107 protein-coding genes (1 of these 107 cut by a window edge) are annotated in these 111,273 nt (G+C 66.5%); 61 read left to right on the top strand and 46 right to left on the bottom strand.

What is annotated here, in order from left to right:
- From B3K53_RS08170 to B3K53_RS08140, 7 genes are all read left to right on the top strand, one after another.
- Positions 1-401: the 3' portion of a dihydroneopterin aldolase gene (locus B3K53_RS08170; RefSeq protein WP_292083703.1), read on the top strand. The gene continues 13 nt to the left of window position 1, outside the view; 401 of the gene's 414 nt are visible here — the last part of the coding sequence; its start codon lies off the left edge, out of view; its stop codon occupies positions 399-401.
- Positions 402-1,181, top strand: coding sequence for an SDR family oxidoreductase (locus B3K53_RS08165; RefSeq protein ID WP_292083701.1), 780 nt, complete (start codon positions 402-404; stop codon positions 1,179-1,181).
- 94 nt (positions 1,182-1,275) lie between these two features.
- The gene (locus tag B3K53_RS08160) at positions 1,276-1,812 is read left to right on the top strand and encodes a 6-pyruvoyl trahydropterin synthase family protein (RefSeq protein WP_292083827.1); all 537 of its coding nucleotides are present in this window, start codon (positions 1,276-1,278) and stop codon (positions 1,810-1,812) included.
- Positions 1,809-2,198 carry a dihydroneopterin aldolase gene (gene folB, locus B3K53_RS08155; RefSeq protein ID WP_292083700.1) on the top strand — a complete coding sequence of 130 codons (390 nt, stop codon included), beginning with the start codon at positions 1,809-1,811 and terminating at the stop codon, positions 2,196-2,198. Before B3K53_RS08160 ends, folB begins: the two co-directional genes overlap by 4 nt.
- A gap of 58 nt (positions 2,199-2,256) precedes the next feature.
- A complete protein-coding gene (locus B3K53_RS08150; protein WP_292083698.1) occupies positions 2,257-2,640 on the top strand; it encodes a serine/threonine protein kinase in 384 nt (127 codons plus the stop codon).
- Positions 2,641-2,649: 9 nt separating this feature from the next.
- Positions 2,650-3,024, top strand: a complete 375-nt coding sequence (locus tag B3K53_RS08145; RefSeq protein ID WP_292083697.1) for a hypothetical protein — start codon at positions 2,650-2,652, stop codon at positions 3,022-3,024.
- A 14-nt stretch (positions 3,025-3,038) separates the two neighbouring features.
- Positions 3,039-3,326, top strand: a complete 288-nt coding sequence (locus B3K53_RS08140; RefSeq protein ID WP_292083695.1) for a GNAT family N-acetyltransferase — start codon at positions 3,039-3,041, stop codon at positions 3,324-3,326.
- Positions 3,327-3,414: 88 nt separating this feature from the next.
- Here B3K53_RS08140 and B3K53_RS08135 read toward each other — a convergent pair whose 3' ends face one another.
- Positions 3,415-3,744 (bottom strand): hypothetical protein, encoded by a 330-nt coding sequence (locus tag B3K53_RS08135; protein WP_292083693.1) that lies wholly within the window; start codon positions 3,742-3,744, stop codon positions 3,415-3,417.
- 110 nt (positions 3,745-3,854) lie between these two features.
- Complete coding sequence (uvrB, locus tag B3K53_RS08130) at positions 3,855-6,215, bottom strand: excinuclease ABC subunit UvrB (protein ID WP_292083691.1); 2,361 nt, start codon at positions 6,213-6,215, stop codon at positions 3,855-3,857.
- A 90-nt stretch (positions 6,216-6,305) separates the two neighbouring features.
- Between uvrB and B3K53_RS08125 the strand changes: the two genes are divergently transcribed.
- The 5 genes from B3K53_RS08125 to B3K53_RS08105 all read left to right on the top strand — a co-directional run bounded on the left by B3K53_RS08125 (position 6,306) and on the right by B3K53_RS08105 (position 12,036).
- Positions 6,306-7,442 (top strand): beta-ketoacyl-ACP synthase III, encoded by a 1,137-nt coding sequence (locus tag B3K53_RS08125; protein ID WP_292083690.1) that lies wholly within the window; start codon positions 6,306-6,308, stop codon positions 7,440-7,442.
- Positions 7,382-8,122, top strand: coding sequence for an iron-containing redox enzyme family protein (locus B3K53_RS08120; RefSeq protein WP_292083689.1), 741 nt, complete (start codon positions 7,382-7,384; stop codon positions 8,120-8,122). Before B3K53_RS08125 ends, B3K53_RS08120 begins: the two co-directional genes overlap by 61 nt.
- Positions 8,119-9,048 (top strand): DUF6999 family protein, encoded by a 930-nt coding sequence (locus B3K53_RS08115; protein ID WP_292083688.1) that lies wholly within the window; start codon positions 8,119-8,121, stop codon positions 9,046-9,048. Before B3K53_RS08120 ends, B3K53_RS08115 begins: the two co-directional genes overlap by 4 nt.
- 60 nt (positions 9,049-9,108) lie before the next feature.
- Entirely contained in the window at positions 9,109-10,374 is a 1,266-nt protein-coding gene (locus B3K53_RS08110) for a dicarboxylate/amino acid:cation symporter (protein ID WP_292083687.1), read from the top strand.
- Between the two features lie 69 nt (positions 10,375-10,443).
- Positions 10,444-12,036, top strand: a complete 1,593-nt coding sequence (locus B3K53_RS08105; RefSeq protein WP_292083686.1) for a hypothetical protein — start codon at positions 10,444-10,446, stop codon at positions 12,034-12,036.
- An 18-nt stretch (positions 12,037-12,054) separates the two neighbouring features.
- On the opposite strand, the gene B3K53_RS08100 is transcribed toward B3K53_RS08105, so the two are convergent.
- Both B3K53_RS08100 and B3K53_RS08095 read right to left on the bottom strand, forming a co-directional pair.
- Positions 12,055-13,602 (bottom strand): GNAT family N-acetyltransferase, encoded by a 1,548-nt coding sequence (locus tag B3K53_RS08100; RefSeq protein ID WP_292083685.1) that lies wholly within the window; start codon positions 13,600-13,602, stop codon positions 12,055-12,057.
- A 176-nt stretch (positions 13,603-13,778) separates the two neighbouring features.
- Positions 13,779-16,571, bottom strand: a complete 2,793-nt coding sequence (locus B3K53_RS08095) for a TonB-dependent receptor (protein ID WP_292083684.1) — start codon at positions 16,569-16,571, stop codon at positions 13,779-13,781.
- Between the two features lie 346 nt (positions 16,572-16,917).
- Here B3K53_RS08095 and B3K53_RS08090 point away from each other — a divergent pair, with 346 nt between their 5' ends.
- Genes B3K53_RS08090 through B3K53_RS08080 form a run of 3 tightly spaced genes read left to right on the top strand, consistent with a single transcriptional unit; the run spans position 16,918 to position 21,304 of the window.
- A complete protein-coding gene (locus tag B3K53_RS08090) occupies positions 16,918-18,273 on the top strand; it encodes an MFS transporter (RefSeq protein ID WP_292083682.1) in 1,356 nt (451 codons plus the stop codon).
- Positions 18,273-20,120 carry a hypothetical protein gene (locus B3K53_RS08085; RefSeq protein WP_292083681.1) on the top strand — a complete coding sequence of 616 codons (1,848 nt, stop codon included), beginning with the start codon at positions 18,273-18,275 and terminating at the stop codon, positions 20,118-20,120. The genes B3K53_RS08090 and B3K53_RS08085 overlap by 1 nt, the downstream gene beginning before the upstream one ends.
- Positions 20,108-21,304, top strand: a complete 1,197-nt coding sequence (locus B3K53_RS08080) for an SGNH/GDSL hydrolase family protein (protein ID WP_292083680.1) — start codon at positions 20,108-20,110, stop codon at positions 21,302-21,304. Before B3K53_RS08085 ends, B3K53_RS08080 begins: the two co-directional genes overlap by 13 nt.
- On the opposite strand, the gene B3K53_RS08075 is transcribed toward B3K53_RS08080, so the two are convergent.
- The 3 genes from B3K53_RS08075 to kdgD form a co-directional block, all read right to left on the bottom strand.
- A complete protein-coding gene (locus B3K53_RS08075; RefSeq protein WP_292083679.1) occupies positions 21,301-22,878 on the bottom strand; it encodes a carboxylesterase/lipase family protein in 1,578 nt (525 codons plus the stop codon). The genes B3K53_RS08080 and B3K53_RS08075 overlap by 4 nt on opposite strands.
- 10 nt (positions 22,879-22,888) lie before the next feature.
- Complete coding sequence (locus B3K53_RS08070; protein ID WP_292083677.1) at positions 22,889-23,788, bottom strand: LysR substrate-binding domain-containing protein; 900 nt, start codon at positions 23,786-23,788, stop codon at positions 22,889-22,891.
- 61 nt (positions 23,789-23,849) lie between these two features.
- A complete protein-coding gene (gene kdgD, locus B3K53_RS08065; protein ID WP_292083676.1) occupies positions 23,850-24,794 on the bottom strand; it encodes a 5-dehydro-4-deoxyglucarate dehydratase in 945 nt (314 codons plus the stop codon).
- Positions 24,795-25,045: 251 nt separating this feature from the next.
- On the opposite strand from kdgD, the gene B3K53_RS08060 reads away from it, so the two are divergent.
- Positions 25,046-26,488, top strand: a complete 1,443-nt coding sequence (locus B3K53_RS08060; protein ID WP_292083675.1) for an aldehyde dehydrogenase family protein — start codon at positions 25,046-25,048, stop codon at positions 26,486-26,488.
- A gap of 10 nt (positions 26,489-26,498) precedes the next feature.
- The gene (locus B3K53_RS08055; protein ID WP_292083674.1) at positions 26,499-26,987 is read left to right on the top strand and encodes a hypothetical protein; all 489 of its coding nucleotides are present in this window, start codon (positions 26,499-26,501) and stop codon (positions 26,985-26,987) included.
- 602 nt (positions 26,988-27,589) lie between these two features.
- On the opposite strand, the gene B3K53_RS08050 is transcribed toward B3K53_RS08055, so the two are convergent.
- Positions 27,590-28,705 carry a GNAT family N-acetyltransferase gene (locus tag B3K53_RS08050; RefSeq protein WP_292083673.1) on the bottom strand — a complete coding sequence of 372 codons (1,116 nt, stop codon included), beginning with the start codon at positions 28,703-28,705 and terminating at the stop codon, positions 27,590-27,592.
- Complete coding sequence (locus tag B3K53_RS08045) at positions 28,705-29,520, bottom strand: DJ-1/PfpI family protein (protein ID WP_292083672.1); 816 nt, start codon at positions 29,518-29,520, stop codon at positions 28,705-28,707. Before B3K53_RS08045 ends, B3K53_RS08050 begins: the two co-directional genes overlap by 1 nt.
- Positions 29,521-29,621: 101 nt before the next feature.
- Here B3K53_RS08045 and B3K53_RS08040 point away from each other — a divergent pair, with 101 nt between their 5' ends.
- Positions 29,622-30,596 carry a GlxA family transcriptional regulator gene (locus tag B3K53_RS08040; RefSeq protein WP_292083671.1) on the top strand — a complete coding sequence of 325 codons (975 nt, stop codon included), beginning with the start codon at positions 29,622-29,624 and terminating at the stop codon, positions 30,594-30,596.
- 261 nt (positions 30,597-30,857) lie between these two features.
- Here B3K53_RS08040 and B3K53_RS08035 read toward each other — a convergent pair whose 3' ends face one another.
- Complete coding sequence (locus tag B3K53_RS08035) at positions 30,858-34,217, bottom strand: hypothetical protein (RefSeq protein ID WP_349680927.1); 3,360 nt, start codon at positions 34,215-34,217, stop codon at positions 30,858-30,860.
- 575 nt (positions 34,218-34,792) lie between these two features.
- On the opposite strand from B3K53_RS08035, the gene B3K53_RS08030 reads away from it, so the two are divergent.
- The 4 genes from B3K53_RS08030 to B3K53_RS08015 all read left to right on the top strand — a co-directional run bounded on the left by B3K53_RS08030 (position 34,793) and on the right by B3K53_RS08015 (position 40,644).
- The gene (locus B3K53_RS08030; protein WP_292083669.1) at positions 34,793-35,596 is read left to right on the top strand and encodes a TnsA endonuclease N-terminal domain-containing protein; all 804 of its coding nucleotides are present in this window, start codon (positions 34,793-34,795) and stop codon (positions 35,594-35,596) included.
- A complete protein-coding gene (locus B3K53_RS08025; protein ID WP_292083668.1) occupies positions 35,593-37,755 on the top strand; it encodes a Mu transposase C-terminal domain-containing protein in 2,163 nt (720 codons plus the stop codon). The genes B3K53_RS08030 and B3K53_RS08025 overlap by 4 nt, the downstream gene beginning before the upstream one ends.
- On the top strand, positions 37,752-38,690 hold the full coding sequence (locus tag B3K53_RS08020) for an ATP-binding protein (RefSeq protein ID WP_292083667.1): 939 nt from the start codon (positions 37,752-37,754) through the stop codon (positions 38,688-38,690). Before B3K53_RS08025 ends, B3K53_RS08020 begins: the two co-directional genes overlap by 4 nt.
- Positions 38,691-38,835: 145 nt before the next feature.
- Positions 38,836-40,644 (top strand): hypothetical protein, encoded by a 1,809-nt coding sequence (locus B3K53_RS08015; protein ID WP_292083665.1) that lies wholly within the window; start codon positions 38,836-38,838, stop codon positions 40,642-40,644.
- Positions 40,645-41,641: 997 nt separating this feature from the next.
- Here the strand turns inward: B3K53_RS08015 and B3K53_RS08010 are convergent.
- From B3K53_RS08010 to B3K53_RS07990, 5 genes are all read right to left on the bottom strand, one after another.
- Complete coding sequence (locus tag B3K53_RS08010; protein ID WP_292083664.1) at positions 41,642-42,574, bottom strand: alpha/beta hydrolase family protein; 933 nt, start codon at positions 42,572-42,574, stop codon at positions 41,642-41,644.
- Positions 42,544-42,879: a hypothetical protein gene (locus B3K53_RS08005; RefSeq protein ID WP_292083663.1), complete on the bottom strand. Its 336-nt coding sequence runs from the start codon at positions 42,877-42,879 to the stop codon at positions 42,544-42,546. Before B3K53_RS08005 ends, B3K53_RS08010 begins: the two co-directional genes overlap by 31 nt.
- A gap of 126 nt (positions 42,880-43,005) precedes the next feature.
- Entirely contained in the window at positions 43,006-43,545 is a 540-nt protein-coding gene (locus B3K53_RS08000) for a GNAT family N-acetyltransferase (protein ID WP_292083662.1), read from the bottom strand.
- Positions 43,542-44,414, bottom strand: coding sequence for a CPBP family intramembrane glutamic endopeptidase (locus tag B3K53_RS07995; RefSeq protein WP_292083661.1), 873 nt, complete (start codon positions 44,412-44,414; stop codon positions 43,542-43,544). Before B3K53_RS07995 ends, B3K53_RS08000 begins: the two co-directional genes overlap by 4 nt.
- 47 nt (positions 44,415-44,461) lie before the next feature.
- On the bottom strand, positions 44,462-44,890 hold the full coding sequence (locus tag B3K53_RS07990; RefSeq protein WP_292083660.1) for an MAPEG family protein: 429 nt from the start codon (positions 44,888-44,890) through the stop codon (positions 44,462-44,464).
- A gap of 111 nt (positions 44,891-45,001) precedes the next feature.
- Here B3K53_RS07990 and B3K53_RS07985 point away from each other — a divergent pair, with 111 nt between their 5' ends.
- Positions 45,002-45,358, top strand: coding sequence for a hypothetical protein (locus tag B3K53_RS07985; protein WP_292083659.1), 357 nt, complete (start codon positions 45,002-45,004; stop codon positions 45,356-45,358).
- 197 nt (positions 45,359-45,555) lie between these two features.
- Here B3K53_RS07985 and B3K53_RS07980 read toward each other — a convergent pair whose 3' ends face one another.
- Positions 45,556-46,239, bottom strand: coding sequence for a glutathione S-transferase family protein (locus tag B3K53_RS07980; protein WP_292083658.1), 684 nt, complete (start codon positions 46,237-46,239; stop codon positions 45,556-45,558).
- Between the two features lie 111 nt (positions 46,240-46,350).
- On the opposite strand from B3K53_RS07980, the gene B3K53_RS07975 reads away from it, so the two are divergent.
- Positions 46,351-47,364 carry a GlxA family transcriptional regulator gene (locus B3K53_RS07975; RefSeq protein WP_292083657.1) on the top strand — a complete coding sequence of 338 codons (1,014 nt, stop codon included), beginning with the start codon at positions 46,351-46,353 and terminating at the stop codon, positions 47,362-47,364.
- A gap of 199 nt (positions 47,365-47,563) precedes the next feature.
- Here the strand turns inward: B3K53_RS07975 and B3K53_RS07970 are convergent, their stop codons facing one another.
- From B3K53_RS07970 to B3K53_RS07950, 5 genes are all read right to left on the bottom strand, one after another.
- Positions 47,564-48,334 carry an MBL fold metallo-hydrolase gene (locus tag B3K53_RS07970; RefSeq protein ID WP_292083656.1) on the bottom strand — a complete coding sequence of 257 codons (771 nt, stop codon included), beginning with the start codon at positions 48,332-48,334 and terminating at the stop codon, positions 47,564-47,566.
- Between the two features lie 488 nt (positions 48,335-48,822).
- Positions 48,823-49,707, bottom strand: a complete 885-nt coding sequence (locus tag B3K53_RS07965) for a PhzF family phenazine biosynthesis protein (protein WP_292083655.1) — start codon at positions 49,705-49,707, stop codon at positions 48,823-48,825.
- A gap of 392 nt (positions 49,708-50,099) precedes the next feature.
- Complete coding sequence (locus B3K53_RS07960; protein ID WP_292083654.1) at positions 50,100-51,080, bottom strand: alpha/beta hydrolase family protein; 981 nt, start codon at positions 51,078-51,080, stop codon at positions 50,100-50,102.
- Positions 51,081-51,164: 84 nt separating this feature from the next.
- Complete coding sequence (locus B3K53_RS07955) at positions 51,165-52,469, bottom strand: MFS transporter (protein WP_292083653.1); 1,305 nt, start codon at positions 52,467-52,469, stop codon at positions 51,165-51,167.
- An 83-nt stretch (positions 52,470-52,552) separates the two neighbouring features.
- Positions 52,553-53,104, bottom strand: a complete 552-nt coding sequence (locus B3K53_RS07950; protein WP_292083652.1) for a hypothetical protein — start codon at positions 53,102-53,104, stop codon at positions 52,553-52,555.
- 117 nt (positions 53,105-53,221) lie between these two features.
- Here B3K53_RS07950 and B3K53_RS07945 point away from each other — a divergent pair, with 117 nt between their 5' ends.
- The 6 genes from B3K53_RS07945 (at position 53,222) to B3K53_RS07925 (ending at position 57,993) form a co-directional block, all read left to right on the top strand.
- Positions 53,222-54,115, top strand: a complete 894-nt coding sequence (locus tag B3K53_RS07945; protein WP_292083651.1) for a LysR family transcriptional regulator — start codon at positions 53,222-53,224, stop codon at positions 54,113-54,115.
- A complete protein-coding gene (locus B3K53_RS16205) occupies positions 54,037-54,435 on the top strand; it encodes an IPTL-CTERM sorting domain-containing protein (protein WP_409515780.1) in 399 nt (132 codons plus the stop codon). The genes B3K53_RS07945 and B3K53_RS16205 overlap by 79 nt, the downstream gene beginning before the upstream one ends.
- A 422-nt stretch (positions 54,436-54,857) precedes the next feature.
- Positions 54,858-55,157, top strand: a complete 300-nt coding sequence (locus B3K53_RS07940) for a PadR family transcriptional regulator (protein WP_292083826.1) — start codon at positions 54,858-54,860, stop codon at positions 55,155-55,157.
- 23 nt (positions 55,158-55,180) lie between these two features.
- Positions 55,181-56,308, top strand: coding sequence for a hypothetical protein (locus B3K53_RS07935; RefSeq protein ID WP_292083650.1), 1,128 nt, complete (start codon positions 55,181-55,183; stop codon positions 56,306-56,308).
- A gap of 67 nt (positions 56,309-56,375) precedes the next feature.
- Positions 56,376-57,482: a bifunctional transcriptional activator/DNA repair enzyme AdaA gene (locus B3K53_RS07930; RefSeq protein ID WP_292083649.1), complete on the top strand. Its 1,107-nt coding sequence runs from the start codon at positions 56,376-56,378 to the stop codon at positions 57,480-57,482.
- On the top strand, positions 57,463-57,993 hold the full coding sequence (locus tag B3K53_RS07925; protein ID WP_292083648.1) for a methylated-DNA--[protein]-cysteine S-methyltransferase: 531 nt from the start codon (positions 57,463-57,465) through the stop codon (positions 57,991-57,993). The genes B3K53_RS07930 and B3K53_RS07925 overlap by 20 nt, the downstream gene beginning before the upstream one ends.
- On the opposite strand, the gene B3K53_RS07920 is transcribed toward B3K53_RS07925, so the two are convergent.
- Both B3K53_RS07920 and ilvA read right to left on the bottom strand, forming a co-directional pair.
- Positions 57,986-58,669 (bottom strand): LamG domain-containing protein, encoded by a 684-nt coding sequence (locus B3K53_RS07920; RefSeq protein WP_292083647.1) that lies wholly within the window; start codon positions 58,667-58,669, stop codon positions 57,986-57,988. The two genes, B3K53_RS07925 and B3K53_RS07920, sit on opposite strands and share 8 nt — an antisense overlap.
- Before the next feature lie 10 nt (positions 58,670-58,679).
- Positions 58,680-60,197 carry a threonine ammonia-lyase, biosynthetic gene (ilvA, locus tag B3K53_RS07915; RefSeq protein WP_292083645.1) on the bottom strand — a complete coding sequence of 506 codons (1,518 nt, stop codon included), beginning with the start codon at positions 60,195-60,197 and terminating at the stop codon, positions 58,680-58,682.
- A gap of 173 nt (positions 60,198-60,370) precedes the next feature.
- Here ilvA and B3K53_RS07910 point away from each other — a divergent pair, with 173 nt between their 5' ends.
- From B3K53_RS07910 to nadC, 7 genes are all read left to right on the top strand, one after another.
- Positions 60,371-60,706: a GIY-YIG nuclease family protein gene (locus B3K53_RS07910; RefSeq protein ID WP_292083643.1), complete on the top strand. Its 336-nt coding sequence runs from the start codon at positions 60,371-60,373 to the stop codon at positions 60,704-60,706.
- A gap of 66 nt (positions 60,707-60,772) precedes the next feature.
- Positions 60,773-61,465: a hypothetical protein gene (locus tag B3K53_RS07905; RefSeq protein WP_292083642.1), complete on the top strand. Its 693-nt coding sequence runs from the start codon at positions 60,773-60,775 to the stop codon at positions 61,463-61,465.
- On the top strand, positions 61,458-61,667 hold the full coding sequence (locus B3K53_RS07900) for a helix-turn-helix transcriptional regulator (protein ID WP_292083640.1): 210 nt from the start codon (positions 61,458-61,460) through the stop codon (positions 61,665-61,667). The genes B3K53_RS07905 and B3K53_RS07900 overlap by 8 nt, the downstream gene beginning before the upstream one ends.
- 106 nt (positions 61,668-61,773) lie before the next feature.
- On the top strand, positions 61,774-62,853 hold the full coding sequence (nadA, locus tag B3K53_RS07895) for a quinolinate synthase NadA (RefSeq protein ID WP_292083639.1): 1,080 nt from the start codon (positions 61,774-61,776) through the stop codon (positions 62,851-62,853).
- Between the two features lie 57 nt (positions 62,854-62,910).
- Complete coding sequence (locus B3K53_RS07890) at positions 62,911-63,759, top strand: metalloprotease (protein WP_292083638.1); 849 nt, start codon at positions 62,911-62,913, stop codon at positions 63,757-63,759.
- A 4-nt stretch (positions 63,760-63,763) separates the two neighbouring features.
- The gene (locus B3K53_RS07885; protein ID WP_292083637.1) at positions 63,764-65,275 is read left to right on the top strand and encodes an L-aspartate oxidase; all 1,512 of its coding nucleotides are present in this window, start codon (positions 63,764-63,766) and stop codon (positions 65,273-65,275) included.
- A gap of 193 nt (positions 65,276-65,468) precedes the next feature.
- Positions 65,469-66,329, top strand: a complete 861-nt coding sequence (gene nadC / locus B3K53_RS07880; RefSeq protein ID WP_409515779.1) for a carboxylating nicotinate-nucleotide diphosphorylase — start codon at positions 65,469-65,471, stop codon at positions 66,327-66,329.
- Here the strand turns inward: nadC and B3K53_RS07875 are convergent.
- Entirely contained in the window at positions 66,283-67,437 is a 1,155-nt protein-coding gene (locus B3K53_RS07875) for an acyltransferase family protein (protein WP_292083636.1), read from the bottom strand. The two genes, nadC and B3K53_RS07875, sit on opposite strands and share 47 nt — an antisense overlap.
- A 112-nt stretch (positions 67,438-67,549) precedes the next feature.
- On the opposite strand from B3K53_RS07875, the gene B3K53_RS07870 reads away from it, so the two are divergent.
- Positions 67,550-67,759 carry a hypothetical protein gene (locus B3K53_RS07870; RefSeq protein WP_292083635.1) on the top strand — a complete coding sequence of 70 codons (210 nt, stop codon included), beginning with the start codon at positions 67,550-67,552 and terminating at the stop codon, positions 67,757-67,759.
- A gap of 21 nt (positions 67,760-67,780) precedes the next feature.
- On the opposite strand, the gene B3K53_RS07865 is transcribed toward B3K53_RS07870, so the two are convergent.
- A complete protein-coding gene (locus tag B3K53_RS07865; protein ID WP_292083634.1) occupies positions 67,781-68,761 on the bottom strand; it encodes a cell wall hydrolase in 981 nt (326 codons plus the stop codon).
- 428 nt (positions 68,762-69,189) lie between these two features.
- On the opposite strand from B3K53_RS07865, the gene B3K53_RS07860 reads away from it, so the two are divergent.
- The 4 genes from B3K53_RS07860 (at position 69,190) to B3K53_RS07845 (ending at position 71,913) form a co-directional block, all read left to right on the top strand.
- Positions 69,190-69,390: a hypothetical protein gene (locus B3K53_RS07860; protein ID WP_292083633.1), complete on the top strand. Its 201-nt coding sequence runs from the start codon at positions 69,190-69,192 to the stop codon at positions 69,388-69,390.
- A gap of 234 nt (positions 69,391-69,624) precedes the next feature.
- Positions 69,625-69,987: a DUF6481 family protein gene (locus B3K53_RS07855; protein WP_292083632.1), complete on the top strand. Its 363-nt coding sequence runs from the start codon at positions 69,625-69,627 to the stop codon at positions 69,985-69,987.
- A gap of 157 nt (positions 69,988-70,144) precedes the next feature.
- Positions 70,145-70,624, top strand: a complete 480-nt coding sequence (locus tag B3K53_RS07850; protein ID WP_292083630.1) for a Dps family protein — start codon at positions 70,145-70,147, stop codon at positions 70,622-70,624.
- 101 nt (positions 70,625-70,725) lie between these two features.
- Positions 70,726-71,913: a cell wall hydrolase gene (locus B3K53_RS07845; RefSeq protein WP_292083628.1), complete on the top strand. Its 1,188-nt coding sequence runs from the start codon at positions 70,726-70,728 to the stop codon at positions 71,911-71,913.
- Between the two features lie 118 nt (positions 71,914-72,031).
- Here B3K53_RS07845 and B3K53_RS07840 read toward each other — a convergent pair whose 3' ends face one another.
- The gene (locus tag B3K53_RS07840; protein WP_292083627.1) at positions 72,032-73,141 is read right to left on the bottom strand and encodes an IPTL-CTERM sorting domain-containing protein; all 1,110 of its coding nucleotides are present in this window, start codon (positions 73,139-73,141) and stop codon (positions 72,032-72,034) included.
- A gap of 288 nt (positions 73,142-73,429) precedes the next feature.
- Positions 73,430-74,437, bottom strand: a complete 1,008-nt coding sequence (trxB, locus tag B3K53_RS07835) for a thioredoxin-disulfide reductase (RefSeq protein WP_292083626.1) — start codon at positions 74,435-74,437, stop codon at positions 73,430-73,432.
- Between the two features lie 69 nt (positions 74,438-74,506).
- Here trxB and B3K53_RS07830 point away from each other — a divergent pair, with 69 nt between their 5' ends.
- Positions 74,507-74,803, top strand: coding sequence for a hypothetical protein (locus tag B3K53_RS07830; protein ID WP_292083625.1), 297 nt, complete (start codon positions 74,507-74,509; stop codon positions 74,801-74,803).
- 49 nt (positions 74,804-74,852) lie between these two features.
- Positions 74,853-76,358: a DUF389 domain-containing protein gene (locus tag B3K53_RS07825; protein WP_292083624.1), complete on the top strand. Its 1,506-nt coding sequence runs from the start codon at positions 74,853-74,855 to the stop codon at positions 76,356-76,358.
- Here B3K53_RS07825 and B3K53_RS07820 read toward each other — a convergent pair whose 3' ends face one another.
- The 9 genes from B3K53_RS07820 to B3K53_RS07780 form a co-directional block, all read right to left on the bottom strand.
- The gene (locus tag B3K53_RS07820; RefSeq protein WP_292083623.1) at positions 76,359-77,390 is read right to left on the bottom strand and encodes a mitochondrial fission ELM1 family protein; all 1,032 of its coding nucleotides are present in this window, start codon (positions 77,388-77,390) and stop codon (positions 76,359-76,361) included.
- The gene (gene greA / locus B3K53_RS07815; protein ID WP_292083622.1) at positions 77,381-77,854 is read right to left on the bottom strand and encodes a transcription elongation factor GreA; all 474 of its coding nucleotides are present in this window, start codon (positions 77,852-77,854) and stop codon (positions 77,381-77,383) included. The genes B3K53_RS07820 and greA overlap by 10 nt, the downstream gene beginning before the upstream one ends.
- A gap of 153 nt (positions 77,855-78,007) precedes the next feature.
- On the bottom strand, positions 78,008-78,211 hold the full coding sequence (locus B3K53_RS07810) for a hypothetical protein (RefSeq protein WP_292083620.1): 204 nt from the start codon (positions 78,209-78,211) through the stop codon (positions 78,008-78,010).
- Between the two features lie 68 nt (positions 78,212-78,279).
- Positions 78,280-78,948, bottom strand: coding sequence for a glutathione S-transferase (locus B3K53_RS07805; protein WP_292083619.1), 669 nt, complete (start codon positions 78,946-78,948; stop codon positions 78,280-78,282).
- Between the two features lie 39 nt (positions 78,949-78,987).
- On the bottom strand, positions 78,988-79,281 hold the full coding sequence (locus B3K53_RS07800; RefSeq protein WP_292083618.1) for a DUF1294 domain-containing protein: 294 nt from the start codon (positions 79,279-79,281) through the stop codon (positions 78,988-78,990).
- Positions 79,282-79,363: 82 nt separating this feature from the next.
- A complete protein-coding gene (carB, locus tag B3K53_RS07795) occupies positions 79,364-82,663 on the bottom strand; it encodes a carbamoyl-phosphate synthase large subunit (protein ID WP_292083617.1) in 3,300 nt (1,099 codons plus the stop codon).
- Positions 82,664-82,672: 9 nt separating this feature from the next.
- Positions 82,673-82,951 (bottom strand): ribonuclease E inhibitor RraB, encoded by a 279-nt coding sequence (locus B3K53_RS07790; RefSeq protein ID WP_292083616.1) that lies wholly within the window; start codon positions 82,949-82,951, stop codon positions 82,673-82,675.
- A gap of 215 nt (positions 82,952-83,166) precedes the next feature.
- Positions 83,167-86,475 carry a TonB-dependent receptor domain-containing protein gene (locus B3K53_RS07785; RefSeq protein ID WP_292083615.1) on the bottom strand — a complete coding sequence of 1,103 codons (3,309 nt, stop codon included), beginning with the start codon at positions 86,473-86,475 and terminating at the stop codon, positions 83,167-83,169.
- 238 nt (positions 86,476-86,713) lie between these two features.
- A complete protein-coding gene (locus tag B3K53_RS07780; protein WP_292083614.1) occupies positions 86,714-87,421 on the bottom strand; it encodes an HAD family hydrolase in 708 nt (235 codons plus the stop codon).
- A 131-nt stretch (positions 87,422-87,552) separates the two neighbouring features.
- Here B3K53_RS07780 and B3K53_RS07775 point away from each other — a divergent pair, with 131 nt between their 5' ends.
- The 4 genes from B3K53_RS07775 to B3K53_RS07760 all read left to right on the top strand — a co-directional run bounded on the left by B3K53_RS07775 (position 87,553) and on the right by B3K53_RS07760 (position 91,765).
- Complete coding sequence (locus tag B3K53_RS07775) at positions 87,553-88,266, top strand: SDR family NAD(P)-dependent oxidoreductase (protein WP_292083613.1); 714 nt, start codon at positions 87,553-87,555, stop codon at positions 88,264-88,266.
- A gap of 9 nt (positions 88,267-88,275) precedes the next feature.
- On the top strand, positions 88,276-89,571 hold the full coding sequence (locus B3K53_RS07770) for an amino acid permease (RefSeq protein ID WP_292083612.1): 1,296 nt from the start codon (positions 88,276-88,278) through the stop codon (positions 89,569-89,571).
- An 87-nt stretch (positions 89,572-89,658) separates the two neighbouring features.
- The gene (gene carA, locus B3K53_RS07765; RefSeq protein ID WP_292083611.1) at positions 89,659-90,822 is read left to right on the top strand and encodes a glutamine-hydrolyzing carbamoyl-phosphate synthase small subunit; all 1,164 of its coding nucleotides are present in this window, start codon (positions 89,659-89,661) and stop codon (positions 90,820-90,822) included.
- Positions 90,823-90,907: 85 nt separating this feature from the next.
- Positions 90,908-91,765: a hypothetical protein gene (locus B3K53_RS07760; protein WP_292083610.1), complete on the top strand. Its 858-nt coding sequence runs from the start codon at positions 90,908-90,910 to the stop codon at positions 91,763-91,765.
- A 3-nt stretch (positions 91,766-91,768) separates the two neighbouring features.
- Here the strand turns inward: B3K53_RS07760 and B3K53_RS07755 are convergent, their stop codons facing one another.
- Both B3K53_RS07755 and B3K53_RS07750 read right to left on the bottom strand, forming a co-directional pair.
- The gene (locus B3K53_RS07755; RefSeq protein WP_292083609.1) at positions 91,769-92,233 is read right to left on the bottom strand and encodes a hypothetical protein; all 465 of its coding nucleotides are present in this window, start codon (positions 92,231-92,233) and stop codon (positions 91,769-91,771) included.
- Between the two features lie 79 nt (positions 92,234-92,312).
- The gene (locus B3K53_RS07750) at positions 92,313-92,579 is read right to left on the bottom strand and encodes a hypothetical protein (RefSeq protein WP_292083608.1); all 267 of its coding nucleotides are present in this window, start codon (positions 92,577-92,579) and stop codon (positions 92,313-92,315) included.
- 196 nt (positions 92,580-92,775) lie between these two features.
- On the opposite strand from B3K53_RS07750, the gene B3K53_RS07745 reads away from it, so the two are divergent.
- The 4 genes from B3K53_RS07745 (at position 92,776) to B3K53_RS07730 (ending at position 98,441) form a co-directional block, all read left to right on the top strand.
- Positions 92,776-93,912: a patatin-like phospholipase family protein gene (locus tag B3K53_RS07745; RefSeq protein ID WP_292083606.1), complete on the top strand. Its 1,137-nt coding sequence runs from the start codon at positions 92,776-92,778 to the stop codon at positions 93,910-93,912.
- A gap of 127 nt (positions 93,913-94,039) precedes the next feature.
- Positions 94,040-95,923 (top strand): DNA primase, encoded by a 1,884-nt coding sequence (gene dnaG / locus B3K53_RS07740; protein ID WP_292083605.1) that lies wholly within the window; start codon positions 94,040-94,042, stop codon positions 95,921-95,923.
- Between the two features lie 75 nt (positions 95,924-95,998).
- A complete protein-coding gene (gene rpoD / locus B3K53_RS07735; RefSeq protein ID WP_292083604.1) occupies positions 95,999-97,933 on the top strand; it encodes an RNA polymerase sigma factor RpoD in 1,935 nt (644 codons plus the stop codon).
- A gap of 229 nt (positions 97,934-98,162) precedes the next feature.
- A complete protein-coding gene (locus B3K53_RS07730; RefSeq protein ID WP_292083603.1) occupies positions 98,163-98,441 on the top strand; it encodes a DUF2798 domain-containing protein in 279 nt (92 codons plus the stop codon).
- Positions 98,442-98,483: 42 nt separating this feature from the next.
- On the opposite strand, the gene B3K53_RS07725 is transcribed toward B3K53_RS07730, so the two are convergent.
- The gene (locus B3K53_RS07725; protein WP_292083602.1) at positions 98,484-98,972 is read right to left on the bottom strand and encodes an Lrp/AsnC family transcriptional regulator; all 489 of its coding nucleotides are present in this window, start codon (positions 98,970-98,972) and stop codon (positions 98,484-98,486) included.
- A 108-nt stretch (positions 98,973-99,080) separates the two neighbouring features.
- On the opposite strand from B3K53_RS07725, the gene B3K53_RS07720 reads away from it, so the two are divergent.
- Positions 99,081-100,046 (top strand): DMT family transporter, encoded by a 966-nt coding sequence (locus tag B3K53_RS07720; protein WP_292083601.1) that lies wholly within the window; start codon positions 99,081-99,083, stop codon positions 100,044-100,046.
- Positions 100,047-100,088: 42 nt separating this feature from the next.
- Here the strand turns inward: B3K53_RS07720 and B3K53_RS07715 are convergent, their stop codons facing one another.
- The 4 genes from B3K53_RS07715 to B3K53_RS07700 form a co-directional block, all read right to left on the bottom strand.
- Entirely contained in the window at positions 100,089-100,442 is a 354-nt protein-coding gene (locus B3K53_RS07715; RefSeq protein ID WP_292083600.1) for a DUF1428 domain-containing protein, read from the bottom strand.
- A 152-nt stretch (positions 100,443-100,594) separates the two neighbouring features.
- Positions 100,595-101,086 (bottom strand): VOC family protein, encoded by a 492-nt coding sequence (locus B3K53_RS07710; RefSeq protein ID WP_292083599.1) that lies wholly within the window; start codon positions 101,084-101,086, stop codon positions 100,595-100,597.
- Entirely contained in the window at positions 101,083-101,559 is a 477-nt protein-coding gene (locus B3K53_RS07705) for an SRPBCC family protein (protein WP_292083598.1), read from the bottom strand. The genes B3K53_RS07710 and B3K53_RS07705 overlap by 4 nt, the downstream gene beginning before the upstream one ends.
- 3 nt (positions 101,560-101,562) lie before the next feature.
- A complete protein-coding gene (locus B3K53_RS07700) occupies positions 101,563-102,006 on the bottom strand; it encodes a VOC family protein (RefSeq protein WP_292083597.1) in 444 nt (147 codons plus the stop codon).
- Between the two features lie 57 nt (positions 102,007-102,063).
- Here B3K53_RS07700 and B3K53_RS07695 point away from each other — a divergent pair, with 57 nt between their 5' ends.
- Positions 102,064-102,753 (top strand): winged helix-turn-helix transcriptional regulator, encoded by a 690-nt coding sequence (locus tag B3K53_RS07695; protein ID WP_292083596.1) that lies wholly within the window; start codon positions 102,064-102,066, stop codon positions 102,751-102,753.
- A gap of 136 nt (positions 102,754-102,889) precedes the next feature.
- Here the strand turns inward: B3K53_RS07695 and B3K53_RS07690 are convergent, their stop codons facing one another.
- Positions 102,890-103,105, bottom strand: a complete 216-nt coding sequence (locus tag B3K53_RS07690; protein WP_292083595.1) for a flagellar basal body rod C-terminal domain-containing protein — start codon at positions 103,103-103,105, stop codon at positions 102,890-102,892.
- 222 nt (positions 103,106-103,327) lie between these two features.
- Here B3K53_RS07690 and B3K53_RS07685 point away from each other — a divergent pair, with 222 nt between their 5' ends.
- The 3 genes from B3K53_RS07685 (at position 103,328) to B3K53_RS07675 (ending at position 106,557) form a co-directional block, all read left to right on the top strand.
- Positions 103,328-105,337 (top strand): DEAD/DEAH box helicase, encoded by a 2,010-nt coding sequence (locus B3K53_RS07685; RefSeq protein ID WP_292083594.1) that lies wholly within the window; start codon positions 103,328-103,330, stop codon positions 105,335-105,337.
- A 50-nt stretch (positions 105,338-105,387) separates the two neighbouring features.
- Complete coding sequence (locus B3K53_RS07680; RefSeq protein ID WP_292083593.1) at positions 105,388-105,726, top strand: Mpo1-like protein; 339 nt, start codon at positions 105,388-105,390, stop codon at positions 105,724-105,726.
- Between the two features lie 81 nt (positions 105,727-105,807).
- Positions 105,808-106,557: an SDR family NAD(P)-dependent oxidoreductase gene (locus tag B3K53_RS07675; protein WP_292083592.1), complete on the top strand. Its 750-nt coding sequence runs from the start codon at positions 105,808-105,810 to the stop codon at positions 106,555-106,557.
- Positions 106,558-106,631: 74 nt separating this feature from the next.
- Here the strand turns inward: B3K53_RS07675 and B3K53_RS07670 are convergent, their stop codons facing one another.
- Positions 106,632-107,186 (bottom strand): 3D domain-containing protein, encoded by a 555-nt coding sequence (locus B3K53_RS07670; RefSeq protein ID WP_404621858.1) that lies wholly within the window; start codon positions 107,184-107,186, stop codon positions 106,632-106,634.
- Positions 107,187-107,588: 402 nt separating this feature from the next.
- On the opposite strand from B3K53_RS07670, the gene B3K53_RS07665 reads away from it, so the two are divergent.
- The 4 genes from B3K53_RS07665 to B3K53_RS07650 all read left to right on the top strand — a co-directional run bounded on the left by B3K53_RS07665 (position 107,589) and on the right by B3K53_RS07650 (position 110,500).
- Complete coding sequence (locus B3K53_RS07665) at positions 107,589-108,620, top strand: S1/P1 Nuclease (protein ID WP_292083589.1); 1,032 nt, start codon at positions 107,589-107,591, stop codon at positions 108,618-108,620.
- Between the two features lie 166 nt (positions 108,621-108,786).
- Positions 108,787-109,572 carry an RNA methyltransferase gene (locus B3K53_RS07660; protein ID WP_292083588.1) on the top strand — a complete coding sequence of 262 codons (786 nt, stop codon included), beginning with the start codon at positions 108,787-108,789 and terminating at the stop codon, positions 109,570-109,572.
- A 157-nt stretch (positions 109,573-109,729) separates the two neighbouring features.
- Positions 109,730-110,032: a GIY-YIG nuclease family protein gene (locus B3K53_RS07655; RefSeq protein ID WP_292083587.1), complete on the top strand. Its 303-nt coding sequence runs from the start codon at positions 109,730-109,732 to the stop codon at positions 110,030-110,032.
- 144 nt (positions 110,033-110,176) lie between these two features.
- On the top strand, positions 110,177-110,500 hold the full coding sequence (locus B3K53_RS07650) for a YnfA family protein (protein ID WP_292083586.1): 324 nt from the start codon (positions 110,177-110,179) through the stop codon (positions 110,498-110,500).
- Here B3K53_RS07650 and B3K53_RS07645 read toward each other — a convergent pair.
- The gene (locus B3K53_RS07645; protein WP_292083585.1) at positions 110,497-111,198 is read right to left on the bottom strand and encodes an NAD-dependent deacylase; all 702 of its coding nucleotides are present in this window, start codon (positions 111,196-111,198) and stop codon (positions 110,497-110,499) included. The genes B3K53_RS07650 and B3K53_RS07645 overlap by 4 nt on opposite strands.
- Positions 111,199-111,273: the final 75 nt, after the last annotated feature.

Genomic DNA, 111,273 nt, shown 5'->3' with positions numbered 1-111,273 from the left:
CCGCCGGCGCGGGCGGGTTCGACTGGCGTCACGCCGGGGACCATGTCCGCGTCCTGTTGTCGGATGTAGCAGTCGATGTGCGCATCGGCCTGCACCCGTGGGAGCGGCACGTTGAGCGCCCCACGCGGCTGATCGTCAATGTCGAGATGTTCGCCGCCTGGCCTTTGCCCAAGACTGGCGCTGACGGCGGCTTCATCGACTACGACCGGGTGCGCGATCACATCGCCGGCTGGCGCGGACGCGATCATGTCGAGCTGCTGGAGACCCTGGTCGAGGAGCTGATCGGCGTCTGCTTCGCCCTGCCGCCGGTCGAGGCCTGCCGGGTGCGGATCACCAAGCCGCACATCTTCCCCGAAGCCGCGGGCGCGGGCGTGGAAATCTTCCGCCGCAGGCCGGGCTGAATGGCCGAACCCCTGAACAAGGTGGTGCTGATCACCGGGGCCGCGCGTCGCGTCGGCGCCGGGATCGCGCGGGCCCTGGCCGAGGCGGGCTGGGACGTGGCCGTCCATCATCGCGGCGGAGCGGACGAGGCGGCGGCTCTGGTCGCCGAGCTGAGCGGCATGGGCGTGCGCGCCGCGGCCTTTCAGGCGGACCTGAATGAGGCGGCCCAGCGCGATGGCCTGATTGACCGGGTGGTTGCGCATTTCGGGCGCATCGACGCCTTGATCAACAACGCCTCCCTGTTTCGCTACGATACCCTTTCGACCCTGACCGAGGCGTCGTGGGGCGAGCATCTGGCGTCGAACCTGACCGCCCCGGTCTTCCTGATCCGCGACTTCGCCAGGGCCGTCGAGGCGGCGGACGGGCAGGGGGTGGTGGTCAATATCCTGGATCACAAGGTCGATAGTCCGAACCCGGACTTCTTCGCCTATACGGCCGGCAAGGTCGGTCTGGCGGGGCTGACACGGACCCTGGCCATGGGGCTGGCGCCCCGCATCCGGCTGTGCGGCGTCTCGCCCGGCCTGATCCTGCGCAGCGGCGAGCAGACCGAGGCCGAGTACGAGGCCGCCTGGCGCGACACCCCGCTGGGGCGCGGCGCCTCGCTGGAGGACGTGGCCCGCACCGTGCGCTTCATCCTCGAGACGCCCGGCCTGACCGGGCAGAACTTGACCGTCGACGGGGGCGAGAGCCTGATCGGTCGGGGGCGGGACGTGGCCTTTGACGGTATCCCGGTTTCCTGAACCCGCCTTTACTTCGCCGTCGTCAGGGTGTTGATGCGCGAACCCTTCGCGGCGCCTATATGGGGCGACTGCGTTTTCGGAACCCTTGCCCCTGATGCCTGCCGTCCAGTTCACCCGCCGCTTCTCGATGGCGCACCGGCTGATCGCCGATGCGGGGTCGAAGTGCGCCGTGCCGCACGGGCACAATGAGTTCGTCAAGGTGACGCTGGAGCCGACGGCCGAGATCGCCTTCGGCCAGTCGAACCACGCCGCCTCGTTCGAGAACCTGAAGCGGCGCTGGCACGGTTTTGTCGACCGCAGTCTGGACCATGCCTTCCAGCTGAACCGCGCCGACCCTCTGCTGGACTGGTTCCAGAGCCATGAGCCGCAACGGCTGAACCAGGTCCTGACCATCGACGGCGATCCGACGACCGAGGCCCTGGTCATCGCCCTGTGGCGCAAGTTGGAAGCCATCCTCGCGGCCGAGGGCCTGCCCTTCCGCCTGGCCGAACTGGCCATCGAGGAGACGCCGACAAACACCGTGCTGACGCGCGGCCTGACCGAGGCGGAGCGGGCCTGGAAGCTGGGCGACTGGTGCGACCGGGCCGATTTCAGCATCAACGACATCCTGCCGCTGGAGACCTGGTCGTGAGCGCCGTCGTCACGCCTTTCACGGCCTCCGAGCCGCGCCGTCTGGGCCTGACCGTGCTGGTGCGCGGTCTGGAGGTTCAGGCCGCCATCGGGGTTCACGCCCACGAGCACGGCCGGCTGCAGCCCCTGTTCGTCGACGTCGAGCTGGACCTGGGCGCCGCTCCGATCCGCACCCTGTCCGACACCCTGGACTATGAGGGCGTGGCCCGGATCGCCCGCGAACTGGCGGGGGGCGACCACATCGCCCTGGTCGAGACCTTCGCCGAGCGCATCGCCCTGGCCTGCCTGAACGATCCGCGCGTCCTGGCGGTCAAGGTGCGGGTGGAAAAGCCCGGCGCCATTCCCGGCGCGGCGGCGGCGGGCTGCGAAGTCGCCTATTCACGCTGAGGCCGGTTGCGCGGGGCCGTTCGTCCCGCCATTGTCCCGCCTCGTTCAAGAGGTTCCGATGGTCCAGTCCGGCGATTACAGCAGCAGCAAGAGCGCGGCCTCGCCCGATCAGGCCGGCGACCTGACCAGCCTCTATGTCGGCTATGCCCTGATCCTGTTCGCCGTGCCGACCTTCGGCGTGGCGGCGGCGATCGGCCTGCTGCGGATGTGGCGCAAGGCCCCGCCGTCTGATCCCCTGGCGCGCAGCCATTTCATCTTCCAGCAGCGGACCCTGTTGGCCGCCGTGGCCGCCATCATCGGCGGGGTGGTGCTGATCCTGATCAACGTCGGGGTCTTCGTCCTGTTCGTCATGGCGGTGTGGACCATCGTGCGCGGCGCCCTGGGTCTGAAGGACCTGCTGGAAGGCCGTCCGATCCGTCACCCGCTGCGCCTGTTCTACTGAGGACCTGTCATGACGGATCAGATTTCCGAAGCGCGCGGCAATGGGCGGGACGGGGCCGTTCTGGCCTGGATCCTCTATGTCCTGTCGATCCCCAGCGCGAACCTTCTGGTTCTGGTCGGGCTGGTGGTGGCCTACGCCTGCCGGGGCTCGGCGACGGGGCTGGCGGCCCAGCACATCGAGGCCCAGATCAGCCTGTTCTGGTCGGTCTTCTGGATCACCATCGGGCTGTGGGGGCTGATCGCGGTCAGCGCCGTGGCCTCCATCTTCCTGATCGGCATTCCCTTCCTGATCCTGTTCGGGCTTCTTTTGCTGCTGGTGACGATCTGGTTCACGGTCAAAAGCGTTCTGGGTCTGCTGGCCCTGCTGAACGACCGGCCGGCCTGATTTCAGGAGCCTTCATGAGCGCCTTTCGCGACCAGCCCGCCGACCGCCGCTTCCAGCAGGAATTCGCCGACGCCGAGGGTAACGAGCATCCCGTCTGGGCCGAATACGCCATTCGCGGCCACGCCCGCGTCATCCTGCACGTCGAGGCCCACCCGGCCCTGCGCGGCTCGGGCGCGGCGGGAAGGTTTATGCAGGCCATGGCCGAGCATGCGAGGGCGGAAAACCTGACCCTGATCCCGCACTGCAGCTATGCGGTGGCGTGGTTGAAGCGCCATCCGGAGTTTTCCGACATCGTCGGGTGACGGCGTGTTTCTTCGCTGGGGAGCCGCGCGAAGCGCCGAGGCCGCGTCGGGTCGAGAAGGCGGAGCCTTCTGACCGCGGCCTACAGCATCAAGGATGGCTCTTGGCGATGATGGCCTTCATGGTCTCGGCCTTGACCGGCAGGTCCTGGCCGAGGCGTTGGGCCAGTTCGCGGGCGCCGACGGGGTAGGCGTCGCCGCCCTCGGCGATCTCCTTGGCCATGTCGGCGGCCTTCAGCAGCACCTCTTCCAGCGCCTCGACCTGTTCGAGCGCCAGGGCGCGCGCCTCGGCCTGCAGGCGTTTGACCCGTTCGGCGGTGGTTTCTGGCGCGCGCATCAGGTCATAGACCTCGGCCTCGGGGGAGGTGACCACCCGCAGGTTGGGACGGTCGTCGGATTCTGGACTGTTCGATTTCGACATGATGCACCCTTCGACACGACAATGCCGCAATTTCCGAGCCGTTCCCTTATTCATGTGAAGGGGATGCCGGGTTTTGCGTCCCTGTGGCGCCCAAGCCTCAGGGCTTTCCCCTACCGCCCCTTCCTGAACGCCTCCGCCTTTTCGGCCGCGGCTTCCTTGCGCCAGCGTTTGGGGGCTGACTTGTCGACCTCTTCGCCGGCGCCGGTGAGGGCTTCGTTGGCGAATTCGAGGTCGAGGAGCTTCATCTTCTTGATCTCGTCGCGCAGGCGGGCGGCTTCCTCGAACTCGAGGTTGGCGGCGGCCTCGCGCATCCTGCCTTCCAGGTCCTTGAGGGCGGCCTGGAAGTTGGAGCCGAGGAAGGGCTTGGCGGCTTCGGCGACGCCGGGGCGGGTCAGCTGGTCGAGGTCGCGCGACTCGTAGGGACTGTCGAGAATGTCCTTGATGTCGCGCTTGACGCTCTCGGGCGTGATGCCGTGTTCGAGGTTGTAGGCCTGCTGCTTCTCGCGGCGGCGGTTGGTCTCGGCGATGGCGCGCTCCATCGAGCCGGTCATCTTGTCGGCGTAGAGGATGACGCGGCCATCGACGTTGCGGGCGGCGCGACCGATGGTCTGGATCAGGGAGGTTTCCGAGCGCAGGAAGCCCTCCTTGTCGGCGTCGAGGATGGCGACCAGGCCGCACTCGGGGATGTCGAGACCCTCGCGCAGCAGGTTGATGCCGATCAGGACGTCGAATGAACCCAGGCGCAGATCGCGCAGGATCTCGATGCGCTCAAGCGTGTCGACGTCGGAGTGCATGTAGCGGACCTTCACGCCCTGCTCGTGCATGTATTCGGTCAGGTCCTCGGCCATCTTCTTGGTCAGGGTGGTGACCAGGGAGCGGTAGCCGGCGCGGGCGGTCGCCTTCACCTCGTCGATGACGTCGTCGACCTGGTTGCGGGTGGCGCCGGAGACGGGGCGGATCTCGACCGGGGGGTCGATCAGGCCGGTGGGGCGGATGACCTGCTCCACGAAGACGCCGCCGGTGCGCTCCATCTCCCACGGACCGGGGGTGGCCGAGACGTGGACCGTCTGGGGCCGCATGGCGTCCCATTCGTCGAACTTGAGCGGGCGGTTGTCGATGGCGGAGGGCAGGCGGAAGCCGTACTCGGCCAGGGTGGATTTGCGGCTGTAGTCGCCTTTGAACATGGCGCCGATCTGGCCCACGGTGACGTGGCTTTCGTCGACGAAGAGCAGGGCGTTGTCGGGGATGTATTCGAAGAAGGTGGGCGGCGGCTCGCCCGGCGCGCGGCCGGTCAGCCAGCGGCTGTAGTTTTCGATGCCGGCGCAGGAGCCGGTGGCCTCCATCATCTCCAGGTCGAAGCGGACACGCTGTTCCAGCCGCTGGGCCTCCAGCAGCTTGCCGTTCTCGTTCATCCAGGCGAGCGTCTCCTTCAGCTCCTCCTTGATGCCGGTGATGGCCTGGTTCAGCGACGGGCGCGGGGTGACGTAGTGGCTGGCGGCGTAGACGGTGACCTCCTCCAGCTCGGCGGTCTTCTTGCCGGTCAGGGGGTCGAACTCCTGGATCGACTCCAGCTCGTCGCCGAACAGCTGGATGCGCCAGGCGCGGTCCTCCATGTGGACGGGGAAGATCTCCAGCACGTCGCCGCGCTTGCGGAACATGCCGCGTTCGAAATTGAGGTCGTTGCGCTTGTACTGAAGGGCGATGAGGTCGGCGCGCAGCTTGGCCTCGTCGATGACGTCGCCGACCTTCAGGGTGAAGGTCATGGCGGTGTAGGTCTCGACCGAGCCGATGCCGTAGATGCAGCTGACCGAGGCGACCACGATGACGTCGTCGCGCTCCAGGATCGCGCGGGTGGCCGCGTGGCGCATCCGGTCGATCTGCTCGTTAATCGAGCTGTCCTTCTCGATGTAGGTGTCGGTCCGCGGGACGTAGGCCTCGGGCTGATAGTAGTCGTAGTAGCTGACGAAATACTCGACCGCGTTGTCGGGGAAGAAGGCCTTGAACTCGGAATAGAGCTGGGCGGCCAGGGTCTTGTTGTGGGCCAGGATCAGGGCCGGGCGCTGGGTCTGCTCGATGACCTTGGCCATGGTGAAGGTCTTGCCCGAGCCGGTGACGCCCAGAAGGACCTGATCGCGCTCGCCGGCCTCGGCCATGGCCGACAGTTCGGCGATGGCGGCGGGCTGGTCCCCGGCGGGGGTGTATTTCGTCTCCAGACGGAAGCGGCCGCCCTTCTTCGCGCCTTCGCGCGAGGGGCGGTGGGGGACCCAGTCGGCCGGGGCGGCGGGCGGTATTTCCGGCGTCAGGCGCGGGCCGGCGACGGGCGCGAACATGGGCATGGCCTTGCCGCCGCGGCCGCGCGGGGCGTCCTGTACGAAGGGCGCGGCCATCTCCTGCATCCCCGCGCTCTGGGCGGCGCTTTGGCCGGGCACATGGACGGGCTTGGTGGGCGGTGTCGAGGGAGAACGAGCCATGAACGTCAAGGTAGTGCGCGCGGGCCGATGACGCCATAGCCGACCGTTTGCCGCTTGTGCGGGTCGGGGCGTGCGGCCAAGGTCCGCGCCATGAGTATGCTTCGCGACGTCTTCATCACCGGGACCGGCGCCGTCCTGCCCGGTGAACGGATCGGCAATGACCGGATGGAGGACTTCATCGGTCGCATCGGCGGTCGGGCGTCCGCCGTCGGGCGGCGCGCCCTGCGCTGGAACGGGATCGAGGGGCGGCATTACGCCCTGACGCCGGACGGGACGCCGCTGCACTCCAACGCCTCGATGTGCGCGGACGCCGTGCGGGCGGCCCTGGACGCGGCGGGCCTCGGTCTGGGCGATTTGCAGCATCTGGGCGCGGCGGCGACGCAGGGCGACTATCTGGTGCCCGGCCACGCCAGCGCGGTTCAGGCCGAACTGGGCGCGGGGCCGCTGGAGGCCTTCAGCTATCAGTCGGTCTGCGCCAGCGCCCTGATGGCGGCCAAGGGGGCCTGGCTGAGCGTGCGCGCGGGCGAGGCGGACGTGGCCGCCGCCTGTGCGGGCGAGTTCTCCTCGCGCTGGTTCCGGCCGCATTTCTATGAGGGCACGGCCCTGATGGACGCCAAGGGCCGGGCGCGGATCGAGGCGGACTTCCTGCGCTTCACCCTGTCGGACGGAGCGGGCGCCGTGGTGATGGAGCCAAGGCCGAAGCCCGAGGGGCTGAGCCTGAAGGTCGAATGGATCGACATGACCTCCCTGGCCGGGCGCTTCGATCCCTGCATGTGGGCCGGATCGACGCCGCAGGCGCGCGCCGACATGACCAGCGCCTGGAGCCACGCCGGGCCGGCGGCGGCCCATGCGGCCGGGGCGGTGGCCCTGTTGCAGGACTTCGACCTGCTGAAGATCGTCATTCGCGCCTGGATCGGCGTCTGGCTGGAGAAGGTGGACGCCGGAAGGATCGTCCCGGATCAGGTCGACCACCTGTTGTGCCACTACTCAGCGCGGTCGTTGCGTCAGGAGATCGTCGGCCTGCTGGAAAGCACCGCCGCCATGATCCCGGAGGAGAAGTGGTTCACGACCCTGGCCGACAGCGGCAATGTCGGCTCGGCCTCGATCTGGGTCATGCTGGACGCCTTCTGGAAGTCGGGACGCGGAAAGCGCGGAGACAGGGTGCTGTGCATCGTGCCCGAGAGCGGGCGGGCGATGATCGGCTTCATGATGCTGGAGATTGTCTGATGGCGGAACAACAGGCCGAGGCGGCGGTGGCTGATGCGCTGAGGAAGCTGGCGGTCGTCTTCGCCGATTTCGAGCAGCGGCTGGAGGCGACGCCGCTGATCCGCAAGCTGACGCGCGGCAGGTTCGAGGTCGCCGACTACCACGCCTTCCTGATCAACCTGCGCCAGCAGGTGAAGGACGGGGCGCTGTGGATGAGCCGGGCGGCGTCGAACATCGGCGAGGATCATCTGGAGCTGCGCTCGACCCTGATGCGCCATGCGGTGACCGAGCATCGCGATTTCCGTCTGCTGGAGGCCGACTTCACAGCCTCGGGCGGGGCCCTGGAGGACATTCAGTCGGCGCCCAAGAACGTGGGGTCCGAGGCCCTGTCGGCATGGATGTTCCATGAGGCGTCGAAGCCTGACCCGTTTGGCCTGCTGGGCGCCATGTTCATCATCGAGGGGCTGGGCTCGATCAAGGCGCGGCCCTGGGGTCTGAAGGTGCAGGAACGGCTCGCCCTGCCCGACGAGGCGGTGCGCTTTCTGCTCTATCACGGCGACAACGACGCCGAGCACATGAAGGAGTTCGAGGAGATGCTGGGCATGGTCCTGCCCGATCCCTTCGTCGCCGAGCGCATTGTCGTCACGGCCCGCGTCACCGCCCGCCTCTACGCCCTGCAGATCGAGGAGATCACGGCGTGAAGCGGCTCAAGCCGGGCGAGGACCCGTTCGACCCGGCGCGGTTCGACCCGAAAGACCCCGATCCGTGGATGGCCCTCTATCTGGACCACAGCCTGCCGATCGACGACGGAGCCAAGCGCGATCTGTTGCTGGGCGCGCGGTCCCGGTCACGGCGCTGGTTCTTCCCGGTGGCGCGGCCCCTGGTCTTTGTCTTCTTCTGTCTGGTGAAGGTGCTGCGGGTCATTTCGCCCAAGCATCCCAACCTGAACGGCCTGCTGCACAAGACCATCCACTGGGGCCTGCGCACCTTCGCCACGCCCGAGGCCAACCGGGTGATCCTGCGCCACTTCCACGTCGGGTCCGAACTGACCGCCTTCGTGCGCGAGAACGCGGGGGTGGGCGACAAGGTGACGAAGTGGCCTTTGACGCCGACGCGGCTGAAGGACATCGAGCCGGATCTGTTTCTTCAGCACGACCTGAACATCTTCAACTTCGTCATCGAGCTGAACACGGTGCTGCGGACCGAGGGGCGCGAGCTGACGCCGCCGGAACGCATCGACTTCTCCATGATCTCGGACGAATTCCCGCCGTTCGAGGAATTCCCGCGCCGCTGGCACAACTTCGTCGACGTGCAGACGGCGGTGGAGTTCTACACCCCCATCTACGCCCTGATGCTGCCCCGCGACGACTTCGTGCGGGCCTCCAGCTCGCTGCAGCTGGACGAGGTGATGGCCATCTACATCGCCCGCATCCTGGGCACGAGCTACCACATGGCCTTCGTCAAGAACGGCCATCCGCTGGTGGCGCTGTCGACGTTGCAGGCGGGCTATCGGCTGATGATGCACGGGCTGGATTCAGAGGCCATGCACGGCTGGCTGCGGGTGATGAAGGCGCGTCAGGCGGCGGGCCTGCCGCTGGACCCGGCCAATTCGGGCACGCCGCATTAGGGAGCGCGGCGACGCCGATTTCCTCTGGCGTGTTTCACCGGCGCTGATAGCGTCGCCGTTATGAAAACGGCGCGTTCCTTTCTGACCTCCCTCAGCACCCTGGTGCTGCTGTCGCTCGTGCTGGGCCTGGTCGCCGGGGCGGCGGCGCAGAAGTGGGGCCTGCCGGGCGGCCACGCCACGGCGGACTTCATCCAGGCCCTGGGCCAGCTGTGGCTCAACGCCCTGCGCATGACCATCATTCCCCTGGTGTTCAGCCTGCTGGTCACCGGCATCGCCTCCATCGCCGATGCGGCGCGGACGGGGCGGCTGGCGATGAAGGCCGTGGCCTGGTTCGGCGGGCTGATCGTCTTCGCCACCGTCTACGCCGTGGGGGCGGCCTATGGCCTGCACGCCCTTTGGCCGATCGACCCCGAGGGCGCGCGCCTGTTGCTGGCCATCAAGCCCGAGGGCGCCGAGGGGCTGGGCGCCGGCGCGCCCTTCAGCGAGTTCCTGAAGACCATCGCCCCCGCCAACCCGATCCGCGCGGCGGCCGAGGACGCCATCCTGGGCATGGTGGTCTTCGCCGTCTTCTTCGGCTTCGCCGCCTCGGGCCTACCCGACCGGCTGCGCACGCCGCTGATCACCTTCTTCGAGGCGGTGGGCGAGACCATGATCACCATCGTCCGCTGGGTGCTGATGGCGGCGCCCCTGGGCGTCTTCGCCCTGTCGATCGGGGTGGGCCTGATGGCGGGGGCGAGCGCGGCGGGGGTCTTGCTGCACTATGTGGCCCTGATCTCGCTGGCCTGCATCGGCATGGGCCTGATCTTCTATCCGCTGGCGGTGATCTTCGGCCGGGTGTCGCTGGGCAGTTTCGCCCGGGCGGCGGCGCCGGCCCAGGTGGTGGCCTTCTCGACCCAGTCGTCCCTGGCCAGCCTGCCGGTCATGGTCGAGCGGTCGGTGGATGCGCTGGGCGTCAAGCGGGCGACGGCGGGCCTGGTCCTGCCGCTGGCTGTGGCGGTGTTCCGCATCACCAGCCCGGTCGCCAACCTGGGCGTGGCCATCTATTGCGCCCATCTGTTCGGCATCGAGCCCTCGGCGGGTCAGCTTCTGGCCGCCATGCTGACGGCGGTGCTGATCTCGATCGGCACCGTGGGCCTGCCCGGTCAGGCCAGCTTCTTTGCCTCCATCGCTCCCATCTGCATCGCCATGGGCGTGCCGCTGGAGATGCTGCCCCTGCTGCTGGCGGTCGAGGTCATCCCCGACATCTTCCGCACTCTGGGCAATGTCACCGCCGACATGGCCGTGACGCGGATGGTGCAGGGCGGCGAGGTCGCGGACGCCGAATGACCGGCGGTTGACCAAGCTTCGCCGTTAAGGCCAAGCTTCCTTCCTTCGGGGCGATGGAGGGAAGGCGTTATGAGCAAGAGACTGGCGGGCGCGTTCGCCGCCCTGGCGATGGCGTGCGGCGCAGCGGCGCCTGCCCTGGCTCAACAGGCCGCGACCATCGAGGCGCGCACCGCGCCGGGCGGGGTGGTCGTGACCTGGCGGCTGGCCGAACCGACCACGCGGGTCGCCTTCTTTTCGCGCAGCGTCATCCGCGACCTGTGGGCTGTGACGACGCCGGGCCTGACGCTGAAGGACGGCGCGGTCGAGGGCGAGGCGCCGTTCGACCGTTTCGAGATCCGCATCGCCCCCGACGCCGCCGAGGTGGACCGCATCTACATGGGGCTGACCCGCGTGGGGACGGGCCATGTCCTCTACGGCCCGGGGCTGGAGCTGCAAGGCATGGACGCCGTCCTGACCATGCGTCCGGTTGAGGGCGAGGCCACCCTGCCCACGGCGGACGCGGTCAAGGGCTATGTCTATCTGGGCCCGCAAGAGGCGGTGATGCGCCGCGACGGCGCTGTGGTCGTGACCAGCGCCTCGGCCCCGCCGGCCCTGACAGGGCTGTTGCGCGACGGCTATTTCGCGGCGCAAAAATTCTACGGCGCGCGGCTGGATCATGTCCTGCCGACCGAGCCGACGCTGATCATCTCGACCGACAGTCCGGGGCCGATGTCCTATCGCGGCGACGTGACCGATACGGGCGTCATCTCGCTGCGTTTCCACGGGGACATGTGGGCCTCGCCGCCGCCGGACGTGGCGGTGCCTCTGGGCACCTTCGTCTGGCATGAGGCCTTCCATCTGTGGAACGGCCACGGGGTGGAAACGAAGGACGGCGAAACAGCCCCCTGGCTGCACGAGGGCGGGGCCGAATACGGCGCCCTGGTCGCCGCCGTCTCGACCGGAGTGATCGACGAGGATCAGGCGCGAGCGGCGCTGACGCAGAGGCTGAACGGCTGCCGCAAGACGCTGGGCGACGTCGATTATGACGCTCGAAAACTCAAGTCAGGTTCGTCTGTCTACAACTGCGGCGTGGTGGTGCAGTGGATAGCCGACCTGGAGACGCGCCGGGCGTCGGGCGGGACGCGCGATGTCTTCGATCTGTGGAAGACCCTGCTGGACGCCGGGCGCGCCGGGGACGGCTATGGCGTGACCGACTTCCGCGCCCTGCTGCAGCCGGACAGTGCGGTCGGCGTGCTGATGGACGGGCCGGGCGCGGTGCGCTGGGCCGGGATCGAGGCGCGGCTGGCGGCGCTGGGGGTGAGGATAGAGAACCGGCCGGCTCCGTCTGACTATCAGACAGCGGCCCTGTGGCACGTCGCCGAAGGGCTGTGCACCGGTTCCATCGGCTACTACACGAATGAGGACGGCATACGCCTCGACACGGGCGACCGCTGCGGCGTCCTGTCGGGCGATCCCAAGATCGCGTCGGTTGAGGCCCTCGATCCGATGACGGAGAGCGAGGCCATGTTCCGCGCGACCCAGGCGCGCTGCGCGGAGTCCCTGCCGGTGCGCTATGAGACGCGCGAGGGCCGGGTGATCGAGGCGCCCTGCGACCGCCCGCTGACTGCGCCGACGGTTCTCGCCGTCACCGTTGCGCCGCCGCTGGCGACGCGATCGATCTGACGCGGGCGGAACGGGGGCCTAGGGGCGGGCCAGGGCGACGGCGGGGCGGGGGAGGCTCCATGCCGCCGCGCCGAGTTGGTTCCAGGTTGGAGCCGGGCTGTCTTCGGCGCCGAACACCACGGCCGGCCCCCTTCGACCCGCGAGGGCCAGATGCACGATGAGGCGCTTGGCCTCTTCGTTCGTCGGTTTCAGGCGAACGACCTGGCGGCAGGCGGCGAGCGCGGCGGCGTCGTCGCCGAGGGCGTGGAGCGAGTGCGCCAGCTTCAGCCAGGCGTTGTCGCCGCCGGGGGCGATCACCGTCGAGCGGGTGAGCAGACGCGCGGCCTCGGCGTGTTCGGCCCGCGCCGCCAGCAGGCGTCCGAGGCGATAGAGCGTCAGGGCGTCGTTGGGGCGCATGGTCAGGATCTGCCGATAGGCACGTTCCGCGGCGGCGATCTCGCTCTTCTTCTCGAGGTTGAGCGCCATGTCGCGCATGCGCTCCAGGCATCGGGGGTCCAGCGCTCCGCCGAGATTTTCCCCGCTGCGGGTCGCGACAGAGCAAGCGCGCAACCGGTCATCCCCGGGCGCGAACAGGTATTTGTACGGCTCGTCGCCGCGCAGGAAGTCATAGGTGGCCAGGCCCTGGGCTATGGCGTGGCGAATGCTGAAGGCGTGCAGCAGATAGCCGGCGGGCGCCTCGTCGTAGCTCTCGTCCCGGCCGGTGATGACGAACAGCATGGCCTTCTTGACCGGGTCGACCAGGATGGCCAGTGCGGCCACCGGCCGTCCGGCGTGCCGGAAGACCGGCAGGAACAGGCTTCCGTTGCGGGCGGCGCGGGTCAGCATGGCGCGGTTGCAGCGGACTAGGTCGTCTGTGCGGGCGCCCTTGCGGCGGCCCCATTTGCTCTTCCACAGGCCCATCAGCATGTCGATGTCGCGGGCGTAGGTTTCACTGTCCGACAGGGTGATCTCGTAGTCCTCGGATGCCTCGACCTTGCGCAGCCAGCGCCTGATCTTCTGCCGGTTGTTGGCGCTGAGGGTTTCCAGATAGGCGTCCCAGTCCGAGGGCAGGGCGATCGAGGGGCAGATGCTGTGGTCGGTCCCGGCGACCTTGTCGACATAGTCGATGTCCGTGTGGACGAAGCGGCGCTCGTCGAAGGCCGAGAGGAAGAGCCGGCGCCGGCGTTCGGACATCCGCAGGTTCTCCAGCGTCAACTTGGCCCAGTTCAGCTTCTTGCGCAGATGGTCGGTGAAGGCTGAAATCGCCGCCGCCTCGACGTCGGGACGGGCCAGCAGGCCCGCGTAGTCGGCATAGCCGGCGCCGGCGAGGTAGAGCTCGTTGACGAAGCCCCGCTCCTTGTCGAAATGAACCCGCATCCGCAGCGGCAGGAAGGCGACATAGCGGTCGTCCGTCGGCGACTCCTTGGCCGCGAGCACCAGCCAGACCGTCGGGCGGGCGGCCAGCCAGTCGGCCATCCAGCGCCATGACATGAACAGGCTCGCTTCGGGGTCTGCCGCATAGACCGCCTCCCAGTCGCCGCGCACGCCCTTGAGCGCGTCGAAACCCTCGATGACGTCAACGTGCATCGTGCAACCCCTCACACCTCAGCCGTGCGACAAACGGGGCCTTGATCGATTTGGTTCCAGATCTGTCAGGACCGGTGAGGGGCGGCGGTGAAGCGATGCAATGCCGGTTTCCTAATAAAAGAGCGCCGCCCCTCGTCGAGGGACGGCGCCAAGCGCAGGCCAGGAGAGGAGCCTGCTCAGAAGGTGTAGCGAAGCCCCACGAAGAACTGACGGCCGGTGTGGCTGTAGACGTTCAGACGATTGCTGGCGTCAACGTATTGGTCGTTGAACTCGTCGGTCAGGTTGATGCCTTCGATGCTGACTTTCAGCTTGTCGCTGATGTTGTAGGACGCCTGCATGTCGAAGTTCATGGTCTCGTTCGTGCCATGGACGCTGTTGCCGTCGTTGCCCGGCACCGCCGTCAGATAGCCGTCGCGATAGGCCACGGAGCCGCGAATGCTGAACTTGTCGGTCTCGTAGTAGAGGGTGGCGTTCCAGGCGTTCTTGGACAGACCCGTCAGCGTCTGGGTGATGGTGGGAGCGCCCGGCGTCGTCGAGGTCAGGTACTCGATCTCGGAATCGACGAAGGTGTAGTTGGCCTGAACGCCGAAGTTCTCCATCCAGCCGGGCAGGAAGCTCAGACGTTTCTGGACATTGATCTCGAAGCCCTTCAACTCCCCGCCCGGCGAGTTGACCGGCTGGCTCACAGCGAAGAGATCGGTCGGCAGGGCCGAGGTGCCGTCCAGCAGCGAGTTGGGCAGACCCAGCTGATTGAAGGGAATGTCCTGCCGCAGGTTTTGCACGAACGAGTTGATCTTCTTGTAGAACAGGCCAACGGCGAACAGGCTGTCGGCGTCGGGGTACCATTCGAGCGACAGGTCCAGATTGTCGGACTTGGTCGGATCAATATTGGGATTGCCCGAGGAGAAGCTCCGGTTGGCGCCCTGGATGCCGACGTCGCCGCCGGGCGTCAGCACGCTGATTGAAGGCCGGGCGATGGTCTGGGCGGCCGAGATGCGCGCCACCACCGTGTCCGTCAGGTCGACCGCGAGGTTCGCTGACGGCAGGAGCATGTCGTAGTCGCGACGGGCGCGAACCAGCTGGATGGTCGAACCCACGGCCGCATAGCCGTCCGAATACTGCTCGGTCAGGACGTAACGGGCGCCGAGGTCACCGCGCCAATTCAGGCCGAAGGCATCAAAACGGAAGTCGGCCTGCAGGTAGGCCCCCAGATCCTTCTCATCGACGGTGATGTACTGTCCACGCGCCGAAGAGTTGTTCAGACCGGTCAGGGCGTAGATGCCGTTGCCCGAGTAGATGTCGTAAGTCGCGATGAACTTGTTGAGATCCGGCGCAAGCCAGCTGGTCGGAGCCCCCGAGGGCAGGCCGAGATTACGACCAAAGCCCGAAAAGACCTTCGACACGTCGGCCAGCTGCTGGGGCGTCAAGGTCTGCACGACGGTTTCAGACGTCCGATAGAGGCCCTCGGAGTCGAAATGGAAGCGGCGGAAGTCGATTCCCCCTTTCAGGGTGATGTTCTCGTTGGCGTCGAACTCGCCGTAGGCCTTGGCGGTCGTGAAGGTGTTGGTCACCGCGCTCGGACGAATACGGACCTCGGAGGTGCCATTGATCATCGACCAGTTGGCCGGGTTGGTCAGATCGAAGCCAAAGTCGAACTTGGGCATCCGCGACGTGAAGTCGTAGGAAAAGCCGTTGGTGTTCGCCCGGTCGAAGGTGACGATGGTCGACACGGGGTTGGTGAATTCCGAACGCGAATAGCCGCCGATGAAGCCGGAGCGGAAACGGTCGGTCCAGTTACGCGTCGCGGTGAAGGTGTATTGCTGGAACTGGGTTTCCAGCTCGTCATGGGCTGACTGGGACCGCACGTCCACGGCGTCGAACACGCCCTGAACGATATTGCGCCCGTCGACAGTGCCGGAGCGGATGATGGTCTGCGGCTTGCCCGTTCCGCCACGGCTGAAACCGATGGCTTGGAGCTGTGCTTCGTCACGCGTGCTCTTCACGTCGGAATAGAGAACATCCAGCGTCAGCGTCGTCTGATCGTCAGGCTTGAACTGAAGCGAACCGGTCAGGCCCAGGCGTTCGGTATTGTGATCATACTGGACGTAGGACGGAATCCGCGGGTGGTAGAGCGCCGTGGATGTATTGGTGTTGTTGATCTGCCCGATCGTATAGCCGTTCAGCGTCGATGAGGGATTGAAGCCGCCGTTCGCGCCGCCGAAGGTCCAGCGCGTGATGTTGGCGCCTTCCTCGAGGATATGACGCTCTTCATAGGCCGCCGAGAACAGGGCGCCGAACTTGCCGTCCATCCAGGTGTTCGAGGCCAGCAGGGTGAAGCGCGGCTTCACGTCCCGCGCCAGGTCGTTGTAGCTGGCCTGGACGCCCATCACGACCGTCGGCTCGCGATAGTCGAACGGGCGGGCGGTCTGCAGATCCACCGTGGCGCCCAGCGAGCCTTCCTCGACGTCCGCCGAGGCCGACTTGCGCACCGTCAGGCTGTTGAACAGCTCGGACGCGAACATGTTGAAGTCGAAGCCGCGCGAACGGTTGGTGCCGCCCGAGTTGACTGTGCCGCCCGTGGTGGCGATCGCCTCCATGCCGTTGACGCGGACGCGGGTGTATTCCGAGCCGAGGCCGCGCACCGAAATCTGGCGGCCCTCGCCGTTGGCGCGGCTGATGGTGACGCCCGGCACGCGCTGCAGCGATTCCGCCAGGTTCAGATCAGGGAAGTCGGCGATGTCCTCGGCCTTGATGACGTCGACCACGCCGCTCTCGCGGCGCTTGGCGTTGATCGCGCCCTGAAGGCTGGCGCGGAACCCGGTGACGACGATTTCGTCCACCTGGGTCGCCGGTTCGTCCTGCGTCTCCGCGGACTGGGCGTAGGCGCCGCCGGCGACGCTGGCCGCCATCACCGCCAGAGCCGACGCCCCGGCTTTCAACGCAAATTGGAATCCATGCCTGGAACGCATCGTCTCTTCCCTCCCTATCGCCGACGTTTCGCCGGTCTCTCTATGGGCCGCGAGATCCTGCGAACCCGCGTCGCTGCCGGTCGCCCGATCTCGCAGAATGACGATAGGTTCACCGGATCGATGCACGCCAATCCGAAGAAGGCATGAACCAATGCAGGATATGAACTGATACCGGTTTCCCACTGATGCCAATTCTGGATCGATCGATAAGGATTTTAGCTTAGACGATCGCCGAACTTCCTGATTATCGTCATCCCAAAGGCGCCCGCAGAGGCGCTGCAAGGGAGAGACGGCCAGCGGCGATCGGCGTCCCCGGTCTGGTCTCGCAGATCGAGGAAACGCACAGATGATCGACGGGACAATTGCGTCCGCCGCCCCTGCGACCCAGCGCCGCACGCGTATGCGATACGGCATCCTGTTGCTGATCTTTCTGCTGACCACGATCAACTACGCCGATCGGGCGACCTTCTCGATCGCAGGCGACGCGGCGTCCAGGGACCTGGGGCTCAACCCCATCCAGATGGGCTACATCATGTCGGCCTTCGCCTGGGCCTATGTGATCGGACAGATCCCGGGCGGCGCCCTGCTGGACCGTTTCGGCACCAAACTGATCTACACCATCGCCATCGCCGCCTGGTCCTTCTTCACCCTGGTCCAGGGCTTTTCGGCCTTCCTGACGGGCGGCGCGATCTTCGCCGGCCTGTTCGCCATGCGCTTCATGGTGGGTCTGGCCGAAAGCCCCTCCTTCCCTGGCAATGCGCGGCTGGTCGCCGCCTGGTTCCCGGGCTCCGAGCGCGGCACGGCCTCGGCCATCTTCAACTCGGCGCAGTACTTCTCTCTGGTCGTCTTCGCCCCCTTCATGGGCTGGCTGGTGCACACCTTCGACTGGCACTCGGTCTTCTTCGTCATGGGCGGCCTGGGCCTGATCGCCGCCTTCGTCTTCTGGAAGATGGTGCGCAGCCCGGTCGATCACCCCGGCGTCAACAAGGCGGAACTGGACTACATCGAAGCCGGCGGCGGCCTGACCCGCATGGAAGATCGCACCGTGTCGAAGTCGGCCGCCTTCACCTGGGCCAACGTCAAACAGGTGCTGGGCAGCCGCATGCTGATGGGGGTCTTCATCGGCCAGTACGGCATCAATGTCCTGACCTACTTCTTCGTGACCTGGTTCCCGATCTATCTGGTCAAGGAACGCGGCCTGAACATTCTCGAGGCCGGCTTCGCCGCGGCCGCCCCGGCCCTGTGCGGCTTCGCCGGCGGCGTTCTGGGCGGGATCATCTCGGACGCCCTGCTGAAGAAGACCGGCTCGCTGACCATCGCCCGCAAGACGCCGCTGCTGATCGGCATGCTGCTGTCGGCCCTGATCATCGCCTGCGCCTATATCGACAACTCGGCCCTGATCGTGGTCGTCATGGCCGTGGCCTTCTTCGGCAAGGGGATCGCCTCTCTGGGCTGGGCCGTGGTGTCCGACACCTCGCCGCGTGAGTTCGTCGGCGTGACCGGCGGCATCTTCAACACCTTCGGCAACTCGGCCGGCATCGTGACCCCCATCGTCATCGGCTACATCGTGGCGGCGACAGGCTCGTTCGACGGGGCTCTGTGGTTCGTCGGCATCCACTGCCTTCTGGTCATCGCCGCCTACTTCCTGATCACCGGCAAGATCGAGCGCCTGACCCTGAACTCGACCGAGGCCAAGGCCTGATGCGGCTGGATCGCAGGCAGATCCTCGGCGGCGCCTCGCTGGTCGCCCTTGGAACCGCGTTCAAGCCCGGCGCCGCCCACGCCGCCCCGATCCAGGTCGTCGCTCCCATGCCCGCGCCGACCTGGGCCCTGCTGCAACGCGAGCTGATCCGGGCCAACACTGAGGCGTGCGAGGCCTTCTACGCCCGCTATTTCGACGAGCGCGGCTACTTCCTCTGCTTCGAGCGCTGGGGCGCCAATGACGGCCCTGACGACGCCATCGAGAACGTCAACGGCTGGCCCCTGCTGCACGCCATCGGCGCACCCGACCGCATCAAGGCCATGTACACCCAGGCCTGGGAAGGCCACCTGCGCCAGTTCACCGAGGCCAGGACCACCGAGGTCGAAATCGCCCGCGAAGGCATGTTCTTCAAGGAGTTCAACGTCCAGCTGGACTGGCAGCATCACGCCGAAGAGATGACGCTGTTCAACGTCCAGGGCCTGTCCGATCCGGACAATCCCCGCTTCCGCGATCGCGCCCGCCGCTTCGCCGGCCTCTACATGGGCGAGGACCCGACCGCGCCGAACTATGACCCGCAGCACCGGATCATCCGTAGTCTGATGAACGGCTCCAAGGGGCCGATGCTGCGCAAGGCGACGGCGCTGGACTGGGCCGGCGATCCCTTCGATCCGACGCACTTCTTCATGGAGCACGGCGAAGAGACCTACGAACAGACGCTTCAGCACTACGAGGAATACACCGACGTCGTCGGCGACCACCCGCTGAACATGTTCTCGACCACCCTGGCCCTGAACGCCTTCATGCTGGAACAGGAGCCGAAGTATCGCGACTGGCTGCTGACCTACATCGACGCCTGGGCCGAGCGGGCCAAGGCGAACGACGACATCCTGCCGTCCAACGTCGGGCTGGACGGGGTGATCGGATCGGCGGCCGACGGCAAGTGGTGGGGCGGGGCCTACGGCTGGGGCTTCAGCCCCGTGAACCCGGTCACCCGCAAGCGCGAGGATCGCAACCGCGTGCCGCGCACGGCCATGGGCTTCTTCAACGCCTATCTGCTGACCGGCGACGACAAGTATCTGCAGACCTGGCGCGCCCAGGCCGACCGCATCAACGCCCAGAAGCGCACCGTCGACGGCAAGGTGCAGACGCCGACCATGTACGGCGACGACGGCTGGTATGGCTGGCGCGACGGTCTGCATCTGAACAACTCGCTCGACATCTGGTGGCTGTCGATGAAGGAGAGCGACCGCCGCCGGGCCCCCGACCACCCCTGGATCGCCTATCTGGAGGGCCGCAATCCCGACTGGGTCGAGACTGCCCTGCGCGCCGACCTGGGCAAGGTGGCCGAACGCGCCAAGGCTCAGCGCGAGGATACGACCACGCCGGACACGCGGCTGGCCGACGGGGTGCTGGACGTCAATCCGTGCAGCGTCACCGCCCTGATGCATCAGACCATGGGCGCCCTGCACATCGCCCGGCCCTCATGGGCGCCGAGCAGCGCCAATGCGGGCGGATCGCCCCTGTTCGCCCGGCTGCGCTACTTCGACGCCGACGCCCGCCGCGCGGGTCTACCGCCGGACACCGCCGCCCTGATCGACCGGATGACGGCGACCGAAACCGGCGTCACCCTGATCAACCTCAGCCAGACGCAGGCCCGCACCGTCATCATCCAGGGCGGCGGCTATGGCGAGCATCGCATCCGCGACGTCCAGATCGGCGAAAGCCGCCGGGCGGTGAACGCCGCCGACTTCAGCCTGACCCTGGCGCCGGGCGCGGGCGCGCGGCTGGTCCTGACCATGGACCGATACGTCAATGCGCCGACCCTGAAGTTCCCTTGGCGACGCTAGGGCGACGCGCGCTCGCCGGCGCGCTGGGCCTGTCGCTGATGGCGGCCGGCCCGGCCGTCGCCGCACAGGAACGTTGGGTGGCCGCCTACGCCTTTGCGCCGTCGTCCGCGGGGGGACCGACAGGGCCGGCGTCAGCGCCCAATCCCCGGGACATGCGCGGTCCGCTGGGTCCAGACGTCGTCGAAGGCGTGACCCTGAGTCATGTCGTGACGGTGACGGCGTCGGGCCAGCGCCTCCGCTTGCGACTGTCGAACGCCTATGGCGCTGAGCCGATCACCCTGGGCGCGGTGACCGTTCACCTCGGGGACATGACGCGCGAGGTGCGTTTCAACGGCGAGCGTTCATCAATCATGCCGGCCGGCGCGCCGCTGGTGTCGGATCCGGTCGACCTGGCTGTCGCGGCTCTGGATCAGGTGAAGGTCAGCATCGCTCTGCCTCGTGCCACCCGCCTTCCCACCCATCGCTGGCGCCAGACGATGCGGGATGCGGACGGCGTCGAGAGCGCGCCCATGCGTCTCGGCGTCTTGCTGGCCGGGATCGAGGTGGAGAGCGCCACGCCGCCCGGCGTCATCGTGGCCTTTGGCGATTCGATCACCGAGGGCACCGGCGCCTTGCCGGACGGCCCCGGCGGCTGGCCTGAACGGCTGGCCGCGCGTCTGGTGGAAGCGGGTCGTCCGTGGGCGGTCATCAACGCCGGCATCGGCGGAAACCGCCTGCTGCATCAGGGCTCGGGTCCGTCGGGTCTGGAGCGTCTGGACGCCGACGCCCTGGTCCCCACGGGCGCGCGCTGCCTGATCCTGCTGGAAGGCGTCAATGACATCGGCCGCCCTTCGCGGCCCCAGTACGCCCATCAGGCGGTAAGCGCCGCGGATCTGATCGCCGGCTATCGTCAGGTCATCCGCCGCGCCCATGCGGCGGGGCTCAAGGTCGTGCTGGCGACGGTGCCGCCGTTCGAAGGCGCCAACTATTTCACGCCTGAAGGCGAGGCGGGGCGGCAGGCCGTCAACGCCTGGCTGCGCGCCCAGACCGAAGCCGACGGCGTGGTCGACTTCGACGCCGCGCTTCGCGATCCCGTCGCGCCTTCTCGCCTGCAGGCGACCTTCCACAGCGGCGACTGGCTGCACCCGTCGGACGCCGGCTACCAGGCCATGGCCGAGGCCATTCCGCTGGACGCCTGCGACTAGGTGCCCTGCTTGAGGAAGGGCGCGGTCTGGAACAGGCGGCGCTCGTCGGCGCGCGGGTCGTTCTCGGCGCGGCTGTTCACATCGAAGATCATCGTCGCCCGTTCCGGCAGGGTGTAGCGATCCCAGCGCGGGATGGCGGCGTTGTTGGGATCCCCGGTCCGGGCGAAGGCGATGAAGGTTTCGCTCATGGCCTCGGCCGCCCGCTTCGCATCCGGCCCGGCCCCCGCCTTGGCTTCGGTCTTGTCGCAGTTGTCGAACGCCAGGCCGATGTCGAAGCCATGATAGGCGCCGCGCCATGGCTCGACCGGCGAAGCGAAGTCCAGCTGATACATCCAGGTCGGACCGTTCAGTTTGGCGCGTTCCTCCGCCTGGATCAGGTGTCCGGGGCGGGAACGGCCGCACGTCGCGGCGGCGACGAACACCTCCCGGGGCGTCATCTGCGGGAAGCGGGCGCGGTACCAGTCGACGACATACTGGGCGTTGAGGTCCAGCACGAACTCCGGCGCGAGGCGCGGCGCGATGTTGTCCCAGGTGATTTCCGGCGCCCCGGGGCCTCCCGCCGCCCCGCCGCCGAATTCATCGTGGGTATTGCCGATGATCATGGGGATGTGGCCGCTCTCGCGCGGCGCATCGGGCACGAACGGGTGTCTCGGCAAGCTATGGTGATCCATCACCGAGTGGAAATAGATCCCGCCCTTCTCCAGCGGGTCCGCCATCTGAAGCGCCTCGACCAGACGTCCGGCCGGCAGGGTCGCCAGGTCCGCCGCGCGATCCGCCGTCAGCCCCAGATGATCGAGGAAACGCCGCATCCGCAGTTCCGCGTGCTGCGGCCCCATGGCGGTGACGTGCTGGCCGCTCATGGTGATGACACGGTGATAGAGGCCCGCCGCGCGCGGCATGGCCATCAGGGTCACCAGCTTGGCCCCGCCGCCTGACTGACCGAAGACCATGACGTTCGCGGGATCACCGCCAAAGCCGGCGATGTTGTCCCTGACCCATTCCAGCGCCAGGATCAGATCCAGATTGCCGACGCTGCCCGAGGCCGCGAACTCACCGCCCAGCAGCTGTCCCAGACCGCTGTAGCCAAAGACGTTCAGCCGGTGATTAAGCGTCACCACCACCACGTCCCCGCGTCGGCACAGGGCTGCGCCGTCATACAGGGGGCTGGAGCCCGAACCGTTGGCGTGCGCCCCGCCGTGGACATAGACCATGACCGGCCGGGCCCCGCCGTCGGCCAGCGCCGGTGTCCAGACATTCAGGAACAGGCAGTCTTCGCTCTGGTCCGGCTCATTGCTCTTCTGCGGCGAAGCATGGCCATAGGCCGTGGCGTCGGCCACGCCTCGCCACGCCGCTGGCTTCTCCGCCGGTCGAAAGCGACGATTGCTGGTGTCGGCCCCGTAGCGCACGCCCTTGAAGACCTTGATGTCCCGATCGACATAGCCGCGCACCCTGCCATGGCGGGTGTCGGCCACCGGGCTCGCCGCTTCGGCATGGACCCCGCCGCCGGCCATGGCGGAAAGGGCCAGGCCAGCGCCCATGGTGCAAACAGCGCGACGGCTCGGGTCCAGGGTCATGCGGCCTCTCTCATGGCGTTTCGTCCTCGACCTGGGCTCTGAACAGATCAAGCAGAGGCTTCAGACTGGGATTGTCGTTGTCGCGCCGCCAGGCCACGAACAGTTCGACCGGGCGCGCCGGAGAGATGTCCAGCGGACGAAATTCGACCCCGTCGAAATGCAGGCGCATCGCCGCCTCCGGGACGATGGCCGCGCCGATGCGCGCGTGCACCAACGCCAGGATCGAGTGGATCTGGCTCATGTGCTGGACCTGCTGCGGCGAAACCCCGGCCGCATCGAACAGGCCGCTGAGCATGCCGTGGAAATAGCCGGCGCCTTCGGGCGCATACATGATCATCGGCAGGGCGTCGAAATCACCTAATGACACCACGGCCTTTTCGAGCCGGGGATCGCCGGACGGCAAAGCCGCCACCAGGGGCTCGGTCATGACCCGCAGCTTGTCGAACTCCGGCCGGTTCAGGGGCGGACGGATCAGACCCAGGTCGATGCGCCCGGTCAGCAAGGCCTCGATCTGCTCGCCCGTCACCATTTCCCGCAGCGCCAGATCGACGCTGGGCAGGCGTTCGCGCGCCAGTTCGACCAGCTTGGGCAAAAAGCTGTAGCCGGAGGCGGCGGTGAAGCCGATGGCCACCCGGCCCGCCTCGCCGCTGGCGATCCGCCGCGTCGCCAGGGAGGCGGACTCGGCAAGCCGCAGGATGCGCCGCGCCTCGATCAGAAAGGCGCGGCCGGCGGGCGTCAATCGGACAGACCGGCTGGTGCGGTCCAGCAAGACCACGCCGAGAATGCGTTCCAGCAGTTGCACCTGACGGCTCAACGGCGGCTGGGTCATGTTGAGGCGCGTGGCCGCGCGACCGAAGTGAAGCTCCTCGGCCACAGCCACGAAGCAGCGCAATTGGCTCAGTTCAAACATGTCCGCCCTCCATCGGATCGGTCAGCCTAGGCGCTTCGATCCGATGGGAACAGGTCATGGCCTAGCCGTTCGCCGCCCGCTTTGCAGCGGCAGGTTGGACACGCGCGATCAGGGCCTGCAGCTCGGCGAACTCGCTATCCTTGAGGTCAACCAGCGGCGTGCGCACCGGACCGGCGGTGCGGCCGATGGCCGTCATGCCCGCCTTGACGATCGACACGGCGTAGCCCTTGCCCTTGTTGCGCAGGGCGATGTAGGGCAGCACGAAGTCGCGCAGGCCCGCCATGATGGTGTCGTGATCGCGCGCGCGCACCGCCTTGTAGAAGTTCAGCGCAAAGTCCGGCACGAAGTTGAAGATGGCCGACGAATAGGTCGTCACGCCCATCTCCAGATAGGCCGGGGCAAAGGTCTCGGCCGTCGGCAGACCGCCGATATAGGTCAGGCGATCGCCCATCCGGGCATAGACCTGCATCATCAGTTCGATGTCGCCGACGCCGTCCTTGAAACCGACCAGGTTCGGATTGCGCTCGCACAGCTTCTCAAGCGTGTCGGCGTTCAGGATGGCGTTGTCGCGGTTGTAGACGATGACGCCCAGCTTGGTGGACTTGCAGACCGCCTCGACGTGGGCGGTCAGGCCTTCCTGTCCCGGGAACATCAGATAGGGCGGCAGCAGCAAGACGCCGTCGGCGCCTGCGGCCTCGGCCGACTGGGCCATGGCGACGGCGGCGGCGGTCCCATGACCGGCGCCGGCGACGACCGGCGTCCGGCCCCGGGTTTCAGCGACCGCAGCCTTGACGACGGCTTCAACCTCATCCGGCTTCAGCGAGAAGAATTCACCCGTCCCGCCCGCGGCGAAGAGACCCGCAAGGTCATTCTGAAGCATCCAGTCGCAGTGCTCGCGGTAGGCGGCTTCGACAAACTGACCCTGGGCGTCGAAATGGGTCACCGGGAAGGAGAGCAGGCCGCCGCCGATCGTGGCGGCCATCTCCGCCGGGGTCATTCTGGACATGGAATTCCCTGTCTTCTCGCGGACGAGCGGCCCCAACGGCGCTCTGCAATTTCGCGTCTGAGCAGGACCGTATCGAGAGCAATCATGCCGGTCTAAGCCAAAGGAGCTATCGACCGATGCCGGATTTGGCTTGATCTCGCCGGACAGAATCGATGCGCAAACGCTCTTGATCCATGCCCTCTTGAGGGTTCGCATTCAGCGGCCGCATCGCTAGACAATAGTCTTCCAAGACCAGGCCAGAGGACCTTCCCATGACTGACACGCTTGAGCTTTCGCACTGGATCGGCGGCGAGAAGGTGGGCGGGGACTTGTCGGGCGAGAGCCTGAACCCGTCCGACACGCGCGAGGTCGTGGCCCGGACGCCCAGGGGCGGGGCGGCCGAGGTGGATCAGGCGGTGCAGGCGGCGCGCGCCGCCTTCCCGGGCTGGGCCGACGCGTCGCCGGAGGCGCGCTTCGACGTGCTGGATCGGGCCGGGTCCCTGTTGATGGAGCGCGCGCCGCAGATCGGCCGCCTGCTGTCGCGCGAGGAGGGCAAGACCCTGCCGGAGGGCATGGGCGAGACCATGCGCGCCGCCCGCATTCTCAAGTATTTCGCCGGCGAGGCCCTGCGCGTCCACGGCCAGAACCTGGCCTCGACGCGGCCGGGGGTGGAGATCCAGACCTATCGCCAGCCGGTCGGGGTCTTCGGCCTGATCACGCCGTGGAACTTCCCCATCGCCATTCCGGCGTGGAAGATCGCCCCCGCCATCGCCTTCGGCAACACCGTGGTCATCAAGCCCGCCGGCCCGACGCCGGCCACAGCCGAGGCCCTGATCGCCATCCTGCATGAGGCGGGCCTGCCCAGGGGCGTGGTCAACATGGTCATCGGCGACGGCGACGTGGGCCGCGCCATCGTCGCCCACCCCGGCGTGGACGGGATCAGCTTCACCGGCTCGCAGGGCGTCGGCGCCGGCGTGGCCGAGGGCGCGATGAAGCGTCAGGCGCGGGTGCAGCTGGAGATGGGCGGCAAGAACCCGCTGATCGTGCTGGACGACGCCGACCTGGAGCGGGCGGTGGCCATCGCCCTGGACGGCAGCTTCTTCGCCACCGGCCAGCGCTGCACGGCGTCGAGCCGCCTGATCGTGCAGGACGGCATCCACGACCGCTTCGTCGCCCTGCTGGCCGAGAAGGTCGCGGCGCTTCGCGTCGGCGACGCGCTCGACCCCAACACCCAGATGGGCCCTGCGGTGACCGAGGCTCAGCGCGACGTGTCGTATAACTACATCGACATCGCCCGTGACGGCGGCGGCCGGATCGTCACCGGCGGCGAGCGGCTGACGCTCGACAAGCCCGGCTGGTACGTCCAGCCGACCCTGATCGCCGACACCCTGCCGGACGCCCGCATCAACACCGAGGAGGTCTTCGGACCCGTCGCCTCGACCATCCGCGTGGCCAGCTACGAAGAAGCCCTGGCCGTGGCCAACGGCGTCGAGTTCGGCCTGTCGGCGGGCATCGTCACCCGGTCGCTGAAACACGCCCGCGACTTCCAGAGGAACGCCAGGGCCGGCATGACCATGGTCAACCTGGCGACGGCGGGCGTCGACTATCACGTCCCCTTCGGCGGCACGAAGAAGTCCTCCTACGGCCCCCGCGAACAGGGCTTCGCCGCCGTCGAGTTCTACACCCAGATCAAGACCAGCTACAGCGCCGCCTAGGAGTCAGACGATGATCGCCCTGCCTGTCCTTGCCGCTCTTATTCAGGTCGCCCTGCCCCAGGGGCCGCACACGATCATTACGCCCCTGACCCCGGCGGAACTGCCGCCGGCCCTGACCGCTCGCGTGCTGGCGGCGTCGCCCGGCCTGACCATCACCGGCGCGGAGCGGAAGGAACGCGAAGACCGCATCTATTTCGACGTGGCCGGCCAGCGGCCCGACGGCGCCGAGATCGAACTGGACGTCCAGCAGATCGACGGCGACTTCGACATCGTCGAGATCCAGCGCGACCTGGCCTTCGACGACATGCCCGAACCGGTCCGGGCCCTGACCGCGAGCGCCCTGGGGCAAAACCGTCCCGCGCGCATCATCGAGAGCGTTCAGAAAGACGGCGTCGCCATCTTCGAACTGTTTGCGCCCGGACAACCCAGCGAACCCTCCGCCGAGGTTCGTTTTGAGAATGGGGAAGCCAAGTTTCTCACCGAGCGTTGGCCTCACTAAACCATCGGGCGCCTCGCTTTCTGGGCGATTGTTGAGAGCCGCTCTCAATCTGCGCCGCTCTTAAGTGGTTTTGAGCCGGCGCTAACTGGTTGTCAGGACCAGTTAGGAGCGGCGCAATTTGGGGTCGCTCTCACTGACTTTCAAAACACGACCATTTAGCCAGACCAGCTAAAATCGGCTCAATCTCTCCCAGAACCACCTAAGAACGGCACAATCCGCGAGGCGGCACGATGATCAGGCCCGGATTCGCTGTTTGGACAAAGCGGCGCGCTATGGCTCCTAAGCGCCAGCAACGGACATTGGGAGACCGCCCGGAAGCAGACTTTCACAGGCCGTTTGGCTCAAGGTCCGATGGTCGCTGCTCGATCCGCCGTTCCCTCAGCAGTTGGGAGTTATCGGAGGCGGGCTGGGCAATTGCTGGCGATGAGAGGGCGAATGCCAGGGCGCAGGCGGCTAGGAACGAGCGCGGCATCGCGTACTCCGACAGAGGCTGGAGCTACCCCCCCCGTCTGACCGCCACCAAGTTACCTTTTGGTCAGGCCTGCGTCAGTTGCATCCTTGCGCCTGCCTTTTGCTCGGACCCTTGTCACTGGCCTCGCGCGTCAGGTCACGACGAGGCCAGACAGGCCTTCGAAATTGTCAACCAGGTGATCAGGCGCCGCGGACCTCAACGCTTCGGGCGTAGCGTAACCCCAGGTGACGGCGGCGCTGGTGAAGCCGGCCTTGCGCGCCGCCTCGACGTCGCGGGTCTCGTCGCCGACGCAGAGGACCCGGCCGGGGGCCACGCCCATTTCCCGCTGCACGCGCATGAACAGAGGCGCCTTGCCGAACAGACCGGCCCCGCAACGAAACCGGCTGATCCGGGTCGCGCTTGCAGGTCCGAGGATCGCGCGGACCGCGGCCTCGGAGTTGGAACTCACCACGGCCAGACGCACGCCTGCATCATGCAGGCCGTCGAGGAAGCCTTGAGCGCCCGCGAATAGCGGGATCGTCGCGACGTCCGCGAGAACCATCGCCCGCAGGTCGCGCGCAATGGCCGGCAGCTTCCAGAAGGGAACACGCAACTGCTGCAGGATCTGCCGGTTCGACAGGCCTCGCAAACGCTCGAGCATGGCTTCGTCGGGCCGACGCAGTCCGTGCCGCTGGGAGAGGCGCCCGATGTTCGCCAGCATCCACGGCGCGCTGTCGGCCAGCACGCCGTCGAAGTCGAGGATGACCAGGTCGAACTTCCTCACCTTGAGCCGCACAGGGCGAGGCTTGCGCATCCTCCAGACGTCGACGGCGAGCCCGTGGAACATGGTCTGCGACAGACCCTCGAAATGAAATCCGAGCCTCTCGTAAAGGCGGCGGGCCGCCGGATTGCAGGTGAAGACGGAGAGCGTGATGTCGCCAGGAGCCGTCTCTTCCGCCGCGCCCATCAGCGCCGAGCCGATCCCACGACCCTGACGGGCGGGATCGACAAACAGGTTGGAGACATGGCTTCCGACAAGCTCCAGGAAGCCGACCGGCTCGTCGCCCACTGTGGCGACCAGACGCACCTCGGCGGGCTCCAGCGGCGCCTCCGGCGTGAACGCGAACCCCCGCTCGGGCATCGCGCGACCATAGGAGCTCATCGCCGCCTCGGCCGCAATCCGCTGGCAGATCTTGCGATCCGAAGACTGGAACCAGCGGATGGCCACAGGGTCCAGGGTTTGCACGGCAGCCGCTGCGGCAGCCATCACAGGACCCCGAGAGTAGCCGCGTCGCGGACAAAGGGCGCCAGCGAGCTCGTGAGAAGCTCGGCGATCTCGGGGCGCGCGGTCTGCAGCGAACCACCCGCGATCGGGGGCTCAGGATCGTATTCCGCCATCAGGACCGCAGCCTCTGCCATCGGCCGGCCCCGGAGCTCCGCGACCAGGGCGGACCCGAAATCGAGCCCGGCCGAGACGCCCGCTCCGGTGATGAGGGCGCCGTCACGAACGATCCGGGCGCGTTCGGGCATGGCGCCGAACCGGCTGAGCAGGGGAACGACCGACCAGTGCGAGGTGGCGCGCCGCCCCTGCAGCAGGCCCGCGGCGCCGAGCACCAGCGAGCCCGTGCAGACGCTGGTGACGTACTTCGCGCGTCCGCCGCGGTCGCGGACGAACTCCACCGTCGGCCGGTCCCTGGCGGCGGCGACCGTGCCGGCGGTCCCGCCAGGCACGAACAGCACGGTCAGGTCGGTCGGGCAGTCCTCGAGCGTGACGGTGGGCCGAACAGCGAGGCCGGCGTCGCTCGTCACCGGGCTCAGGTCCGCCTGATTGGTGACCAGGTGCACCTGACCGCCGAACAGGCCGGCCAGGAAATGGTGCGGGCCGACGAAGTCCAGCGCGGTGAACCCCGGATACAGCAGCATGCCGATCTGTTCGTCGCCCAGCAGCCTGACCCCCAGGTCATTCGCCATCGTGCGCGGGTCGCGTCGGTCGGAGGCGGCAGCCGGAGCGGCGGCAGCCGGAGCGGCGGCCGTGGCTGCGACGGCCGCGGCGGCCGCCATGATCGAACGTCGGGTCATCATGCGAGTCTCCCTGGCCTCGTTGCGGGCCGCTGGCGGAGCGCTTGACTAGTCCGGACCGGTCATGGCCTGAAGGACATAGATCCGTCGTTTCAGGACATTCGATGCACAGGGTCACCCTGCTCGCCTACGAGGGCTTCCAGATCCTCGACGCCACCGGACCGGCGGCGGTGTTCGAAGTCGCAGGAGACTTCGGCGGCGCCTACGCCCTCACCCTGGCTTCATCGAGGGGCGGCCCGGTCCGAAGCTCGTCAGGCCTCGTCCTGCAGACGGCGCCGCTCGCCGAGGTCGGTCCCGGCGACACGCTTATCGTGCCAGGCGCGGAGTCGCTGAGGGCGGCGATCGAGGACGAGGTGGTGATGTCGGGCGTGAGGCTCGCCGCGGCCGAGGGGCGCCGCGTCGCCAGCATCTGCTCCGGGGCCTTCGTGCTCGCCGCCGCCGGGCTCCTCGACGGTCGGAGGGCCGCGACCCACTGGGCGGCCGTAGCCGAGCTGAAGCGCCGTCATCCGAAGATCCGCGTCGACGGCGAAAGCATCTTCGTCGAAGACGACGGGATCTGGACGTCGGCCGGAGTTACGGCCGGAATCGATCTTGCGCTGGCCATGGTCGGGCGTGACTTCGGCGACGAGCTGGCCAGGAAGGTGGCCCGCAGGCTGGTGGTCTACCATCGCCGGCCAGGCTCGCAGTCCCAGCATTCGGCGCTGCTGGAAATGGTCACGCCGGACAATCGCTTCGCGCCCCTTCTCGCCTGGGCGAGGTCGCGGCTGCACGAGCCGCTGCCGGTCGAACGCCTCGCGGACCAGGCGGCGCTCAGCGTCCGCCAGTTCACCCGGGCTTTCACGACATCCACGGGCGTCGCCCCCGCCAGGGCTGTCGAACGGCTTCGGGTGGAAGCCGCGAGGGCGGCGATAGAGGCGGGCGCCACTTCGCTGGAGACGGTGGCGCTCAGCACCGGGTTCGGCGGACCGGACCGGATGCGGCGCGCGTTCGTGAGGCACACGGGCCTCCCACCCAGAGCCTGCCGGGCGCAAGAGAAGGGATCGGATCTAGGCGAGTGCTCCTCTTCCGGCAGCACATGACGCGCTCGACTGAGCCGCAGAGCGCCACTAATGGACATTGATCTCCGGCCGACAAGCAGACGTCATTGAACTTTGTCGGAGTCAGCGCCTCACTGATCAGACAGTCAGAGATCGCGCCCTGGCGGCAGCCGGACCGCCGTCTTGGCGAACTTGCCCTCGTCGCCGGAACAGGCATCGGCATCAGCCTAGCCATGGCGTAGGGGCTCGCTCAGGCGAGCGCAAGCAAACGTGATGCATCCGCACGCCTTGTTCGATCGCAACCTATTTCCTGAACAGATTGATGCGAATGCTGTCGCCGAGGAAACTCATCTCTCTGCTCCATGACGATATAATGTTCCGCGCCTTCAACCAGATCACGAAATCGACGTTCACCGGCGTGTCGGCAAGCCTAGGTGTACGCCAACCCGGTTTGATGTCGGGAAGCGGTGACGGCATCGACTGTAGGATCGCCTTCACTTGCTCCATATCGAACATCCCGTGAAGCAGGTTCAGCAGCGAGATTTGGGTCTCAGCGGGGCGGGAGCTTAATATTACAGCGCGTGCGGCATCGGCACTGAGGTTGTCGATCTTGGTTCGCGTACGGGCGAGGACGTCGCCGACCAGCGCGGCCCGGGCGGGTATGTCCGGAAGGATGCCGAGGTTCATCGTTGCAATAATTTTCAGCCGGGTCTCGTCGCCGACCTCCGCTTCCAGCAGTTTCTGCCTGAAGTCGTCATCCAGGCCGCACTCGTCCTGCGCCTCGAAGAAATCGTCGATGTTGTTCTTGACGAAGGCGACACCAAGCGCAGGGGTGCCTACTAGATGAGACAGATTGTCGGCGGAGAAGACCACCAGGTTTTGATCAACCAGGATCTTCATCTTCCCTGCGCCGACGGACTTCGGGAACGCCTCGGACTTGTACGGCAACGACTGAACGTAGACGGCGTAGGCTTGGTCGGTCAGGGCGTCGTTCTCGAAGACGAACTCCTGAAGCGATTGAGCCTCCGGTTCGTCCGGCATCGGGCGACCACGAAGCGCTTCGATCGTGGCGCCGTCATTGAGGAAGTTGGTCAGCGTTTCCGCGTCGTAGCCCTCCCTCTGCTGGAAGATCAGGCAGTTCTCCCAAGTCGGCTCGATCTTCCCGATTTGGAAAAGCGCAACGTGAAGCCTGTCGGGGACGTCCTCCAGGCTCGGCAGCGAGGTTGACTGCTGCTCCAAGAAACTCACCAACGGTTCGAGTTCGAGATCCTCCCGGGCGGCGACGCGACGCATCGCCTCGACGCTCTCGCGCCGATTTTCGGGCAGCCGGCAGAGGACGTTCTCAAAATACTCGCCGAACTGCCCGTCGACCTTTTTCAGCAGCGGCTCGCTGCCGGACTCCAGGATGAGCGTGTAGTTCCGCTCGGTCGGTCCTTCTTCGTCGTCGAGAAGGAGGACGGACCGGAAAATGAAGTTCAGGTTGTCGATGGAGATGGCGTAGAGCCCGCCCTCGAACAGGGCCCGCACGAACCCGGGATGGGAGGCGACAGCGGCTAGATCGTCCGTCTCCACGTCAAGCAGCTTCAAGCGTTCGGGAGGGAAGTCGACCCCTTGTTCAAGGATGCCGGCCAGGTTCTGCGAAACGAACTCGGACAAGACGGGGTGCTTGCCGGCCAGGCTTTTCAGTTGCGTGTCCGTCAAGTGGCTGATGATCCGCACCACATGCGCAAGGTTCGCAGGACTTGCGATCGCAGCGGCGACGAAGCCAGGCCAGCTTTTGGTGAGCCCCGCCATCAATCGTGCGACCGCCACGCCGTGGGCATAATAAGCCTTCAGAAATGGCTCACAGCCTACGAAGTCGGATGCGATGTAGTGCAGCAGTTTGGACGTCTGCATCGCATAGGATGAGGGGTCGGCAAGCAGGCCGTCCACGATCTTGACGTTTAGGACGTAATTCCGACTGAAGTCCTCGTCGCGCATCGCGGCGATGACCTCCCTCAGGTTGTCTATCTGAAAATCTGGGTCGGGGTTGCTGAAGCTCCGAATGCGGATGAGGAACTTGTTGTCGCTCGGCGACAGCCGACCCGAATGGAAGAGCGAGGTGTACTGGTAGTAGGTGTCATCCAGATATCCTTCGAGAACCAGGAAGCGAGCCAGTTCCGCGCTATCACCGAATCCCTCAAAAAGGCCGTCCAGCTCCTCCGTGTTCTCACGAACCATCTCATTGAACTTCGTCATCCGCAGACCGGCTAACTTGTCTCTCAGATCGCGGATGCTTTTAGACGTCCCATCTCTGAATGTCGCCGCCTTCCTCTCTACGTCCTCCTTACGCTTCAAGAAGGTCCTGTTTGGATCCACCTTTGCTTGAAGTCCGGACACCGAGACTTGCTGCTGATGCCCCTGGGGAGTGTGAACGAATATCTGCTTGGATTCGATGAAACCCTCGAAACGTTCGCTTTTAGCCAGCGTATTGATCGGTATGAGGTGGCTGCGGTCCAACGAGATGTGAGTGTAATTCTCAGGAACCAATTCGATCAGGGCCATCGCATAGCTCCTGCGTAGCTCGTCCAGATCATTCGGCAGCTGTCTCTCGCCGATGTCGATGAGCTCCTCCAGACGAGATATCTCCGCCCCGCACTTGGCTTCGCTCGCGGTCACAAACCGGTCATGAGCGTGAAGGATGCCGGCGAGATTACCCCTCCCACGATGAAGGTTCTCGAAGTCGCTTGGGAAAACATTCTTATATATCAGGACCGCCAGCAACTTGTTGGCGTCGAGATTGGTCTCGCCCTCCGGTTCGAGATTCGAGACGTAGATAGCGTATTCGTTGAAGATGTTCTGAATGAGCCTAAGATCATCCAGATATCGTGAAACCTCGCGCAGGAACTGGGGCTTCAGCCTCTTGTCGAGCGAAAGGCGTTTGCCCTGCTCCAACACCTTGTCGATTGAGTTGGAGCTGTTGATGATCGGAATGACGGGTATGATGAACTCGAAGAACTTGGTTCTATCCGTGCTTACGAACATATCGTCACGCAAGGCGTAGAGAAATCTGATAGGACGCTTCACACCCGCATTGGCATTCACGAGACTGTTGATCTCGCGGAGCGTAACGAATATGTCGGCGTTGTTGAACCTGTCTAGATCCTCGATCACGACGAGATCGTACTTGGTCGACTGGAAGAAGTAGATGATCTCATCCAGATGGCGGTTGAGGATCGACTCCTCAGTCGCCGCCTTTGGCGTGATCTCGATGTCTTTCAGCGATATGCTCTTCAGCGAAATGCCGAAGCTTGCGACGTAGATTTGATGGAAGACTAGCCAAAGGAAAAGTCCACCGATCCCGAAGGTGACCAGATTGAACCAGTTTGTGGCGTCGAGAGGCTTGAAGAAGGCGCCCGACATGATCGCCTCGCGTTTTTGGATCAGGTGCCAAAGCGCGACGATGCCGACGACGATTAGAAACGACACGATCCCGGACCATCGGCCGGGCGACTGGATGCGCTTGAACCTGGACAGCGGCAGGCGGTTGGCGTCGGCTCCGTAGAGCATCTGCTGAAGGATACTGCGCTCGATTTCCTGCCTGCCGACCGCCACACCCGTAGGAACGGCCTCGGGCATGAACGCCGCCAACGAAATCGCAGATATCCACCCGACAGCAGACATTCCCGACCGCCGCTTTGAGTCATTAGCAGCCCTATCCGGGTCGGCATCGCAGCTGGCTCTCTGGCCATCCACCGCTTCAAATCGATCTCCAGAGTGCGATTTTACGTGCAATCACAACGTTCGCCCTCGCGTAATCGTGGCAAGAGGGGCCTGCCGATCACCAATCGTTTCATATACAATCCTATATGAAATACTTAGCGGCATCCGACAGGAATTAATTCGGCATGAAATTCATCTTTAGACTCGAATAAAGAGTCTTGCGAAACTCCTCGAGCGCAGCGGGCGAATCCTGATCGCGATCTGCTGCCAAAACTAGCGGCGGATGTCCGCCACAAGAGGAGGGCCGAAGATGAGACCGCCATAAAAACACAAGTATTCTCTGGCGTTTGATCCAGAAACAACTCGAACCCTCGGTGGCAGCCGGGGCTTGGTTGGGGATCTGGATCCGATCCCATCGTTGTCTGCGATGTGAAGATCATCTCCCCACAAGGCTGAGGAGTCAACTGCGTCTGTAGAGACGCAGATCCCCAACGCTCGAGTTGAATGCATCCTCATTCAAATCAAAGGAGAGCACGATGGATCATATCCGTCGATGCGGACGCTTGGCCGACACCACTCACGCCTTGAGCTTAGACGGCGCCCTGCGCAACGTCGCGCAGGATGGGATTAACCCCTTGTCGTGGGAAAACCTCTCAGCCGCCGCCACCCTGGTTGTCACGCCAACCGGTGCCCCAATTCGGACCATCATCACGGGCCGACGACACGTCACGACAGGGGTTTACGTCAGCCGCAAGGCAGGCAGGGCGCTGCCCTACGAGAGCATGAATGAACGGGCGTTCTTCATGCACAGCGAGGTCGATACCGAGGTTGTTGACTACCGCGCCCAGCCGTTTCGACTGGAGTTCGTTCTGGATGGCCGAAAGCGGACATACATCGTCGACTGCGTCAGGCAGCTTGCCGATGGCTCGATCGAGCTGGTCGAAATCAAGAACGACCGCCGAGCCCTTCGTGAACCGGACTACGCATCAAAACTGGAGGCGGTCCGGACAATCTGCGACCGCGTCGGCTGGCGCTTCCGGGTCGTCTTCAAATCAAGCCTATTCGAACCCGCCCACGTCCACAGGAATATCTGTGACGTTCAGTCATGGCGCCTGACGGAATACACGAAGACGGACGCGTTCGAGGTCGCCGAGCAACTACACAGGGCCGGGCAGATGCCCCTGGCCCGGCTCTCAGGGCACATGGGCGACCCTGTGGTTGCTGCGGCCAAGCTGAAGGCGAAGATGGTGGGACGGGTCGTCCGCCTCGATCTCTCGCACCCCCTCAATCCAGATACCTCCGTCTCGCTGCTCAACGCCCAAGGGGAGAGCCAGCAATGACCGACATCCAGCTGAACACCGGTGAACTGTGGGAACTAGCTGGCGAGCGCCACTACCTTGAACAGGTGATGGGCGGCGGATTTCTCTTGTTTCGATCCGAACGCACCTCCGCACCTTTTCAAATCGAGCTTGATAGCGGCGAGAGAGTCACGCCGACCATGAACTGGCTCAAGGACGAATTCCTTGAGGGCAACGTCAGGCGGCTGGACCGTCCGCCTGCGAAGAGCCGCCTCACACGCCTGACCATGGATCGGGAAGACGATTACCACGCCATCATCAAGCGAGATCCCTACGCAGCTGTCCGGCACATTGTCCTGAACAGCTTGGATCAGCTTCCCGGGCTATCGCTTAGCGACAAGGGCATCCGTCGCGCCTTGGCGACGATATGGGCGAACAAGCAACAGCACTTGAAGGGGCATAAGCCGCCGTCGCCTACAGCAGTTCGGCAGTGGCTGAAGACACGAGGCGAGCCGGGCTTCAGGCCGCTCAGGACCGCGCAGTCGATGCGTGGACAGGGACCTCGCATCCCGCGGCTGCCGGACGCGGTCGTGGAGCTGATGAAAGAAGCTGCTGCGGCCTACTGGTCGAACCCGCGCGAGACTATCGCCAGCGCTCGCGACCTGCTCGGCGAAGCCGTAACGACGATCAATCGCGGCCAAGAAGAAGCACCTCTAAAGCTGCCTTCAAAAGAAGCATTCAGGCTCTTCGTGCATGAACAGGAGCGCTACGACACTGTGGCCGCCAAATGGGGAAAGAAGGAGGCTGATGCTCGCTTCAAACCCTGCGGAAAGGGGCTTGTCGCCAGTCGTCCACTGCTTCTAGGCGCCATGGATCACACGCTGCTGGATGTGTTTGTCGTAGTTGACGTCAAAGGATGGCGGTTGCTCGGCCGGCCGACTTTGACGGCTCTGATCGATGTGCATTCTCGCTGCATCCTGAGCTGGGTGCTCAGTTTCGAACCGCCGTCGCTCTATTCTGTGACCGAGTGCATAAAGCGCGCGAACAGGCCCAAAGCGGCTACGCGCGAGCGATTTCCCGACAGGCCGGAGCTTGCCGATATTTTCGGAAAGTTCGATGAAATCGTTGTCGACAACGGCTGGGAATTCACCGGCACTTCCGTCGAGTCGGCGCTGACCGATCTTGGCATCAGCATCCGATGGGCGCCGGTCCGATCCCCCACATACAAGGCGGTCATCGAACGTTTCTTTGGCACGCTCAATTCGCTTCTGAACAAGAAGCTTCCCGGCGGCACGATCCCTATCGAGCAAATGCGAGCCTGGGAGCTGGACCCCAGCAAAGACGCGATCCTCACGCTGGCACAGGTCGAAGCCCTGCTGACGTCAGCGATTGGGATCTATCATCAAGAACTTCACTCCACCCTTGGCGACGCCCCGCTCCATATCTGGACTAAGGGGGTCCGCGATCACGGTGTTCAGGTGATCGGTGACGATGCCCAGCTCGACAAGATGGTTGGCGCTCATGAGGAGCGAACGCTTTCCCGGTCTGGCGTGTCCTTGTTTGATCTCCAGTTTCATGAGCCGGCGGTAACAGGCCCATTACTGGAAAAACTTGCAGGGCGGACGCCCAGAAAGTCGCGCCGCAAGGGGTCAGCTACGGCCAAGGTCACCGTCAAATACAACCCCGCCAACTTCGGCGAGGCACATGTTTGGGACCCGACGACTGGCCAATACGAAACTCTCCCTTGCACTGATCCGGACTACGCCTCGGGCCTGTCAAAATGGCTTCATCAGCAGATTCAGCAGTGGGAGCGCGAAAGCCAGGCGATAGACGAGGAGGGGCGTCGCGATCGGCGCCTTGAGCTCAGGCGCGAAATCGAAGCCGCCGCTCCGGAGCACCTTCTCAAGCGCAACAGGCGAACAGCCGCTCGCCTTCTATCTCCCCCTCATGTGGAAGCGTCGGCCCGCCAACACTTACGCGTAGCCCATGCAGATCCAAGGCACGATGGCATGGCGCCCGTCATTTCCACAGCGGCCCTGGCTCCAGAGAGAACGGACGGCCACGCAAAGCCCGTACGTCCCCCGCGAGGCAGAAAGGCGAAAGCCCCCTCCAGAACGCGCACCGTGACTGCGGCTCCGCCTGCCTACGAGGACTTTCCTACCATTCGAGATGACAGCGCTGGCTGGGAGGAGTTCCAATGACCTGTACGGGCGCTCCGGCGAGACCTCGATCCCAACTCAACGGCGAAGTGGCGGAGAAGATCGCTCGCTTCAAGGCAGTCTTCATCCCCTACCCCAAGCACGTCGATTTGCACGACCGCTGGGACTACCTTCAACAGCTCGGCGTCAAAACACGCGGGCAACCTCAGATGGGAGTCCGGGTGCTCGCCCCGACCGGCTCCGGCAAGAGCACCGCCGCTCTCGCTTATCAGGCGCGCGTCGAGAGAGATCGACCTCCGACCAAGACCTTCAGGCCCATCGTAAAGGTGGACCTGGAGCGTGGATCTACGTCGAAGAAACTCATGATGTCGATCCTGGACAGGTTCGGCGATCCCTATGCGTCTCATGGCAATGAACTGACTTTGAAGCGCAGGGTTTTCGCTTGCTTCGAACACTTCGGGACGGAGCTTCTGATCGTCGACGAGATCCAACACCTGAACTACCGAAACGGTCTCAAGAACGATGTGACCGACACCCTGAAGGGAATGCTCGACGCCGGACTGGTGCCCATGGCTTTCCTCGGCACCCAGGACGCCGAACAAATGTTCCGTCGAAATCTCCAACTAAATGGGAGGCTTCTGGCACCCTGCGATATCCGGCCACTTGACCCTAAACGGGAGGACGACCGAAGGGACTTCGCCCAGTTTGTAGCCCGCCTCGAAAACGTAATCGTCGACGAAGAGATCCTTCGAGAGCGATCTGATCTTGCGGGAGCGCGGGCGTTAGCCCCGCTATTCGAGGTGTCTGCCGGCGTTGTGGGGCGCGTCTCACGTCTCTTCCAGGTGGGACTTGAGTTTGCACTGCGGCGCGGGGCGCATCGCCTCGAACCGTGCGATCTGGCCAACGCAGTCGATCAATGGGCGATCGAGCAGAACTTCATTTCCTACAACCCGGTGCGGAGATTGCTCGATGCCTGACGCTTCGACGCCTCCTTTAAGCGCGCCTAGCTCGCAACACAGGACGACCTTGCTGTTTCCTGCGATCCCGCAGCCCCACGAGACCCTTCCTGGCTTCCTTTTGAGGTGTGTCACCCGAAATCATCTCGGGACGCCGGTGCAGTTCATGAGGCAGGTCGGAATTGAACTCACCGGTGACTACCTCGGTCGCCTGCAGGCCAACCAGGATCTGATCGCAAGCGCCGTGGGCCTCACCAAACGAGATCTGGAGGGACTCTGGGGCGCAGAACCTCCAGAGGCCGACGGGCGACGACGGCTCGGCGGTGTTTTCCTTCGTCCAGACCTGGTCGAGCAATCACGGCGTCGGGTGCCTCCCAGCATCAAGAGGGGCGACTGCGACGATGCAAGATGGATGATCAAGCCATTCGGATTCTGCCCTCGGACTTGGGAGGTGCTGATTGATGAATGCCCCAACAAGTGGTGTGCAAGACCTCTAACATGGCCACTGGCTGAAGCGATTGATCAGTGCCGGCACTGCGGAACGCCCATAAGCGAAGCATCACGCATTTACGTCCCACCCGCGGCGCGTCCCGCTTTGAAATGGGTTGCCGCGTTGTTCAGCGAATGTGCGGCGACTCGAAAACGAGCCATGTCCGCGGTCCCCGTAGCATTCACCGTGCAAACGGAAACGGACGTCTTCGAGCTGCTGCTGGCTTTCCGCCGTGCCTGGTTGCTGCTGAACAAACACGACTTGGCTGAGGGCGAGGAAGTCGAGCAGCATCTTTCGCCCGTCTGGTGCGCGTGGCGGCATGCAGCTCAGTTCATGTTGGAGTATCCACGCTCGCTATGGGACGAGGAACAAAACTCGCGGTTAGGCAGGCCATCTCAAATCAAAGCCTGGACACGCATAAGGCGGGACACGAGGGTTCCGGTTGTGCGCCAACAGTTCTCAATGGTGCTTGCAGCAGCCAGGGAGCCTGACCCTTTACGGCTCGCGCCGATATCCCGTCCGCTACCGCATACAAAGGTTCGAGCCATTACGTTTGCTGCCCACGTTGGGGTCTCGCCTGGCGCAATAACGCAGCTTGTGGAGGCAAAGTTGCTAACCCCCGTATCCACAACGGGGCGGCAGCGTCAGCACCATCACTTCGATGCAGAAGACGCACGCCGAATTCGTAACGAGATTGAACTTCGCATGTCTTGGCGGCGGTTCACGATCGCAACCAAGCTGCCTCGAGTAGCGATCGAACAGCTCCTTGCATCAGGATGTCTGCTCCCGGTCACAAGCCCGATAACGGAGGTGATCTATGGTGATCGCCAACTCCAACGAGAAGTCGCCGACGAACTGATTAGGCGCATAAACAATCTACCGGAACTTGCGGGATCAGAAGAGTGGCCTTCCCTTTCAACGGCGTTTCAAGGCGTAGGCGGCCGAGAAAAGCCTTGGGCTCCTGTCGTAATGGCAGCGATCAACGGCAAGCTCGACGGCCTTGTCGGTTGGTCGGAAGCCGGTCGAGGCAGCAGTCTGGTGATCAACCCGGTTACGGCGCGCACCCTGATCATGGGAGGGCCGGATGCGACGGCTTGGTTCAGCTTCCGAAAAGAAGATTACGGCTCCTTCTATCGTGACTGGCTGAAGCCTGGCGAGGTGGTCGAGCGCCTCAATTGCTCGGCCGTGGATCTCCCGTTTCTTGAAGAACGGGGCCACCTCTGCCCAATCCCGAAGAGGGAAAGGACGGTCTACCATAGAGGACAGGTCGATGAGTTTTCGCGGCTATGGATGACCACCCGGGAGGCCGCCGCTCGGTTGGGGCTTGAGCCGAAGCACGTATGGCAAACCCTCGAACGGCACCATCTGCGCTCTTCCTTGGGGCAAGGCTTCCATAAGCGTGAGGAACTGGAGGCGCTGGTGGTTATGGAGGCGGCTCTACAACGCTCACTAGCCATTCAGAGACGAGGTGGTCCTCGCGAGTGACCTAAGGAGCTTTGGCGGACGCAAAAGCGCCGACTGACATATCGTGCCGTCCTGCAGCGCGCGGTGTGTCAGATCGACTGATTCTGACTCATCTCGGCCAATCTGAGAGTCCGCTTTCGGGCTGGATGGTCGCCACGCCTGAATGTCCGCTTGTGGATCGGGGACCTTCGTCGCAAACCGACCCGTAGGGGAACTTAGGTTCACAACTTGTCGCTGGGATCGAGTGGCCCGAACGGTAGGATTGCGTCGCCTTGCTCGGAGGGTTCCTCTAGTTCGGCGGCTCGCGCCTTGCGGTTTCGCTCCCTCGCGCGGCGATAGCCTACGTAGACGGCGACATATGATGCGAGAGTGATCAGGGCCACGGCCGTCAAGTTCTGTCGGAGAGGCAGGGCATAGACTTTTCCGATTGTGTACAGCGCGACCATCGCAACAGTCGCCCCACACAAACCTGCCAGCCACGGACCTCCGGTTGGCTTTGGGGCGTAAAGTTCCGCTCGCTCGGCCGCTTCGCGCTTTCTCTTCGCGTCTTCCACGGTTTGCCTCCCGACAGCGCTAGACCAATCGCCAGCCGTGAAGTTGACCCGAAGCCAGCTGGACCGTGACGACATCACCGATCAAGCTGACTTCGGAAGAGCGACGCCCCGACCGGAGGACGTCAAGTTCATGGTTGTTAGCCAGACGAACTCGCCGCCCCCCCTGCGGCAAAAGCGCAATAACGTGAGCAGCCATCGTGATTGGATTCTGCCCGGCGGGAGTGTTTCTGGCGGTGATTTCGTAAAGCCTGATGAGAGACATGACCGAGATTTCCTGTCGGTCCAAACGAGCGACTTAATGGATATGGGGATGCGTGCTCTCTTCCCAGCGCTGCGGGCTTCCGCTTTCCACCCATCTCGGACAATCGAGATGTCCGCTTTCGGCACAGAGAGGTGATTGAGACAGGATACGCCATTTCGAGGTCCAGCAGACCAACGCTGCCTCAAGACGCTTGGCGAGCTGCCTATGGTGTATACTTGCTCTCATCTGCACTCATCGACGCGGTGAAGGCTGCGATTTCGCTGACCGCGCAGCTTTCAGCCGTCAGCAGGATGAAATGCGGGGCGCCTTCGATGCGCACGAACCGGACGACGCCTACGTCGGCGAGGCGACGGGCATGGGCCAATGCGCTGGCGTAGGGGGTCTTCGGATCCATGTCGCACTGGAGCACGAGAACGGGCGGCAGACGCGTCGGCGGCGCGAACGGGGATGGCCGCTGCGATGCGGCTTGCGAAATCAGCCTGCTCGCCCATGTCGGCGTGACGGGCGTTCGGAAAGACGAGGCGTTCGACGTCCACGCCTCGCGCGGAAAGACCTTCCTCCAGCATTCGGCTGAGCCCGGGTGCCAGCATCTCGTCTCGCCCGGCTTCCAGCCCCAGGCGATCAGGGGGCGGGATTCGGCGTCGGCCAAAGCTCGGGCTTGCCGGGCCATGACCTCGGTCACGGCCCGGAAGTGGGCGATATCCGCTGTTCCGACGGTGTCGCCATAGCCCGGATAATCAAACATCAGGACGTCGCCGAGGGGCGACAGCTTTCGGGCCGCCGCGCCGCCGCCCGCGCTGCGCCGAAAGGTGTTGCCGCCGCAGTAGAGGATAAGGGGGGTATTGGCCGCGCCGGCGCGGACGCGGGTCGCGCCGATCCCGCCGGCCGCGTACCGCAGGACCACGACCTCCGCATCGCCCGGCGGCGGGTCCGCAGGCAGGATCAGTTGCTCGGCGGCCACCCGGTCGTCGGGCCAGAAGAAGGCGTCCTCGGGCACGTCCAGCGTCAGGCAGGCCGACAGTCCGCCGGCCGCCGCCAGCACAACGCCCGTCTGAGCCAGCCTCACAGGCCACGAACAGCGCTTCAGCGTGCGCAGGGAAGATATCAATGACATGGATAGCGCTCGACCATCCATTCGCGAAGCGCCTCGGTCACGCTGATGGCGCGCTGGCTCGGCGGGAGGCTGTTCAGGCGGGCGAGCACGTCTTCCGACGACACCGTCACGCGTTCGGGGATGCATGTCGTCGAGGCTCGGCCCGCTGCGAGGGCGGCCTCCTGTTCGGTGCGAATGGTCTTGAAGGCGGTCCGCACCTCGCCGACCAGTCGGCGGGTGTCCGGGTGAAGCAAGGCTGTGAGGTTGCGCGGTATCCGCGCCGCCGAGGCGAGAAACTGTTCGACGGACATCGCCTGTGCGCTCGACGCGAGGAGAAGCGCCGTCATGGCGATGATGAGGCCTGATTTCTTCATTGAACGTCCTTTGGTTTTGCGGTGCCGCTAAACTGGACGCATCGCGGAAAGGAGGCGCCGCTTCGCGGCTCTGAGGCGGGGCGTCTGGAGGGAAGAGCCTCATTCCGGCGACGTGGCCCTCTCCATGAAGATCACGCCGGGCTGGTCGGGGCGGGGGCCGACAACCGTCCACCCCTGTCGGAGATAGAAGCGCAGGGCGGGGGCGTTCGCCTCCGACACGCTGAGCCGCGCCCGCACGAAGCCGCGGCGGCAGAGCGTCGTCATCGCCTGGCGGTCCAGCACGCTCGCCAAACCACGACCGCGCGCGCTGGGGGTGAGGTAGTAGTGGTAGACGTAGCCCAGCGCGGGATCGTCCGGATATCGGCCCGTGACGACTAGGCCGACGACCGTCTCGCCTTGTAGGGCCAAAACCGCCGAGGGCGGATCTTCGGCGAGACGGGCGTCCAGCCAGGCGAGGTAGCCGGCCCCGGTCTCGCCGAACTGGCCGACGAACCGGCGGTCGTCGCCGAACGACAGGGCGAAGATTTCGCGCACGAAGCGGATGACGATCTCGCCGTCGCTGACGGGATCAATGGCGCGGAAGGTGAGCGCGCGGCCGTGTTCCTCTGAAGGCTTCCTCTTCCGATCTGAGGCTGTCATGGGGCGATCCTCGAGGCGGGTGAGTAGGGCAGGGTCGACTTTCCGCGTCCCGCCACGGCCAAGGCCGCCAGCAGGACGATGACCGCGATCAGGCCGGGAAGGCTACCCTCCAGCCCAAAGGCTCCGCCCGTCAGCCAGTCCCGTTCGATACGGAACAGGGGAGTCAGCAGGCTCGGTTCGGCAGCGCCGCTCACGCCGAAGCCCAGCACGACGCCTTGGGTGAGGTTCGCCGACAGATGCAGCCCGAACGGCAGGGCCAGGCTCCGCGTTCGGACATAGGCGAGGCCGAACAGGATCGAAGCGAGGAAGATGTTGGCGCCTGCCAGCAGCCTGATCGAGCCCTCCATGCCCGGATTGCCCATGTGGGTGAGGAAGAAGAGCAGACTGATCAGAATCTGGGCGGGCCAGACGCCGACGCCGTCGATCAGGCGCTGGAACAACAGGCCTCGGAACAGAAGCTCCTCTGCTGCGGCGGCGGCCGTCATGAGCGCGACGGCCGACCACAGGGCGGGCGGATCTGCGAAGACCGCCTCCCAATGCACCCATCCCTTCAGGGTGAGGAATAGGGCGGGCGCCGCCATCAGCGCGGCGCCCAGAACCGCTCCAAGGGCCAGTTGCGCCGACCAGCGCCGATCGAGCCGGCCGACGACCTCGAACACGGGGCGGCGGCGCAACTTCTGGATCGCCATCGTCGCGATCAGGATGATGAGCGCCTGCTCCGGCATGGCGAGCGGGCGGTCCCAATGGGCGGACGCCATGATCGCCGGGAATAGCAGCGACGCCAGAACGATCAGAAAGGCGGTGATCCACCAACCGTTTCGAAGGCGGCGCGCCTGGCTGAGGAATATCCTGATCATCCATCGGGGCATGGGGGTTGCTCTTTTATGCGAAGGCGGGCCTGGGCGGACGCCGTCAGCTAGAAGGCAAGGGTCAGGCTCGAGACGACCAAGCCCCACGTCAGGGCGAGGCCGGTCAGATAGGCAATCGTGCGCGCCGGCTGCAGGCCGCGCAGATAGATGGCCGTGTGCAGGTAGCGAACGACGACGAAGCCGCCGAACCACCAGGCCGCCGCCTCAGCGGTCCCGCCCATCAGGGCGAAGGTCAGGGCGGCGATGAGGAAGAAGGGGATGTTTTCGAGATCGTTGCGCCAGACATTGCCGCAGCGGACGACGAAGGGGGCCTCGCGGTCGGTCACGGTCGTCCGCATCAACCGGGCGTCTTCGGCGACCAGGAAGGTGCGCGCCCGGGCGCGGCTCACCACCTGGACGGCGCTGAGGAGGGTGGATTTGAACAGCAAGGCCGCGAGGGCGAGGACGAGGACGGGCAGGGCAGGATAGGCGGTCATGGGGAGGCTCCTTGAACCAGGGTTTTCCGGAACCTGACGCTGCCAGGACGGTCTTGATAGTGGCGGAATTGACAATTTGATGGCCAAATTAGCCAAACCAGGGAGGCGGCGGTGCGCAAAGTCACGGTGGGAATCCTGGTGTTCGAGGGCTGCAAGGAAAGCGGGCTGACCGCGCCTCTGGACGTTTTTCGCATTGTCGACGCCCTGTCGGCCGCCGGCGTGGTGTCGGAGCCTGTCGTCTTTGAGGCCCGGTTCGTCTCGATCGGAGGCGGCCCCCGCCGCATTGCCGGCGACCTGCGGGTCATTTCGAGTCCGGCGGTGAGCAGTGATTTCAACAACTTAGGAGGAGGTAACTTTTCAACGCGGCGCAGGGGGCGATTGAAGAAGGAGCTATTCCCGCAAGGAGACCGATGCGTCGGCCGGCCCGATTGCCGGTCGTCTCAAGGTTCACGACGACCGCTCAGCTGAAAAACGACTGCTGCCGCAGATTTCAATTTCACCAACACAGAACGTAGCTTTGACCATTCGGGGGATGGAGCTAGGGCTCCAAGCCGACGTTTGGTGCGAGACGGAAGCCGAGCGGTCGCTACCTTCGCGATATGCCGTCGACCGCTTCACCAGCGGAACCTAGGTCATAACTTGGCGTCGTAGAGTGCTCGAGCATATCATCCGAGCGCATTGATCAGCGTCGAGAGATGCGAAGGGCGGGCAGATAGAAATCGTTCGAGGCGATCGCCATAGTCGGCGTCTACTGCGCTGCGCACGCTCGGCCTTTCGGCGAGACGCTGGCGCCAGGCGCCCAGCTTGGGTTTGCCCGCGAAAGTCGCCAGGCTGACGTGTCGATCGAAAACCTCGAAGTAGCGAAAGACCGGCGCGAATGCGGCGTCGACCAGGCTGAACGGAGATCCGCGAAAGTAGGGGCCGCTGTGAAGGGCGTCCTCGACCCGGCTGAAACGGGCTTCCAGTTCCGTCCGCCGCGCCTCGAAGGCAGGTTCAGTTGGCGCATTGTAGAGCCCGCTGATGGTGTCCAGGACCGACGATGCGACTGCGATCCAAGCGCGATGTTGAGCGCGTTCCACCGGGTTCCTCGGATGGAGTGCCGGGCCGTAGATCTCATCCAGAAACTCGCAGATCGCGGCGGACTCGAACAGCGTTGTGTTTCCCTGACGAAGAAGGGGGACTTTCCCGAGGGGCGCAAGCGAGCTGAACCAGTCAGGCTTGCTCGCCAAGTCGATGAGCGTTCGCTTGAACGGAACTTGTTTCTCGGCCAGCACGATCGCGGCCCGCTGCACATAAGGGCAGAGGTGATGGCTTACGAGTTCAAGTTCAGGCTCGATCGGCGAGGGCATGGGGAGTCTCCTTGAACCAGGGTGGCCGGAACCTGACGCCGCGACGCCGATCTTGATAGTGGCGAATTTGCCAATATGGCGTCATAATTCGCCAAACGGAGGAGGGGTGCTGTGCGCAAAATCGCGGTGGGGATCTTGGTGTTCGAGGGCTGCCAGGAAAGCGGCCTGACCGCGCCTCTGGACGTCTTTCGCATTGTCGACGCCCTGTCGGCCGCCGGCGTGGCGCCGGAGCCTGTGGCCTTCGAGGCCCGGTTCATCTCGATCGGGGGTGGGCTGCGCCGCACCGCCGGCGACCTGCGGATTCAGACCGAGCCGGCGGACGTCGCGGGGCTGGATGCGCTGATCATCCCGGGCGTGCATCATCGAGACGTCGCGGATCTGCTTTACGCCTTGACCGGGCTCGACGCCGAGGCAGCCTGGCTGGCGCGCATCGCGGCGGCGGGCACGCCGGTCCTGGCGTCGTGTTCCGCCGTCTTCCTGCTGGGGGCGGCCGGCGTGCTGGACGGTCGGCGCGCCACCACCAGTTGGTGGCTCGGGCCGGCCCTGCATGAGCGCTTTCCCAAGGTGCATCTGGAAGCTGACGGACGGATCGTCGCCGACGGCGTCTGCGTCTCGGCGGCGGGGGTGACTTCCTACCACGATCTCGCGCTCTGGTTGGTGCAGCGGTTCGCCGGAGAGGACCTGCGGCGGGCCTGCGCCAAATTCCTGCTGCTCGATCTGGACCGGCAGACCCAGACGCCCTTCGTGATCGACCGGTTGATGGAGTCACCGCGCCAGGATCTGCTGGCCAAGGCGCGCGACTGGCTCAACGAGCGTCTGGCGCAGTCTGTTCGCATCGAGGATCTGGCGCGGCACTGCGGCGTCAGTCAGCGCACCCTGTTGCGGCGGTTCCGCGACACGGCCGATCGCACGCCTGCGCGCTATCTCCAGACCCTGCGCCTGGCGCGGGCCAAGGCGCTGTTGGAGGACACCGCTCTCGCCGCTGCGGAGGTCGCCGCCCAGTGCGGCTACGCCGACGTGGCGACCTTTCGCAAGACTTTCAAACTCCGGATACGTCTGACGCCGCAGCAGTATCGTGATCGGTTTCGACGCGGGCGAGACGCGCCGGACGCGGACGGGGGCTGAGCGGCGGGCGGACCGGGGCCGCCGCAGAAAATCTGCTAGGCGCGCCCGGTTCAAGTCTCCCGTCACTCACTGCGCTCGTTCCTGGTCTTAACCGGCGGCAGGCGATTGAACCGTGGCGACCAGTCCAAAAATGAAACCATCGCCTCGGCCTGCGCCGGCGCCCAGCCGCATGTTGGTTTCGCTACACATGCTCGCGCCTTCAGAAGGTGTAGGACTGGTTGTCGTCCGGCACCAGAACCTGCGTCTCCATATCGTGTTCGCGCACGAAGGCCCTAAGCTCTGCGCGGCTGAGCACGGAGTGATTGACTGTTTCGAGGTGGCTGGCGATGAGCGTTGCCCGCGGCGCGGTCTCGTGAACCTTCTTGATGTCCTCGGTTCCCATGATGATCGAGCCCAGACCCGCGACCTGGGCATCGCCGGCGTTCAAAACCACGACATCGGGGGCATAGGTCGTGAGGTTCGCTGCGACATCATCGTTCCAGACGGTGTCGCCCGCGACGTAGAGCGTCTTTTCACCCGGGCTTTTGAAGACGAGGCCGCAGACGTCTCCTAGGACTTCATAGGCGGCGGCGACGGTCTCGGGGCGACCGTGAAGGCCAGGGGTCTTGATCAGATCAACGTCACCGAAGCGGGCGCCAGCTTGGAGCAGGCGGACATCGGTGAAGCCCTGCGAGCGGATGAGTTCCGCGTCCTTTTCGTGCTGCGCGAAAAGCGGCAGGTCTTTAGGCACCAAGCGAATGGCTGCCTCGTCCCAGTGATCCGGATGGGTGTGGGTCACGATCACCGCGTCCACGTTCAGGATTTCATCCATCGGCGTATTCAGATCGACGCGCGGATTCCGGATGTGGCTGTTCACCGTGCCTTCAAAGCCCGGATTGGCGTCCTTCTCGGCAAGGTAGGGATCGATCAGGAATTTCGAGCCGCCGAAGTCGATCAGCAGGGTAGCGTTCCGAACTTGCTTGATGTGCATGAAATACTCTCAGTGGTTGTTCTGGATCAGATGGTCAAGAACGGTCCAAGAAGGGAAAAATTAAATCTAGCAGCGACAACAACTGGCGAAGCGAACCGCTTGTCCTGGACCGGGCCAATCCGGCTTGGCTCATCACCTGAAAACTCAGGGCATTGTAAATCCTGTGCGTCTTCTTGATATTTGCTCGCCAGCCCTTGCGATGGAGCGGCAGGTGCACCCGGCGCTAGCCGTAGCGCACGCGCGTCTCACAGGCCGCCTTGATACGGGCTTCGAGGATGGCCTGGTCAGGGCGACGGGATTTGTCCATTTCCCGCACCCAGGCAAGTCCGCCGGATCGACGCCCCAGTCATCACAGAGGCCCGCCACCATATCTCGCTTGCGACCAGGCTTTAGGGTTTTTTCCGGATCAAATCCTGCAGCATCTCCGGTCGAGCGAGAGGTCTGTGACCAAGGGCTGGACTAGGTGAAGTAAATATTCAGGTGGCCCGTCAGGTACTTTTGAACCGGACCTTCGTCGATCCAGTGACATTTGCGAGCCCGCCAACGCCTAGCTTTATGATGGCTCCGTCGCGAACAGTGAGCGAGGCATCAATACGACTGGGCGACGGCGGCGTCATGAACCGACCCTGTTCGATTGTCATCTGCTCGGGGGCGGCACCCTCCCGATACAGCAGGCAGGCGAGCGGCCCGGCCGCCATGCCGGTGGCTGCCTCTTCGTCAATGCCGTAGCGCGGCGCAAACATGCGCGATGTCGCGGCAACCTCAGGATCCGCCGTTGCGGTTGTAAAGACGTAAAAGCCAACGATGTCATACAACTCGCTCACTTCTTCGATTGTCTTGGCGTCCACATCGAGCGATTCAAGCAGGTCCGTGTCCTTTACCCCTACAACGATGAATCCGTTGCCGGTATCGACACGTTCGGGGGGGAACCGTGGATCGAGATCCGCAGGCGCCAATCCGAGGGCTGCAAGCACTCGTTCCTGATCGACTGCCAGGAATTTCGGAGGCGTTTGCTCCATGCTAGCATAAGCCCCGGCCACCGTGACTTCGCGAAGGCCGTCCATGGTTTCCTTGGTATGAGCGCCAGCGCTTAGCCTCCCAGTGGATCCAAAGAAGCCGAACGTGGCAATGGTAGCATGGCCGCAATGGGCGATCCGGCGGCGCGGTGTGAAGAACTCCAGTTTGATGGAGGCGACAGCCGAGTCGGAAACGAATGCCGTTTCGGACAGGCCAGCCGCCGCGGCGACGGCGAGCTTGTCGCCGTCGCTGAGATCATCGGCCTCCAAGACGATGGCGGCAGCGTTGCCGCCTGTGCCGTCAGGATGGGTGAAGGCATTTACGAGCAACAGTTCGCGACTTTGAAATCGGGCCATGGTTATCCTCGGTTGGCTTAGGCACAAGCCGCGATGAGCGACGAAATGTGCGAGCGCCGCGGAATTAGAAAGCGCTGTAGGAGTTCGCAGTACTCAGCGGCCACGGCGCTCAGAACGATCTGCCGTTCTGCCAGGCGTGAGCGAACGGGCAAGACCGAATAGGTGAACATCGGAGAGCTTCCGGTTGAATGAACCCGTCGAATTTGCTCTTTCGAGAGCCCTGCTCATAGTGGCGAAATAGCCAATCTGATGGCTAGGATAGCCAAATGGAGATGCCGGCGAGACCCACTCTTGCGGCGTCGGACGTCTGCTATCCGCGCCGGATCTAATGTCCGCTAATGGCGCTAAATGGCTATTAAGGGCTTAGAATGAGCCAAGCGTAGGTGTTCTCTTTAGTAGGTTTGCTGCTGGGCTTGGCCGAGCCTGCCGCGGGTATCGCTGGACGGGCGGAGTTCGCGCACGAAGAATGCGGCGACCTCGCGGTTGAACGTCTGCTTGAATGCAGCCCGATCAAAGCCGGGACGGGATTGGCAAAGTTCGGGGACCATCATTCGCATTTCCGCCGCGCAAGGAACGAGGAAATCGTGGTGCAGGGCTCCAGCCACCAGCTGGTAGTCGGGATCACCCGGCAGACGATCGCGGAAGGGCTCGACGTGCCAGGGAGACGGCAATATCTGGTCTTCGCCAGCCTGCCAGAGCTGGACCGGAATGGCGATGGCGCGAACGCTCTCGTCGGAGAAGGCAAAGCCGAACCCGGGGGCCGCCATGACCGCGGCGGTGATCCGCGGGTCGCGGGCCGAGGCCTGCCAGCCCTTGAGGTCGAGGCCACCCTGAGCGGCGATGATCGTGCAGACGAAGAACTCGGGGTGGGCGGAGCAGTGATCGACGATCTTTTGAGCATCGGCCTCTCCCCCCGCCAAGGCCGCGACGGTGAAGCCGCCGGCGGAGAAGCCGAATGCTCCGATCCGCGACTCGTCGACCTTCGCTGTGCCCGGCCAGTCGCCAGTCATGTAGCTGATGAGGGCGCTGACCTGCGGCGGCCTGTCGGTGAGGGCCAGAGAGCGGCTCATATCGCGGAAATTGTCGCCCGGATGGGTCAGGGCGGCGACTACGAAACCTGCGTCAGCCAGTGCTTCAGCCGTATCCTGGTGCCCGAGGGCGCTGCCGCTGTTGCCGTGGGAGATAACCACGAGCGGGGAGGGGCCGCGCTCTGGCGCAGCGGGGCTCCAGACTGCGGCCTCGATCATCTCGCCCGAAGGGCCTGCAAAACGCACCGTCTCGGGGGCCCGGGCCTGGGCTGGCTGGGCTCCGACTAGCAGAAGTGCCACTGCCAGAAAATTCAGCACGGGGCGGAAGGTGTTCTTGCGGGGCATTTCGTGACCTCGGTGGCGGGGATGGGAGTGATGGTGGAAGGACCGGTCCCGCCCATTGGGGGTGTCTGACAAAGCTTACTATAATCAGGTGGTGATTGCGCTTCGGGCGGTTTGGCGGCTCTCGACCCTGGCAAGGCTCACGAGCCCCGCCAACAGGGCGAAGACCGCGCCGATCCCGAGCCCGAGGCGCGAAGCGAATCCCGACGGCCCGAGAGTGAAGAGCAGCGTCATCAGAACGGCTCCAGCGGTCTGCCCGGTCAGTCGCGCCGCGCCTTGGGCACCGCCGGACGCGGCGCTTCGCTCCAGCGGGGCCGATAGAAACAGGTTGCGGTTGTTAGGGGTCTGGAACAGACCGAAGCCGATTCCGCTAAGACCGGTTAAGAGCACGAGCGGCCGCAGGTCGCCCACGAACGGCCAAAGGGCGGCGCCGAGCAGACCTGCGGCGAGGCACGTTCCACCCGCGGCGCAGAGCCAGGCCGTCGAGAAACGGTCGGCGAGCCGTCCGACCACGACCGCCGTCAGGGCGACGCTCGCCGGCCAGACGGTCATGAAAAAGCCCGTCGCCGCGGTGGTTTGGCCAAGGGGGCCCCGCAGATAGAATGGCAGCGCCACGAGGGCCGCGGTCTGCCCGGCGAAGCACAGCACCGAAGCGATCACGGAGATCCGGAAAGCGGGCGTGCGCAGAAGATCCAGCGGGATCAACGGGGCGGCTTTGCGCGACTCCCGCCGGATGATCATGCCGAGGCACAGGATGCCGGCGATCGCCAGGCCGACGGCTAGCCATGGACGGGCCAGCATGAGCTGGGCGGCGACGGCGAAAGTGCCGAAGACGCCGGCGCAGAGCGCCAGGCTGGTGAGGTCGAGCCGCTGCACGCTGGCGGAAGTCCTCGGGAGTTGTCGAGCCGCACAAAGCACCGCGAGCGCGAGCGGCGCCTGGACAACGTAGAGCCAGGGCCACTCGGCCCGGGAAAGGATCGCTGCGCCCAGCGCAGGCCCGGCGGACGAGGCCAAGGCCACCGTGAGCGCATTCCACCCGATCGCCGCTCCCAGCCGTCCCGCCGGGACAATGAACCTCAGCAGCGGGACGCCCAATGCCATGATTGCAGCTCCTCCCAGGCCCTGAACGGCTCGCGCCGCGACCAGCCAGGGCGCGGACGGAGCGATGGCGGCCAGCAGCGAAGCCCCGGCGAACAGAGCTGCCCCGGCGGCGAAAACGCGACGATATCCCAGCCGCTCGCCGAGTGCAGCGCAGGGCAGCAATGCGACGAGGAGGGCGGTCTGATAGGCCGTGACCACCAGAACCGCCAGTGCGGGAGTGATGCCAAGGTCCGCCGCGATCATTGGCAACGCTAGGTTCGTCATGCCTGCGTCCAGGACCACCATGGCCATGGCCGTCAAGACGGCCGCGACCGGCACGGCTGTGCCAGGGCCGCGCGGCTGCCTGGCCGTGGGCAGGTCGGGTCCGAGCGGTATCATTCCGACAGCGACGGGACGGTCCAGGCGCCGTCGCGCTCCACATAGCGGATGAGGAGTCGGTGCTCGCGGTCCTCCGCCCTAAGATCGCGCTCGGTGAAGCGGAACAGAAGAGCAGAGTCGCTTACGCAGCGCGTGTCATGAATGTCGCCGGGCAGGTAGAGTTGGGCCTCTCCGGCGCGGACGCGGGTCACGTTGCGCCTTACCAAGCGAACCTCGCCGTCTTCACCCTTCACGCGGGCGTAGGTTCCCATCTCCATCTCGCCGCTCTGAAGGCCGTACAGGACCCAGCTTCGGCCATGGTCGTGCGGCGGCCTGTAAAGCCCCGCCTGCTCCGTGTGAGCGAGGAGCATAAAGCCGTGTTGCGGATCGCGATGGAGTTCCACGGAAGCAGGAGCGTCTTGAAGCAAGGCGGCCAGCCACTCTTCGTCATCAGAGGCGCTGAGCAGGGTCTCCATCTGGATTTTACAGTCGCTGGCAAGCGCCGTCGTCAGCGGCCCCCAGCGCTCGCGCACACGATGGATGAACGTTTGAAGGGCTGACTGGGCCATGTTTCTCGCTCCGAATTTTCGTCGGAGTGGAAGGTACGGCTCGCGGAGGATTGCGGAAGGCGCGCCGTTCTCATGTTATCCATGCATGAGGTGCAATCAGGCCCCGGGTCAAACTCCATGTCGCATCCGGATCTCAATCTCCTCGTCACCCTCGACGCCCTTCTCGCCGAAGGCAGCGTGGCCGGCGCCGCGCGCCGTCTCCGTCTAAGTCCCTCCGCCATGAGCCGTTCGCTCGCGCGGCTGCGTGAGACGACAGGCGATCCCCTTCTGGCCCGAGCCGGTCGCTGCCTGGTGCCTACCCCTCGCGCCGTGGAATTAAGGGACAAGGTGCGGCAGGTGGTTGAGGACGCCGGCTCTATTTTGCGTCCGGAGCAGACGGTCGATCTACGGGCGTTAACCCGAACCTTCACGGTACGCACCAGTGATGGTTTCGTAGAGACGTTCGGGGCTCGTCTGGCCAATCGCCTGGCCCGGGAAGCGCCCAGCGCCCGTCTGTTCTTCTTGCAGAAACCCGACAAGGCCAGCGAGCCGCTGCGCAGCGGTCGGGTGGATCTGGAGACCGGAGTGATCGAGGCGACGACCGGGCCGGAGGTGCGCAGTCAAGCACTATTCAGGGATCGGCTCGTCGGCGTTGTCCGTGGCGGGCACCCTCTGGTCCAGGGAGAGGTCACTATGGCCAGCTACTCCGAGGCCGAGCACGTCCTCGTGTCGAGGACGGGCCTCGAAGACGATGCGCTCGACCGACCTTTCCTACCGATAGAGGCGGGGCGGAAGGTGGCAAGCCTCGTTAGCGGATTCTCGGCCGCCCTGTCGTTGGTGAGGGCCTCGAATCTGGTGGCCACCGTTCCGGATCGTCACACCCGCGGCCTGCGCGAGGGGTTGCACAGCTTCGCGCTGCCCGTGCCGACCCGGGAGTTCACGGTCTCGATGCTATGGCATCCGCGCATGGACGCAGACCCCGCTCACCGCTGGCTGAGGACATGCGTCAGGGAGACCTGTCGCCAAAACTGATACCGGCAAATTGGGGTGCGCATTTCGCGCGCCCCGAACGTTCGGTTCTGGTGCGCAGAAGAGCTGCTTTGGGACTAGGATGGAAATCGACAGGGAGGCGACCTCACCTGTGCCGAAAGCGGATGATCGATACCTCAACACGCACCGTCGTCGGCGCACCAATCCCTGTCGGATCACGCCCAAGCAGCATCGCGCTAGCCTATACGCCGCCCTCTCTGCCGGCGACGGTCCCGACTCTGTCGGAATGGGCTATGATCCTGTTGGGCCTCATGCTTGCAGGCGGGGCCGCGATCATGGTCCAGCAGCGTCGCACGGCCTAAGATCTGGATCTTCCGCCGGAACGAAACCCGCTCGAAAGGGCGGGGTTTCTGCTGTCAGGCGTTGAACGCGTTGCTGCACCAATGTCCGCATCGGGTCGATTTCGGTCTTGGCCGTCTGCGCAGAAAGCGGATCTGCGCGCGAGGATCGAATGTCGCCTTTCGGACAGCGCGGTAATGACCGCTCCTGGCGCAGCGCAGACCTTCGGTGACTGCCGTTTAGTGGTTCGTTGAGAATGATTCTCGTGTTGCGCCGTTCCTAAGTGGTTTTGAGCCGGCGCTAAGTGGTCCTGACACTGGTCCTGACACAATGACATGGCGAGGGTTCTTGACGGCCTCGTACAGTATGTCGCATACACTGTATGTCGCACACTATATGGCGGCGAGTGAGGAGAGGGCGCGTGGACAGGGCTCTGTTCGAGGCGATGCGGCTGGAGCTGCGGCGCGGGTCGCTGGTGCTGGCGGTGCTCGCCTGCCTGCGGACCGAACGCTACGGCTACACCCTGCGTCAGGCCCTGGCGGCGGACGGGTTGGAGATGGAGGAATCCACCCTCTATCCGCTGTTGCGGCGGCTGGAGGGGCAGGGGCTGCTGACCAGCGAATGGCGCGAGGAAGAGAAGCGGAAAAAGCGCTTCTACGTCCTGTCGCCCCAGGGCGAGGTCCTGCTGGCCGCCCTGACCGAGGAATGGCGCGGCATCAACGCCTCGCTGGATCGCATGCTGTGAATTTTCGGGGGAGGGAGACCACAATGGACGTGATCGAACGCTATCTGGAGGCCGTGGCGGCCCAGTTGCCGGTCGAGGAGCGCGAGGACATCGTCGCCGAGCTGCGCGATCTGATCCTGAGCCGCATCGAGGCGCGCGAAGACGAACTGGACCGCGCCCTGAGCGACGAGGAGAAGGAGGCGATCCTGCACGAGATCGGCCACCCCCTGGTCGTCGCCGCCCGCTATCGCAAGGGGCCGGACAGTCTCATCGGGCCCGAGCTGTTCCCTTACTGGCTGTTCGGGGCCAAGGCCGGGTTGATCGTGATCGCCGCGGTGCAGGCGCTGGGGCTGCTGGTCCATGTGGTGGGCGATCCGGCTGATTTCGGCCAGGCGATCGGCCAGGCCTTCCAGGGCTTCTTCGGTGGAGCGCTGACTCTGCTGGGCGCGCTGACGCTCGCGGGAGCGATCATGGAGCACTACGACATCAAGCCGACCTGGCTGACCAAATGGCGGGTGCGCGACCTGTCGGCCTTCGGCTTGGCCGACCCGGCGAAATGGGGCGCGTCGATGGCTGGAAGCGACAAGGCCAAGGCCGAATGGATGCCCCAGGGCGCCAAGGTCTGGGGCGTGCGGGCCGAGACGCCACGCGCCGCCGAGGCCCTGTGGTCCTTCATCGCCAGCGCCGTCTTCATCCTGTGGTGGATCGGTGCGATCCGCTTCACCGGCGTCGGCGACTTCGCCCTGCGCGGCGGCGACGTCAGCGTGACGGCGGCGCCGATCTGGTCGCTGCTGTTCGGGCTGATCCTGGCCTGGGCCGTGGCGGGCATGGCGGTGGACGGCGTCACTTTGTGGCGACCGGAGGCGCGGCGGCTGCAGGCTTTGTTGAAGATCCCGGTGGCCGCGGCGGGACTGTGGATCGGCTGGCGTCTGTTCCAGGCCGGGCACTGGGCCACCCTGACCCAGGGCGAGCAGACGGCGCGGGTCATGGGAACCTCGCCCATCCACATGGACTTCGACGCCATCCACGCCATTCCCGAGGCCCAGCGCGGCCTGGCCGAGACGGCCCTGACCCTGGGCACGGTGCTGAGCTGGGTGCTGGCGATCATCATGCTGTGCCTGGCGGTCGACATCCTGAAGGCCCTGTGGCGGATGGCGACGGCGCGGGACTGATCGGTCGCGGCGCCGCCATGTCCGAAAACCGCGAGACAGGGCGGCGCGACGGGCGCATGTTGCGGGCATGGAAGACGCCCGGGACAGTCTGGATCAGGAGGCCTGCTACCGGGCGGTCCTGGCGCGCGACCCGCGCTTTGACGGGCGCTTCTTCACCTGCGTGAAGACGACGGGGATCTATTGCCGCCCGGTCTGTCCGGCGCGCACCCCGAAACGGGAAAACATGCGCTTCGTCGCCTCGGCGGCGGCGGCGGAGGAGGCAGGGTTCCGCGCCTGCCTGCGCTGTCGGCCCGAGACGGCGCCCGATATGGGGGCGTGGCGCGGGACCTCGAACACCGTCAGCCGGGCGCTGGGCATGATCGAGGCGGGGGCGCTGGATGAAGGCGATGTCGATGGGCTGGCCGCGCGGCTGGGGGTGGGCGAGCGGCATCTACGACGCCTGTTCCGTCAACATCTGGGCGCGGCCCCGGTCAGCGTGGCGCAGACGCGGCGGGTGCTGCTGGCCAAGGCCCTGATCCACCAGACCGACCTGGCGATGGCCGAGGTGGCGATGGCGTCCGGCTTCGGCAGCGTCCGGCGCTTCAACGAGACATTTCAGGGGCTTTACGGGCGGCCGCCCTCGGCCCTGCGACGCCGGGCCGAGAAGGCGGGCGATGGCGGGGTCAGGCTCGGTCTGGCCTACCGGGCGCCCTATGCGGTCGAGGCCATGCTGTCGGCGCTGGCTGCGCGCGGCGACACGGTTGAGGGCGGGGTCTGGCGGCGCGAGTTAACGCCCGATGTGGACGGCGCAACCGGCGAGGTCTCGGCCCGCTTCGAGAGCGGAAACCGGCTGGCGGTGACAGTGGCGGCCTCGGACCTGAAGGCCCTGCCGGGCGTGCTGGCGCGGGTGCGGCGGGTGTTCGACCTGTCGGCGGACCCCGAGGCGATCCAGCGCGACCTGTCGGCGGACGCTGTCCTGGCGCCTTTGGTGAAGGCGCGGCCTGGCCTGCGCCTGCCCGGCGACTGGATCAATGCGGGGGCGGACATGGCCAGCGACCGATTGGAAGACGAGCGGCTCGCAAGACGGGCCGAGCAATGGCGGCCCTGGCGGGCCTATGGCGCGCTGCACCTGCGCGAAGCGGGGATCGACGGCGCCGCATTGATGGAGATGGACGATGAAAAAGACGCAGCCTGAAGCCTTCACCCTGGACCGCATCGCCTCGCCGGTGGGCGAGGTCCTGCTGGTGACCGACGCCGAGGGCGCGGTGCGGGCCTTCGACTTCGCGGATTATGAGGCGCGGATGTTGAAGCTGCTGGCCCGCCACTACGGCGAGGTCGTGCTGACCGCGGGTCGGGCGCCCGAGGCGGTGCGGGCGGCGGTGGCGGCCTACTTTGGCGGCGACGCCACGGCCCTGGACGGGATCGCGGTCAAGACCGGCGGCACCGACTTCCAGCGTTCGGTCTGGGCGGCCCTGCGCACCATTCCGGCGGGCGAGACCTGGAGCTACGGCCAACTCGCCTCGGCCATCGGCAAGCCCAGCGCCGTGCGCGCCGTGGGTCTGGCCAACGGGGCCAATCCCGTGGGCGTCATCGTGCCCTGCCACCGCGTCGTCGGCGCCAACGGAACCCTGACCGGCTATGCGGGCGGGCTGGAGCGCAAGCGCTGGCTGCTGGCGCACGAGGGCGCGGCGCCCCGCCTTATCTGAGCGGCGAGGTGAACTGGTCGGGCGTCAGAGCGCGGGGGGTGAAGCGGGCTTCGCGCACGGCGCCGTTGAAGTAGTTGACGCGGTTGATGCGCGTGCCGACCGAGGACCGGCCGGGGCCTTGCGGCTTGAAGGCGATCTCGGCCCCGGTCTGCAGCACGCCGTTGACGAAGGAGCGGTAGGTGGTCCCGTCGAAGGTCTGGGCGACGTGGGCCCACTGGCCGAGGGGGTGCAGTTTCGTCTCGTCGATCAGGGGCTTGTTGTAGCCCTCGCCCTTGGTGAAGGCGTCCAGATACCAGCCGCCCTCGACCACGCGGATCTCGAACATGATGCGGGTGCCGGGACCGCCCGGCGCCTCATCCGACTGCAGGTGGAACCAGCGCTGCTCGAAGGGGCCGCCGTCGGGGCGGAAGACGGCTTCGAAGGTGAAGGTCGCGGCGCCCGCCAGCGGATGCCTGTCGATGAACAGGGCGTCGTCCACGCCGTCGAACCGGACCGCCGGGCCAAAGGGGCTGGCGACGATCTGCGGCGCGCCCTCGACATGGGTGACCTCGCCGCCGATGGCCGACAGGCGGTCGAAGGTCCAGACGGTCTGATCGGCGGGCGCGGCGGCGGGCAGGGAGGCGCAGGCGGCCAAGCCGAGCGGAGCGGCCAGAACGGCGCGGCGGTTCAAGGTCATGTCGTCCCCCTCAGGCCGCGCCGTCGAGGAAGAGGCGGCAGGCCGGATTGTCGGTCTCGTCGACATAGGGGTAGCCGAGGGCGTCCAGCGCGGTCCAGAGGGCGGCGACCTGATCCGGGGCGACGCTGATCCCGGCCAGAACCCGGCCCACGTCGTCGCCGTGGTTGCGATAGTGGAACAGGGTCAGGGCCCAGGCGGGCTGGAGGCTGTTGAGGAAGCGCAGGAAGGCGCCGGGGCGCTCGGGGAACTCGAAACGCAGCAACCGTTCGTGCGGCAGGCCGATGGTGCGGCCCCCGACCATGTAGCGAACGTGCAGCTTGGCCGTCTCGTTGTCGCTCATGTCCTCGACCGCGTAGCCGTCGGCGCGCAGGCGTTCGATCAGGGTATGCCGCTCCTCGGCGCCGTTCTTGAGCGAGACGCCGACAAAGATCTGGGCCGTGCCGTCGCCGGACCAGCGATAGTTGAACTCGGTCACCGAGCGGCCGTCGAGGCTCTGCAGGAAGCGGTGATAGTCGTCGCGGCGGTCGGGCATGGCCACGGCCAGCAGGGCCTCGGCGCCTTCGCCGATCTCGGCCCGTTCAGCCACGTGACGCAGGCGGTCGAAGTTGACGTTGGCGCCCGAGTTGATCGCGACCAGGGCGCCGGTTCCGGGATGGCGCGCGGCCCAGACCTTGAGCCCCGCCAGGGCCACGGCGCCCGAGGGCTCGGCCACGGCGCGGACGTCGTCGAAGATGTCCTTGATCGCCGCGCAGATGGCGTCGGTGTCGACCAGGACGATGTCGTCCAGCAGGTCGCGGCACAGGCGGAAGGTCTCGTCGCCCGCCCGGCGTACGGCCACTCCGTCGGCGAACAGGCCGACCTGATCGAGGGTGACGACCTTGCCGGCGGCCAGGGCGCTCTTCATCGTCGGGGCGTCGGCGGGCTCGACGCCGATGATCTTCGTCTCGGGGCGCAGGAAGCGGACGATGGCCGCGACCCCCGCCGCCAGACCCCCGCCGCCGATGGGGATGAAGACGGCGTCGATGGGATCGGGGTGCTGGCGCAGGATCTCCAGCCCGACTGTGCCCTGGCCCGCGATCACGTCGGGGTCGTCGAAGGGGTGGACGAAGGTCGCGCCCGTCTCCTGTTCCAGCTTGCGCGCGTGGGCGTAGGCGTCGTCGAAGCTGTCGCCGTGCAGGACCACGGTCCCGCCCAGGGCCTTGACCGCCGCCACCTTGATGCCCGGCGTGGTGGTCGGCATGACGATGGTGGAGGCGGCACCGCGCCTCGCCGCCGCCAGGGCCACACCCTGGGCGTGATTGCCCGCCGAGGCGCAGATGACGCCGCGCGCCAGCTCGGCCTCGCTCAGGGCGGCGATGCGGTTGTAGGCGCCGCGAATCTTGAACGAGAAGACCGGCTGCAGGTCTTCGCGCTTCAGCAGGGCCGGGCGGTCCAGCCGCCCCGACAGCCGCTTCAGCGGATCCAGAGGTGTTTCCTCGGCCACGTCATAGACGCGGGCGGTCAGGATGCGGCGAACGGTGTCTTGCACAAAAAACTCGAAACAGCGCGGTCGGGAGGATCAAACGACCTCTGATCTAGGCCAGAACTCGCACGCGGGGGAAGGGTCTTGCGGCGGACGCTTGGCGGATTGTTTGCGCGCCGCATATTTACCCGGGTAATATGTTCATCTATTTAATCCGGGTAAAACAGAAGGAGGCGTCCATGACGTCCACAGATCGCAAGGCGCTCATCGCCGACTACAAGGACCGCGAAACCGTCGCCGGGGTGTTCGCCGTCATCTGTTCCGCCACCGGCCGCGCCTGGGTGGGGCAGAGTCGTCACATCGACACCCAGCAGAACGGTCTGTGGTTCGCGCTGAAGCTGGGCAGCAGCCCGTATCGGTCGCTGCAGGCCGAATGGACCGCCCACGGCGCCGACAGCTTCCGCTTCGAGCAACTGGACCGCCTGGCGACTGACCTGTCCGATATGGCCCGCAAGGACGACCTGAAGAAGCGCGCCGCCCTGTGGACCGCGCGGCTTGGCGCGGAGAAGCTCTGAACCGGCGCTCTTGCAATGTAACCTGTAGGTGATACGTGTAACCCATAGGTGTCACGGGAGGGGCGGGTGAGCGACGAATTGGAAAAGGCCAAGGCGAACGAGCGGCATAGGGCTCGACGTCTGTGGATGGCGGCCGGCCTGGGCGGGCTGGGCGTGGCCGCCCTGCCTTGTGCTGTTTTTCTATGGAATACAGGCTGGCCAGCCTGCGAGCCGCTGGCCGTGATGCTGGCGGTCGTCGGGATCAGCGTCGTGGCTTCCAGCTTCGCCTGGGGCGGCCGCCATATGCCCAACGGCGACACCATCCGCGTCGAAAACGCCAAGGGCGGCTATCGCGACATGATCCAGAAGCAGCGGGCCGTGTCGATGGCCCTGATGCCGATCACGTCGCTCTATCTGGTCTATCGGGGAACGCTCGGGGTCTGGAACATCGCAAACGGGCAGGGCGACCAAGCGGACTGGAGCATGGCTGCCCTGTCGCCGATGATTCCGATGGTTCTGCTGCTGATGGTCGCGGGCCTCGATAATCCGGGCGACAAGAAGATGAAGCGGTTGCTGGAGGACGAACTGACCCTGTCCTTCCGCCGCAGCGCGCTGAACATGGCGCTGGCCGTGGCCATGGTCGGGCTGCTGGGCGTTTTTGCTCTGGGACTGTGGCGGCCCGAGGCGGCGGTGGCGGCTCTGCCGGGCCTGATGTTCGCCACGGCCTCGGCGTCGGCGCTGCGCTACTGGCAGCTGGACCGGCGGGCCAGCGGTGGCTGAGCCGCGTCTGGTCATCCACCTGAAGGCGGTGCGGACAGCGGCGGGGCTGACGCAGCAGGAACTGGCCGACCGGGCGAAGCTGTCGAGGAAGACGGTGAATACGGTCGAGAACGGCGTCTTCACCCCTTCGGTCCTGGTCGCCCTGACGCTGGCGCGCGCGCTGGACGTGCCGCTGGACGCCCTGTTCACGCTGGAGGACTGAGCCGATTTCCCTTGCGCCGTGTGCGGAAGGGCCTACATTGCGCCTGCTTATGCTAACTTTGAGCATAAGTCGGGGCCGCGCAGACGGCCGCAAGGGAGTTGAGGCGATGGCGGACGGCGCTTTCGGTCTGTCGAAGGAACTGGCGGAAGAGACCGCTCCGGTCTGGGAGAAGGTCAAGGGTCTGGTGACGCCGCTGGAGTGGCCGGAACAGGCGAAGCTGATCAGCGAGATCAACGCGCTGAAGAAGCAGCGTGACGCCGTCATCCTGGCCCACAACTACATGACGCCGGAGATCTTCCACGGCGTGGGCGACTATGTCGGCGACAGCCTGGGGCTGGCCAAGGAGGCCGCCAAGTCCAAGGCCAAGGTGATCGTCCAGGCGGGCGTGCACTTCATGGCCGAGACGTCGAAGATACTGTCGCCGGACAAGACCGTGCTGATCCCCGACCTGCGCGCGGGTTGCTCGCTGGCGTCGTCGATCACGGGGGCGGACGTGCGCCTGATCAAGCAGCGCTACCCCGGCCTGCCGGTGGTCACCTATGTGAACACCACCGCCGACGTGAAGGCCGAGACCGACATCTGCTGCACCAGCGCCAACGCCGTTCAGGTGGTGGAATGGGCGGCCAGGGAATGGGGCGTCGAAAAGGTCATCCTGATCCCCGACGAGTTCCTGGCGCGCAACGTCGCGGCCCAGACGAATGTCGGCATCATCGCCTGGAAGGGCCGCTGCGAGGTGCATGAGCGCTTCACCGCCGACGACATCGCCGAGATGCGCGCCGCCTATCCGGGCGCGGAAATCCTGGCCCACCCGGAATGCCCGGAAGAGGTGCTGGCGGCGTCGGACTTCGCCGGCTCGACGGCGGCCATGATCGACTACGTGGTGGATCGCAAGCCGAAGCAGGTGGTGATGATCACCGAGTGCTCGATGGCTTCGAACGTCAAGGGCGACGTGCCCGGCGTCGACTTCATCGGCCCGTGCAACCTGTGCCCGCACATGAAGCGCATCACGCTCGAGAACATCCGCGACTGCCTCAAGTACATGCAGTTCGAGGTTACGGTGGAGCCCGAGATGGCCGAGCGCGGGCGTCTGGCCGTGCAGCGGATGATCGACCTGCCGCCGCCTGCCGTTCCGGCGCGCTATGACCTGATCAAGGCCCGGCACCACGTCGACGTGGAGCTGATCTGAGGTCCTGCGGCGATGCGGCCCGTTGCGGGCCGCGCGTCGCAAGCCCAGTTCGACGCCATGAGCGATATCGACAACACTCCACGCCGCCCCGGTCCCTGGGATCTGCCGCCCGAACCGGCGACGTCCGAGCCCGTGCGCGCGTCCAAGGCCGCGCGGCTGGAGGACAAGGGCCAGCATCCGGCCTGGGCCATCGCTTCGACCCTGCTGATGGCGGGTTTCCTGTGGTGGATCACCGGCAGCGTCATCGTGGCGGGGGCCGTGCTGTTCGGCCTGTTCGTGCATGAGTATGGCCACGTGCTGGCGATGAACCGCCTCGGCATGGGGCCGGCGCGCATCTACATCATCCCCTTCCTCGGCGGGCTGGCCAAGGCGCAGCGCGAGCCGAAGAGCGAGTGGCATGGGGTGTTGGTGTCGCTGGCGGGGCCGGCCTTCGGCCTCATCGCCATGATCCCTTTCGTGGCCGTCGGCTTGGCGCTGCGTTCGCCCGAGTGGCTGATGGGGGCCTTCTTCATCGCCATGATCAATCTGGTGAACCTGCTGCCGGCTCCGCCGCTGGACGGCTCGAAAGCGCTCGGCCCGGTGCTGACGCGGGTGCATCCGCGGCTGGAGCAGGTCGCTCTGCTGGCCGTCGGCGGTCTGGCGGTCTGGTGGGGGCTGTCGACGGGACGGTTCATTCTGGCGGCGTTTCTCGGCATCGCCGTCTTCAGCCATCTGAAACGCGGCGTCTGGCGCGCGGCCTGGGGACGGCTGAGCTGGCCCGAGGCGGGGCGTAGTCTGGCGCTGTATCTGGCGACGGCCGTGGTCTGTGCGGCGGCGGCCATCGGCGCCCTGCTGCCCCTGACCGGGGGCGCGGTGGAGCCGGCCTTCGACATGGGCTTGCGGTTCATCGGCGTGGGAGGCCGCTAGGGGCATGGCGCGCATCCGGCATGACGGGCCGCTGATCATCGGCGGCGGACTGGCGGGGTTGTCGGCCGCGCTGGAGGCCGCGCCGGCGAAGGCCTTGGTGGTCACGCCGGATTTGCTGCTGAACGCCTGTTCCTCGGCCTGGGCCCAGGGCGGGCTGGCGGCGGCCCTGTCGCCCAGGGACAGCGCGGTCCTGCACGCGAAGGACACCGAAGGCGCGGGCGCCGGTCTGGTCGAGCCCGAGGCGGCGCGCGCCCTGACAGAGCGCGGGCGCGAGACGGTGGAGTGGCTGGCCGCGCTGGGCGCGCCCTTCGACCGCGACGAGACGGGCGGCTTCTCAGTCAGCCTTGAGGCGGCGCACAGCCTGCCGCGCGTGGCGCGGGTCGGCGGCGACGGAGCGGGGCGGGCCATCCTGTCGGCGGTGGTGGCGGCGGCGCGGGCGTCCAAGCATGTCGAGATCTGGGAAGACGGGCGGCTGCGCGGTCTGATTCAGGACGTGAACGGCCGGGTGCGCGGCGCCCTGATCGAACGATCCGGCGGACGGGTGGACGAGGTCTTCGCCCCTGCCGTGGTTCTGGCCACCGGCGGCGTCGGCGGCCTCTATGAAGTGACGACCAACCCTTCCGCCCTGCGCGGCGAGGGGCTGGCCCTGGCCTTTGGGGCGGGGGCTGAAGTTCTTGATCCCGAATTCGTGCAGTTCCATCCCACCGCCATCGACGTCGGCCTGGACCCGGCGCCGCTGGCGACCGAGGCCCTGCGCGGCGAGGGCGCGCGGCTGGTGGACGGGCGAGGGGCCTTCCTGCTGGGCGCGGACGCCGATGCCGACCTGGCCCCGAGGGACATCGTGGCGCGGGTGGTGCACGCGGCGCGCGTGGACGGACGCGGCGCGTTTCTGGACGCGACCCGGGCCGTGGGCGAGGCCTTCCCGCACGAGTTTCCGGCGGTGTTTTCCGCCTGTATGCGCGCCGGGCTGGATCCGCGCGTCAGCCCCATCCCGGTGGCGGCGGCGGCCCACTATCATATGGGCGGCATCGTCGCCGACGACGAGGGGCGGACGACGGTTCCGGGCCTCTACGCCATCGGCGAATGTGCGGCGACGGGGGTGCACGGCGCCAATCGTCTGGCCTCCAACTCCCTGCTGGAAGCGGGCGCTTTCGGGCGGCGCGCCGGGCGGGCTGCGGCGCAGGAGGTGCAGCCGGCCAAGGCCGCGCTGAAGCCGACGCGGGCCTCGAAGGACTTGCCGACGGAAGCCATGGCCGAACTGCGCGCCGCCATGACCCGGTTCGCGGGCGTGGTGCGCGACGAAGAAGGGCTGAGCGCCCTGATCGCCGTGATCGATCGGCTGGCCAAGCTCCACCCCGACGCCGTGGTCCTGATCGCCGCGCGGCTGATCGCCGAAGGCGCGCTGAACCGGCGCGAGAGCCGGGGCGGGCATTTCCGCGCCGACCATCCCGACAGCCTGCCGACGGCGGTGCATACGCGGATGCGGCTGACGCTCCCTGTGCTCGAAGCGACGTGACGGGCGCACCGCGATCCTCCCCTGCGCAGCGGGGGAGGGGGACCACGCAGTGGTGGAGGGGGCGGATCCACGCTCTTGCCTCTCCAGCGTTGAACGTTGAAACAGCAACAACCGGGGCGGATGTCGCCGCCCCCTCCACCACGCTGCGCGTGGTCCCCCTCCCCCGTCGGGGACGGGGGAGGATTGGTGAAGCATGATGACCCGAACCCTGCCGGACCTGCTGATCGAGCCCGTCGTGCGGATGGCCCTGGCCGAGGACCTGGGTCGCGTCGGCGACGTGACGGCTCAGGCCTGCATTCCCGAGGACGCGCGCTTCAGCGCCGTCTTCGCCGCCCGTCAGGCCGGGGTGATGGCGTGCGGGGCCGTGGTGCGGATCGCCGTCCACGCCATGGATCCCCAGGCGAAGGTTTCGGTGAAGGTCGCCGACGGCGAGGCCTTCGAGGCCGGAACCGTGCTGGTGGCGGTCGAGGCTGATGCGCGCGCCCTGCTGGCGGCGGAACGGACGGCGCTGAACCTGCTGGGCCGCATGTGCGGCATCGCCACCCTGACCCGGGCCTATGTCCAGGCGGTGGCGGGAACGACCGCCCGCATCGCCGACACCCGCAAGACCACGCCCGGCCTGCGGGCGCTGGAAAAGCACGCGGTGGCCTGCGGCGGCGGGCTGAACCATCGCTTCGGTCTGGATGACGCCATCCTGATCAAGGACAATCACGTCGCCGTCTGCGGCGGGGCGGGCGAGGCGGTGCGCCGCGCCAGGGCCTTCGCGCCCCACCTGATGAAGGTCGAGGTCGAGGTCGACGGTCTGGATCAGCTGGACGAGGTCCTGCCCGAACGCCCCGACGTCGTCATGCTGGACAACTTCAGCCTGGCCGATCTGGAAGAGGCCGTGCGCCGGGTGAAGGGCAGCGCCTTCGGTCCTGTGGTGCTGGAAGCCTCAGGCGGGGTGAACCTGACGACAGTGGCGGGCATCGCCGCGACCGGGGTGGACGTGATCTCGGTCGGCGCCCTTACGCATTCTGTTCCGCAACTGGACGTGGGTCTGGACGCGAGCTGAGGTTGCCGGTGCTGAACCAGCGGCGGCGGATGGCGCGCTGCAAGGGCGCATCAATCAGCCGGTTGTAGAGGTCGGCGGCGACCACGGCGGCGACCAAAGCCAGCCCCCACAGGCCCCAGGCCTGCCAGGCGACCGTGGCGGCGGCCGGATGAAATCTCTCCATCAGGGGCTGGACGCCGCTGAACCAGACGATTCCGGTGATGGTATGGGTCATGAACAGGCTGAAGCTGACCTTGGCGCCCCAGGCCGCGCCGGGGATCGGCTTGGCGGTCGGCAAGGCGCCGCAGCCCAGCACCGCCGCGCAGATGGCGATCAGACTGACCAGGTCCGGCCCCGCGACGGCGACGTTGGCCAGAAGGGCCGCGCCGCCGCCCAGACCGATCAGGCGGGCGGTGCGGGGCGACCAGTCCGCCGTTTCGACCGCGCGGGCCAGGGTCAGGCCGATCAGGAACAAGGGGACGGCGCGGAACATGGCCCATTGGAAGGGCAGATTGAAAAGCGAGTGCTTCAGCAAAGTCAGGCTGAGGGCCTGGCCGACGAGCATCAGCGTCAGGCCCAGGGCCAGGGCCGTCAGCGGTCCGGGCAGGCGTCGCATGGCGCGCCACAGCCAGGGGAAGAAGGCGTAGCAGATCAGCAGGGCCGACAGGGTCCAGGCCGGGATGTTCCATTGGCCGCCGCCCAGACCGAAGGCGTGCAGCAGCAGGATCTGGGCGGGCAGGCCGGACCATTCGAAGCGCTCGGCGTGGACCGGCGTTTTCCCGATCATGGACGCCTCCAGCACCAGCAGGGCCAGAATGGCCAGGGTGATCAGATGGGTCGGATAGCTGCGGGCGAAGCGCTTGAGCCAGAAACGGACGGGCGTGATCCGGCCGGAGACGACGCCGGCGCCATAGGCCCGCGCCAGGACAAAGCCCGACAGCAGCAGGAAGAAGTCGGTGGCCAGATAGCCGCGTTCCCAGACGCTGTGCAGGTCGGCCAGGGGGATCGGGGCCTCGTCGCCGAAGTGGAAAAGGACCACGAACATGGAGGCGAGGAAGCGCAGGGCGTCGAGCGCCCCGCCCCGCACGAGGGCGGCCGGCTGGGGCGTGGCGGTGGTCGTCGTCGTCAAGGGCCGTCTCCCGCGCCTTGGGGGGAAGGCGCATCGTCATCCGTTCAGCAAGAAACGCGCCGGGAACGTCTTTCCGTCGGGGGCCGTTTCATTCCGACGAAAGGAGAAGCCCATGAGCAAGACCCCCTCGGTTCCCAAGGAGCAGCGCAGCTTCGCCGACCATGGCGCACGGCCGATCGACGAGATGGCGGACCGACGCGATCTGGCCACGGGCGCCCAATCAGGTCAGCCCGGGGACGCCGACGTCAACACCGGCCAGCAGGGGCGGTTCGGCAATCTGAAGCAGAACCTGACCACCCAGTGGAAGACGCAGGACCGTTAAGAGCCGCTAGCCGGAAGATGGTTAGCCGGCGACGCCGACCGCAGTCGTGTTCGATGCGTTTCCGGCGAGCTGATTATAGGGCACGGGGCCGCTGGAGGCCTCGGTGGTCGTCAGGCTGGCCTGCATCAGGCGCGGCGTTTCAGGGGCGGTCGAGGGACGCGGCGTGTAGCGGAATGCGTCGCTGGAGCCTGAGCGCCCACCGAAGCGGTAGAAGAGGTGGTCGCCGACCTGGCCGACCTTGACCAGGCTGTTGCGCCAGCTGGGCGAGACGCCGGTGGTGTGGAAGTGGGTGGCGTTGCCGACCGGGGCGTAGACCTGACCCGACAGGGCCTTGGAGGCCACGTCGCGGGCGCGGTTCCAGGCGGCGCGGTTGACGGCGCCGCGCATGGCGCCGTTGCAGGTGAAGCTGAACTGGCAGCCGGTGCTGCGGTTCGAGCCCTGGAAGACCACGGCGCAGACCGTATTGGGGAAGGAGGGGTGACGGGCGCGGTTCAGCACCACCTGGACCACGGCCTTCATGCCGTCCACGCCTTCGCCGCGCGCTTCGTAATAGGCGGCCTTGGTGAGGCAATCGAGATCGCGCGACTGATCCAGGGCGGTGCCGAGACGGAAGGGCTTGGCGGCGGGATTGGCCAGGTTGGCGCGACGCAGGCCGTTCCGGGATTCTTCGAGGCGGGCGGTCAGCAGTTCCGCCTGGCGGTCGCGCTGGGCGGCGCCGGCGACGGCGTAGGGGTCGTGACGATCGGCGATGGCCAGGGCGCTGGCGTCCAGGCCGCCGGCCGCGGCGGCCATGGCTTCCTGGGTATAGCCCTCGGCGCCGGCGCCCTGCAGGCGTTCAGCCTGGGCGCGAACGGTCGAAGCCTGGGCGGCCACGCCGCCCAGATAGGCTCCACCGACAGCAAGGCTGACGACGCCGCCGAACGCCGCAGCCGCCGTCTTGGGGCGCAGGCGAACAGAGCGGGCGGCGTGCATCAGCGCACGCGTCTGCGAGGAGAAACTCAAAAGCGTAGTCCTGTTCAGCAGGGCGAGGATGCCGCCCCTTTACTCAACGGAACCGGGCGACAAGACGCGTCGCGAACCCGCTCCGGACCAGAGGTCGACGAACGGCCGACCACCGGAAGGCGGGCCTTAAGCCATCTGTTTATGTCCTCAATGTGGTTGATTCGGCAATTGCTGTTGCGCCGCAACAATTCGTCGCGCCTGTAGAGACGGTGAATTTTGCGACCCTGACGACCGCTTGTCATTGCTTCAGAACATCTTGCGTAATCTGTATTCGATTACGGGGTGATGATCTCGAGGCGGAGGCGGTTTCGCTGTAAGCGCTATTGGGGAGGTATGGGTTACTTGCTTGATGCGCTGGCGGGCGAGGCGGGAACTTTCGGCGCCTGGAGGCGTTGCAAGCTCAACCATTTCAAGGAGTTCTCCGCCTGATGACCCGTTTCCCGATCCGCGCCGCCGCCCTTCTCGTTCTGGGAGCCTCCGCGATGACGCTTTCCGCCTGCGGACACACGGTCGAGCAGAAGGCAGCGACCGGCGCCATCGCCGGCGCCGTGGTGGCCGGACCGGTCGGGGCGGCGGTGGGCGGCGCGGCCGGGACGGCGGTCGGCCATATCGACAAGCCGAAACGCTAGATCGACCTTACGGCGTCGCTTGTAGGTGGCCAGGCCGGCGCCCACATAGGGCTCGCGGCGCGATTTTCGCTCGAAATTGCGTGTTTGAGGTTCGGAAACGGCGGCAGAGCTTGATTTCTGCGCCGGATTCCGCTTTGGCAGCGCGCCGGGCCGTTCGCGCATCCGCACGCCCGCCGGGCCGCCGTTGATCGGCGTCGCCCCCCATCAGAGTTTCAAGGAAGACCGCCTCTACGCATGCGAGACCTCAAACAAACCGGCTTCAACGATCGTATCTCCGCCCAGCAAGACGCCAAGAAGGCCCTGCTGGCCAAGTTCAAGCCCAAGCCGGCGGTCCAGGACCCCGAGTTCGAGAAGCTGGCTGAGAAGCGCGCCGCCGAGAAGGAAGCCCAGCGTCAGCAGTTCGAGCTGGAGAAGGCTGAAGTGCGTCGCCAGAAGGCTGAGAAGGAAGCCGCCCGTCTGGCCGCCGAAATGGCCGCCCAGGACGAGGTCGACGCCGCCAAGCGTGCCGCCCGCAAGGAGCGCAAGCAGCTGACCAAGGAAGAACAGAAGGCCGCGCGCGACGCCCGCTACGCCGCCCGCAAGGCGCGCCAGCGCTAGGACGCGACCGGCCGGCAGGGGCGTGCAACGCCCCTGCGGCTCCAGCGTTACAGGCGTGAAGATTCCGGCCGGCGCCGGGCGCGACCCCTTGGATCGCGGCCCGGGTTTCCTAACTGCAAGGCTGGATATTCACACAGCGACGCAAACAGGAGCCGCCATGACCGCCGCCATCGACACCGGCCTGAAACCCAAGGAACGCGACGAGGTCGCCCGCGAGCTGTCCAAGGTCCTCGCCGACAGCTTCGCCGTCTATCAGAAGACGCACGGCTATCACTGGAACGTCCGCGGGCCGGAGTTCTTCAGCCTGCACAAGCTGCTGGAGCAGCAGTACAACGAAATCTGGGCCGCGCTGGACGATATCGCCGAGCGTATCCGCGCCCTGGGCGAACTGGCCCCGCAAAGCGCCTCGGCCTTCGCCAACCTGACCTCGATCAAGGACGGCGACCCCGAGAAGGACGCCAGCGAGATGCTCAAGGAGCTGATCAAGGACCACGGCGTGCTGATCGCCACGACCCGCGCCGCGCTGGACGCCGCCGACGAGGTGGGCGACGAGGCCAGCGTCGATCTGATGACCCAGCGCCTGGCTGCTCACGAAAAGGCCGCCTGGATGCTGCGATCCAGCCTGGGCGATCGCTGATCCCCTCACGGAACGGTAATCTTCGGGCCTGAAAAGCGCCGGATTGGGCGGTCAATCAGATCACCCTCCGGCGCTCGCCAGCGCCGCCAATGGGACGCTGGATGCTGAAAGGCCGCCTGCCACAGCTGAAGACGACCGGACGCCGGGCCCTCGCCGCGGCGCCCATGGCCGTGGCCGTCAGCCTGGCGGTCATGGGTCTGGCCATGTCGGCCAGCTCCAGCGTGCGTCCCGACCTGGACCGCACGGCCGAGGCCGTGGCCCGCGCCACCGGCGGCGATCTGACCCCGAACGGTCTGAAGCTGATCATGGCGCGGCTGGACCCCGGCCAGCTGGCCATCGCGCGGCGTTTCGATCCGGCGCTGAACCAGCCCGAACTGTACGGCCTGACGCCGGGGTGGGAGAGCCTGTCGCTGGGCGGCAAGCCCTCGCTGGACGCGGGCGTTTCCGGCGTCGCCGCCCAGCAACTGAACGCGGCCATGCCCAACGCCTTCGGGGCCTTGCAACCGGCCAAACCCTTCGATCTGCGTCCCGCCACCGAGGCGGACCGCAAGCGCGCCCTGCGCTGCCTGACCCAGGCCGTCTATTACGAGGCGGCGCTGGAGCCGACCGAGGGGCAGGAGGGCGTGGCCCAGGTCGTGCTGAACCGGGTGCGCGATCCCAACTATCCCGCCACGGTCTGCGGCGTCGTCTATCAGGGCGCCGAGCGGACCACGGGCTGCCAGTTCAGCTTTACCTGCGACGGCGCGCTCAGCCGCGCGCCTATCCCCTGGGCCTGGAACCGCGCCGCGCGAGTGGCCGAGCGCGCCCTGGCCGGTCATGTGGCGACGCGGGTGGGCACGGCGACCCACTACCACGCCGACTACGTCCATCCCTGGTGGTCGCCGACCCTGGCCAAGATCACCCAGGTCGGGGCGCACATCTTCTATCGCTGGAAGGGCGCGCCGGGGGAAAGCAACGCCTTCGTCCAGAGGTCGGCGGGCCGCGAGCCCGTGATCGACGAGGCTCGCTTCGCCCGGCCTCGCATCCTTCTGGCCACCGCCGCCGACAGCGTCGAGGAGGCCCTGGCCGGCGCCGCGCCGAACCAGCTGCGCACCGTCGAGATCAACGGCCAGACCCGCGTCGTCGGCGTCGCCAGCCTGGGCGGCCGTCGTCAGGCCAGCAAGGACGAGATCGCCGCCATCAACGAACGGCTCAAGGCCTATGAGGCCGCGCCCGCGCCGACCGTGACGGTCACGCCGCCGGGCGTCACCGCCATGGCGGTCGAGGAAGTCGGCAAGCCGGCGGCCTAGCCCGAAGGCTGTCGCTTTGAAACACCGCTAAGGGTGGGTAGCGGCCATACGGTTCACGCATGAAAACGGCCCCGCCCTGTCTCCAGGCGGGGCCGCTCTCGTGTCTGAGACGCTCGTTCTAGGCGACCGCGCGCCGGCGCTGGATCAGAACCGCCGCACCGCCCGCAAAGGCCAGACCCAGCAGGATCGTTCCCCATTCCGACATCGTCGGGACCGGAGCCGGCGCGCTCGGCGCCGGCCCGATGAACTGGCCCAGGGCATAGGGCGTGCCTCCCACCGTGATGGTGTCGGTCACGGTGTTGCTGGCGGTGTCGATCACCGAGACGGTGTCGTCGCCACTGTTGGCGACATAGGCCCGCGATCCGCTGGGCGACACCGCCACGCCGAGGGGGGTATATCCCACCGTGATGGTGTCGGCCACGGTGTTGCTGGCGGTGTCGATCACCGAGACGGTGTTGTCGGCACTGTTGGCGACATAGGCCCGCGATCCGTTGGGCGAGACCGTTACGCCGGAGGGCTCGTCTCCCACCGTGATGGTGGCGATCACGGTGTTGCTGGCGGTGTCGATCACCGAGACGGTATCGTCGCCATTGTTGGCGACATAGGCCCGCGATCCGTTGGGCGAGACCGCCACGCCATAGGGGATGGCTCCCACCGTGATGATGGCGATCACGGTGTTGCTGGCGGTGTCGATCACCGAGACGGTGTTGTCGGCACTGTTGGTGACATAGGCCCGCGATCCGTTGGGCGAAACCGCCACCCCGAAGGGGGAGGCCCCCACCGTGATGGTGTCGATCACGGTGTTGCTGGCGGTGTCGATCACCGAGACGGTGTTGTCGGCACTGTTGGCGACATAGGCCCGCGATCCGTTGGGCGAGACCGTTACGCCGGAGGGCCCGTCTCCCACCGTGATGGTTTCGATCACGGTGTTGCTGGCGGTGTCGATCACCGAGACGGTGTCGTCGCCACTGATGGCGATATAGGCCCGCGATCCGTTGGGCGAGACCGCTACGCCGTAGGGAGCATCTCCCACCGAGATGGTGGCGGTTACGGTATTGCTGGCGACGTCGATCACCGAGACGGAGTCAGTGTCAAACTCTGGAACATAGGCCGTCTGAGCCAGGGCAGGGCTGGCAAGGGCCAGTATCCCGAGAAAGAAAACGCCCATTGCCGCCGCAGCGACGCGCAGGGCTTGGCGATCTCGCCAACCCCGTCCGATGATGCTCATGTCAACTTCCCCCTCGGGACCAAAAGTGGCGTGTCCCAGAACGGGAGACAAAAGGCATCGTTTTTTATAGTGATCAACTGTGGATTGCGTTGATCTCTGCTCCCCAGCCATGGTTTCGATCCCGAAGCGGAGGCGGGATCAATGCCTCACGAGCGGATGTTCTGAACTTCAGCCAGGGTCGAAAGCAGACATTCACCAGCAGGCGTCTTTCGGACGTCGCCGTTGGCGCGCCGACGCGCCGGGGCGCCGTAGCCCACCTCCCGGACGGGGAGGATGGGCTTGTGAGGCCTACCAGGCGCCGATCTTCTCGGCCTCCTTGTGGCTGATGGGGTTGTGGGCGGCCTTGTGGTCTTCCTCGGCCAGGAAGCGGGCGGCTTCCAGGGCGGCCATGCAGCCCATGCCGGCGGCGGTGACGGCCTGGCGATAGACGTCGTCGGTCACGTCGCCGGCGGCGTAGACGCCCTCGATGGCGGTCGAGGCCGTGCCGGGCTTGACCCGCAGATAGCCGCCCGAGTTGATCTCCAGCTGGCCCTTGAACAGTTCCGACGACGGGGCGTGGCCGATGGCGATGAAGACGCCGTCGGCGGGGATTTCCGACAGGTCGCCGGTCTTGACGTTCTTGAGCCGCACGCCGGTGACGTTGCGGGCCACGCCGTCGACGACGCCGAGGATTTCATCGACCGTCACGTCCCAGATCACCTCGATCTTGGGATGGGCGAACAGGCGGTCCTGCAGGATCTTCTCGGCGCGGAACTCATTCTTGCGGTGGATGACCGTGACCTTCTCGGCGAAGTTGGTCAGGAACAGGGCTTCCTCGACGGCGGTGTTGCCGCCGCCGACGACCACGACCTGCTTGCCGCGATAGAAGAAGCCGTCGCAGGTGGCGCAGGCGGAAACGCCGAAGCCCTGATAGTCGGCCTCCGACTCCAGTCCCAGCCACTTGGCCTGGGCGCCGGTCGAGATGACCACGGTTTCAGCCAACAGCTCCGCGCCGCTGTCCAGCGTCAGGCGGAAGGGGCGCTGCGACAGGTCGGCCTTGACCACGATGTCGTGGATGACCTCGGTCCCGACGTGCACGGCCTGGGCCTGCATCTGCTCCATCAGCCAGGGACCCTGGATGGTCTCGGCGAAGCCGGGATAGTTCTCGACATCCGTGGTGATGGTCAGCTGACCGCCGGGTTGCAGGCCGGCGATGACCACCGGGTTCAGCGAGGCGCGGGCGGCGTAGATGGCGGCGGTCCAGCCGGCGGGACCGGAACCGATGACGGCGAGGCGGACAGTACGAGCTTGGGTCATAGCCCTATTTAGGCGCTGATTCCCCGAAGCGCGATGCTAGGCTGCGGGTTCTGCACGGGGGATTTGATCATGAGCAACAAGAGTGCGGCCTTTCTGCCGATCGGAATCGGCCTGGGCGTCGGCATGGGCACGGCCCTGGGCGTGGCGACCGACAACCTGGCTCTGGGCCTCTCGCTGGGCGTGGCCATCGGCTCGGGGCTCGGCGTGGCTCTGATGGGGGCCGCCAATGTGAAGGCGCAGAAGGACAAGACGGCGTCGGACGGTTCGCCGATGGTGTCGGACGGCGGGGCTTCGACGTCGAGCGGCGGCCACTGCGCTCCGGGCGCCGACTGCGGCGGGTCCGACGGGGGGGGCGGCGGCGATTGACGGGCCTCCTCGTCGGGGCTCATCCTGCGCCGAGGAACGAGGTTACGCCATGCCTGCCGCCGCCGATCCGATCCGCGAGACCCGCAGCTATGTGCGCCGCGTGCTGGCCTATGCGCGGCGCGGCGTCGATCAGGCGGCGGTCGAGGCCTCGGTCTATGACAACGGCGGTCTCAGCGGCCGCTATCTGATGATGACGGTGATCTCGGCGGCCATCGCCGTGCTGGGGCTGATGCTGTCGTCGCCGGCGGTGGTCATCGGGGCCATGCTGGTCTCGCCGATGATGGGACCTATCGTGGCCCTGGGGTTCTCCTTGGCCCTGCTGGACTGGGCGCGGCTGAAGCAGTCGCTGACCTGTCTGGTGGTGGGCATGGCCGTGGCCTTGGCGGTGGCCATCCTGCTGACCCTTCTGTCGCCGTTGAAAGAGCCGACCAGCGAAATCCTGGCGCGAACCCGGCCCAACTTCTTCGACCTCCTGATCGCGGTCTTTTCCGGGGTGGCCGGGGCCTATGCGGTGGTGCGTCAGCGCGGCGAGACCATCATCGGCGTGGCCATCGCCACCGCCCTGATGCCGCCGGTGGCGACGGTGGGCTTCGGCATCGGCACAGGGGACCTGTCGATCTCGATCGGCGCCTTCTATCTGTTCATGACCAACCTGCTGGCCATCGCCCTGGCGGCGACGCTGACGGCGGGCTTCTTCGGGTTCCGCCCCCGGTTGATGGAACGGCCGTCGCCGTGGCGCGGGATCGCCGTGCTGGCCGTCTTCGTCTTGCTGTCGATCCCTCTGATGATCTCGCTGCGCGCTATCGGGCTGGAGAGCCAGGCCACGGCCGAGACGCGGACGGCGGTGGCCGACATCTTCGCCGGGTCGGATGCGCGCATCACCCTTCTGGACGCCCGCAGCGAAGGCCGGGGCGTCACCGTCTCGACCCTGGTCAGCACCCGCAAGCTGGTCGTTGACGCGCAGACGCACCTTCAGAACCGCCTGTCGGCGGCCCTGCACACGCCGGTCACGGCGACCCTGGACCAGATCGTCGTGGCCGATCCCCAGGCGGCCTCGCGCGCGGTTCAGGCCAGCGCCGGCTCGAACCTGGATCCGACCGCGACCTTGCGCACCCGCCTGTCCGAGGCCGTGCCCTTCGCCACCGACGCGGTCATGGTGGACGCCGAGGGCCGTCGGGCCATCGTCCTGCTGCGGCCGGACGCGGGCCTCGATCTGGCCAGCGCCTATGCGCTGGAGGCGGCGCTGCGCGGCCGGTTCGAGGGGGTGGACGTCTGGGTCACGCCCCCGGTGCAGGAACTGAAGACGGTCGATCTGGGCGACGCGGGCGCGCGGGCGCGGGCGGTCTGGGCCCTGAAGCGTTGGCGCGCCAGCCCGGCCCTCAGCGACTGCCGCCCCGCGCCTGGCGCGGCGGCCATCGAGGGCCAGGCGCCGTCGCCGAACACGGGCGAGGCCTTCCGCGCCCAACTGGCGGCGGCGGGCGTCTCGATCCGTGATGAAGAGGGGCCGGCCTGCCTGCGCGGCGACGAGAATCTGGCGCGACTGGACCTTGGCTGATCAGCCGCGCGCGGCCATGGCCTCCAGCACGGCGCGGGCCGCCCGCTCGGTCTCATTGAGCGGGGCGTAGGTCCAGTCGTCCAGCGATCCGTCGAAAGACCGGGCGGCGCCATGGGCCTCGAGATCAGCGTGCAGTCGGGCGAACTTGCCGGCGGGCTTCAGCGCGATCATGGGCAGGATGTGGACGGGCTTGCCGGTCGAGGCGGCCTCGGTCGCCATATTGGCGCTGTCCTCGGTGACCAGGACATGATCGGCGGCGGCCAGCATGGCGAACAGGGGGTTGTCGCCGCCGCCGTCCCAGATCCAGCCGGGCAGGGCCGACAGGCGCTCGGTCATCACTCTCTTGGCGGCGTCCGGCGTGCGACGGGAGAAGGTCAGCAGCAGCGACCCCTTCGCCGCCTGCACCGCCGTCTTGATCTGGTCGGCCAGGGCGGCGGCGTGGGCCTCGGGCAGGTCGAAGGCCTTCGACGTGCCGCCGATCATGACCGTGACGCGCGGGCGGGGCAGGGCCTCGATCCGGTCGGCGAAGGCGGGCGCGGCCTCGGCCAGCCGCTGCGGCGTGATGCGGTGCGGGCTGCCGATGATCTCGAAGACATTGTCGCCGGACAGGCTGTCATGGGCGGGGGCGACGATCAGGTCGTAGGCGCTGTTCTTCCAGCGCGGGTCCTGGGTCTGGACCGTGAAGGTCTTGCCGTGGCTCCACTCGCGGACCTTGGCCGACAGGGGCAGGCTGGCGCGCCCGGTGGCGATCCACAGATCGGGCCAGTCGGTCGCGGCGCGGGGATCGAAGGACCCCGGCGCCAGCATGGCGGGGGTCTTCAGCCCCGAGGGCCAGCGGTCGAACAGGGGCCGCCAGCGGACGGTCTTGATGGCGATGTCGGCGGGCGTCAGGCGGGCGACCGCCTCGGCCAGGCCCAGGGCCTGGTTCTGGATGCCGGTCCGGCCGTCGGATGCGACCCAGATGGACAGAGGGCGCGCGGCGGAACCGCGCGCCCCTGTGGCGTCCTCGTGAGGAGGCGAGCCTATTTCCACTCGACCTTGAGGATCTCATAGGCCTTCACGCCGCCGGGCGTGTTGACCTCGACCACGTCGCCGACTTCCTTCGAAATCAGGGCGCGGGCGATCGGCGAGGCGATGGAGATCTTGCCCGACTTCACGTCGGCCTCGTGCTCGCCGACGATCTGATAGACGCCCTCTTCCTCGGTGTCCTCGTCCACGAAGGTGACGGTGGCGCCGAACTTGACCTGGCTGCCCGACAGCTTGGTCACGTCGATGACCTGGGCGCGCGACAGCTTGTCCTCGATCTCGGCGATCGAGCCTTCGATCCAGCCTTGGCGTTCCTTGGCGGCGTGATACTCGGCGTTCTCGGACAGGTCGCCGTGCTCGCGGGCCTCGGAGATGGCCGCGATGACGCTCGGCCGTTCGACCTGCTTCAATTGCTTCAGTTGTTCGTCGAGGACACGGTAGCCCTCGGCCGTCATCGGCACTTTTTCCATTGTGTCGTGAGTTTCTTGTTTCGCCCGGAGACTAAGGAGAGACGTTTAATCGGCACAGTCACGGTCACGGGGCGCGCGTGATCGGGCAAAGAGGGTAGGGCGCCTGTTCGCCAAACTCAAGTAGGACGACGGGCGCACAGCCAAGCTGCGACGTCAGGGCTCCTGTCGCATCGGGCGACGCCCCCGTTCACGGCTCAGCCAGCGCCGCAGGGCGGTCCAGACGATCAGCCCCAGGGCCGCGCCGGCGACCAGGACGAACAGGACCGAGATCATGCCCACCCCAGCCGCGATGAAGGCGATGACCAGGCAGACAGCGGCGACGAGGGCCGCGACGAGGGAGATGACGCACAGGCGCATGGGGGCGTAAACGCCGTCGCCGGGGCGGGGTTTCAGCCTCGCGAAGCCGTGATCATCGACCGCCGCGATCAGGCGTAGGCGTACTCTCCACCGCGCTCCAGGGCGCGTTTCCAGGCCGGGCGGGCGTGAATCGCCTTCAGGAACAGGGCTATGTTGGGATAGGCCGCCAGGTCGATGGCGCGGCTGGCGGCGGCCTCCAGCGGGAAGCTCATCATGATGTCGGCGGCGCTGAAGTGCGGCCCGGCGAACCAGCCGGTGGCGGCCAGTTCGGCCTCCTGCCAGTCCGCATGGCTCTTCAACTGCGGGTTGATGAAGGTGCGCTGCGCCTTGGCGGCGATGCCGTTGACGAGGGGGCGAACCAGACCCGGCGCCCGTTTCGGCAACTGGCTGAAGACGAGCTTCAGCAGCAGGGGCGGCATGGCCGAGCCCTCGGCGTAGTGCAGCCAGTAGCTGAAGCGTCGTCCGTCCGCCGTGCCGCGCGTCGGGCGCAGTCGCCCCTCCGGATCATAGGCGTCCAGCAGGTATTCGATGATGGCGCCCGTCTCGGCCACGCGGATGTCGCCGTCGTCCAGCACCGGCGACTTGCCGAGCGGATGCACCGCCTTCAGCTCGGGCGGGGCCAGCATGGTGGCCGGGTTCCGCTGATAGCGTTTGATCTCATAAGGCAGACCCAACTCCTCCAGCAGCCAGAGCACACGCTGCGAGCGGGAGTTGTTCAGGTGATGGACGACGATCATGGGACGGGCTCCGTCTGATGAAGGCTCAGCTTGGGCGCTTTACGTCGGGTCCGTCCAGAGGGGGCAGGCGAGCCAGAGGACCAGGGCGCTCAGCAGGAGCAGGACGTGAAGCGTCAGGATCAGGCCCAGCCAGGCGGCGAACGGCTGCTTGCGGGTCTTGTGCCGCAGCAGTCGCTGGCCGAGCCCGGCGCCGAGGCCGCCGAACAGGGCGGCGGTCAGCAGTGTGCGCTCGGGGATGCGGCGTCGGCCCGATCGGGCCCGCGTCTTGTCGATGGCGAACAGGCCGAAGGCGATCAGATTGGCGATGGAGAGGGCCAGCAGGATCAGGGGCATGAGGCCGCTTGTGTCATGGGGCGCAAGAAAAAGCCCCCGGCGTCGGAACGCCGGGGGCTGATTTTCACGACTGGGCCGAGGCTCAGTTGTAGGACTGCACCGGGCGGACATCCAGTTCGCCGGCGCGGATGGCGGCGATGCCCTGGGCCGCGGCCAGCGAGCCGGCGGCGGTGGTGTAGTAGGGGATCTTCATCATCAGGGCCGTGCGGCGGATGGAGAAGCTGTCGGCCAGGGCCTGCTTGCCGTCCGTGGTGTTGAAGACCAACTGGACCTCGCCGTTCTTCATGGCGTCGACGATGTTGGGGCGGCCTTCCAGCACCTTCTTGACCAGACCGACCTCGACGCCCTGCGACGCCAGATAGTCGTGGGTGCCCGAGGTGGCGATCACCGAGAAGCCCTGCTCCAGCAGGGAACGGACGGCCTCGACGATGAAGGGCTTGTCGGCTTCCTTGACCGAGACGAAGGCGCAGCCTTCGGTCGGCAGGACGGTCCCGCCGCCGATCTGCGACTTGGCGAAGGCGCGGGCGAAGGCGGGGGCCAGATCGGCCTCGCCGTCACGCTTCCAGTCCAGGCCCATGACCTCGCCGGTCGAACGCATTTCCGGGCCGAGGATGGTGTCCACGCCGGCGAAGCGGGCGAAGGGGAAGACGGCTTCCTTGACCGCGATATGCTCCAGGTCCTTGTCCACCAGACCGAAGCTGGACAGCTTCTCGCCGGCCATGACCTTGGCGGCGATGGCGGCGACCGGCTGGCCGATGGTCTTGGCCACGAAAGGCGCCGTGCGGCTGGCGCGCGGGTTCACTTCCAGCACGAAGATGCGCGGGTTTTCGCTGTGCGGCTCCTCGATGGCGAACTGCACGTTCATCAGGCCGCGCACCTTCAGGGCCTTGGCCATGGCGGTGGTCTGACGCTTCAGTTCGGCCACGATCTCGGGGCGCAGCGAGAAGGGCGGCATGGAGCAGGCGCTGTCGCCCGAGTGGACGCCGGCTTCCTCGATGTGCTCCAGCACGCCGGCGACGAAGACGGTCTCGTCGTCGCACAGGGCGTCGACGTCCACCTCGGTGGCGCGGTTCAGATAGTGGTCGATCAGCACCGGATCATCGCCCGAGACGCGCATGGCCTCGTGGACGTAGCGGTCCAGTTGCTCGCGGTCGTGGACGATCATCATGCCGCGGCCGCCAAGAACATAGGAGGGGCGCAGCACGACGGGATAGCCGACTTCCTCCGCCTTCTGCGCGGCTTCCTCGGCGCTGCGGGCCAGACCGTTGGGCGGCTGTTGCAGGCCGATGGCCTGCAGCATCTGCTGGAAGCGCTCGCGGTCCTCGGCCAGGTCGATGCTGTCGACGCTGGTGCCCAGGATCGGCACGCCGTCCTCCTGCAGGGCATGGGCCAGCTTCAGCGGGGTCTGGCCGCCGAACTGAACGACGACGCCGATCAGGTCGCCCTTCGAGCGTTCAACGTCGATCAGCTCCAGCACGTCCTCGGCCGTCAGGGGCTCGAAGTAGAGGCGGTCGGAGGTGTCGTAGTCGGTCGAGACGGTCTCGGGGTTGCAGTTGACCATGATCGACTCGACGCCGATGTCCGCAAAGGCGAAGGCCGCGTGGCAGCAGCAGTAGTCGAACTCGATGCCCTGACCGATGCGGTTGGGACCGCCGCCGAGGATGATGGCCTTCTTCTTGTCCGACGGCGCGGCTTCGCACTCGGGGATCTGGCCCAGGGCGCCGGTCTCATAGGTCGAATACATATAGGCCGTGGCCGAGGCGAACTCGGCGGCGCAGGTGTCGATGCGCTTGAAGGTCGGGCGGACCTTCAGGGCGCGGCGGGCGCCGCGCACCTCGGCTTCGGTCTTGCCGGTCAGGGCCGCCAGGCGGGCGTCGGAGAAGCCCTTGGCCTTGAGCTTGCGGAACTCGGTCTCCGTCGCGGGCAGGCCCTGGACGCGGACGTGGCCCTCGGTGCGGATCAGGTCAGCGATCTGACGCAGGAACCAGGGCTCGTAGAAGCAGGCGGCGTGGACGTCTTCGACCGTCAGGCCGTGGCGGAAGGCCTGGGCGATGACGCGGATGCGGTCCGGCGTGGGCTCGCCCAGGGCGCGGATGACGGCGGCGCGGGCGCCCGCGTCGTCGTCGGCGTCGGCGACGCCCTCGATCTCGATCTCGTCAAAGCCGTTCAGGCCGGTTTCCAGACCGCGCAGGGCCTTCTGCATCGACTCCTGGAAGGTGCGGCCGATGGCCATGACCTCGCCGACCGACTTCATGGCCGTGGTCAGGTGCGGTTCCGAACCCGGATACTTTTCAAACGCGAAGCGCGGGATCTTGGTGACCACATAGTCGATGCTCGGCTCGAAGCTGGCCGGCGTGACCTGGGTGATGTCGTTCTGCAGCTCGTCCAGGGTGTAGCCGACGGCCAGACGGGCGGCGACCTTGGCGATGGGGAAGCCGGTGGCCTTGGAGGCCAGGGCCGAGGAGCGCGACACGCGCGGGTTCATCTCGATGACGACCATGCGGCCGTCGGCCGGGTTGATCGCCCACTGGACGTTGGAGCCGCCGGTCTCGACGCCGATCTCGCGCAGGACGTTGATCGAGCCCGTGCGCATCAGCTGATATTCCTTGTCGGTCAGCGTCAGGGCCGGGGCGACGGTGATGCTGTCGCCGGTGTGGACGCCCATGGGGTCCACGTTCTCGATCGAGCAGATGATGATGCAGTTGTCCGCCGTGTCGCGGACGACCTCCATCTCGTATTCCTTCCAGCCCAGGACCGACTCTTCGATCAGGACCTCGGTGGTCGGCGACAGGTCCAGACCGCGCTCCACGATCTCGTGGAACTCCTCGATGTTATAGGCGATGCCGCCGCCGGTGCCGGCCAGGGTGAAGGACGGGCGGATGATGGCGGGCAGGCCGACGAAGGCCAGGGCGTCGTCGGCTTCCTCGATGTGGTGGATGGCGCGCGAGCGGGGCGATTCCAGACCCAGCTTGTCCATGGCGTCGCGGAACTTCTGACGGTCCTCGGCCTTGTCGATGACCTCGGCCTTGGCCCCGATCATCTCGACGCCGTACTTGGCCAGGGCGCCCGAGGCGTTCAGGGCCAAGGCCGTGTTCAGCGCGGTCTGGCCGCCCATGGTCGGCAGGAGGGCGTCGGGGCGCTCCTTGGCGATGATCTTCTCGACGATGTCCGGGGTGATCGGCTCGATATAGGTGGCGTCGGCCACCTCCGGGTCGGTCATGATGGTGGCGGGGTTCGAGTTGACCAGGATGACCCGGTAACCCTCGGCCTTCAGCGCCTTGCAGGCCTGAACGCCGGAGTAGTCGAACTCACACGCCTGGCCGATGACGATCGGGCCGGCGCCGATGATCAGGATGGACTTGATGTCTGTGCGCTTGGGCATCGGCGTTACTCAGTTCGTCACGACCGCGCACTCCCAGCCGTCGTAATCGAGCTGGAAGGCCGCGGCCCAGGATTGCATCATGGCCGACACAGGCGAGAACGACGCCTCATCGACCGGCATGGTTGTTTCCAGAACGGTCATGTCGCCCTGGCCCCGAGTCAGAAAACCCGCACGACGCGCGACCTCGCAGAGATCGCCGTGCGCATCCTCGTCGCCGTAGAAATAGAACAACGTATGGCGCGGGGTGATCCCGCTGTCGCCCTGCTCGGCCAGAGCAGCGCGCACCATAGCATCCTTTTCCTCGTGACTGTTCAGCGCCGGGCTCCACGCGCGCGAAGAAACCGGACGCAGGGCGAGGCCCGCGACCGATCCGTTCAGGTTGTCGGTTAAGCGGCCCGTTTAGAGAGCCGGACCCCCGCTGGCAAGACCCGGAAAGCCTTGCAGCAGGCAAAGAAAAAGGGCGGCCCTCGCGGGCCGCCCTTCAACCTGTCTTCAGACCGGAATTACCAGGGACGGTAGTTCAGGCCGACGAAGAAGCGACGACCATAGGGGTCGAAGTTCGAGTACAGGGTGGTGCCCAGGTAGGACGGCTGTTCGGCGTCGAACAGGTTCACCACGCCGGCGCGAACCGACAGATCGTCACGAACGTTCCAGCGCACCGTCACGTCGTTACGCACGAAGTTCTCGGTGTCCAGTTGGTCCGAGGTGCGCGAGTCGGCGTTCAGCACCCAGTCGCGAACCTGGACGATGTCCTGGGCGGCTTGCCAGTCCGCCGTCCAGTTGACACTCCAGACGTCGTTCGGCGTCCAGGTCAGCGACGAGGACAGACGCACGCGCGGGTAGCCGATCGTGCTGGACAGGTCGTCGTAGTCGGCGGGGTCGGCTTCGTTCAGGAAGTTCTTCTGCTCGATCAGCCAGTTGCCCGACAGCGAGTAGTCCAGAACGCCCCAGTTGCGGCCCAGCATCTCTTCGAAGTCGAAGCTGTAGCGCGCCGTGACGTCCAGGCCGCGGGTTTGCAGCTTGGCGTAGTTCAGCGAACCCTCGATGAAGCCGCCCACCGGGTCGCCGTTGGGGGCGCCGATGCCGAACTCGATGTTCGGGTTGTTGCGGAAGATGGTCGAGCAGGCCGCCTCGTTGAGGCTGTCGCCGTTGACGCAGTTTTCCGCCGCCGTCTGGGCCGACACCGCAGCGATGACCTGTTCGATCTCGATCTCGTAGTAGTCGAGGACCAGCGAGAAGTTCGGGATGAAGCGGGGCTTCAGCACCGTCGAGAAGGTGAAGCTGGTCGATTCTTCCGGCTTCAGGTTCGGGTTGCCGCCGGCCGAACCGGAGATGCCCGAGGTGTAGGTCGGGTTGAAGTCGTCGGCGTTGGTGGCGGTGGCGCCGGCGAAGTCGAAGGTCAGGCCTTGCTGCGCCGCCAGGGCGGTGCAGTTCTTGATGCGGTTGGCCTTCTTGTCGGCTTCGGAGACCGCGGCGATGTTCAGGGTCGCGCACGGATCGACGATGTTGTTCAGGAAGGTTTCGCTGAGCGGCGAGAAGTTTTCGCCCAGGTCAGGCACCCGAACCGAGGTGTTGTAGCTGGTCTTGAAGCTGATGTCCGGGATCGGACGATAGACCAGGTTCACGCCATAGACATCGACGTTGCCCACGGTGGAGTAGTCGGCGTAGCGGTACGAACCGCTCAGCTCGGCGTACTCGCCCAGGAAGCTGTCGCGGAACAGCGGGATCGACAGCTCGGTGAAGACTTCCTTGGACTCATAGGAGGCTTCCGGGAAGTCCGGGCCCGAGTTCAGGAAGAGCAGGCGGCCGTCGGTGTCGCGATCGCGGCCGGTGGCTTCGGTCGTTTCCTTGCGGTACTCGCCGCCGATGGCCAGGCCGATGGCGCCGGCGCCCCAGAAGTCCCACAGGTTGCCCGAGACCGAGCCCAGGAATTGCTGCTGCTCGTTACGTTCGGTGATGCCGATGACGGCGTCGACGTATTCGAGAGCTTCGGCGCTCTGGTTGCCCTTGCCGAAGATGTTCAGCGGGGTGCACTGCGAGATCGAGTCGCGGCCGTACTGGGTGTCGCGCAGATCGCCGCCGCGTTGCGGGTCGCCCAGGGCGCCGTTCGGCACGCCTTGAGCGTTCAGCAGTTGGACGCGGCAGACGATTTCGCCAGCCTTGCCGTTGACGAGGCCGGCGGTGTCGACGACGGCGTCAGCCGCCAGGGCGAAACGTTGACCATCGACGCCGCGTTCGCGGTTTTCGATCTCGACCTTGCCGTAGGTGTAGCCCAGATCCCAGGCGATGTCCTTGACGAAGCCGAGCTGGTCGAAGTCGCCGCGGGCGCCGACGACGTAGCGCTGCAGTTCACGCGTGTTGTCTTGGGTGCGGTCGGGACCGAACAGGGTGTGGCGGGCGTTCTGCAGGGCGATGCCCGGCAGGGCCTGGCCGGCCGCGTCGGCCGTCGGGCGGCTGTAGGGCGTGACGACGTTGGTGCGGATGGCTTCCTTGACGATCGACGGCAGGAAGGCGTTGTCGTCCCAGCGCAGGTCGAAGTTGTTCACCGCGTAGATCGGGTTGGCGGTGTTCGCGTCGTAGGAGTTGACCAGGTCGACGTCGAAGAAGGTCGGCTGGCCGCGGTCGAAGGTGTCTTCCGTGACGTACTTGGCTTCGCCGTACAGTTCGATGTTGTCGGTCAGCTTGAAGGTCGAGCCGACCTGATAGCGTTGCGACTCCGAACGCGGGACGCGCGAACCGGTCGAGAAGTCGGCCGGGTTCTCACCGTCGCCGCCGATGTTGTAGGGGCGGTTGATGCCGGTCTCGCCGACGCGCTGACCGAAGTTGGCCAGGCGAGCGCCGCCGTTTTCGTACCAGAAGGTCTTGCCGGGCGCGACGCCGAAGCAGTTGGCGCTGTACGAGAACTCGCCGCCGGGGAAGCAGTCAGCGTAGGCGACGTTCGGGTTGGTCAGGTCGCTGGGACGCTGGACGTTGGCCAGGGTGGTCTGACCCCAACGCGGAATGTCCAGACGCTTCACGCCGGTGAAGACGTGGGTGTCGATGCGGCCGTCGTACTGGGCGTTGGTCGGATCGGCGTCGATGCCCAGGCGAACGGGAGCGCGACGGATCCAGTCGATGTCCATCGAGGTGACTTCGTCGATCTGCTCGTATTCAGCGTGAGCATAGACGTTCAGACGGTCGTCGAAGAAGTTCTTGCCGATCAGGGCCGAGACGCGCTTGTTGGCTTCGCCGCCCTGGTTGATCATGCCGTAGTTGGCGTCGATCTCCAGACCTTCGAAGTCCTTGCGCATCACGAAGTTCAGCACGCCCGAAACGGCGTCGGCGCCGTAAACCGACGAGGCGCCGCCCGTGACGATCTCGATGTTCTGGATCAGCAGACGCGGGATGGTGTCGATGTCGACCGACAGCGAGCCGCCGGCCGAACCGACGTGGCGGCGACCATCGACCAGGGTCAGGGTGCGGTTGGAGCCCAGCGAACGCAGGTTCGGCAGCGACAGGCCGCCGTCGCCCAGGTTCGAGCCCGTCGTGTCCGACGGAACGACCGAATTGCCCAGGGCCGGGATGGTGGCCAGATAGTCCATGACCGTCGTCTGGCCGGTGGTCAGCAGCGCTTCGCGCTGGACTTGGATCAGCGGGGTCGGCGCGTTGGTCGGATCGCGGCGGATGCGCGAACCCGTGACGACGATCTCGCCCACTTCGGTGGCGACGTCTTGCGCGACCGGCTGAGCAGCGTCGGCCGACTGGGCCATCGCCGGAGCCGTCAGCGCGAAGGCGCTCACCAGAACCGTGGAACCGAGGAGGAAAGCTCTCATTACTTTAATACACCTGACACAAAAAAGCCGGAAGCGGTCACACATTCCCCCGGCTGTGACCGAAATTGGGCTAAACCTGCCTAGGTTTGGTCAAAGTGTGGATGAGATGACACCTTGTGGTCGTAGTGGTGCAAGCAAGACACATTTGAGACGATCTCGGTCTCAATATTTGGTGTCACGACGTTCACTGAATTGAATGCTGTGAAATGGGCGATTTTCATTCGAAGATCGTCGATATTTATCTGGATTGTTCCATCGCGGCGATCCAGTCGGGCAACTCGGCGATGCGGCTGAGAGAGACGTAGCGCGGGTGTCCTTCGGGCGCGTCGGCCAGTTCGTGAGCCCAGGTGATGTGGTAGGGAATGTGGGCGGCGAAGGCTCCGGCCTCGATGGCCGGCAGGACATCGGACTTCATGGAATTGCCGGCCATCACCGCCTCGGCGGCGCCGCTGCCGTGCAGGGCGAAGGCGCGGTCATAGGTGGAGCGGTTCTTCTCCGACACGATCTCGACGGCGGCGAACAGGTCGCCGAGACCCGAGGCCGCCAGCTTGCGTTCCTGATCCATCAGGTCGCCCTTGGTGATCAGGACCAGGCGGTATTTCTCGGCCAGTTCGGCCAGGACTTCGTCGACGCCGGGCAGGGTCTCGACCGGATGGGCCAGCATCTCGCGTCCGGCGGCCAGGATCTCGCGGATGATGTGCGGCGGGGCGGCGCCGTCGCACAGCTCCATGGCCGTCTCCAGCATGGACAGGGTGAAGCCCTTCACGCCATAGCCGTAGAGACGCAGGTTGCGCTGCTCGACCTCGGCCAGACGCCCCATCATCACAGGCTCGTCGGCGTGGTCGGCCAGCAAGTCCACGAACCGCTTCTGGCTGAGGCGGAAAATGGTCTCGTTGTGCCACAGGGTGTCGTCGGCATCGAGGCCGACGGTGGTGATGGTCGTCATGGGAGCGTCCGGGTCAGGCGGTGTTTAGGCTGGGCGCTTCCTAGACCCCCGCTGATGGCGAGGGTAGGGCGCCGGGCGGTCCAGCGGCGGCTCGGCGACGTATTTCTTCCCGACACGGAAGGACGAAGGCCATGATCAAGGGTTCGGCGATCATCGTGGGCGTGTCGGGCGGCGTGGGACGGGCGCTGGCGCAGCAACTGGGCCATGCGGGCGACCGCGTGGTGCACGGCCTGTCGCGCACGCCGGTCGCCCCCATCGACGGCGTGACGCACGGTCTTCTCGATCTGGAAGGCGAGGTCGGCCTGGCCACCGCCGCCGCAAGGCTGGCCGAGGGGCCGGCGCCGACCCTGATCGTGGTGACGACCGGGGTGCTGCATTCGGGTCAGACGCCGGAACGCAGCTGGCGCGAGCTGTCGGCCGATCATCTGATGCGCGATTACCGAATCAACGCCGTGGGACCGGCCCTGGCGGCGCGTCACTTCCTGCCCCTGCTGCCGCGCGACCAGCGGGCGGTGTTCGCGGCCCTGTCGGCGCGGGTCGGCTCCATAGGCGACAACCGGCTGGGCGGCTGGCACAGCTATCGCGCGTCCAAGGCGGGGTTGAACATGATCCTCAAGACCCTGTCGGTGGAACTGGCGCGCACCCATCCGCAGGCGGTGGTCGCGGGTCTGCATCCGGGCACGGTGGACACGCCCTTGAGCGCGCCCTTCCAGCGCGGGGTCAAGCCCGATCAGCTGTTCTCCCCGGCGTTTGCCGCGGCCAGCCTGCTGACGGTGATCGAGGGTCTGACGCCGGCGTACAGCGGCGGCGTATTCGCATGGGACGGCGCGCGGATTCCCGCGTAAAGGGCGGGCATGACCCAGACGGAAATCCTGCCTGACCCGCCGCACCGCATCGGCTGGGCGCTCGCCGCCCTCGTCGTGGCCGGCAACATGATCGGTTCGGGCGTCTATCTGCTGCCCGCGACCCTGGCGCCGACGGGCAGCAGCAGCATCATCGGCTGGCTGATCTGCGGCCTCGGCGCCGTGACCCTGGCACTGGTGTTCGGCGGTCTGGGCCGGCTGCAGCCGGATGCCGACGGCCTGTCGGACTTCACCCGGCGCGGCATGGGGCGGTTCATCGGCTATCAGACGGGGCTGGCCTATTGGGCCGCCTGTCTGGCGGGCAATGTGGCTCTGGCGGTGGCGGGCACGGGCTATCTGGCCTTCTTCATTCCGGCGCTGAAGGAGCCTTTGTGGGCGGCGGTCAGCAATCTGGCCCTGATCTGGCTGACCTCGGCGGCCTATGCCTCGGGCGCGCGGACGGCGGCGCGTTTTGGCGCCATCACCCTGGGCCTCGGCCTGATCCCCATTGTCCTGGCCATCATCGCCGGGGCCATGGCCTTCAGCGGCGACACATTCGCGGCCTCGTGGAGCCCCGGCGACCAGCCCTTGCTGAAGACCGTCCCGGCCTCGCTGGCCATCATCTTCTGGGCCTTCCTGGGGGTCGAAAGCGCCGCGGCCCTGTCCAGCCTGGTCAGGAACCCCTCGGTCGACGTGGGCCGCGCCTCGCTGGGCGGCGTCGCCCTGGCCTTTATCGTCTATGTCGCGGCCAGCGTCGCTGTCTTCGGCGTCATTCCGGCCGACGTCCTGGTTCATTCGACCAGCCCCTATGCCGATCTGGTGGCGCGGGTGATGGGCTCGTCGGTGGCCGGTCTGGTCGCGGCCTGCGCCGTGATCAAGGTGCTGGGCACCATCGCCGGCTGGACCATGCTGGCGGGCGAGACCTCGCGCGGGGCCGCCGAGGCCGGCTGGATGCCGCGCTGGTTCGGCGGGGCGCAGAAGGGCAAGACCCCGCTCAGCAACCCGATCCTGAACTGCGTCGTCATGAGCGTCATGGTCGTCGCCAGCGCCCAGCCGACGCTGGGTCAGCAGTTCGGCGTCCTGATCGGCGTCACCTCGGTGCTGACGCTCTGCCTCTACGCCCTGTGCTCGGTGACGCTGTGGAAGCTGACCCGGAAGGCCGGATGGCGCGCCCTGGCGGTGGTCGGCGTGGTCTTCTCGGCCTTTGCGGTGGCGGCGGCGGCCGGCGGCTATATCCTGCCCAGCGTCGGTTTCTTCGCCCTGACCAGCCTGGCCTGGGTCTGGGTGCGAAAGACCCAGAAGGTCTAAAGGTCCAAGGGCGGTTGACCCCGCCCCGGCATCTCTTTAGTGACGCCGCCGTTTGTCTGCCCGTATTCATTGTTAGGAGCCTGCGCCATGACGACCCAGATTCTGTCCGGCGCCACTGGCGTCCTTGCGCTCGCTGACGGCACCATCCTGCAAGGCATTGGAGTCGGCGCGGTCGGTTCGGTCCTCGGCGAGGTGGTCTTCAACACCTCGATGACGGGCTATCAGGAAATCCTGACCGACCCCTCCTACATGAGCCAGATCCTGGCCTTCACCTTCCCCCACGTCGGCAATGTCGGCGTGAACATGGAAGACGTCGAGCAGATCGGCGGGGCGCCCGAGCGCGCGGCCCGCGGCGCCATCTTCCGCGACGTGCCGACCGAACCCGCCAACTGGCGCGCCACCGGCAGCCTGGACGCCTGGATGAAGACACGCGGCGTCGTCGGCCTGGCCGGCATTGATACGCGGGCCCTGACCAAGATCATCCGCGACAAGGGCGCCCCCCACGCCGTCATCGCCCACAATCCCGAGGGCCAGTTCGATCTGGACGCCCTGGTGGCCCAGGCGCGCGACTGGAAGGGTCTGGTCGGCCTGGACCTGGCCAAGGACGCCTCGACCACCCAGGCCTTCGACTGGACCGAGGGTCTCTGGGACTGGCCGGCCGGCTACGCCAAGCCGGGCCTCGGCGACAAGTCGGTGGTGGTCATCGACTACGGCGTGAAGCGCAACATCCTTCGCGCCCTGGCCTCGACCGGCGTCAAGATCACGGTGGTGCCGGCCGACACGACGGCCGAGGCCATCCTGGCTCGCAATCCGGACGGCGTGGTCCTGTCGAACGGCCCGGGCGACCCGGCCGCGACCGGCGTCTACGCGGTGCCGGAAATCCAGAAGCTGGTCGCCAGCGGCAAGCCGGTCATGGGCATCTGCCTGGGCCATCAGATGCTGGCCATCGCGCTCGGCGCCAAGACCGTGAAGATGGATCAGGGCCACCACGGCGCCAACCACCCGGTCAAGGATCTGACCACGGGCAAGGTCGAGATCGTGTCGATGAACCACGAGTTCACGGTCGACCGCGACAGCCTGCCCGAGGCCGTGGTCGAGACCCACGTCAGCCTGTTCGACGGCACCAACTGCGGCATCGCCCTGAAGGACAAGCCGGTGTTCAGCGTGCAGCACCACCCGGAAGCCTCGTCGGGCCCCACTGACAGCCTTTATCTGTTCAACCGCTTCATCGAGACGATGAAGGGCGCCTGATATCGCCCGTTCGCGCTATCTGAACTGGCTGGGCGCGGTTCTGCGCCCGGCGCCCGTCTCCGTCGGCGAGGCGGGCGCGCGGGACATGGTTCTGGGTTACGCCACAGGCTATGGGGTGGAGCACGTCGAGGCCTTCGTGCGCTCGCTGCGGTCGGTCTATTCCGGCGGGGTCGCCCTGTTCGTGCATCAGGATCCCGCCCTGCTGGCCTTCCTGGCCGCGCATGACGTGGAAGCGGTCGTGGTCACGCCGAGCGACGCATGGACGCCGCAGCCGGTGGTGGCGCGTTTCTCGGCCTATGAGCGCTACATCGCCGCGCGGCCCGGTCTGCGCCATGTGCTGATGACCGACGTGCGCGATGTGGTCTTCCAGGGCGAGCCCTTCGCCCCGGCGCCGACCGGGCTGGAGGTCTTCGTCGAGTATGAAACCGGCCGCATGGCCGACCACGCCTTCCAGATCAAGCATCTGCGCGCCCTCGCCGGCGAGGCTCTGGCGGAGCAGCTGGAGGACCGGCCCTGCATCTGCGCCGGCACCATCGTCGGTCCGGCCGAGGAGGCGGCGCGTCTGTGCCGCCTGATTCTCACCCTCGGGGCCATTCCGCGGTCGGCGGTCGGCGGCGGCTTCGGCGTCGATCAGGCCTCGCTGGCGTTGGCGGTCGGCTATGGCCTGATCCCGGCGCAGGTTCAGGACAACTATCGCCGCGTCGCCACCATCGGCATGGCCTCGGACGGCGTCGGTCTGAAGGACGGACTGATCGTCAATCCGAACGGCGGCGTCAGCCCTGTGGTGCACCAGTACGACCGCTGTCCCGAGCTGGTCGAGGCCATGCGCGCGCGCTGGAGCCAGGCCCTGCCGGACCGCGTGGCCAAGGGGCCGGGCGGCTGGACGCGTTGGCGGCGCAAGACGGCGGCTTCGGTCGAGCGGCGCCTGCCCGACATCCGCTAGGGTTCAGCCGCCGATAAAGCCGTCGCGAATGGAGATCGACTGCTTCATCCGCTCAGCCCGAATGCTCCAGCGCTTGGGATCGGTGGCGGTGGCGACCACGCCGATGACCGCGCCGTCCTCGCCCTTGAGCGGATAGGAATCGACGAAGACCGGCACCGGGCCTGCCTGACCGCCCAGCAGCCAGACCTCGTCCGTGATCGGCTCTCCCGATTTCATGGCGCGGACCACCGGCAGGTCGTCGAAGCGGGCGACCGAGCCGTCCTGGGCGAAGACCTGGAAGCGGTCAGCGTAGTCCTCGGGACGGGCGCCGATCGGATCGCAGATCTCAAGGCCCGGCACGCCCCCCGTCACAGCCAGGACCTCGCCGCTGGGAGCGGCGTGCAGGATGACGGCGCCCCCCAGTCGTTCCGCCATCACTTCAAGAATGGGACGAAGAAAGGCGGCGTGGGGATGATCGGCGTCGGGCATGGAAAACTCGGATAGGAACGTTCCGCCGGTTTGCGCCCGATCTCTGAATTTTTCTGTAATTCGAGCGGTTGCAAAAGCCCTAGGGCAGTACGACGAAAGTCGAATGCCGCCGCAGTTCGCAGGCCTTTCGCACCGCTATCGGCGCGGCGGAAATCCAGTAGGCGGCGTCGTCGGTCCGGCGGGCCTGCTTGCGTTCCAGTCCGCGGCGACGTCGCGCGGCGGCGTTGTCCAGCAGGCGCGCATGCAGGGCGCGGGGCGTCAGGTTCGGAACGGCGGGGGAGCCGGGGACGGCGACGGCGTCGGGGCCTCGGGGCTCCACCGCCGGGCGGGCGATGGCGATGAACATCGGGAGCTTCCGTAAAGCAAATCAATCCACAGGCTGTGGATAGGTCTGTTGTCGCGCGTGACTTCGTTCGCATTCGGACGATAGCGAGGCCGACGCGGCCTTCTTGGTTAATGAAAGCCTAACGCGGTTTTTCCGGGGAGAGGCTTTTCCTCCTGTCATGGAAAGCGCCTAGGATGGCGCGCCTTGGAGGACGCTCATGAGTTTCAGCCTGATGCGGACGGTCACGGTCGTCCTGAGCGCCGGTCTGCTGTTGTCGGCCTGCGCCAGCGGAGCGCGCAGCGATTTCGGCCTGAACGAGCGCGAGGCCGCGTCGCCCCTGGGCTTTCCCAATGTCCGCTTTTCGGTCGAGGATGAGGCGGCGGCCCAGAAGATCGAGCAACAACTGGGCGAGGGCGTGCCGAAGGGGCCGGACGGCCACTTCGACCTGATCGCCCTGTCGGGCGGCGGCGCCAACGGCGCCTTCACCGCCGGCCTGATCAACGGCTGGACCGCCAGCGGCCAGAGGCCGGATTTCGAGGTGGTGACCGGGGTGTCGACCGGGGCCCTGGCCGCGCCCTTCGTCTTTCTGGGGCCGCGCTGGGATGCGCGGTTGAAGGAGGCCTATACCGGCGGAGAGGCCACGGGCCTGCTCAAGAGCAGGGGGCTGCGTGCCTTTGTCGGTTCGGGCGTATTCAGCGGCCTGCCGCTGCGCCAGCTGGTGGAGAACAACGTCGACGAGGCCCTGCTCGCCGAGGTCGCGGCCGAGCACGCCAAGGGCCGGCTGCTGCTGGTCGCCACCACTGATCTGGACGCCCAGCGCGGCGTGATCTGGAACATGGGCGCCATCGCCGAGCGCGGGGGGCCGGAGGCCCTGGCCCTGTTTCGCGACGTCCTGATTGCCTCGGCCAGTATTCCCGGCGCCTTTCCCCCCGTCATGATCCGCTCGCAGGGGCGCGGCGCGGTGTTCGAAGAGATGCACGTCGACGGCGGGGTGATGAACCCCTTCGTCGCCCTGCCGCAGATCATGTGGAATTGGGATGACGTGTCGGGCGTGTTCCAGGGCGCGCGCCTGCATGTCGTGGTCAACGGCAAGGACGCGCCGCGCTTCGCCGTCACCCGCGACGCCGCCATTCCGGTCCTGACCCGCAGTCTGGACGCCGTGCTGGGCGGCCAACTTCGCGCCACCCTCGCCGCCAACCGGGCCTTCGCCAGCCGCAACGGGCTGGAATTCCACGTCGCCGCCATCCCCGAGGACTTCGACGGGGCCGACAGCCTGGACTTCAGCCAGGAGTCGATGATCGCCGTCTATAACCTGGGCGAGGCCCTCGGCCGCACCGGCGAGGCGTGGAAATAGGCCTGCGTCCAAAAGCGACGCGGTTCTCCTCGATCTTCACAGGCTGTGGAAAACACAACCGGGGACGGCCATGTCTTGGGGTCGCGGCGGCCCTTCCCCTCTTCGTCGCGCCGGAGTGTCTGAGATCGTGCGTTTCGACGATCGTTTCCTTGAAGAACTGAAGGCCCGCCTTCGCCCGTCCGACGTCATCGGCCGGACGGTGAAGCTCAAGCGGCAGGGGCGCGAGTATGTGGGCCTCAGTCCCTTCTCCAAGGAGCGGTCGCCCAGCTTCTTCGTCAACGACGACAAGGGCTTCTTCCACGACTTCTCGTCCGGCAAGCACGGCGACATCATCAGCTTCCTGCAGGAGACCGAGCGGCTCAGCTTCGTCGAGGCGGTGCAGCGGCTGGCGGGGGAGGCGGGGATGCAGCTGCCCGCCGAGGACCCGCAGTCGGCCGAGCGCGAGGCGAAGAAGCAGGGTCTGACCGACTGGATGGACCTGGCCCAGAAGTGGTTCGCCGCCAACCTGCGTCGCTCGGTCGGCAAGGCGGCGCGCGAGTATCTGGAAAAGCGCGGCCTGCCCGAGGACCAGTGGGAACGCTTCGGCCTGGGCTATGCGCCCAACGACCGTGAGGGCCTGAAGAACGCCCTGATCCAGCGCGGGGCCAGGCCTGGCGATCTGGTCGAGGCGGGGATGCTGATCTCGCCGGAAAGCGGCGGGGCTCCCTATGACCGGTTCCGCGACCGGCTGATGTTCCCCATCCTGGACGCGCGCGGGCGGATCGTCAGCTTCGGCGGACGGGCCATGAACCCCGACGACCGGGCCAAGTATCTGAACGGGCCTGAGAGCCCGCTGTTTCACAAGGGCGCCACCCTCTACGGCCTGCCCGAGGCGCGCCGCATCCTGGGGGCCGAGAGCCGGGGCGAGCAGGGCATCATCGTCGTCGAAGGCTATATGGACGTCATCGCCTGCCAGCGCGCGGGCCTGCCTGCGGTCGCGCCCATGGGCACGGCCCTGACCGAGGAGCAGATGGAACGTCTGTGGCGGGTCTCGGCCGAGCCGGTGCTGTGCTTTGACGGCGACGCGGCGGGGCTGCGGGCCGCTTATCGTTCGATCGAGCGGTCGCTGCCGCTGCTGAAGTCGGGCCGGTCCTTCCGGTTCGCCCTGCTGGACGCCGGCCAGGACCCGGACGACATCCTGCGCGACAAGGGGGCGCCGGCCCTGCGCCACGCCCTGAACGAGACCCGCCCCTTCATCGAGGTCCTGTTCCGCCGCGAGGTCGAGGCCGAGCCGCTGGACACGCCGGAACGCAAGGCGGGGCTGAAGGGGCGTCTGCGTCAGGCGGCCAGCGCCATTCAGGACAAGGATCTGGCCGAGCAGTACCGGCGCGACCTGTTCGAGCGCTTCGACGCCCTGTTCCCCCGTCAACAGCAGCAACAGCAGACCTTCCAGCAGGGCGGGCGACCCGGACCCGGCGGGCGCTGGCGCGGTCCGCCGCCCAAGCTGGGCCAGACGGCCGAGGGCGCTCAGGCCATGCAGGCCCTGTTCCGCTCCATCGAGCCGGTGGCCGCCGCCCTGGCCCACGGAGCCGTCGATGACCCCGAGCGGATGGACGACCATCTGGAGGCCATTGCCCGACATGGATTCGGCGACCCGGCCCTGGACGGACTGGCGCAGGAACTGGTGCGGCTACGGTTTTCCGGTCAGAGCCTTGACTCTGCCGCGATCCGACGCCATCTGGCCCACTCGGGTCATGATGCCTTGATGCACGAGGTCGAGAAGGCGGCGGCGAAGTCCGGCGCGCCATTCCTGGCTGCAGACAAGCCCCTCGGCGAGGCGAGGATCCGGTGGTCGCAGGCGTTCGACGCTCTGACCCGCGTAGCGGCGTTGGAGCAGGCGCTGGCGTCAGCAAAGTCGGATGCCCACAAGGCGTTCGACAACTCGGCCTTCACCCTGGTGAAAGCCGAGCGCGATGCATTGCGACGGGCCATCAAGACCGGAACGATTTGGGAAGACGCGGCTTCTTCGTAACCAACGAAGTCGTCGGGCGTTGTATTTTCGCCGCAGGGGACTGATCACCCCCTAGCGGTCGTGGAGACAGACTGAATGAGCGCGCAGACCGAGACGCAGGAAACCGAAGCCAATTCCGACGGGCCCCTGCTCGATCTGACGGACGCCGGCGTCAAGAAGTTCATCAAGCAGGCCAAGGCCCGCGGCTATGTGACGATGGAGGAGCTGAACAAGGTCCTGCCGTCCGAGGAAGTGACCCCGGACGCCATCGAAGACACCCTGGCCATGCTGTCGGAGATGGGCGTCAACGTCGTCGAGGCCGAGGAAGACGCCGCCGATGTCGAGGGCAAGGAAGTCACCACGGCAGCCGAAACGGCTGTGGCGGAGACCCCCGCCAAGTCCGCCTATGACCGCACCGACGACCCGGTGCGCATGTATCTGCGCGAAATGGGCTCGGTCGAACTGCTGAGCCGCGAGGGCGAGATCGCCATCGCCAAGCGGATCGAAGCCGGCCGCGACGCCATGATCTCGGGTCTGTGCGAAAGCGCCCTGACCTTCGAGGCCATCATGGTCTGGCGCGAGGAACTGGCCAACAACCGCATCCTGCTTCGCGAAGTGATCGACCTGGACGCCACCTACGGCATCCTCAATCCCTCGTCCCTGCCGCACAACCAGCCCCCGGCCGGCGAGGCCCCCGCGCCCGGCGCCGAGAAGCCCGAGGGCGAAGGCGAGGATGAGGACGAGGACGACTTCGACGACGGCGGCGGCATGTCGATCTCGGCCCTGGAGGCCGAACTGCGCGACGGCGTCATGGAAGTTCTGGACGCCATCGCGGCCGACTTCGGCGGCTTCCGCAAGCTGCAGGACAAGCTGGTCGAGGCCCGCCTGAAGGGCGAGGTGCTGAGCGCCAAGGATCACAAGGCCTATGAGACCCTGACTGCGGCCATCAGCGATCGTCTGAAGACGATGAAGCTGAACAACAACCGCATCGAGGCCCTGGTCGAGCAGCTGTACGCGATCAACAAGCGCCTGATCGGGCTGGAAGGCCGCCTGCTGCGTCTGGCCGACAGCTACGGCATTTCGCGTCCGGAGTTCCTCAAGGCCTACTTCGGCTCGGAACTGGATCCGAACTGGACCGACCGCATCAAGGAAATGGGCGTGCGCTGGACCAAGTTCAGCGAGGTCGAGGCCGCCCAGATCGCCCAGATCCGCGGCGACGTCGCCGCCGTGGCGACCGAGGCCGGCCTGCCGATCGACGACTATCGCCGCATCGTCCAGACCGTGCAGAAGGGCGAACGCGAAGCCCGTCAGGCCAAGAAGGAAATGGTCGAGGCCAACCTGCGCCTCGTGATCTCGATCGCCAAGAAGTACACCAACCGCGGCCTGCAGTTCCTGGACCTGATCCAGGAAGGCAACATCGGCCTGATGAAGGCGGTCGACAAGTTCGAGTACCGTCGCGGCTACAAGTTCTCGACCTACGCCACCTGGTGGATCCGTCAGGCGATCACGCGTTCGATCGCCGACCAGGCGCGGACCATCCGCATCCCGGTGCACATGATCGAGACGATCAACAAGATCGTCCGCACCAGCCGCCAGATGCTGCACGAGATCGGCCGCGAGCCGACCCCGGAAGAACTGGCCGAAAAGCTGGCCATGCCGCTGGAGAAGGTGCGCAAGGTCCTGAAGATCGCCAAGGAGCCGATCTCGCTGGAAACCCCCATCGGGGACGAGGAAGACAGCCACCTGGGCGACTTCATCGAGGACAAGAACGCCGTCCTGCCGATCGACGCCGCCATCCAGTCGAACCTGCGCGAAACCACCACCCGCGTCCTGGCCTCGCTGACCCCGCGCGAGGAACGCGTCCTGCGGATGCGCTTCGGCATCGGCATGAACACCGACCACACCCTGGAAGAAGTCGGCCAGCAGTTCAGCGTGACCCGCGAGCGGATCCGTCAGATCGAAGCCAAGGCCCTGCGCAAGCTGAAGCACCCCTCGCGGTCGCGTAAGCTGCGGTCCTTCCTGGACAGCTGATCGGTCCGACCGTCTGAAGATCAGCGCCGGCGGGGTTCGACCTCGCCGGCGTTTTTCATTTCGGGCGCAGGCGGCGCCGGCGACCTTGTCTCGGACCTGGTGGTGCGATAGGTCGATCTCGTCTTCCTTGTGAAGGCCGTAAGCGTCTCACGTCAGGCAACGCATCTTCCGGTCCCGGCCGGAACAGCCCGTTCACCGGGCGGATGCATATCGGCCGACGACCTCATTCATGAGACTGCTTTCAATGAGCTATCCTGCCTTCATCACCCTGCGTCGCCTGCCGGCGCGCTATGCGACTCTGGTCACCCCGCTGGTTCTGTCCTTGCTGATGACCCTTGTGGTGTCAGCCATAGCCACGGCCCGGAGTCTGGGCCTTACTCCGCATTTCCCTGGCGTCTGGATGTCAGCGTGGGGACTGTCCTGGCTGGTCGCCTTTCCCACCCTTCTGCTGATCCTGCCGCTGGTGCGCCGGATCGTCGGTCTGGTGGTCGAGGCCCCGAAGGGCTGAGGCAGGGGAGGGGCGGTCCGTCGGGGCCGCCCTTTTCCCATGTCAGGGGATGATCAGGGGGGCGTCGGTCTTCACCCGGTCCAGCGCGATCAGCGAGCGGAAGCGGTTGACGCTGTCGTTCTCCTCGAACAGCCGCTGCGTCAGCGCCTGATAGGCCGCCATGTCGGTGGTGACGACGATCAGGATGAAGCTGGTGCCGCCGGTGACGTAGTAGCACTGCTGCACCTCCGGCTCGCTCTGGAAGCGGGCCTTGGCGTTCTGGACCGTCTCGGCCCGCTCGTCCTGAAGATAGACCTCGACGATGGCGGTGATGGTCAGGGGCAGGGCCTTGGGGTCCACCAGGGCGACATTGCCGCGAATGACGCCGCTGGCCTCCATGGCCGCGATGCGCCGTTGCACGGCGGCGGCGGACAGGTTGACGGCTTCGGCGATGGCGCGCTGCGGGGTTCGTGCGTCGCGCTGGATGATCCGCAGGATGGCGCGATCAAAGCTGTCGAGCGGGCGCTGGGGAGAGGCGGTTCGTCCGGCCATTGGCGATCTTGTTGTGCGAGTGTTTGTTGCGTTTGGGCCCGTGATCGAGAGGAAACGCCCCGTCCGCCCCTTGGTATAGCTCGCCGCCGAGCCAGGCGGGAACCGGAAATGACGACGGACATCATCGATCAGGGGCGAAACAACCGGACGGCGGTCGGCGTGGCCTGCGGCGTCGGGGCGGGCGCGCTGTGGGGCCTGGTCTTCCTGGCGCCGGAGCTGGCGCGGGACTTCAATCCGCTGCAGCTGACGGTGGGCCGCTATCTCGCCTATGGCCTGATCGCCGGGCTGTTGCTGGCACCGCGATGGAAGGCGGTGGCGGAGCGGATCGGACGCGCCGATTGGCTGAACCTGTTCTGGCTCGCCCTGACCGGCAACACCCTCTACTACATCCTGCTGTCAGGGGCGGTGCAGACCGGCGGCATCGCCATGACCTCCCTTGTGATCGGTTTTCTGCCGGTGGCGGTGACGATCATCGGCAGTCGCGACCAAGGCGCCGTGCCGCTGAGGCGGTTGCATCTGCCCTTGCTGCTCTGCGTCGCGGGCGCGGTCTGCATCGGTTGGCAGGCGCTGGCTGCGCCGGCTGAGGCCGCACACGGCACGCGCCTGATCGGTTTCGGCTGCGCCATCGGCGCCCTGGCTTCCTGGACCTTCTTCGCTGTGAAAAACGCGCGGCGACTGCGTCAGCTGAAGACGGTGTCAGCCCACGACTGGAACCTGCTGACCGGTGTCGTCACCGGGGCGCAGAGCCTGTTGTTGTTGCCGGTCGCCCTGTTGACCGCCTCGGGCGCGCAGCACGAAGCCGGGGACTGGATGCGTTTGGCGGGGGTCTCGGTCGGCGTGGCGGTGCTGGCCTCGATCGTCGGCAATAACCTGTGGAACCGGATGAGCCGCCTCCTGCCGCTGACCCTGGTCGGCCAGATGATCCTGTTCGAGACCCTGTTCGCCCTGATCTACGGCTTCGTCTGGGAACAGCGCTTGCCGACCGCGATGGAGGCGGTGGCCTTTGTTCTGGTGGTCCTGGGCGTGGCGACATGCCTGCGCGCTCACCGCACCAAGCCAGACAGCGCCCACTGAAGAGGCGCGGGGACCGGCGTGCGACCGGCCCCGCGCTCGTCGTCAGGCGCGCTCGTCGAAGACGGTCTCGAAACCGCCCCACATCATGCGCTTGCCGTCGAAGGGCATGTCCATGTTCGCCATGGCGGGGTCCTCCTGCATCCTGGCCCAGGCGTCGTCGGCGGTCTTCTTGTCGGGCCAGATCAGCCAGGAGAAGACCACGACCTCGCCGTCCTCCAGTTTCACCGCCATGGGGAAGCTGGTCACCTTGCCGTCCGGCACGTCCTCGCCCCAGTTCTCGACATGGGCCAGAGCGCCGTAGCCCTTGAACAGGGGCCAGGCGACGCGGGCGGACTCGACATAGCGGTCCTTGTTCTCGGTTTTGACGGGGGTCAGGAAGCCGGTGATGTAGGCCATCGGGGTGTCTCCTCTTTGTGGTTGGCCCCTATCGCTCGCCGCGCGGCGGCTCGCTGCATGAAGGGGCAGAGTGGATAGTTGCAGCAGGCGTGGTTGGCGTCTTGGTGGAAGGCGACAGGTCGCTCGCGGGTCGTGCAGCCTAGCTTGACCGTTTACGCAATCTTGTCAGCAGCGGCCTCGATGGCGGCGATGTCGATCTTTCTCATCGTCATCATGGCCTCGAAGGCGGCCTTGGCGCGGGCGGGGTTCGGGTCGCTGAAGAAGGCCATCAGGCGGCGCGGGGTGATCTGCCAGTTGACGCCCCAGCGGTCCTTGCACCAGCCGCAGTCGCTTTCGGCCCCGCCGTTTCCCACGATGGCGTCCCACAGGCGGTCGGTTTCGGCCTGGTCGTCCGTCATGATCATGAAGGAGACGGCCTCGGTCTGGGGAAAGGTCGGGCCGCCGTTCAGGCCCATATAGGGCCGCCCGTCCAGGGTGAACTCGACCACCAGCTCGGCGCCCTCGGGGGAGGACGGGTTGTCCGTCGGGCTGGTCGCAACGCGGTCGATGCGGCTGTCGGCCAGGCCCAGCGAGACATAGAACTCGGCGGCCTTTTTCGCCTGACCCAGATCGTACCAGATGCAGGGAATGATCTTGTCGCTCATGACGTCGCCTCCTGTGCGGCGAGACGCTCGGCCACCTCGCCCAGCTGATCGGCGGCGGCGCCCCAGCCGGGTTCGAAGCCCATTTCAGCGTGGGTCTGCATGGCCTTGTCGTCCCAGTGGCGGGCGCGGGCGGTGTAGCGGGTGCCGTCGCCTTCGGGCTCAAACGTGTCGATGCGCACGAAGTTCATCTCGCCCGGCTGCGGAATCCAGCCCTCGGTCATGGCGCCGGTGGTGATGATGCGGCGGCCGGGGATCACCTCCAGCACCACGCCGCGATACTCATGCCGCTCGCCTTCGGGCGACTGCATGACGATGTCGGCGCGGCCGCCGGGGCGCAGGTCGTAGTCGACCTGGGGCGTGGTCCAGGGTCGGGGTGTGAACCACTCCGTCCCGTGCTGGGTGAAGGCGCGCCAGACGGTTTCGGGCGAGGCCTTGAAGACGCGGCTGACGCTCAGTTCAAACAGGTCGGCCATGGCTCAGCCGCCCCCGACCTGGGCGGCGAAGGCTTCGGGGCCCTCGGCGGCGGCCTCGGGGTCCATCCACATGACCTCCCAGATATGGCCGTCCGGGTCGGCGTAGCTGCGGCCGTACATGAAGCCGTAGTCTTGTTTCGCATTGGGGTCGGCCTGACCTCCGGCCTTGGCGGCGCGGTCGATCACGGCGTCCACGCCGTCGCGGCTGTCCTCGGAGACGCAGATCAGCACCTGGGCCGTCCGTTTCGCGTCCGGGATGGCGCGGTCGGTGAAGCTGGAGAACTTTTCGTGGGTCAGCAGCATGGCGTGGATGGTGTCCGAAAACACCATGCAGGCGGCGGTGTCGTCGGAGAACATGGGGTTCTTCGCGGCGCCCACGGCCTCGTAGAAGGCGACGGAGCGCGGCAGGTCGGTGACAGGCAGATTGACGAAGATGAGCTTGGTCATGTGGCGATCCTCCCTGATCTGGCGTAACGGTGTCCTATCGTGTTATGTTAGTCAACCATGAAGTTAGAAAAAGTAACTAAAGAGTCCGCCGGCCGTTCCCGCCGCTATCACGACGCCTGCGGCGCCGCGCACGGCCTCGACCTGATCGGCGAGCGCTGGGCCCTGCTGGTCATACGAGAACTGATGATGGGGCCGAGGCGTTTCAGCGACCTGCGCAAGGACCTGTGCGGCCTGTCGGCCAACGTCCTGACGCAGCGGCTGGAGGGACTGGAGGCTTCGGGCATCGTTCAACGCCGCAAGCTGCCGCGGCCCGCCTCGGTCCAGGTCTATGAGCTGACCGACTGGGGCTATGAGATCAAGCCGGTCTTCATGGTGCTGGGCCGCTGGGCCGCGCGCTCGCCCCTGCACGATCCGACCCTGCCGATCAGCGCGGTGTCGATCATGCAGTCGTTCGAGACCATGTTCGATCCGTCGAAGGCTGCGGGCGCGGTCATGCGTCTGGGCTTCGCCCTGGACGAGGACCGCATGGTGGTGAGCGTGGCCGAGGGCCAGATCGAAACGCGACGCGGTGAGCCCGAAGAGGCCGAGGTCGTGGTGCGCGCTGTCCCGCCAGTGGTGGCGGCCGCCGTCTATGGCAAGGTTCCGCTGGCGGCGCTGGAAGGCGAGGGGGCGATGACCATCGAGGGCGACCGCGACGTCTTCGCCCGCTTCATCGACTTCTTCCACCTGCCGGAAAAGGCGGGGTAGATCTATTTTGCGCCGTCATCCTCGGGCTTGACCCGAGGATCGGGTTCTCCGTCTGCTCAACGTCGATAGGACGAGCGCGCTCCCACGCTTGATCCTCGGGTCAAGCCCGAGGATGACGGAGGGAAGGAGTCTGACTCTAGACCAGAATATCCAGCAACGTCCCCGTCATCTCGTCTGCTGTCCGCGCCACGGCGGCGTTGGCGGAGAAGTCCTGTTTGGCGCGAATCTGCTCGACCGCCTCGACCGCCAGGTTGTCCAGCGAACCGGTGGCCGTGCGCCGGGCGCTGGCCTCGAAGCGGTTGGCGGCGTTCTGCATTCCGGCGGCGGCGATGCTCAGGGGCGGGATCGTCATGATCGGTCTCCGGGCGAAATGAACTCTGCGGACGGTCAGGATCGTGGCTTTGAGGTCAATGACGCCTGAACAAGCGTGGTGAACGACGGTCTTTTTGCGGAAAACCGCCGCATCGGGGCCGTTATTGGTGTATAGAGACCGCCTCCTCATCGCCCGGCCGGCTGTTCGCCTTGGCCGGGCGCGGTCGTTTCGGCGACCGCCTTGCTCTTTTTCAGGTCGTATATGCCCTTTCCCGCGATCCACCCCGCGCTAGACCGCGCTCTCGCCAACAAGGGCTATGCCGAGCCCACCCCCGTCCAGGCGGCGGTTCTGGAAGGCCATGGCGAGGCCGACATGCTGGTCTCGGCCCAGACCGGATCGGGCAAGACAGTGGCCTTCGGCCTGGCGGCGGCCTCGTCCCTGCTGGGCGAGAACGAAACCTTCGGTCCGGCCGACGCGCCGCTGATGCTGGCCATCGCCCCGACGCGCGAACTGGCGCTGCAGGTCTCGGCCGAGCTGGAATGGCTGTACGGCGAATCCAAGGCCAAGATCACCACCTGCGTCGGCGGCATGGACGCCCGCAAGGAAGCCCGCGCCCTGAACTTCGGCATCCACATCGTGGTCGGCACCCCCGGCCGCCTGAAGGACCACATCGACCGCGGCAACCTGGACCTGTCGGCGCTGAAGGTGCTGGTGCTCGACGAGGCCGACGAGATGCTCGACATGGGCTTCCGCGAGGACCTCGAATACATCCTGGAGCAGTCGCCGGCTGAACGCCGCACCCTGCTGTTCTCGGCCACCATCGCCCGCGACATCGCCATGATGGCCAAGCGCTATCAGCGCGACGCCGTGCGCATCGACACCGTCGACCGCAGCCAGCCGCACAGCGACATCGAATACCGCGCCCTGCGCATCGCCCCGAACGAGATCGAGCACGCCGTCGTCAACGTGCTGCGCTTCTATGAGGTGCCGGGCGCCCTGGTCTTCTGCTCGACGCGCGACAGCGTGCGTCACCTGCAGTCGTCGCTGCTGGAGCGCGGCTTCGCCACCGTGGCCCTGTCGGGCGAAATGGGTCAGCGCGAGCGCACCGACGCGCTTCAGGCCCTGCGCGACGGCCGCGCCCGCGTCTGCGTCGCCACCGACGTGGCCGCGCGCGGTCTGGATCTGCCCGACCTGGGTCTGGTGATCCACGCCGAACTGCCGATCAACAAGGCCACCATGCTGCACCGCTCGGGCCGCACCGGCCGTGCGGGCAAGAAGGGCACCTCCATCCTGCTGGTGCCGAGCAGCCGTCGCCGCAAGGCCGAGATGCTGCTGGGCTCGGCGGGCGTCGAGGCGACCTGGGCCGGCGCCCCGACCGCCGACGAGATCCTGGCCAAGGACGAGCAGCGCCTGCTGGCCGCCCCGGTCTTCGCCGAGGAAGGCAATGAGGACGACGTCGGCCTGATCGCCAAGCTGGTCGCCGAGCGCACGGCGGAAGACCTGGCCCGCGCCCTGCTGGTCCTGCTGCGCAAGGACTTGCCGGCTCCCGAGGATCTGGTCGATCCGGGCCAGGGTCCGCAGCGCAAGCCGCGCGGCGAGAGCGGCGACGCCTTCGCCGCCGGGGCCTCGCCCTTCGAGCGTCTGCAGCCGGACCAGGTGTCCTGGTTCCGCATGGACATCGGCCGCAACCGCAACGCCGATCCCAAGTGGCTGATCCCCATGATCTGCCGCATCGGCGGCATCACCAAGCAGCAGATCGGCTCGATCAAGACCTTCCCCGAAGAGACCCGCTTCGAGATCGCCAACACCCACGTCGAGGCCTTCAGGAAGCTGGCGGCCATGAACACCAACGAGGCGAACATTACGCCGTCGGAAGCCCCGCATTCGGGCATGTTCAAGGGCGGGACGCGCAACCGTCGTGACGAAGGCGGCGAGCGTCCCTATGCCAAGAAGCCCTTCCGTCGCGACGAGGACGGCGAGGGCGGTCGTCCGCCGTTCAAGAAGAAGCCGTGGCAGCCGCGCGAAGGCGAGGCCGACGGCGAGCGTCCGGCCTTCAAAAAGAAGCCCTACGCCCCCCGCGCCGACGCGCCGGAAAGCAGCCAGTTCTTCGACAAGCCCAACGAGAAGCCTTTCGCCAAGGGGCCGGGCGCCAAGAAGCCGTTCAAGCCCAAGTCGGACTTCAAGGGCGGCGCCAAGCCGGGCTTCAAGCCGGCCGGCAAGCCCTTCGCCAAGGGCCCCAAGGGGCCGAAGAGCGGCAAGCGCTTCGACTGACCGCTGATCGCTGACTTGCCCCCGGTTCAATCCGGGGGCAGGCTGCGGCCATGACCGCACGCGAACCGCAGACTGGAAGCGATGACGGGGGGCGCTACCCCTCCTTTTCCGCGTTTTATCCCTACTACATCCATGAGCATTCCAACCGGACCTGCCGCCGCATCCATGTGGTCGGGACGGGGCTGGTGATCGCCGCCTTCGCGGCCTTTTGCGTCACGCGCAACGCCTGGTGGCTGCTGGCCATGCCTCTGGTCGGCTACGGCTTCGCCTGGGTCGGGCATTTCTTCTTCGAGAAGAACCGTCCGGCGACCTTCAAATATCCGCTGTGGAGCCTGATGGGCGACTTCCGTCTCTTCTTCGAGACGGTGAGCGGTAAGCGGAAGTTCTGATCACGACCCTGTGCGGTCGGGTCGAAGCGTCACCTTGGACCCCTATATGTCGGTCACGCTTTCGGAAGAAGGAGACCGCGTATGGAACTCGAGAACCAGGTCATTGTCGTCACGGGCGGCGCCAGCGGCATCGGGCGCGAAGCCTGTCTGGCTTTGGCGCGCAAGGGCGCGGACCTGATCGTCGCAGACTTCAACGTCGCGGGCGCCGAGGCTGTGGCCGTCGAGGTTCAGGCGCTGGGGCGCAGGGCTCATGCTTTCAAGGTCGATGTCTCGAAGGCGGATGAGGTGAAGGCGCTGGTGGACTTCGCCGTTGAAAAGCTCGGCACGTTGAACGGCATGTTCAACAACGCCGGCATCGGTCTGGTGAAGCCCTTCCTCGAGATGGAGCCGGCCGACTATCTGAAGGTGATCGAGGTCGATCAGCACAGCGTCTATTATGGTCTGCTGTACGGCGCGCGGAAGATGGTCGAGCTGGGCGTGAAGGGCGCCTTCGTCAACACGGCCTCCATCTATGGCTCGATCGCAGCGCGCGGCAGCTTCAACTATAATGCGGCCAAGGCGGCGGTCGTCTCGATGAGCCGCTCCGGTGCGCTGGAACTGGCGGAGCACGGGATTCGCGTGGTGGGCGTGGCGCCTGGCTTCATAGACACCCCGATCCTGGGCGACGATCCGGCGGCCAAGGCCCCTCTGGCCGCCCAGCACATGCACAATCGCCTGATCCAGCCGGAAAAGGTCGCCAGCGTGGTGGCCTTCCTCTTCACCGACGCCGCCAGTGCGGTGAACGGTTCGACCGTGGCGGTGGATGACGGCTTCCTGTCCTTCAAGGTCTGACGGGGCGCTCGGCGCAGCAAAAAGGCGACCGGATCGCTCCGGTCGCCTTTTTTGTCGGTGGGGCGAGGCCGCCCTTAGTTCGAGGCTGTTTCCCAGGCCGGGGGGCAGCCGTCGAAGTCGCCCGCGTCGGCGATGGTCAGGGTCTTCATATTCAGGCTGCGGGCCTGCTGCATCGAGCCGCGGCCGTGGCCGGTGTAGAGGTCAATCTTGGCGCCCTTGATCGCGCCGCCGGTGTCCGAGGCGTACCAGTAGCCGTCATGGATCGTGCCGTCGCTCATGCGCAGGCCGACCGTTTCGCGGATGAAAAGCTTGGTGCGGCGCGGGATGACGCGGGGATCGACGGCCACCGTGCGCATGGCGATCGGACGGCAACCGAGCGAGTCGTTGCCCGTCGCGCCGCCGCCGCCTGCGTGATAGAGGCGGGCCGAGGCGCGCCAGTCGGGTTCGCCCGCCATCAGCTCGGCCTGTTCGGCGGAGAGGGCGGAAGCGTCGATGGAACTTTCATCCGCCGCGGCGGTTTCCATTGCAGCCGTTTCATTAGCGATAACGGCTTCATAGGGTTGAGGCTCTCCGGAACCGGAGAAGGCCATAGCCCAGAACATGGCAAGCGCAGCGGCTGTGTTCAGCATCGAACAGACTCAGGAAGCACCGGTCCCGACACGATCCGGCCCCCGGTTTTTGGCCGTCAATTGTGGCGAAAACGTGTCGCTTGAGATCAGGCGTGCGTCTGAAGTACGATCATTGTTCGATTAGTCCACAGGCGCATGAGCATATCGTGCAAATGTCACAGCATATGTGGCAGCAACGAAAACAGTATTCGATGTGTGCGGCTTCTATACTATGCGGATCAGCTGTTCGGTTAACACCTAAGTCTGGGTGTGTAACACTTTATTGCGAAGAAAGTCTGCGTTTCGGTTCAAGATAACGGTCGCGTGATCGCGCGGCCACGTGGCGACCGGCATGGGTGGAGGCGCGGCCGGGAATGGGATAAGCGGTCGTTTCCCCACGAATTTTTCCGCCGGTGTCCTGCGATGAAGCGCCAAGTCAAACGCCTGATGATCTCCGCCGCCGCCCTGATGCTGGTCGCGGCCCCCGCCGTTCATGTGGACGCCTGGGGCAACACCGGCCACCGCCTGATCGGCGTGGCGGCCATGCGGGGTCTCAGCGACGACCTGCCGGCCTTCCTGCGCACGCCGGGCGCGATCGCCGACGTCGGCGAACTGGCGCGCGAGCCCGACCGCTGGAAGGGCGCCGGTCAGCCGCACGACCGCGAGCGCGACACGGCCCACTTCATCGACTTCGACGACAACGGTCATGCGATGACGGCCAACGGTCCGCACATCGACGCCCTGCCGCGCCTGAAGTCGGACTTCGACACGGCCCTGGTTCAGGCGGGCATCAAGATCGACGAGGTCGGCTATCTGCCCTACGCCCTGATGGACGCCTATCAGAACCTGGGGCGCGACTTCGCCTATTGGCGCGTCCTGACCGCCGCCGAGGCGCGCGAGACGGATCCGGGCAAGAAGGCCTGGTACCGCGCCGACCGCGAGCGCCGCGAGGCCCTGATCCTGCGCGACATCGGCGTCCTGGCCCACTACGTCGGCGACGGCTCGCAGCCGCACCACACCTCGATCCACTTCAACGGCTGGGGCGACTATCCCAACCCCGAGGGCTTCACCAACTCGCGTCGCACCCATGGCATCTTCGAGGGCGAGTTCACCTCGCGCGTCGCCCGCCTGGATACGGTCGAGGCGGCCATGAGCCAGCCGCAGGTGTCGGGTCTGGACCTGCGCGCCCGCACCGCGGGCTATCTGAAGACCACCCTGGGCACGGTCATTCCCTTCTACCGTCTGGAGAAGGCGGGCGGCTTCAAGGACGCCGACCCGCGCGGCGCGGCCTTCGTCAACGAGCGTCTGGCGGCCGGCGCCTCGGAACTGCGCGACCTGATCATCCTCAGCTGGCGCGAGAGCGCGACCGCCTCCATCGGCTGGCCCGCCGTCAAGGTGGCCGAGGTCGAGGCCGGCACGGTCGACCCCTGGACCTCGATGATCGGCGAGGACTGATCCCGCTTCCTTCTCCCCTTGAGGGAGAAGGTGGCAGGCGAAGCCTGACGGATGAGGGGTGCGAGGAAGCTGGGCCGCGGCTTCCTGTCTGACCTCTGCCCCGACACCCCTCATCCGACCCTACGGGCCACCTTCTCCCTCAAGGGGAGAAGGGTTACAGAGCCCCATGACTGAACTCACGCCCCCCGTCGTCATCCTCGACAAGTCCCAGATGGCCGAGAACATCGGCGCGGTCGCCCGCGTCATGGCGAACTTCGGCCTGTCGGAACTGCGGCTGGTCAGCCCGCGCGACGGCTGGCCCCAGGACCGCGCCTGGGCCACCGCCTCGGGCGCCGACTGGGTGCTGGAGGGCGTAAAGGTCTTCGACAGCGTGGCCGAGGCCATCCATGACCTCAACACCGTCTTCGCCACCACCGCCCGCCCGCGCGAGACGCGCCAGCCGGTGCGCACCCCGCGCGAGAGCGCCCGCATCCTCTATGACGACACGGCCTCGGGGCTGAAGACCGGCCTGCTGTTCGGCGGCGAGCGTGCGGGGCTGGAGACGACCGACATCGCCCTGTGCGCCGGGATCACCACCATCCCGATCGACCCCAAGCACCACTCGCTGAACCTGGCCCAGGCCGTGGCCATCAACGCCTATGAGTGGCGCACCCTCATCCTCGACGCCCCGCCGCCGCGCTTCCGCGAGGGCGAGCCGCCCGCGTCGAACGAACTGCTGATCGGCATGTACGAGCATTTCGAGGCCGAGCTGGAGGCCGGCGGCTTCTTCCATCCGCCGGAGAAGAAGCCGTCGATGAGCCAGAACCTGCGCGTCATGCTGGGCCGCGCCGCCTTCACCGAACAGGAAGTCGCCACCATGCGCGGCGCCATCCACGCCCTGGCCAAGGGCCGCGGCCGGGTGCTGGCGAAGCTGGCCGAGAAGCGCGCGGCGGAAGCGAAGAAGGGGGAGTAGGTCCACTGCCCTCCGTCATCCTCGGGGCGGCGCAGCCGAACCCGGGGACCCAGAAGGTTGAGATGTCGTCGCCTTGTCCTGTTCGCGTCCTGCGTGCTGAATGGCCTGGGTTCCGGGTTCGCTGCGCGCCCCGGAATGACGGCAGGGGGAGGCGAGAGTGCGAAATCCAGACGCGATCATCGCCGCCTACATCATGGCCAGCCGCCGCAACGGCACGATCTACACCGGCGTCACCAGCGACCTTCACGACCGGGTGTGGAAGCACAAGCTCGGGACGTTCAAGGGCTTCACCGATGACCATGCTTGCAAGGGTCTGGTCTGGTTCGAGCCGCATCTCGGCATGACCGAAGCCATCGCCCGCGAAAAGCAGATCAAGAAATGGCGGCGAGCGTGGAAGCTGGAGTTGATCGAAGCCGCCAACCCGGTCTGGGAAGACTTGGCGGCGGATTGGTATGACTGACCTCTCATGCCGTCATCCCGGGGCGCGAAGCGAACCCGGGACCCAGAGGGCTGAACCGGCCGCGTCTTGTCCTGTCGCCGCCCTGTGTGTTGAACGGCCTGGGTTCCGGGTTCGGCTGCGCCGCCCCGGAATGACGGAGATAAAATGAAACTCGCCCTCATCTATCCGCTGGCCGCCCTGGCGGAGATCGGCGGCTGCTTCGCCTTCTGGGCCTGGCTGAAGCTGGATCGGTCGCCGGTCTGGCTGGTTCCGGGCGTGCTCAGCCTGATCGCCTTCGCCTGGTTGCTGACCCTGGTTCCGGCCGAGACGGCGGGGCGGGCGTTCGCGGCCTATGGCGGGGTCTATATCGTCGCCTCGCTGGCGTGGATGGCGCTGGTCGAGAAGGCGACGCCGGACCGCTGGGACCTGATCGGCGGCGCGGTCTGCCTGATCGGGGCGGGGGTCATTCTGTTCGGGCCGCGAGGCTAGAGCGCCGCGCAGAAGGCCGGCACGGCCTCAGTGGCGGGGCCATAGACGCCCTCGTCGAACAGGCGGGCGCCCTGCGTCGGCTCCAGATTGATCTCCACCGTCCGCGCCCCGGCCATCCGCGCCGACTGCACGAAGCCCGCCGCCGGATAGACCGCGCCCGAGGTACCGATGGAGACGAACAGGTCGCAGGCGTCCAGCGCCGCCTCGATCCGCTCCATCTGAAGCGGCATCTCGCCGAACCAGACGATGTGCGGGCGTAAAGTCCCCTGCGGATGATGCGGCGAGGCGTGCCGGGCCTCCAGATCACCGGTCCAATCGCAGACGACGCCGGACGCCGTGCAGCGCGCCTTCAACAGTTCGCCGTGCATGTGGATCAGCTCGAATCCCGACGCGGGCGGCGTCTCGACGTGCGCCCGGTCGTGCAGATCATCGACGTTCTGCGTCACCAGCAGGAAGTCGCCCCGCCACCGCGCCGCCAGATCGGCCAGGGCGCGGTGCGCGGCGTTGGGCTGCACGCGGGCCAGATGCCGCCGTCGCTGGTTGTAGAAGTCCTGCACCAGGGCCGGGTTCGCCGCGAACCCCTCGGGCGTCGCCACCTCCTCGATGCTATGCCCCTCCCACAGGCCGTCCGAGGCGCGAAAGGTCGGCACGCCGCTCTCGGCCGAGACGCCGGCGCCGGTCAGGACGACGAGGTTCATGCGGGGCTCCTTTGGGCGAGACGATCGTGCAGCCAGTCGATCATGGCGCGGACCTTGGGTGGGACGTGGCGGGGG

Origin of the sequence: Brevundimonas sp. UBA7506 (genome assembly GCF_002479495.1) — a bacterium.
Classification (GTDB): domain Bacteria; phylum Pseudomonadota; class Alphaproteobacteria; order Caulobacterales; family Caulobacteraceae; genus Brevundimonas.
This window is presented reverse-complemented; position numbering and strand designations above follow the sequence as displayed.

What these genes read in the sequence shown, in the direction of transcription:
- B3K53_RS08165 (WP_292083701.1), top strand. Translation starts at nt 402, where the DNA reads ATGGCCGAACCCCTGAACAAGGTGGTGCTGATCACCGGGGCCGCGCGT.
- B3K53_RS08160 (WP_292083827.1), top strand. Translation starts at nt 1,276, where the DNA reads ATGCCTGCCGTCCAGTTCACCCGCCGCTTCTCGATGGCGCACCGGCTG.
- B3K53_RS08150 (WP_292083698.1), top strand. Translation starts at nt 2,257, where the DNA reads ATGGTCCAGTCCGGCGATTACAGCAGCAGCAAGAGCGCGGCCTCGCCC.
- B3K53_RS08145 (WP_292083697.1), top strand. Translation starts at nt 2,650, where the DNA reads ATGACGGATCAGATTTCCGAAGCGCGCGGCAATGGGCGGGACGGGGCC.
- B3K53_RS08140 (WP_292083695.1), top strand. Translation starts at nt 3,039, where the DNA reads ATGAGCGCCTTTCGCGACCAGCCCGCCGACCGCCGCTTCCAGCAGGAA.
- B3K53_RS08135 (WP_292083693.1), bottom strand. Translation starts at nt 3,744, where the DNA reads ATGTCGAAATCGAACAGTCCAGAATCCGACGACCGTCCCAACCTGCGG.
- uvrB (WP_292083691.1), bottom strand. Translation starts at nt 6,215, where the DNA reads ATGGCTCGTTCTCCCTCGACACCGCCCACCAAGCCCGTCCATGTGCCC.
- B3K53_RS08125 (WP_292083690.1), top strand. Translation starts at nt 6,306, where the DNA reads ATGAGTATGCTTCGCGACGTCTTCATCACCGGGACCGGCGCCGTCCTG.
- B3K53_RS08110 (WP_292083687.1), top strand. Translation starts at nt 9,109, where the DNA reads ATGAAAACGGCGCGTTCCTTTCTGACCTCCCTCAGCACCCTGGTGCTG.
- B3K53_RS08105 (WP_292083686.1), top strand. Translation starts at nt 10,444, where the DNA reads ATGAGCAAGAGACTGGCGGGCGCGTTCGCCGCCCTGGCGATGGCGTGC.
- B3K53_RS08100 (WP_292083685.1), bottom strand. Translation starts at nt 13,602, where the DNA reads ATGCACGTTGACGTCATCGAGGGTTTCGACGCGCTCAAGGGCGTGCGC.
- B3K53_RS08095 (WP_292083684.1), bottom strand. Translation starts at nt 16,571, where the DNA reads ATGCGTTCCAGGCATGGATTCCAATTTGCGTTGAAAGCCGGGGCGTCG.
- B3K53_RS08090 (WP_292083682.1), top strand. Translation starts at nt 16,918, where the DNA reads ATGATCGACGGGACAATTGCGTCCGCCGCCCCTGCGACCCAGCGCCGC.
- B3K53_RS08085 (WP_292083681.1), top strand. Translation starts at nt 18,273, where the DNA reads ATGCGGCTGGATCGCAGGCAGATCCTCGGCGGCGCCTCGCTGGTCGCC.
- B3K53_RS08075 (WP_292083679.1), bottom strand. Translation starts at nt 22,878, where the DNA reads ATGACCCTGGACCCGAGCCGTCGCGCTGTTTGCACCATGGGCGCTGGC.
- B3K53_RS08070 (WP_292083677.1), bottom strand. Translation starts at nt 23,788, where the DNA reads ATGTTTGAACTGAGCCAATTGCGCTGCTTCGTGGCTGTGGCCGAGGAG.
- kdgD (WP_292083676.1), bottom strand. Translation starts at nt 24,794, where the DNA reads ATGTCCAGAATGACCCCGGCGGAGATGGCCGCCACGATCGGCGGCGGC.
- B3K53_RS08060 (WP_292083675.1), top strand. Translation starts at nt 25,046, where the DNA reads ATGACTGACACGCTTGAGCTTTCGCACTGGATCGGCGGCGAGAAGGTG.
- B3K53_RS08055 (WP_292083674.1), top strand. Translation starts at nt 26,499, where the DNA reads ATGATCGCCCTGCCTGTCCTTGCCGCTCTTATTCAGGTCGCCCTGCCC.
- B3K53_RS08050 (WP_292083673.1), bottom strand. Translation starts at nt 28,705, where the DNA reads ATGGCTGCCGCAGCGGCTGCCGTGCAAACCCTGGACCCTGTGGCCATC.
- B3K53_RS08045 (WP_292083672.1), bottom strand. Translation starts at nt 29,520, where the DNA reads ATGATGACCCGACGTTCGATCATGGCGGCCGCCGCGGCCGTCGCAGCC.
- B3K53_RS08040 (WP_292083671.1), top strand. Translation starts at nt 29,622, where the DNA reads ATGCACAGGGTCACCCTGCTCGCCTACGAGGGCTTCCAGATCCTCGAC.
- B3K53_RS08035 (WP_349680927.1), bottom strand. Translation starts at nt 34,217, where the DNA reads ATGTCTGCTGTCGGGTGGATATCTGCGATTTCGTTGGCGGCGTTCATG.
- B3K53_RS08030 (WP_292083669.1), top strand. Translation starts at nt 34,793, where the DNA reads ATGGATCATATCCGTCGATGCGGACGCTTGGCCGACACCACTCACGCC.
- B3K53_RS08025 (WP_292083668.1), top strand. Translation starts at nt 35,593, where the DNA reads ATGACCGACATCCAGCTGAACACCGGTGAACTGTGGGAACTAGCTGGC.
- B3K53_RS08020 (WP_292083667.1), top strand. Translation starts at nt 37,752, where the DNA reads ATGACCTGTACGGGCGCTCCGGCGAGACCTCGATCCCAACTCAACGGC.
- B3K53_RS08015 (WP_292083665.1), top strand. Translation starts at nt 38,836, where the DNA reads ATGAGGCAGGTCGGAATTGAACTCACCGGTGACTACCTCGGTCGCCTG.
- B3K53_RS08010 (WP_292083664.1), bottom strand. Translation starts at nt 42,574, where the DNA reads ATGGATGGTCGAGCGCTATCCATGTCATTGATATCTTCCCTGCGCACG.
- B3K53_RS08005 (WP_292083663.1), bottom strand. Translation starts at nt 42,879, where the DNA reads ATGACGGCGCTTCTCCTCGCGTCGAGCGCACAGGCGATGTCCGTCGAA.
- B3K53_RS08000 (WP_292083662.1), bottom strand. Translation starts at nt 43,545, where the DNA reads ATGACAGCCTCAGATCGGAAGAGGAAGCCTTCAGAGGAACACGGCCGC.
- B3K53_RS07995 (WP_292083661.1), bottom strand. Translation starts at nt 44,414, where the DNA reads ATGCCCCGATGGATGATCAGGATATTCCTCAGCCAGGCGCGCCGCCTT.
- B3K53_RS07990 (WP_292083660.1), bottom strand. Translation starts at nt 44,890, where the DNA reads ATGACCGCCTATCCTGCCCTGCCCGTCCTCGTCCTCGCCCTCGCGGCC.
- B3K53_RS07980 (WP_292083658.1), bottom strand. Translation starts at nt 46,239, where the DNA reads ATGCCCTCGCCGATCGAGCCTGAACTTGAACTCGTAAGCCATCACCTC.
- B3K53_RS07970 (WP_292083656.1), bottom strand. Translation starts at nt 48,334, where the DNA reads ATGCACATCAAGCAAGTTCGGAACGCTACCCTGCTGATCGACTTCGGC.
- B3K53_RS07965 (WP_292083655.1), bottom strand. Translation starts at nt 49,707, where the DNA reads ATGGCCCGATTTCAAAGTCGCGAACTGTTGCTCGTAAATGCCTTCACC.
- B3K53_RS07960 (WP_292083654.1), bottom strand. Translation starts at nt 51,080, where the DNA reads ATGCCCCGCAAGAACACCTTCCGCCCCGTGCTGAATTTTCTGGCAGTG.
- B3K53_RS07955 (WP_292083653.1), bottom strand. Translation starts at nt 52,469, where the DNA reads ATGGCCATGGTGGTCCTGGACGCAGGCATGACGAACCTAGCGTTGCCA.
- B3K53_RS07950 (WP_292083652.1), bottom strand. Translation starts at nt 53,104, where the DNA reads ATGGCCCAGTCAGCCCTTCAAACGTTCATCCATCGTGTGCGCGAGCGC.
- B3K53_RS07945 (WP_292083651.1), top strand. Translation starts at nt 53,222, where the DNA reads ATGTCGCATCCGGATCTCAATCTCCTCGTCACCCTCGACGCCCTTCTC.
- B3K53_RS16205 (WP_409515780.1), top strand. Translation starts at nt 54,037, where the DNA reads ATGGCATCCGCGCATGGACGCAGACCCCGCTCACCGCTGGCTGAGGAC.
- B3K53_RS07940 (WP_292083826.1), top strand. Translation starts at nt 54,858, where the DNA reads ATGCGGCTGGAGCTGCGGCGCGGGTCGCTGGTGCTGGCGGTGCTCGCC.
- B3K53_RS07935 (WP_292083650.1), top strand. Translation starts at nt 55,181, where the DNA reads ATGGACGTGATCGAACGCTATCTGGAGGCCGTGGCGGCCCAGTTGCCG.
- B3K53_RS07930 (WP_292083649.1), top strand. Translation starts at nt 56,376, where the DNA reads ATGGAAGACGCCCGGGACAGTCTGGATCAGGAGGCCTGCTACCGGGCG.
- B3K53_RS07925 (WP_292083648.1), top strand. Translation starts at nt 57,463, where the DNA reads ATGAAAAAGACGCAGCCTGAAGCCTTCACCCTGGACCGCATCGCCTCG.
- B3K53_RS07920 (WP_292083647.1), bottom strand. Translation starts at nt 58,669, where the DNA reads ATGACCTTGAACCGCCGCGCCGTTCTGGCCGCTCCGCTCGGCTTGGCC.
- B3K53_RS07910 (WP_292083643.1), top strand. Translation starts at nt 60,371, where the DNA reads ATGACGTCCACAGATCGCAAGGCGCTCATCGCCGACTACAAGGACCGC.
- nadA (WP_292083639.1), top strand. Translation starts at nt 61,774, where the DNA reads ATGGCGGACGGCGCTTTCGGTCTGTCGAAGGAACTGGCGGAAGAGACC.
- B3K53_RS07890 (WP_292083638.1), top strand. Translation starts at nt 62,911, where the DNA reads ATGAGCGATATCGACAACACTCCACGCCGCCCCGGTCCCTGGGATCTG.
- B3K53_RS07885 (WP_292083637.1), top strand. Translation starts at nt 63,764, where the DNA reads ATGGCGCGCATCCGGCATGACGGGCCGCTGATCATCGGCGGCGGACTG.
- nadC (WP_409515779.1), top strand. Translation starts at nt 65,469, where the DNA reads ATGATGACCCGAACCCTGCCGGACCTGCTGATCGAGCCCGTCGTGCGG.
- B3K53_RS07870 (WP_292083635.1), top strand. Translation starts at nt 67,550, where the DNA reads ATGAGCAAGACCCCCTCGGTTCCCAAGGAGCAGCGCAGCTTCGCCGAC.
- B3K53_RS07860 (WP_292083633.1), top strand. Translation starts at nt 69,190, where the DNA reads ATGACCCGTTTCCCGATCCGCGCCGCCGCCCTTCTCGTTCTGGGAGCC.
- B3K53_RS07855 (WP_292083632.1), top strand. Translation starts at nt 69,625, where the DNA reads ATGCGAGACCTCAAACAAACCGGCTTCAACGATCGTATCTCCGCCCAG.
- B3K53_RS07850 (WP_292083630.1), top strand. Translation starts at nt 70,145, where the DNA reads ATGACCGCCGCCATCGACACCGGCCTGAAACCCAAGGAACGCGACGAG.
- B3K53_RS07845 (WP_292083628.1), top strand. Translation starts at nt 70,726, where the DNA reads ATGCTGAAAGGCCGCCTGCCACAGCTGAAGACGACCGGACGCCGGGCC.
- B3K53_RS07840 (WP_292083627.1), bottom strand. Translation starts at nt 73,141, where the DNA reads ATGAGCATCATCGGACGGGGTTGGCGAGATCGCCAAGCCCTGCGCGTC.
- trxB (WP_292083626.1), bottom strand. Translation starts at nt 74,437, where the DNA reads ATGACCCAAGCTCGTACTGTCCGCCTCGCCGTCATCGGTTCCGGTCCC.
- B3K53_RS07830 (WP_292083625.1), top strand. Translation starts at nt 74,507, where the DNA reads ATGAGCAACAAGAGTGCGGCCTTTCTGCCGATCGGAATCGGCCTGGGC.
- B3K53_RS07825 (WP_292083624.1), top strand. Translation starts at nt 74,853, where the DNA reads ATGCCTGCCGCCGCCGATCCGATCCGCGAGACCCGCAGCTATGTGCGC.
- greA (WP_292083622.1), bottom strand. Translation starts at nt 77,854, where the DNA reads ATGGAAAAAGTGCCGATGACGGCCGAGGGCTACCGTGTCCTCGACGAA.
- B3K53_RS07810 (WP_292083620.1), bottom strand. Translation starts at nt 78,211, where the DNA reads ATGCGCCTGTGCGTCATCTCCCTCGTCGCGGCCCTCGTCGCCGCTGTC.
- B3K53_RS07805 (WP_292083619.1), bottom strand. Translation starts at nt 78,948, where the DNA reads ATGATCGTCGTCCATCACCTGAACAACTCCCGCTCGCAGCGTGTGCTC.
- B3K53_RS07800 (WP_292083618.1), bottom strand. Translation starts at nt 79,281, where the DNA reads ATGCCCCTGATCCTGCTGGCCCTCTCCATCGCCAATCTGATCGCCTTC.
- carB (WP_292083617.1), bottom strand. Translation starts at nt 82,663, where the DNA reads ATGCCCAAGCGCACAGACATCAAGTCCATCCTGATCATCGGCGCCGGC.
- B3K53_RS07790 (WP_292083616.1), bottom strand. Translation starts at nt 82,951, where the DNA reads ATGGTGCGCGCTGCTCTGGCCGAGCAGGGCGACAGCGGGATCACCCCG.
- B3K53_RS07785 (WP_292083615.1), bottom strand. Translation starts at nt 86,475, where the DNA reads ATGAGAGCTTTCCTCCTCGGTTCCACGGTTCTGGTGAGCGCCTTCGCG.
- B3K53_RS07780 (WP_292083614.1), bottom strand. Translation starts at nt 87,421, where the DNA reads ATGACGACCATCACCACCGTCGGCCTCGATGCCGACGACACCCTGTGG.
- B3K53_RS07775 (WP_292083613.1), top strand. Translation starts at nt 87,553, where the DNA reads ATGATCAAGGGTTCGGCGATCATCGTGGGCGTGTCGGGCGGCGTGGGA.
- B3K53_RS07770 (WP_292083612.1), top strand. Translation starts at nt 88,276, where the DNA reads ATGACCCAGACGGAAATCCTGCCTGACCCGCCGCACCGCATCGGCTGG.
- carA (WP_292083611.1), top strand. Translation starts at nt 89,659, where the DNA reads ATGACGACCCAGATTCTGTCCGGCGCCACTGGCGTCCTTGCGCTCGCT.
- B3K53_RS07760 (WP_292083610.1), top strand. Translation starts at nt 90,908, where the DNA reads ATGGTTCTGGGTTACGCCACAGGCTATGGGGTGGAGCACGTCGAGGCC.
- B3K53_RS07755 (WP_292083609.1), bottom strand. Translation starts at nt 92,233, where the DNA reads ATGCCCGACGCCGATCATCCCCACGCCGCCTTTCTTCGTCCCATTCTT.
- B3K53_RS07750 (WP_292083608.1), bottom strand. Translation starts at nt 92,579, where the DNA reads ATGTTCATCGCCATCGCCCGCCCGGCGGTGGAGCCCCGAGGCCCCGAC.
- B3K53_RS07745 (WP_292083606.1), top strand. Translation starts at nt 92,776, where the DNA reads ATGAGTTTCAGCCTGATGCGGACGGTCACGGTCGTCCTGAGCGCCGGT.
- rpoD (WP_292083604.1), top strand. Translation starts at nt 95,999, where the DNA reads ATGAGCGCGCAGACCGAGACGCAGGAAACCGAAGCCAATTCCGACGGG.
- B3K53_RS07730 (WP_292083603.1), top strand. Translation starts at nt 98,163, where the DNA reads ATGAGACTGCTTTCAATGAGCTATCCTGCCTTCATCACCCTGCGTCGC.
- B3K53_RS07725 (WP_292083602.1), bottom strand. Translation starts at nt 98,972, where the DNA reads ATGGCCGGACGAACCGCCTCTCCCCAGCGCCCGCTCGACAGCTTTGAT.
- B3K53_RS07720 (WP_292083601.1), top strand. Translation starts at nt 99,081, where the DNA reads ATGACGACGGACATCATCGATCAGGGGCGAAACAACCGGACGGCGGTC.
- B3K53_RS07715 (WP_292083600.1), bottom strand. Translation starts at nt 100,442, where the DNA reads ATGGCCTACATCACCGGCTTCCTGACCCCCGTCAAAACCGAGAACAAG.
- B3K53_RS07710 (WP_292083599.1), bottom strand. Translation starts at nt 101,086, where the DNA reads ATGAGCGACAAGATCATTCCCTGCATCTGGTACGATCTGGGTCAGGCG.
- B3K53_RS07705 (WP_292083598.1), bottom strand. Translation starts at nt 101,559, where the DNA reads ATGGCCGACCTGTTTGAACTGAGCGTCAGCCGCGTCTTCAAGGCCTCG.
- B3K53_RS07700 (WP_292083597.1), bottom strand. Translation starts at nt 102,006, where the DNA reads ATGACCAAGCTCATCTTCGTCAATCTGCCTGTCACCGACCTGCCGCGC.
- B3K53_RS07695 (WP_292083596.1), top strand. Translation starts at nt 102,064, where the DNA reads ATGAAGTTAGAAAAAGTAACTAAAGAGTCCGCCGGCCGTTCCCGCCGC.
- B3K53_RS07690 (WP_292083595.1), bottom strand. Translation starts at nt 103,105, where the DNA reads ATGACGATCCCGCCCCTGAGCATCGCCGCCGCCGGAATGCAGAACGCC.
- B3K53_RS07685 (WP_292083594.1), top strand. Translation starts at nt 103,328, where the DNA reads ATGCCCTTTCCCGCGATCCACCCCGCGCTAGACCGCGCTCTCGCCAAC.
- B3K53_RS07680 (WP_292083593.1), top strand. Translation starts at nt 105,388, where the DNA reads ATGACCGCACGCGAACCGCAGACTGGAAGCGATGACGGGGGGCGCTAC.
- B3K53_RS07675 (WP_292083592.1), top strand. Translation starts at nt 105,808, where the DNA reads ATGGAACTCGAGAACCAGGTCATTGTCGTCACGGGCGGCGCCAGCGGC.
- B3K53_RS07670 (WP_404621858.1), bottom strand. Translation starts at nt 107,186, where the DNA reads ATGCTGAACACAGCCGCTGCGCTTGCCATGTTCTGGGCTATGGCCTTC.
- B3K53_RS07665 (WP_292083589.1), top strand. Translation starts at nt 107,589, where the DNA reads ATGAAGCGCCAAGTCAAACGCCTGATGATCTCCGCCGCCGCCCTGATG.
- B3K53_RS07660 (WP_292083588.1), top strand. Translation starts at nt 108,787, where the DNA reads ATGACTGAACTCACGCCCCCCGTCGTCATCCTCGACAAGTCCCAGATG.
- B3K53_RS07650 (WP_292083586.1), top strand. Translation starts at nt 110,177, where the DNA reads ATGAAACTCGCCCTCATCTATCCGCTGGCCGCCCTGGCGGAGATCGGC.
- B3K53_RS07645 (WP_292083585.1), bottom strand. Translation starts at nt 111,198, where the DNA reads ATGAACCTCGTCGTCCTGACCGGCGCCGGCGTCTCGGCCGAGAGCGGC.